This is a genomic window from Pantoea sp. UBA5035 (assembly GCF_002415245.1).
GTDB lineage: Bacteria > Pseudomonadota > Gammaproteobacteria > Enterobacterales > Enterobacteriaceae > Pantoea > Pantoea septica.
In genome coordinates, this window is record NZ_DICD01000008.1 from 165,758 (window position 1) to 281,100 (window position 115,343).

Here is a 115,343-nt window from a genome sequence, read left to right on the forward strand (position 1 = left end):
ACGGGATCGCCATTCTGGAATCCTTATCGCCGCGGCAGCGAAAAGGAACAGGGTTGGAAAATCAAGGATTAGAGCAGCAGCTGTCCAGCGCGCGCCAGCGCCTGACTGCCGGAACGGGCAGGATTATCATAATTGTAAATATCTGTGCGGAACTGCGGCTTGCCGTCATCGGCGACCCAGGCCGTCAGATAGTACAAATTCACCGGAATGCGGTGTCGAATCGGCACGTAGCGCGTATCGCCCTGTTTTAACTGATCGGAAATACGCGAATCATTCCAGCCGGCATCCTGCAACAGCAGTCCCGCCAGCTCTGACGCTTTGTTGACGCGCACGCAGCCTGAGCTAAGCGCGCGAATATCGCGCTGGAACAGAGCGTGATTGGGCGTGTCGTGCAGGTAGATAGCGTCCGAGCTCGGCATGTTGAACTTATAGCGGCCCAGCGAGTTGGTGTTACCCGGCGCCTGACGCAGCCGATAGGGGAACGACGAAGCGGAGACCATGCTCCAGTCAATCATGCTGGGATCGATCACCTCCGCGTCCGCGCTCCAGCCGGAGAGCAGCGTATAGCCGTGCTTGTAGAGATAATTCGGATCCTGCTTCACCTTGGGAATGATGTCCTGACGCACCAGCGTCGTCGGCACGTTCCACGGCGGGTTAAGCACCACGTTATTCAGCGCGCTGCGCATCAGCGGCGTTTTCCGATCGGGACGGCCGACAATCACGCGCGACGACAGGATCTTGTTGCCGTTGTTGTAGTAGGTCAGCGAAAAGTTAGGAATGTTGACCATGATGCCGTTGTGCATATCGTCAGGCAGCAGGCGCAAACGCTGAATATTCAGCGCCAGCAGCGCGGCGCGCATCTGCGGCGTTACGTTGAGCCATTCGCGGGTGCGCGGACCGATGGCGCCGTCACCGCCTAATCCCTGCCACTGCTGAAAGCGTTTAACGCCCTCCACCAGCGCGGCGTCATAGACGTTGTCGCTAACCGCGTCAGCGGCGCCGTTCTGCACGTTACCCGCCTGCTGCGGCGTCTGCGCGGCGAGATCGCCGACGCTGGCCGCTGAAGGGCTCACCGCCACGGGTTGACCGCTCTGGCTCGCCGGAACCGGCGCGGTAGGCACCGCATCGTCCGCAGGGCCCGGCGCGACAGGCTGCGCGGAGAGCATGCCGGTGCGCTGTAAGATTTCACGCAGCGCCGGAACATCATCGCTCACCTGACCCGGACGCAGCGTTTCGCGATTTTTCAGCTGCGGCCAGGGACGCGAGTCGGTGAGCATCTGCTTCAGCGCGGCGTGCATCGGCGCATATTGCGGGTGCTGCGGCACCAGCGAGGCGACGAACGCGGCGGAGCCGCCCGCCAGCACTGCGTTTTGCCACTGGTTCACTACCGATACCGGCGGCTGCGCCAGCTTGTAGGGCACGTTGCTGTAGAGCCAGCTTTCGCCCTGCGTCGGCACGCTGGAGACGAACTGCAGATAGCCCAGCATTGCGTCGCTGAGCACCACGTCGCGCGCGAAACCGTTGATGCCGGGATCGGTCAGACGATCGACCCAGCGCGTAAACTGCGGCTGCACGCCCGACATGGCGACTTCCGCCAGCTGCTGCTGAAACTGCTGCACCGCCGCGCGATCCTGCCACATCGGCTGCATATTGTGCGCCGCATAGAGGGTCGCCAGCGAGGCTAAATAAAACGGCGGCTCTTTACCGGCGAACGCCTGACGCAGGCGCTGTTGGCTATCGCTTACTGAAATAGTCGCGTGCGTAGTACCGGGTAACGCTGCAATAACGGCCGCATGCGTCAGATGCAGCGGCGTCAAGGCCAGCGCGAGCGCCAGCAGTGAAAACAGATAATTGTTAGTTTTATTGGTCAGCAACATCCCTGCCCCCTCATTTGTTTACCACGCAGCGTTTCCTGGATCCGCTGCAACTGGGCTGCTACTCATGACCTGAGTATACAAATAAAAAACGGCATTTGCCTCACAGGACAAATGCCGTTTACAGATTACCCAATGCGGTAATTATTAACCAGATTAAACCTGCGAGTTTTCCGCTTCCACCCCGGCTGACTCCTCGCTGTCGCGGCGCGTCGTCGGCGCATCGGCAGAGAAGCCGCGCAGACCAACTACGTGCACATGTTCAGTGTTATTGAACACTTTACGGACCAGCTTATACGTAGTGCCTTTTTCCGGGCTGATGTTTTCCGGCGCCGCGATCACCAGCTGCATCTCCAGACGCTCGCAAAGTTCAAACAGCGTGGCGATAGAGCGCGCATCCAGACGCGCCGCTTCGTCGAGGAACAGCAGGCGACAGGGAGAGATGTCCTTGCCGCGCAGGCGGCGCGACTCCTCTTCCCAGCTCTGCACCACCATCACCAGGATCGACATCCCGGTGCCGATCGCCTCGCCGGTCGACAGCGCCCCGCTCTCGGCGCGCAGCCAGCCGTCGGAGCCGCGGTTGACCTCAACTTCCATCTCCAGGTAGTTGCGGTAGTCCAGCAGCTCTTCGCCGATGGTCTGCGGCGTGCGCTGCCCCATATCGATGTGCGGATTGAGGCGCTGATAGAGCTTCGCCAGCGCTTCGGAGAAGGTCAGACGGCTGCTGTTAAAGAGATCCTGATGCTGCTCATGCTCTTCCGACAGCGTATCAAGCAGCGTGGCGTGGGCTTCGCGCACGTTTACGTTAAGCCGCACGCTACGCACCTGGCCGAAGCTCACCATCTGCAGTCCCTGGTTGAGCTGACGGATACGGTTCTGCTCGCGCTGAATGGTTTTGCGAATAATATTCGACACGCTGCGCGAACTGATCGCCAGCGTCTGCTCGCGCGCCGTCAGCTCTTCGGTCAGACGGTTCAGTTCGATCTCCATCTGCTCGATCGCCTCGACCGGATCGTCGGTGCGGATGATATCCTGACGGATACGCTCGCGCAGATGCTGATAGACGGCGATAAAGAACTGGATCTTGCGTTCTGGACGCTTTGGATCTTCCGACAGGCGCAGCACGTCGCGCAGATGCTCGTTATCCGCTACCGCCAGACGCAGCGCGCCCAGCGCCTTATCCGACATCGAACGCAGCTCGTCGCCGCTCAGGTAGGCCAGCTCGCGACGGTGCAGACGCCGTTCGACGCCGTTCTCTTTTACCAGCCGCAGCACGCTGCACCAGCCCGCTTTAGCGCTCACTACCTGCTCGCGAATGCGGTGGTAGTCGCGCTCCAGCACGCGCAGCCGTTTCTGCAGGTTCTCCATTTCCGCTTCACAGAAGGTAAGCTGCTTTTCCAGCTGATTGCGACGGGCGCGGTTGTGACTCAGCGCGGCGTAGAGCTCGTCGCGGCGAATGCGCGCGCGCTCTTCCGCGCTGGCGTCGGCGTGCACGCCGATATCCTGCATCTCCTGCAGCAGCTCTTTCAGCATGTCGCGCTTGGTGTCGTGCGAGCTTTTCAGGGAGGCCAGCACCTGGCTGTACTGCGCCATCTGCGCCCGCTGCTCACGCAGGCGTTCGCGCGCGCGGCTGCGCTCGCCTTCCGCCTGCTCCAGCTGGCGACGCAGCTTATCGCTGAGATCGTTGTTGCCGTTCAGCATGCCGGCGGAGTCGCCGTAGCTGAAGTGGGCGCGGCGCTGCACCACTTCCGTCAGAGCGAACGCCTGCTGACGCGCGACGCGCTGCTGCTGCTGCGCCTGCTGATAGTCCGCCTGCAGCTGTTCATGCTGCTCAGGATCGCTCTGCAACACGCCGATCAGCGACTCGAGCTTCGTCAGCTTCGCGCCGTGCTGATGCAGGAAACGCGCCGCCTCCTGCGCCTCTTCGACCTGCTCGCGAATTTCGTCGCAGCGATCGGCCAGCGTGTCGTCCAGCAGCAGATTGACGCGCGGCAGCAGGCGGTTTAGCTGCGCCACGCCCTCTTTCGCCAGCTCGTACTGCTGGCGCTGCTGCTGATTGTCGCTTTCGTGCTGCGCCAGCGCGCGCTCCAGCTCGGTGCGACGGGCGTTGAACTGGCGGATCTGCGCTTCGGGATCCTCCTCGAAGGCGACCGCCAGATGCGTGCCGATAAAGCGGCTGAACGACTGATGCAAACGCTGCGTTTTTTGCACGTCGAACGAGAGCGTAGCGTAGCGTTCCGCCAGGCGATCGCGCTCGATGTGCAGCTGTTCCAGCTGATTTTCACGCGCGGCGCGGCCGAACAGCGGCACTTTTGGAAAGCGGGAATAGCGCCACTGACGCTCCGCCACCTTCACCACCACCGCGTTCTGCAGCTCTTCCACGGCGAAGACGCTGTCGTCGAACGACTGCGGATCGCCCTCAATCAGATAGAGATCTTCCGGGCACTCTTCCAGACCATCGAGCTGCTCGCGCACCAGCGACAGATCCGGCACCACGATAGCGTGGCGCGACGGGCCGTAGAGCGCCGAGAAGTAAGGCGCGTCCTCCAGCGTGACGTCGTCGTAAATTTCAGAAAGCAGCACGCCGCCGAAGCGTTCCGCCAGCTGCGTCAGGCGCGCATCTTCCGCGCCGCCTGGCTGGCTGAGGCGTTCAATTTTACGTTCGACGCTGCGTTTGCGCGCGGCGATCTCGTCGCGCTCCACCGTGGTTTCGCGCTCGCGCTCCAGCAGCTGCTGCATATATTCGGTGATCTGCTGGCTGTTCTCCAGCGCCTCGCCGGTCTGCTCGCTGAGCTGCGTCAGGATCTCCTGCGCCGCCAGCCAGTGCGGCGCGCGTGCGGTGAGCGCGGCGATGCGCTCGCGCAGCGACTCCAGCTCCTGGCGCATCACCATGCGGCGTTCGCCGGCGTCGGAGACGCTGGCGTTGAGCTGTTCGATCTGCGCTTCCAGCTCGCTATGCAGCCCTTCCAGCGCGTCGGCGTCATAGTGCGCGCCCTGCCGTTTGCAGAACTCCGCCAGCAGGCGCTCCGCCTCATGCTGCTCGCGCAGACGCTGCTCCATCTCATTCAGGCGCAGGCGCAGCGAGGAGAGCTGCTCGGCGTAGTGACGCTGATTGGCGGCGTCGCGCAGCAGCTCGCGGCCGGTTTGCCAGGCTTCCTGGCGCGGCACGTCGCCGGCGATGCTGGTTACCAGCGCCAGCGCCTGCTCAAACTGGCTGTGCGCCGCTTCCGCTACGCTCAGCTTCTGTTCCAGACGCAGCAGGGTATCCGTCGCTTCTTCTTCAGTCGCCTGGAAACGCGCCTGCCACTCCTCGGCGTTGTCGATGGTGAGATCGGGCAGCTGGCACAGCGTCTTCGCGCGCTCCAGCGCCTGCAGCGCCTGCTGATACTGAATCGCTCGCGTCTGCTGAACGTCGAGTGCCTGCTGGAAATCGGCCAGCTGGTTTTTCAGCTCGTCGACCTCCAGCTCCGCCGCTTCGGCGCGCGCCTCGTTCTCTTCCTGCGCTTCGCGCGCTTCCGCCACCACTTCGTTCTGCTCTTCCAGACGGTGCGTCAGCTCGTCGAGGTCAGCCTCGTAGCGCTCGATTTTTTCCTGCTGGCGCATCGCGGTTTGCACCAGATTGAGGTGATCGCTGGCGGCCTGATAGTCCGCTTCCAGATCGTTCTCCGCGCCGCCGTGCTCGGCGAGCTCGCGCGCCATCTCGATATGGCGATACTGCTCCGTGGCCAGCTGTTTGCGGCTGGAGAGGAGATCGCGGCGCAGCTGCAGCGCGCCGTCGAGATGAATGCGTCGCTCGTTGGCGTGACGCATATAGTCCGCCGAGACGTAGCTGGTGGCTTCGGAGATCAGATGCTTAAACAGGTCGCGATCGGACTGCGTGACGCGGATCGCCTCCAGCGTCATGCGGTTTTCGCGCAGCGCCGCTTCCATATCCTGAAAGGCTTTGCGCACGCCGCCGTTTTCCGGCAGCAGATAGTCGCGCAGCGAGCGGGTAATGGCGCTGGAGATGCCGCCGTAGAGCGACGCTTCGATCAAACGGTAGAATTTGCTGCGATCGCCGGCGGAGCGCAGGCGGCGCGGCACGATGCCGTGCTCAAACATCATCGCGTGGTAGTCGGTGACCGAGCTGAACTGGCGGAATTGCACGCCTTCCTGCGCTTCAACGCGATCTTTGACCTCGCTCAGCGGCAGCACACGCGCCTGGCGGCTATTCATAATCTCGGTCAGCATGTCGGTCGGCTGGCTATCCATCGGCAGCCCGTGAATGCTGAACGGTTTGATATCGACCTTTTTATCGCGGCCGGCTACCTGCTGCAGGCGCACGCCGGCGATAACGCGCTGGTGACGCGAGTTGATAACGTCGAGCACCGCGTAGCAGACGCCGGCACGCAGCTTGCCGTGCAGGCCTTTATCGCGCGAGCCGCTGGTGGCGCCCGCCTCGGTGGTGTTACGGAAGTGCAGCAGCGTCAGATCCGGGATCAGCGCCGTCACGAAGGCGGCCATGGTGGTGGATTTGCCTGCGCCGTTGCCGCCCGACAAGGTGGTGACCAGTTCGTCGAGATCAAAGGTGCGGGCAAAAAAGCCGTTCCAGTTGATCAGGGTAAGCGAACGAAATTTTCCGCGTTCAATCATGCCTGTTCTTCCTCCGCGCTATCACTCGCGTCGCTGTCAATATCATCCTGCTCGCTGGTCGCGCTCACGCTGTCGAGCGCCATAGCTTCGCCGTCGCGGATCAGGCGCAGCTGCGCCTCGCGCGGATCGTCGCCGCTGCGCACGTCGGCGCCGAAGCGGAACACCGATTCGGTAATGCGGAATTTGCTGCTGTCGTTGCCCATAAACCACACCATGCCGAGTCGACGCAGTCGGCTCAGCGAGGCGCGCATTTTCTCCTGCAGCCTGGCGCGATCGAGATCGGAGCCGGTGGAGCGCTGGTTCACCAGCTTGAGCAGCTTGTTCTCGTCGGCCAGCGCCAGCAGCTCGTCATACAGCTCCTGCTGGGTGAAGATGCCTTCGTTCGCCAGACGCTCCGGGCTGAGATAGAGATAGCAGAGCAGCTTGCCGACCATCATATCCAGCTCAGAGAGCACCGAGCGCGGGATCAGCGTGGTGGAGCGCGGACGCAGATAGAAAAAGCCCTCTGGCGCGCGAATTAACTCGACGTTGTAGCGGGCGTAAAACTCTTCCAGAAAGGTCTGGTAGTCCATCAGAAAAGCGTGCTGGTCCAGCTCTTCGATGCCGATATGGCGACCGGCGCGCAGCTGGCTGTCGAGCGCGGGGAAAATCGGGTTCGCCAGTGCCTGCGCCAGCTTAAGCGGCATCACTTGTTCAATATTTGTCGATGACATGTGCCTGCACCTTGGCTCCGTAATCATTAATGGCCTGCCACTGCGCGGGCAGACCGGCTAAATCGGCTTCCGCCACGCCGAGGCGCACCGCCTGATCGACGACGATACGCGCCAGATCAAAGTGGCGCGCGCGCGGATACTGGGCAAGATAGTCGCGCATCACCGTAGCGAGGTTGAGCGGTTTCTGTTCGGATTTGTAGCTCAGCAGCGCTTCTTCGATCATCGCCGCCAGCTGTTCGCGGATCTCGTTGAACTCTTCATATTCCAGCTCGGCGGGCAGTTCGCCCATCACCTCGTCGTTGCGCAGCGTCAGATCCTCGTCGCGCATATCGAACAGGCGATCGGCGCTGGCGTAGGTCAGCACCCACGGCTGGTCGAAGTAGTTCTGCACCGACTGGCGCAAGCGCTGCGCAAAGACGCGGTTCTTGTCCATGTCGATGGCGGTTCGAATGAATTTGTGGACGTGGCGGTCATAGCCGATCCACAGGTCGATCGCCTGCTGGCCCCAGCTGATAATGCGGTCCAGCTTGTTTTGCAGATCGAACACCAGCTTATCGACAAAGCCGAGATCGGGGCTGCTGAGCGTGGCGTCCTGGATGCGCAGCAGGTTGGCCTGCAGCTTGTCGCCCGCCGCCTCCAGCGTATCCTGCAGCTCGCGCAGCGTGCCGGAAGTTTCCGACAGCAGCATTTCGCAGCTTGAGATCGCCGCGCGCCAGTCTTTGTTCAGCAGATCGGCGATATCGTTCTTGACCGCCTGCTGCTGTTCATCCATCAGGCGCTGCGTCATGTCGATGCTGTCGAAGATCTCCGCCACGGAATATTTCAGCGGCGCGAAGACGTTGCGATGCCAGTGGAACTCGTCGCCATCCTCTTCCGCCGCATCGGCGGCGCGCTTCAGCTCGCCCGCCACGATCGACAGCTGCATCGACAGGCGCAGCGTCGAGAATTCGCGCTGGCGGATGTAGTAGTCGGTGATGCCGATCGCCAGCGGCGTCAGACGATAAATGGCGTGTCCTTCCGTCATCTCGCTGGTAAAGCGGTTGATCAGGCGCTGGCGCACCATATCGTTGATGGCGTTGTTGGCGCGCACCACTACGGTTTCATGGGTTTGCTCAAAAGCTTTACTGACGTGCTGAAAAGCATCGATCAGTTCGCCCTCACTCATTTCACCATCCATTCGCTCGCCGTTCAGGGTGGCGATGGCCAGCAGAAAAGCCAGACGATCGACCGGCAGCGCAAGAGAAAAGTCATTCTTGCGCGCCCAGCTGACCAGCTCGGGTACCGTCTGGGAAAATTCACTCATAGTTCGTCCTTCTGCCCTGGTTTACGCGCGGTAACGTGGATGTAGCGTCCCAGGCTTAAAAAGGGTTCCTGGCGACAGTAGCGTCGCTCCATCTCAAGAATGCTCGCGTCGCCTCCGCCGTCCGCCGGCGGGGCTTTCATATAGTCGCTGAAGACGCGCACGCCCGTGCGCTGCTCGATCTCAAAGCCGCACGCGGCGAGCCAGCGGTAGACATCTTCCGGGTCGCGCGGGTAGTCCGGCGACAGGGAGCGCTTCTTCTGCTTCGCCATATTGACGCGCAGATAGCCGAAGTTCCCCAGCGTCAGGTTGCGAAACACCAGGCTGTGGCGGTTAAAAAACATCAGCGACATCACGCCGCCGGGCCGCAGCGCGTCAAACAGCGCCTGCAGCGCTTTTTCAGGCTCTGCGACCCACTCAAGCACAGCGTGAAACAATACCAGATCCACCGGCGTATCCAAATGCTCGCCCACCTGCTGCACGGCGATTTGTCTGAATTGCATGTTGTGGCTCACCTGCTGCGCCTCAGCATGCTGCTGCGCCCGGCGCAGCATCTCCGCCGAGAGATCGCACAGCAGGATCTGGTGGCCGCGCTGCGCCAGCCCGCTGGAGATTTGCCCCAGCCCGCCGCCGGCATCCAGCACGCGCAGCGGCGCCGCGCCGAGCGTCGGCAGAATCGCCTCAAGCTCGTCCCAGAGGATTGCCTGACGCACGATCCCCTTGGTGGTGCCGTAAATGTTTTGCGAAAATTTTTCCGCGAGATCGTCGAAGTTACGATCCTGCATGGCGTGGGCTCCGGTATGCTGCGCTCAGACTTGTGCTATTTTGTCACAGGCTCATGAAGAATGAACCTTTCATCCCCTTCTTCCTTTCCAGCTGCTGTTTTTTCGGACAACAAGGAGTTTTTTTGATGTTTTTTGGACTGAAAAAACTGGTGGGCGGTCTGTTGATGCCTTTACCGCTGCTGCTGCTGTTGATGGCAGCGGGTATTTTACTGCTTTGGTTTAGCCGCTGGCACAAAAGCGGCAAAATTTTAGTCTCGCTGAGCTGGGCGCTGCTGCTGCTGCTGAGCCTGCAGCCGGTCGCCGATCGCCTGCTGCTGCCCCTGGAGTCGCGCTACCCTACCTGGAACGGCAGCGAGAAAGTCGACTTTATTGTGGTGCTGGGGGGCGGCTACACCTTTAACCCCGACTGGGCGCCGAGTTCGAACCTGATCGGCAACAGTCTGCCGCGCGTCGCCGAAGGCGTGCGCCAGTGGCGACGCAACCCGCAGGCGACAATGATCTTCACCGGCGCCGCCGCCGGAAAGAACCCCGTCAGCAACGCGCAGGTCGCCGCCTCGGTCGCGATAAGTCTGGGCGTGCCGCCGGATCATATTCAGGTGCTGGATCGGCCGAAAGATACCGAACAGGAGGCGCGTGCGGTGCGCGGCGTCGTCGGCCAGCGCTCCTTCCTGCTGGTCACCTCCGCCAATCATATGGCGCGCGCCCTGAATTTCTTTCACGCCGCCGGCTTAACGCCGCTTGCCGCGCCCGCCAATCAGCTGGCGATCGCTTCGCCGCTCAACTGGTGGGAGCGCGCGATCCCTTCGCCGCTCTGGCTCAGCCACAGCGACCGGGTCGTCTATGAGACGCTGGGACAGGCGTGGCAGTGGCTAAAAGGCGGCGACGCGCCCTCAGCCGAGCCAGGGCAGTAGCTGCGCATGGGCGTAATCGAAGCGCGCCCGGTCAAATTCGCCATACTGCACCAGTCCGTCGATGCAATCCCACAGCTGATAGAGCCAGCGCCGCCAGAGAAAGCCTTCGGAGACCGGCGCGCACTGTAGATAGCGCGCCATCAGCGCCTGCTCTGCCGGACTTTCGCCCAGCTGCATCAGCTCATATTCACGCGGCCCCCATAAAATGGCGCCGGGCTGGGTCATCGCCAGCAGCTGATCGCTGCGCGCGTTTTTGACGATGCTGGTCAGGCGCAGGTTGCCATGCAGCATAACGCAGGGATCGTCAAAGTCGCGAAAGAGATGCGCCAGCTGCTCGCGGCTGCGAAACAGCACCTGGCGGTCGGCATGGGTGAACGCGGGCGGCTGCAGGTAGCTGAGCGTGGACCAGAGCACTTCCACGCGCTGCTGGAACCAGGCGGGCCAGCTGTTTTGCTGGGTGCTGTCGACGGTGCCGACCAGGCCATGCCCGCTGATGCGATGCCAGGCGAGCAGCCCTTCCACCACCTCTTCACACAGCTGCTGCCAGCGAGCGGCATCGCGGGTCGGCGCCTCGGCGGAGACGCCGTTCAGGCGCGCCATCAGCAGCATTTCATGCGCCGGCGGCTGCTGGCTCAGCACCAGACCATAGACCGCCGGCACGGCGATCAGCCCCTCATGGCCGAGCAGCGCCAGCTTTTTCGCCTCCAGCGCGGCGCGTCCCTGATGGCGAAAATATTTCGCCACCACCGGCATCGGTTTGTCCTGGCGATCGTAGAGCGCATAGAGCCGCGTCGGCGGCTGTTCGCTGATGGTTTCGAGCCGGCCGACCGTCTCGCCCAGCACCAGCGAGAGTTCAGATTTGAGACTTTCCATGCATCCTCCTCAAGGAAAACATCACACCATCCTGGAGGCCTCAGCGGGCGAATAAGCAGAAATAGATCAATAAAAGCGTCGGGGATGGCTCCCCGACGCCGTCAGCCCTGCAGCGCGGCGCGCACGCGCGCCAGATCTTCCGGCGTATCTACGCCTGTGCCCGGCACGGTTTCCGCGACGGCGACATGGATTTTTTCGCCGTACCAGAGCACGCGAAGCTGCTCCAGCAGTTCGATACGCTCCAGCGGGCAAGGCGCCCAGGAGACGTAGCGACGAATAAAGCCGGCGCGATAGGCGTAGATGCCGATATGGCGCAGCAGCGTATCGCCGATCTCCTCGCGGGACGCGGCGTAACGCTCGCGATCCCAGGGAATAGTGGCGCGAGAGAAATAGAGCGCGTAGCCCTGCGCGTCCATTACCACCTTCACCGCGTTAGGGTTAAACGCCTCTTCCGCGTCATGAATCGGCACCGCCAGCGTCGCCATGCCCGCCTGCGCGCCAGCCAGATTCGCCGCCACCTGCCGAACGATTTCCGGCGGGATCAGCGGTTCGTCGCCCTGCACGTTGACGATAATCTCATCGTCGGCGAACCTGCAGGTTTCGATCACCTCAGCCAGCCGCTCCGTGCCAGACTGATGGTCGGCGCGCGTCATGCAGACTTCGCCGCCCGCCGCTTCAACCGCCGTTTTCACATCCGGATGATCGGTGGCGACAATCACGCGGCTGGCGCCAGAGGCGCGCGCGCGCTCCATCACGTGAACGATCATCGGCTTTCCGGCGATATCGACCAGCGGTTTGCCGGGCAGGCGCGTCGAGGCGTAGCGCGCGGGAATAATCGCCGTGAAACTCATGGATGGAACTCTTCCACGGCGAGCGTGCGCGCTTCGTTTTCCAGCAGCACCGGAATGCCGTCGCGTACCGGGAAGGCGAGCGCGTCAGGTTTGCAGATCAGCTCCTGCTGGGCGTTGTTGTAGTAAAGCTTGCCGTTGCACACCGGGCAGGCAACAATCTCGAGTAAGCGGTGATCCATATGTCCTCCATTGCGGACCGATTGCATAAGGCGCTAAGGATACCATAGCGCAGTGTTTCAGCGTGCGCGGAAAGCGGCCGCGAAACTGCGGCGCAGACCGCAAAGCTCAGGAATCGAGCGTCCAGACGCCAGGCCAGTGCGGCCGCAGCGCGGCGGGCATCTGTTCGAACAGCACGCTCTCCGCATCCTGCCAGGCCGCAAAGCGTTCAATCGCCTGGCGAACATCCCTGACGAAGGCGGCGGTGACGCGCGCGTCCGGCTCCAGCCAAAAATTCCTGATCACCAGCTGCCGCGCCTGGCGCTGCATGCGGGCGTCCAGCCTGGCCTTGATGGCGCCGCGATGCAGCACCGGCAGGACGAAATAGCCATATTTGCGCTTCGCCTCCGGCGTATAGCATTCGATGCGGTAATCGAACTGAAACAGCTCCAGCGCGCGCCGCCGATCCCAGACGAGCGGATCGAAGGGCGACAGAATGGCGCTGTGCGTGGCGTTAAGCGGCGCGTCGAGCAGCGGCAGCAGATCGCGATGCAGCCACATCTCACCGAGTTCGGCCACCTCGACCGGCATAATCTCGCCCGCCTGCTGCGCTTTTTCCAGGTAAGGCTTCAGCGCCACGCGTTTAAGACGGTAGTAATCCGGCAGCCAGGCGGCGCGAAAAATCCCGAGGCTGCGCGCGCTGTTGCGCAGCATTTCCCACTGCGCGTCCGCTTCGCTGAGAGCGTGCAGCGCATCCTGCCACTCCGGCAGCACCCGCGAACGCAGATCGTAGACCCGCTGAAAATTGCGCCGCTCGCTGACCATCAGCTCGCCCGCGCTGAAAAGATTTTCCAGATGCCGCTTGTGCGGCTTCCAGGCCCACCAGCCGGGTTTATGATCGGCGCCGCTGGCGAAGTCGGCGGCGCGAACCGGCCCCTTATCGGCAATATGCCGCAGCAGGTCGGCGATCTCCTGCTGATGATCCTGCATCCACTGGGCGTTATATTTCCAGCCAAGGCGCTCGGGTTCGAGCATGCGGTGGCGCAGCAGCCGGTAATCTTCGCGAGGAATAAAGCAGGCTTCGTGCGCCCAGTATTCAAACAGCTCGCCCTGCGCCAGCGCCTCTTCCAGCCAGCGCGGCGGGTAGCTGCCGAGGCGGCTGAACAGCACCAGATAAGGGCTGCGGGCGACGACGTGAATGGTATCGATTTGCAGCAGCGACATGCGCCGTACCGCCGCGAGCAGATCCGCATAGCGCGCGCGTTTCGACGGCGCGCGCAGCAGACCCTGCGCCGCCAGATGAAGATTTCGAGCCAGTTGAAGCGAAAGCGAAAGCGTTGTGTTCATTCCCTTCCTGCATTCGGCGAGAGGTTAGTCTGCGGCCCTGCCTGCGCGCTGCCGCGCCAGACGTTCAATATCGTCCAGCAGCGGCGCGACGGCGCTGCCGCTCAGTTCGGCTTCGACCGGCAGATACCACCAGTTGGGCTGGGCGAAGCGACGGCACTTAACCGCGTCTTTTTCGGTCATCAGCAGGGTTTGGCCCTTGACCACTAAACCGGCCAATTCCTCCTGACTGTAGGCGTGATGATCGGCGAAGGCGATCTCGGCCACCGGCGTGACGCCATGCTGGTTAAGGGTAGCGAAAAAGCGCGGCGGATGCCCTATACCGGCCATCGCCACCACATTTTCCAGCGCGGAAAGCGGCGCGCGCTGCTGCGTATGCAGGTTGACCGCATCGCGAGGCCGCAGCGCCATCGCGATTTCACCCGCTTCCGCGCGGCCGCCGTTAACAATAACCGCATTCACCTGCCGCAGACGCGAAGCGCGCTCGCGCATCGGCCCGGCCGGCAGCCACCAGCCGTTGCCGAAGCGGCGGACGCCGTCGACCACCACAATTTCGCGATCGCGCTGCAGCGCGTAGTGCTGCAGGCCATCGTCGGTAATGATGAGATCGAGGGGGTGGCTGGCGAGCAGCGCTTCAACCGCGGCGCGGCGCTTCGGCGCCACCGCGATCGGCGCCCCGGTGCGCTGGGCGATCAGCACTGGTTCGTCGCCCGCCTGCTCCGTCGGCGTATCGGCGTCGACCAGCAGCGGATAGCGCTCCGCTTTGCCGCCGTAGCCGCGTGAAACCACGCCGACGCGAAGGCCGCGGCGCTGTAACGCCTGCACCAGCCAGATCGCGACCGGCGTTTTGCCGTTGCCGCCTGCAGTAAGATTGCCGACCACCACCACCGGAACCGGCGCGCGCCAGCTTTTACGCCAGCCGCGCTGATAGCTAAGACGAATCAGAGAGGAGACCGCGCCGTAAATCAGGCTAAGCGGCCACAGCAGCAGCCACAGCGGCGAGCGTCCACTCCAGATACGCTCGATCATTGCCCAAACTGCATCTTATGCAGCTGAGCATAGGCGCCCCGCTGAGCCAGCAGATCGGCGTGAGTGCCGCGCTCAACGATACGGCCATCCTCCACCACCACGATTTCATCGGCTTTCTCAATGGTCGACAGGCGGTGAGCGATAACCAGCGAGGTGCGGTTTTTCTGCAGCTCGTCCAGCGCAGACTGGATTGCGCGTTCCGACTCGGTATCGAGCGCAGAGGTCGCCTCGTCCAGGATCAAAATCGGACAGTCGCGCAGCAGCGCGCGCGCAATGGCGATACGCTGGCGCTGGCCGCCGGAGAGCAGCACGCCGTTTTCGCCGATCACCGTATCCAGCCCGTTATCCATCTTATTGATGAAGTCCATGGCGTGCGCCATGGTCGCGGCGCGCTCGATCTCGGCGCGGCTATACTGCTCGCTGCGCGCATAGGCGATGTTGTTGGCGATGGTGTCGTTGAACAGATGAACATTCTGCGACACCAGCGCGACCTGATTACGCAGCGAACGCAGCGTGTATTCGCGCAGATCGTGACCGTCCAGCAGGATTTCGCCCTGCTGAATGTCGTAAAAGCGCGTCAGCAGGCTGGCCAGCGTCGACTTGCCTGAGCCGGAGCGCCCTACCAGCGCCACGGTTTTGCCTTCCGGCAGCGCCAGGTTGATGTCGCGCAGCGCTGGCGTATCGCGGCCAGGATAGGTAAAGGTGACATTGCGGAACTCAACGTCGCCTTTGGCGCGCTGAATTTCGCGCGTGCCGGTATCGACTTCCTGCTCGCTGTCGAGGATAGAGAAAAGCGTCTGGCACGCCGCCATACCGCGCTGGAACTGCGCGTTGACGTTAGTCAGGGATTTCAGCGGACGCATCAGCGCGATCATCGATGAGAAGACCACGGTGATGGTGCCTGCGGTCAGCGTATCCATCACGCTGGGAAAGCTGGCGGCATAAAGCACGAACGCCAGCGCCAGCGAGGCGATCAGCTGGATTACCGGATCGGAGATGGATGAGGCCGATACCAGCTTCATGCCCTGCTGACGCATGCGGTTGCTGACGCGGGCGAAACGCTCTGACTCCACTTCCTGACCGCCGAAAATCAGCACTTCTTTGTGCCCTTTCAGCATCTGCTCGGCGCTGGTGGTGACCTGCCCCATGGTGTTCTGCATGGTTTTGCTGATGCTGCGAAAGCGCTTAGAGACCGAACGAATCGCCAGGGAGACGACGGGCGCCAGCACAATCAGGATGAGCGACAGCTGCCAGCTGTAGTAGAACATCATAATAAACAGGCCGATAATCGACGCGCCCTCGCGCACTACGGTAACCAGTGCGCTGGATGAGGAAGAGGCGACCTGCTCGGAGTCGTAGGTGATGCGCGACAGCAGCGTGCCTGTTGACTGCTGGTCAAAGAACGAGACCGGCATGCCCATCATATGGCTGAAGAGGCGACGGCGCATATTCATCACGACGTTGCCGGAAACCCAGGAGATGCAGTAGCTGGAAATATAGCTGGTGACGCCGCGGATCAGCATCAGCCCGATAACGGCCAGCGGCATCCAGATCAGCACCGACTTATCCGCTTTACCAAACCCATCATCCAGTAAAGGCTTCAACAGGGAGAGCATGAGCGTGTCGCCCGCGGCGTTAAGTATCAGGGCCACAGCGGCCACGCATAAACCCGCTTTATGGGGCGCGATCATCGGCCAGAGTCGACGAAATGTCTGCCACGTTGAGAGATCTTTATCTTGATGCATTATTTATTCACGCTGTTTGAAATAGCCGCTCATTCTACCTGGATTCCCGTTTGACGCCAAACCACTGATGGTACCAACGGGGCAAAATTTGCTCTCTCAGGCCAGAAACCGCGGTTTTACGCCCGGCGACGGTAAGGGTTATCTGGCCCGACTGAGCGGTATCGGACCAGGCGAAGCCCGCGCGGCGATAGTTTTCCAGCACGCTGTTGACCGGCATATGCCAGGCGTTGTAGCGCGCCATCGAGGCGATAGCGATACGTCCGCCTACGTTGCGCAGCAGCAGCGGCGTTGACGAAGTGCGGCTGCCGTGGTGCGGCACCTGGATGATATCGGCTCTAAGCCCGCTTTTTTCCAGCGCCACCAGCTGCCGCTCCGCCGGCGCCTCCAGGTCGCCCATCAGCAGCAGACGCGTAACGCCGTCATCCACGCTAAGCACGCAGGAGTCGTTATTGTTGCTGACCGCCGATCGCGCCGGCGGCCACAGCGCTTCGATATTCAAGGCGCCCCAGCGCCAGCGTACGCCGCGCACGCAGGGCAGATGAGCGGCATCGAGCGTGGCGCTGCGTATCGGCACCCCGGGCCAGCGCTGTTTTATCGCGTTGAGGCCGCCGCTGTGATCGAGATGGCGGTGGCTGAGCACCACCATCTGAAGGCGCAGCCGTTTGCGCGCCAGCCAGGGAATAACGTGGCGCGTGCCGGCGTCGCCGTTTTCCCAGGCCGGTCCGGTATCATAGAGCATCGCCTCTCTTCCCTGACGGATAACCACGCTCAGTCCCTGCCCCACATCCAGCATATCGATATGCCAGCCCGGCTCGTCGCGCGGCCAGCGCCAGACCAGCAGCGCCGCAATAACGGCTGCACAGCTGACCGGCGCCGCGTAGAACAGCGCGCAGCGCCAGATAATCAGCCCGCCCCACAGCAGCAGCGCCAGCGTACCGGCGTCATAAAACGCCCACCAGCCCTCGGGCAACGCCTTGAGCGCCGCCATCAGCCAGGCGACGGAGGTGTCCGCCAGCCGCCACAGCGCGGCGCAGATCGCGCTGACCGGCATCAACATCGCCAGCAGGATAAGCGGCACGCTGATAAAAGAGATGACCGGTATCGCCAGCATATTCGCCGCCAGCGCCGAGAGGCTGATGCCTTCAAACAGCATCACCTGTAGCGGCGCCATCAGCAGCATCATACCGAGCTGCAGGTGCAGCAGTTGGACCGGCAGCCAGCGCCAGCCGCGTCGACAGCGCGCCGGTAACGGAAACCAGCGATACCAGGTCAGCAAAAAGGCGACCGCCAGCGCCGAGAGCCAGAAACTTTCAGAAAGCACGTTGAGGGGATCGAACAGCAGCAGTCCGCCGACGCACAGGCTCCAGACCTGCCAGCCGCTAAGCTGCACGCCTTTGATACGAAAGATAAGCCACAGCGTCAGGGCGATCAGCGCGCGCTGGGCGGGCGCATGACTGCCGGAGAGCCAGGTATAGAGCGCCGCCAGCAGCCAGCTCGTCAGCAGCGGGAACAGATAGCCGATTAGACGCGCTGGCAGCGCCAGCTGAACCGCGCGCGCCATAAGCCAGCCGCTGCTGGCGGCCAGCGCGATATGCATGCCTGAAATCGCCATCAGATGCGCCGTGCCGGTTTCCCGCAGCAGCTGACGCAGCGCGTCGCCCATTTCCGCCCGTTCGCCGAACGCGAGCGCCTCGACAACGGCGCGCTGCTCCAGCGCGTGAATCGTCGGCAGATCGCGCAGGATGCGCTGCCAGCGCCAGCTGCAGGTCAGGGATTCAGGCCATTGCTGCTGAATACGCCCTCGCAGCCCCATATGATTTGCCAGCGCGAAACGCTGCGCGTCGAACTCCCCCTCATTGAGCCGGGCATGTACGGGCCGCAGGCTGAGCTGCATCGACCAGCGCTGCCCAGGGCACCAGACCTGCTCGCTCTCTCCGAACGACAGCCAGGCGAAACGCGGCGGAAAGAGATAGCGCCCTTCTCGCTTTAGCAGCTGCACCTTAATTTGCCGTCTCTCTTGCTGAACCTCATCGATGCGCACGCTGTAGGTGGCGGGCGCGACGCTGGCGGTTTCTATCGCGGTGACGGCTGAGCGCGCCGCCCCCAGCATCCAGCCGCACAGCAGCAGCGCGATTGCCGCCATGTGCAGCCAGGCCGACTGCGTCCAGAGCAGCAGCATGCCTGCGCAGGCGATTGCCGCAATGCCTGCTATTGATGGAAGCCGGTGAAGAAACAGCAGCGGCAGCGCGGCGAGAATAGCGATTCTGGCAAATAACGTTGCTGTCATCTTGATCTCGTCCCGGTTAAACACGTGGAGAGTATGCGGATTATGCGGCGCGCGGTCAGGCGCAGGCTGGCGCGCTTCAGCGCGGCCTCGCAAAAAAAGAGGAAGATTTCAGTGCTATTGCAGAGAGTGTCGGGCAGGCTCGCAGACAGAAATTGCGGGCAAAAAAAACGACATCCTGAGATGTCGTTTCTGCGTTCGGTTACGTCTTAACCGTAAATGTTTGCACGGTCTCGCAGCTCTTTGCCCGGCTTAAAGTGGGGAACGTATTTACCTTCCAGTTCCACTTTGTCGCCCGTTTTCGGGTTACGACCCGTACGCGGTGCGCGGTAATGCAAAGAAAAGCTGCCGAATCCCCGGATTTCAATGCGTTCGCCCTGGGCCAGCGTAGTGGCCATGTGCTCCAGCATCTCTTTTACAGCATCCTCAACGACTTTCGCCGGAATATGAGTCTGCTGGCCAGCAAGTCTTTCAATCAGTTCTGACTTGGTCATGTAACCTCCGGTTAATCCTTGTGGGAAAGGTATGACAGCTTGCTACCGTAACCGGGCAGATTTCCCTGCCCGGTTGCTTCAGGTCGATTACTCGCCTTTAGCTGCTTTGAACGCTTCAGCCATAGCATTGGAGAAATTGCTTTCTTCCTGCTTGTTGTTCACAGTCGCGATGGCATCTTTCTCGTCAGCTTCGTCTTTCGCACGGACAGACAGGCTAACAACGCGGTTTTTACGATCAACGCCGGTGAATTTAGCTTCAACATCGTCGCCAACATTCAGAACCAGAGTTGCGTCTTCAACGCGGTCACGTGAAGCTTCAGAAGCGCGCAGGTAACCTTCAACGCCGTCTGCCAGTTCAACTGTAGCACCTTTAGCGTCAACTGCCGTTACTTTACCAGTAACGATGGCGCCTTTCTTGTTCAGGGTGATGTAGTTGTTGAACGGATCTTCAGCCAGCTGTTTCACGCCCAGAGAGATGCGCTCACGCTCTGCGTCAACCTGCAGTACAACGGCAGCGATTTCGTCGCCTTTTTTGTACTCACGAACGGCTTCTTCGCCAGTCGCGTTCCAGGAGATGTCAGACAGGTGAACCAGGCCGTCGATGCCGCCGTCCAGGCCGATGAAGATACCGAAGTCAGTGATTGACTTGATTTTACCTTCAACGCGATCGCCCTTGTTGTGGGTCTCAGCAAACTGCTGCCATGGGTTGGCTTTGCACTGCTTCAGGCCCAGGGAGATACGACGACGCTCTTCGTCGATGTCCAGAACCATAACTTCAACCACGTCGCCCACGTTAACAACTTTAGACGGGTGGATGTTTTTGTTGGTCCAGTCCATTTCAGAAACGTGTACCAGACCTTCAACGCCTTCTTCGATTTCTACGAAGCAGCCGTAATCAGTCAGGTTGGTCACACGACCGGTCAGGCGAGTGCCTTCCGGGTAGCGCTTAGCGATAGCCACCCACGGATCTTCGCCCAGCTGTTTCAGGCCCAGAGATACACGGGTACGCTCGCGGTCGAACTTCAGCACTTTAACAGTGATTTCGTCGCCCACGTTGACGATTTCGCTCGGATGCTTAACGCGTTTCCACGCCATGTCGGTGATGTGCAGCAGGCCGTCGACGCCGCCCAGATCAACGAATGCGCCGTAGTCAGTGAGGTTCTTAACGATACCTTTGACTTCCATGCCTTCCTGCAGGTTTTCCAGCAGCTGATCGCGCTCAGCGCTGTTCTCAGATTCGATAACCGCGCGGCGAGAAACCACGACGTTGTTACGCTTCTGATCAAGCTTGATTACTTTGAATTCAAGCTCTTTGCCTTCCAGGTGCAGCGTGTCGCGTACCGGACGCACGTCAACCAGTGAACCTGGCAGGAACGCACGAATACCGTTCAGCTCAACTGTGAAGCCACCTTTAACTTTGCCGTTGATAACACCGGTAACAGTTTCAGCGTCTTCGTAAGCTTTTTCCAGCGTGATCCAGGCTTCATGACGTTTAGCTTTCTCACGGGACAGCAGGGTTTCACCGAAGCCGTCTTCCACTGCATCCAGGGCAACGTCAACTTCGTCACCAACCTGAATTTCCAGTTCGCCGGCTGCGTTCTTGAACTGCTCTGCCGGAATGGCAGACTCAGATTTCAGACCCGCATCAACCAGAACGACGTCTTTGTCGATAGAGACAACAACGCCACGAACGATGGAACCCGGGCGGGTTTCGATTTCTTTCAGGGACTCTTCAAAGAGTTGAGCAAAAGATTCAGTCATATTGATAATCTTAGGATTCTTCAATTTAACGTCCACCTGACGTCATTGTCGGATGGGGTTGTTTCACATGCCCTGCGCGCTTTCCCTGGCACAGGGTTACTGCAATTCTGTTTGGCCGAAAAGATTAAATGCCCAGCTTTGTGCGGGCATATTCCAGCGCCTGATCAATGACTTGTTCGATGGATAACTGCGTAGAATCCAGAACCAGCGCATCGGCGGCGGGGACTAAAGGCGCAATGGCGCGGTTGCGATCGCGGTCATCACGTTCTTTTATCTCGGCTAAAAGGCGATCAAAGTTAACACTAAAGCCGCTCTCCTGCAACTGTAGCATACGGCGCTGGGCGCGCTCTTCCGGGCTGGCGTCGAGGAAAATTTTTACCGGCGCGTCAGGGAAAACCACCGTTCCCATATCGCGACCGTCGGCGATTAAGCCGGGCTCGTCGCGAAAGGCGCGCTGGCGACGCAGCAGCGCTTCGCGCACGCGGGGAAAAGCGGCGACGCGCGACGCGGTATTGCTGACGTCCTGCGTGCGGATTTCGCCGGTGACCTCTTCGCCCTCCAGGATTACCCGCAGTTCGCCCTCTTGCGAGACGAAACGCACGTCCAGATGGGCCGCCAGCGGCACCAGCGCCTCTTCGGCTTCAATATCCACCTGATGGTGCAGCGCAGCCAGCGCCAGAACGCGATAAATGGCGCCGGAGTCGAGCAGATGCCACTGCAGCGCCTCCGCCATCGCTTTGCACAACGTGCCTTTGCCTGCGCCGCTAGGTCCGTCGACAGTTATAACCGGGGCAGTTGCCGTCATTATTCTCTCCTGTTGCTGCGCGAAATAGTTCAGCCTTCAGGCTGTTCAGAACAGGAAGCATTATACGCGGCCCAGGCTAATGTCGTTACCTTTTAGCGGAGACATCGCTATAAATTGCAGCAGATTCAGAACATATCTTGGTCAGTGAGGCCAGAGGCAGTGAGAATGCCGGAGAGACTCGCTCTCCGGCGCGGTGAAAATCAGGCGTTCTGGCTGATTTTGGCCAGCTGCTGGAAATAGTCGGGGAAGGTTTTCGCGGTACAGCCGGGGTCGAGAATAGTCACGGGCGTATCGGAGAGCGCCACCAGCGAGAAGCACATCGCCATGCGGTGATCGTTATAGGTGCCTATCTCCGCGTGACGCAGTTTTTCCGGCGGGGTGATGCGGATAAAATCATGCCCCTCTTCCACTTCCGCGCCCACTTTACGCAGCTCGGTAGCCATCGCGGCCAGGCGATCGGTCTCTTTAACGCGCCAGTTGTAGATGTTGCGCAGCAGCGTCGGGCCTTTAGCGAACAGCGCCGCCGTGGCGATGGTCATCGCGGCGTCGGGAATATGGTTCATATCCATATCGATGCCGTTAAGCTCGCCGGCGGTACAGGCGATATAGTCGCTGCCCCACTCAACGGTCGCGCCCATTTTTTCCAGCACGTCGGCAAAGCGGATATCGCCCTGCACGCTGTCGCGGCCGATGCCGGTGACGCGCACGGTTCCGCCTTTAATGGCGGCGGCGGCCAGAAAATAGGAGGCGGAAGAGGCGTCGCCCTCCACCAGATAGTCGCCTGGCGACTGATACTGCTGTCGGCCTTTAATGATAAAGCGCTGGTATTGCTGGTTTTCGACCTCGACGCCGAAGCAGCGCATCAGATGCAGCGTAATATCGATATAGGGTTTGGAGACCAGCTCGCCTTTAATGGCGATGCGGGTATCGCGCTCCGCCAGCGGCGCGGTCATCAGCAGCGCGGTCAGGAACTGGCTGGAGACGCTGCCGTCGACGCTGACGTCGCCGCCGGTGAAGCCGCCTTTCAGGCGCAGCGGCGGGTAGTCGCTGTTCTCCAGATACTCAATCTGCGCGCCGCCCTGACGCAGCGCGTCGACCAGATGCCCGATTGGACGCTCTTTCATGCGCGGTTCGCCGGTCAGAACGATATCCTGCTCGCCGAGACAGAGCGCCGCCGCCAGCGGTCGCATCGCCGTACCCGCGTTGCCGAGAAACAGCTCCAGCGGCTGAGAGGCGCGCAGCGCCCCTGCCTGTCCCACCACGTCGCACTGGGTGCGGTCGGCGGACAGGGTAAAATCGACGCCCAACGCCTTAAGGGCGTTCAGCATATGTTTAACGTCATCGCTGTCCAGCAGGTTCGTCAGACGCGTGGTGCCTTTCGCCAGCGCAGCAAGCAGCAGCGCGCGGTTAGAAACGCTTTTTGAACCCGGCAGGTTAACGGTGCCGTCAATGCGTGCAATCGGTTGTAAGGTCAGGGAGTCCTGCATGTGAAACCAAATCTCCAGAAAAGGACAAAACCCCGCCGCGAGACGGGGTCTGAAGTCGGCGCTAGCGCCGACGCTACAGCTCAGGCTTAACCGTGGCGACGCGCGAAGTCGGCCATAAAGTCGGTCAGCGCTTTGACGCCTTCCAGCGGCATCGCATTGTAGATCGATGCGCGCATGCCGCCTACCACGCGGTGGCCTTTCAGAGCGTGCAGGCCGGCGTTGAACGACTCTTCCAGGAAAAGTTTGTCCAGCGCGGCGTCCGCCAGCTGGAAAGGCACGTTCATGCGCGAACGGTTTTCCGTCGCGACGTCGTTGCGATAAAACGGGTTGCTATCGATCAGACCGTAGAGCAGATCGGCTTTCGCCTGATTGATTTTGTCGATTTCGCTGACGCCGCCTTTCTCTTTCAGCCATTTAAACACCAGGCCGGAGAGATACCAGGCGAAGGTCGGCGGCGTATTGAACATAGAGTCGTTCTCCGCCAGCACCTGATAGTCGAGAATAGAGGGAACGGACTGGCGGGCTTTGCCCAGCAGATCGTCGCGCACGATGACGATGGTCAACCCGGCCGGGCCGATATTCTTCTGCGCGCCGGCGTAGATCACGCCGTAACGGTTGATGTCCAGCGGCCGCGACAGAATGGTAGAGGAGAGATCGGCGACGACGATTTTGTCGCCGAAGTCGGGCTGTTCGTCGATGGCGATGCCGTCGATGGTTTCGTTCGGGCAGTAGTGCACGTAAGCGGCGTCGCTGCTCAGCGCCCACTGGCTCATCGGCAGGATAGCGCGCTTGCCGTCACGGGTAGTTTTGACATCCAGGGTGCGTGGCGTGCAATACTTTTCCGCTTCCTTTATGGCGCTGTGCGCCCAGTAACCGCCGTCGACATAATCCGCCGTGGTCGCCTCGCCCAGCAGGTTGCCCGGCACCGCGGCGAACTGCGCGCGCGCGCCGCCGTGGCAGAATAAAACTTTGTAGTTAGCCGGGATTTTCAGAAGATCGCGTAAGTCCTGCTCCGCCTCTTCCGCTACGTTGAGAAACTCTTTGCTGCGATGGCTGATCTCCATAACGGAGGTCCCCAGACCGTGCCAGTTTGTCAGTTCTTGTTCTGCACGACGGAGCACTTCAACCGGCAGCATCGCTGGACCGGAACTAAAATTATAAATCTGCGTCATTTCCCCTCACCACGGTTATCCAGAACGGTTATGAATTGCTTACCGGTTTTATCACTGCCTTATGGTGCCTGCAATGATAAATCAGGAAGGGATCACATTTTCTGAATCTGCCGCGCCGCAGCTTATGTTACAAATGCAACGCAGCGCGAAATTTTGTGAGGCGGCTCGTTCAGGGAGAAAAGCGAGCCCTTCTGCCACGCCGCTTTCAGGATAATGGCAGGTAGAAATTTATCTCGTCTTCATAGCGCCACGGCGGCAAAGTCCGTATCATTGCGCGCTTTACGCCCACTATATATGAGAGAGCGGTCCCATGACGCAAACGTTTATTCCCGGTAAAGACGCAGCACTGGAAGACTCCATCGCGCGCTTCCAGCAAAAGCTGACCGACCTTGGCTTTAATATTGAAGAAGCCTCCTGGCTTAATCCGGTTCCCCACGTCTGGTCCGTGCATATTCGCGACCGCGATTGTCCGCTCTGCTTTACCAACGGCAAAGGCGCCAGTAAGAAAGCCGCGCTGGCGTCGGCGCTGGGCGAATATTTCGAGCGTCTCTCGACCAACTACTTCTTTGCCGATTTCTGGCTGGGCAAATCGATCGCCAACGGCGATTTCGTCCACTACCCGGACGAGAAATGGTTCCCGATCCCGGCGGACGGCTCGCTGCCGGAAGGCATTCTGGATGCGCGCCTGCGCGCCTTTTACGATCCTGACGACGCGCTGACCGCGCCGGAGCTGGTGGATTTGCAGTCCGGCAACGCCGAGCGCGGCATCTGCGGCCTGCCGTTTACCCGTCAGTCCGACCAGCAGACCGTCTATATCCCGATGAACATCATCGGCAACCTCTACGTCTCCAACGGCATGTCGGCGGGCAACACTGCTAACGAAGCGCGCGTGCAGGGGCTTTCTGAGGTGTTTGAACGCTATATCAAAAACCGCATTATCGCCGAAGCGATCAGCCTGCCGACGATTCCTGAGAGCGTGATGCAGCGCTATCCTGGCGTGGTCGAGGCAATTGCGCGCCTCGAAGCGGAAGGCTTCCCGATTTTCGCCTACGACGCCTCGCTGGGCGGCAAATATCCGGTGATCTGCGTGGTGCTGTTCAACCCGCAAAACGGCACCTGTTTCGCCTCTTTCGGCGCGCATCCCGATTTCGGCGTCGCCCTTGAGCGTACCGTTACCGAACTGCTTCAGGGCCGCAGCCTGAAAGATCTCGACGTCTTTACGCCGCCGACCTTCGATGATGAAGAAGTCGCCGAGCACGCCAACCTCGAGACGCACTTTATCGACTCCAGCGGCCTTATCTCCTGGGATCTGTTTAAAGAAAAAGCGGACTACCCCTTTGTCGACTGGTCGTTCAGCGGCACGACCCAGGAAGAGTTCGCCACCCTGATGGCGATCTTCCGCGAGGAAGGGCAGGAAGTCTATATCGCGGATTACGATCATCTGGGCGTCTACGCCTGCCGTATTATCGTGCCCGGCATGTCCGATATCTATCCGGTGGAAGATCTGGTGCTGGCGAACAACAATATGGGCGCGGGCCTGCGCGACACGCTGCTGGCGCTGCCTGCCAGCAACTGGAATCCGGAAGAGTATCTCGACCTGATCGCCCAGTTGGATGAAGAAGGCCATGACGACTTTACCCGCGTGCGCGAACTGCTGGGCCTGGCGAGCGGCAAGGACAACGGCTGGTACACGCTGCGCATCGGCGAGCTGAAGGCGATGCTGGCGCTGGCTGGCGGCGACCTTGATCAGGCGCTGATCTGGACCGAATGGACCATGGAGTTCAACGGTTCAATCTTTTCGCCGGAGCGCGCCAACTACTACCGCTGCCTGCAGACGCTGTTGCTGCTGGCGATGGAAGATGAGCGCGACCCGCTGCAGTATCATCACGCCTTCACGCGCATGTACGGCGCGGACGCGCTGGAAGCGGCGTCGGCGGCTATCAGCGGCGAAGCGCCCTTCTACGGTCTGCAGGCCGTCGACGACGATCTCAAAGCCTTCCCGGCGCACCAGGCGCTGCTGCAGGCTTATGAAAAACTTCAGGCGGCAAAGCGTCGTTACTGGAAAAAGTAGTTACCTGCTCAGCTGCGCAAGGGTGAATTAAATAGCCATGGCGTCAATATTATTGACGCCATTTTTTTATCATGGAAGGGCCTTTTTCATTATTTCTAATCGATTATCAATTTGGTTTTTTAACATTATTGACTCGCTTGATGACATTGTTTAACAAGGCAGGCCGCCGCTCGCTGCCAGTCATTAAAATAAATGTGTAAAATTTAAAAAAATTTTATTTATTTAAATTCAAATAATTACGCAACTTTTTCCGTTCTTCGCCGCGGTCTTCCCCGCTCTCTTCTGGTCAAATATGATCCAGATCAAATCCTGTCCTATACTCCTTTGTTAGTATTTTTCCAGACATCTTTTGGAGAGCGTTAGTGTGAAAGCTGACAACCCTTTTAATCTGTTATTACCGGCCGCAATGGCCAAAGTGGCGGAAGATGCTGGAGTATATAAAGCCACTAAACATCCCTTAACCACTTTTTTCCTTGCCATCACCGCCGGCGTTTTTATTTCCATCGCGTTTGTTTTTTATATCACTGCGACGACCGGCACCGCAGGCATGCCTTATGGCGTGGCGAAGCTTATCGGCGGCATCTGCTTCTCGCTGGGGCTGATTCTGGTGGTGGTATGCGGCGCCGATCTCTTTACCTCCACCGTGCTGATTGTCGTCGCGAAAGCGAGCGGACGCATCACCTGGGGCCAGCTGGCGCGCAACTGGATCAACGTCTATTTCGGCAACCTCGTCGGCGCGCTGTTTTTCGTCGCCCTGATCTGGTTCGCCGGCGAGCATATGACGGCGAACGGCGCGTGGGGTTTGAATGTGCTGCAAACCGCCGATCATAAAATGCACCACAGTTTTATTGAGGCTGTCTGCCTGGGCACGCTGGCGAACCTGATGGTCTGCCTGGCGGTCTGGATGAGCTATTCCGGCCATAGCCTGACGGATAAAACCCTGGCGATGATTCTGCCGGTCGCCATGTTCGTTGCCAGCGGCTTCGAGCACAGCATCGCCAATATGTTCCTTATTCCGTTAGCGATCGTCATTCGCGATTTTTCTGGCCCGGCTTTCTGGCAAGCCGCCGGCGCCAGCGCCGATCAGTTCCAGGCGCTTACGCCCGTCAACTTTATTATCGACAACCTGATTCCGGTCACGCTCGGCAACATCATCGGCGGCGGTCTGCTGGTTGGGTTGACCTACTGGGTGATCTATTTACGCAACGGTTCTACCGCACATTAATGATTCTGACCGACGCCGCGTAGCTGGCGGCGCCAACGTAACGTCTTCTTAGATAAGGCAGGTATATCATGACCGATCTGAATACAAAACAGGCTGCGGCCTGGGAAGGGTTCGCCGAGGGCGAATGGCAGAACAGCGTCAACGTCCGCGATTTTATTCAAAGGAACTACACGCCGTATGAGGGCGATGAGTCCTTCCTCGCAGGCGCGACCGAAGCGACCACTAAACTGTGGAACGACGTGCTGGAAGGGATCAAAATCGAAAACCGCACGCATGCGCCCGTCGATTTCGACACCGATCTCGCCTCGACCATTACCGCGCACGACGCCGGCTATATCAATAAATCGCTGGAAAAAATCGTCGGCTTGCAGACTGAAGCTCCGCTGAAACGCGCCATTATCCCGTTCGGCGGCATCAAAATGGTGGAAGGCTCCTGTAAGGTTTACGGCCGTGAGCTGGACCCTACTCTGAAAAAAATCTTCACCGAATACCGTAAAACCCATAACCAGGGCGTGTTCGACGTCTATACCCAGGACATCCTGCGCTGCCGTAAATCGGGCGTGCTGACCGGTCTGCCGGACGCCTACGGCCGTGGCCGCATTATCGGCGACTATCGCCGCGTCGCGCTGTACGGCATCGACTTCCTGATGCAGGACAAACTGGCCCAGTTCCATTCGCTGCAGAACGACCTGGAAAATGGCGTGAACCTGGAAGCCACCATTCGTCTGCGCGAAGAGATTGCCGAACAGCATCGCGCGCTGGCCCAGATTAAAGAGATGGCTGCCAAATATGGCTGCGATATCTCCGGTCCGGCGACCAACGCGCAGGAAGCGGTACAGTGGACCTACTTCGGCTACCTTGCTGCGGTGAAATCGCAGAACGGCGCCGCGATGTCCTTCGGCCGCGTGTCTACCTTCCTGGATATCTATATCGAACGCGATATGCAGGCGGGCAAACTTACTGAAGAGCAAGCGCAGGAGCTGATTGACCATCTGGTGATGAAGCTGCGTATGGTGCGCTTCCTGCGTACGCCGGAATATGACGAACTCTTCTCCGGCGACCCGATTTGGGCAACAGAATCGCTGGCGGGCATGGGCGTTGACGGCCGTACGCTGGTTACAAAAAGCACCTTCCGTTTCCTGAATACCCTTTACACCATGGGTCCGTCGCCTGAGCCGAATATGACCATTCTGTGGTCAGAAAAACTGCCGGTGAACTTCAAGAAATATGCCGCTAAAGTCTCCATCGATACCTCATCTCTGCAGTATGAGAATGACGACCTGATGCGTCCAGACTTTAACAATGACGATTACGCCATCGCCTGCTGCGTCAGCCCGATGATTGTCGGTAAACAGATGCAGTTCTTCGGCGCGCGCGCCAACCTGGCGAAAACCCTGCTGTACGCAATCAACGGCGGCATGGATGAAAAAATGAAAATGCAGGTAGGCCCGAAAGAGGCGCCTGTAATGGACGACGTGCTCGATTTCGATACCGTTATGGCACGTATGGACCACTTCATGGACTGGCTGGCGAAACAGTATGTGACCGCGCTGAACATCATCCACTACATGCATGATAAGTACAGCTACGAAGCTTCGCTGATGGCGCTGCACGATCGCGATGTCTATCGCACCATGGCCTGCGGTATCGCCGGTTTGTCAGTGGCTGCCGATTCGCTTTCCGCCATCAAATACGCCAAAGTGAAACCGGTCCGCGACGAAGACGGCCTGGCGGTCGACTTTGAAATCGAAGGCGAATATCCGCAGTTTGGTAATAACGATCCGCGCGTCGATGACCTGGCCTGCGACCTGGTTGAACGTTTCATGAAGAAAATTCAGAAACTCACCACCTACCGCAACGCCGTACCGACGCAGTCTGTGCTGACCATTACCTCTAACGTGGTTTACGGTAAGAAAACCGGTAATACACCGGATGGTCGTCGCGCTGGCGCGCCTTTCGGTCCAGGCGCCAACCCGATGCACGGCCGCGATCAGAAAGGCGCCGTCGCCTCGCTGACCTCCGTGGCTAAACTGCCCTTCGCCTACGCGAAAGATGGTATCTCCTATACCTTCTCTATCGTGCCGAACGCGCTGGGTAAAGACGACAACGTGCGTAAAGCTAACCTTGCTGGCCTGATGGATGGTTACTTCCATCATGAAGCGAGCATTGAAGGCGGCCAGCACCTTAACGTGAACGTGATGAACCGCGAGATGCTGCTGGATGCGATGGAACATCCGGAAAACTATCCGCAGCTGACCATTCGCGTTTCCGGCTATGCCGTCCGCTTTAACTCGCTGACGAAAGAGCAGCAGCAGGATGTGATTACCCGTACCTTCACTAACTCGCTGTAAGCCTGATGCTCTAAGCTGTAAAAAGGCTCCTTCGGGAGCCTTTTCTCCAAGGCCCGTTTTGTCTGCGCTCTCACGGCAGAAATCAGTCAAAACCGACTTTATCATCGAGCACAACAGAGATTGTGCGCCTGCTACAGGCTAACCTGGAGAAACATCGCAATGTCTTGCAACGGTCGTATCCACTCATTCGAATCCTGCGGGACGGTTGACGGTCCCGGCATCCGTTTTATCACCTTCTTTCAGGGCTGCCTGATGCGCTGCCTCTACTGCCATAACCGCGATACCTGGGATACGCACGGCGGAAAAGAGGTCACCGTCGAAGAGCTGATGAAAGATGTGCTTTCCTATCGCCACTTTATGAACGCCTCTGGCGGCGGCGTTACCGCCTCCGGCGGCGAGGCGATTTTACAGGCTGAGTTCGTGCGCGACTGGTTCCGCGCCTGTAAGGCGGAAGGCATTCACACCTGTCTGGACACCAACGGCTTTGTGCGTCGCTACGATCCGGTCATCGACGAACTGCTGGAAGTCACCGATCTGGTGATGCTCGATCTCAAGCAGGTGAACGATGACATCCATCAGATTCTGGTCGGCGTCTCTAACCATCGCACGCTCGACTTCGCCCGCTATCTGCAGAAGAAAGGCAAGCGCACCTGGATCCGTTATGTGGTCGTGCCTGGCTATTCCGACGACGACGATTCGGCGCACCGACTCGGTGAATTCACGCAGCATATGGATAACGTCGAGAAGATTGAGCTGCTGCCCTATCACGAACTCGGCAAGCATAAATGGATTGCGATGGGCGAAGAGTACAAGCTAGACGGCGTGAAACCGCCGACGAAAGAGACCATGGAGCGAGTGAAAAACATTCTCGCCAGCTACGGTCATCATGTTATGTATTAACGAAAAGGGAGCCCAGGGCTCCCTTTTCTTTGTCGTGCGTACTTCAGGCGACTGTGCGGTGATATCAGGCGTGCGCCACCGGCGTCGCCTGCTGATCGGCTTTACGCAGCAGCATCATCAGATAGACCAGCGCCACGCCGGCGATCATCACAAACAGAATGCGATCGGAATAGCTCTGCATCAGCACCGCCGTCATGCTGGGACCCGCCAGGCTGCCGATGGTGTAGCTCAACAGCAGCGCCTGATTCATCGCCACCAGCTCATGATGCGCCACGGTCTCGCAGGCCCATGACATCGCTACCGGATAGAGCGTAAAACCTGCCAGGCCCAGCACAAAGAGCGCCGGCGCCATCGCGGCGTTGCTCAGCATGGCAATCGCGCCCAGAATTACGACAAAGACCTGAACGCGCAACACCAGCAGACGGCCGAAACGATCCGCCAGGCGACCCACCGGCCACTGCCCCACAATCCCGGCGCTGACAAGCAGCGCCATCCAGTAGCCGACGTTCGCGTCGCTCATGCCCTGATGCGAGAGATAGAGCGGCATCAGACCATAAAGCGATCCCAGCACGATGCCGGAAATAATACAGCCGTTAATCCCGAGCCGTGAGCTACGACGACGCAGCATCGGCCAGATTTTGCCCGGCGCGGCGTCGGTCGCTTCGCCGGCGGCGGTGACCTTCACGAACACCAGCGGCATAATGGCGCAGATCATCAGCGCGGTGAGCCAGGGAATCACGCTGAACAGCTCGGTCGAGACTTTGCTTACCAGCAGCTGGCCTGCCACGGTGCCCAGATAGTAGACAATCATATAGGCGGCCAGCAGCTGGCCGCGATTGCGTACCGTGCCGCTGCAGAGCAGCGCGCTCTCTACCACCACCCAAATCAACGCGCAGCCGACGCCAGCGCCGAAGCGCAGCAGCGACCAGGCCCAGAAACCGTCCATCATTAATAAACCGGCGGTCGCAGCGGCAAACACCGCAGTGGCCAGATAGTAGCTGCGGTTAAAACCGTAATGCTTGATCAGCCAGCCGGCCACCAGCGTGCCCGCCAGATTGCCGGTATAGAAAGAAGAACTCACCACGCCTACCTGCCAGGTAGCCAGCGCATCGTGAGTCAGCCACAGCGGAACCAGCGTATTGAGCACAGCAATTGCAACCGTCAGCAAAAGCAGGCCGCAAAGCAGCAGCACCACGGGACGTGACCAGGTGGACATAGGAATAAAAACCAAAGAAGAGAGAGGAAGTTGCGCGCAGTTTGCCACTGGCTAATTTAAAGGAAAAGCACAAAAAAAAGGCGCAGCACATTTTGCTGCAAGATAATTTAATTTATTAATCTTCAGTAGGTTATAGAAGTATCAAACGAGACGGGATTTAGCGCTATCTCAATGAAAAACAGGCTTTTTAAGCGCGACGCTGCAGGGCATGTCGATAACATTTATTTCTGATAAATTTTTATCGCGGATGGGCTTTGAAAATAAAAAAACCCGGACAGGTCCGGGTTTTTGTTAAACGCGCGTATTAGCCGATAAACTCGACGCCGTTCATATAGGGGCGTAATACTTCCGGCACCTGAATACGGCCGTCAGCCTGCTGATAGTTCTCCAGCACCGCCACCAGCGTGCGGCCCACCGCCAGGCCAGAGCCGTTCAGGGTGTGCACCAGACGCGGCTTCTTATCGGTTTTGCTGCGGCAGCGTGCCTGCATGCGACGCGCCTGGAAATCCCACATATTGGAGCAGGAGGAGATTTCACGGTAGGTATTCTGCGCCGGCAGCCAGACTTCCAGATCGTACGTCTTGGCAGAGCCAAAGCCCATGTCGCCAGTGCAGAGCAGCACTTTGCGGTACGGCAGGTTCAGCAGCTGCAGCACTTTCTCTGCATGGCCCACCAGCTCTTCCAGCGCATCCATCGAGGTTTCCGGCGCGACGATCTGCACCATCTCGACCTTGTCGAACTGATGCATGCGGATCAGGCCGCGCGTGTCGCGACCGTAAGAGCCAGCCTCAGAGCGGAAGCAAGGCGTATGCGCGGTCAGTTTGATCGGCAGGCTCTCCTCCTCCACGATCTCGTCGCGCACCAGATTGGTCAGCGGCACTTCCGCGGTCGGGATCAGCGCATAGTTGCTGCTCTCTGACTCCTCTTCCAGCGGTCGGGTATGGAACAGATCTTCGCCAAACTTCGGCAGCTGACCGGTACCGTACAGGGTCGCATGGTTGACCAGATAGGGCACGTAAGTTTCCAGATAGCCGTGCTGCTCAGTGTGAAGGTCGATCATAAACTGGCTCAGGGCGCGATGCAGACGGGCAATCTGTCCCTGCATCACCACAAAGCGCGAGCCGGTCAGCTTTACCGCAGAGGCAAAGTCGAGGCCTTTCGCCATCTCGCCCAGCTCAACGTGATCTTTCGCCGGGAAATCAAACTTGCGCGGCTCGCCCCAGCGGCTGACTTCCTGGTTCTCGCTGTCATCTTTGCCCAGCGGCACTTCGTCCGCCGGCAGGTTAGGCAGCGCCATCGTGAAATCACGAATTTCGTTTTGCAGGGCATCCAGTTCCGCTTTGGCCGCGTCCAGGCGTTCGCCCAGCGCGTTCACTTCCTGACGCAGCGGCTCGATATCTTCCCCACGTGCTTTGGCCTGACCGATGGATTTGGATCGGGAGTTACGCTCGGCCTGCAGATTTTCCGTTTCTACCTGCAGGACTTTACGGCGCTCTTCTAAGGAGCGCAGCGTTTCCACATCCAGTTTAAATCCTCGGCGTGCCAGTTTTTCTGCGACTGCGTCTGGCTCATTACGCAGCAGATTGGGATCGAGCATGCTTATCCTGTGTAATAAAAGGTTGAAAAGAGGGATGCATTCCCGCTGGAATGCATTGAAATCCTTGCTCACCTTACCGTAACGCCTGTTTTAGCGGTAGCGTTTTGTCGGGCTATTTTGATCCTGTTCAGCCAGCCAGGCGAGCTTTTCGCCAATTTTGCCTTCGAGGCCGCGCTGAGTCGGTGTGTAGTAGCGCGTCTGCGCCATTTCAGGCGGAAAATAGACCTCGCCTGCCGCATAGGCATGCGCTTCGTCATGGGCGTAACGGTACTCTTTGCCCAGGCCCATCTCTTTCATCAGCCGGGTCGGCGCGTTGCGCAGGTGCTCCGGCACGTCATAGTCGGGATGCTCGCGCGCATCGCGCATCGCCGCCTTAAAGGCGTTGTAGACGGCGTTGCTTTTCGGCGCGCAGGCGAGATAGACGATCGCCTGAGCGATAGCGCGCTCCCCTTCAGCAGGCCCAACGCGGGTAAAGCAGTCCCAGGCGGCGATCGCCACCTGCATACCGCGCGGATCGGCGTTGCCGACATCTTCCGAGGCGATAGCCAGCAGACGTCGCGCGACATAGAGCGGATCGCCGCCGGCGGTGATAATGCGCGCGTACCAGTAAAGCGCCGCATCCGGCGCGGAGCCGCGCACCGATTTGTGCAGCGCCGAAATCAGGTCGTAAAAGCGATCGCCCTTATTATCGAAGCGCGCGGCGCGCTCGCCGGACACTTCGGTCAGCAGCTGCGGCGTCAGCTCGCTTTTGCCCTGCGCGTTGATCTCCGCCATATCCGCCATCATTTCCAGCGTATTAAGCGCGCGGCGCGCATCGCCGCTGACCAGTTCGGCGATCATGCGTCGCGTATTGTCGGGCAGAAGAATATCGCTGTCGCCGTAGCCGCGCGTTTTGTCCTGCATCGCCTGATCGAGCACCTGCTCGATATCTTCCGTGGTCAGCGATTTCAGCAGATAGACGCGCGCGCGGGAGAGCAGCGCGGAGTTGAGTTCAAACGAGGGGTTTTCGGTCGTGGCGCCGATAAAAGTGATGGTGCCGTCTTCGATATGCGGCAAAAACGCATCCTGCTGACTTTTGTTGAAGCGATGCACCTCGTCGACGAACAGAATGGTGCGGCGGCCGACCTGACGGCTATGGCGCGCCCGCTCAATCGCCTCGCGGATCTCTTTGACGCCCGACGTGACGGCGGAGATACGCTCGACGTCGGCATTGCCGTAGCGCGCGATAATCTCCGCCAGCGTGGTTTTACCTGTACCCGGCGGCCCCCAAAGAATCATCGAGTGCAGATGGCCAGCCTCGATGGCGCGCGGCAAGGGCTTGCCTGGCGCCAGCAAATGCTGCTGCCCGATATACTGCTTAAGCGTTTCGGGGCGCATACGCGCCGCCAGCGGCTTAAAATCTTCAGAGGAAAAATCCAGAGACAGATTACCCACGCTCACCTCACTGACGCTGGTCGTCTACCGTCACCCCTTTAGGCGGTGTGAAGGTAAACTTGTCTGGGCTGATAGCGCCGTTTTTCTGGCTTTTGAGCTGATAGCTGCTGCGCTGGCCATCCTGCTCAATGGCGCTGAACTGATTGATGGTGCCGGTCGGGGTCACCGAGAGCGTAAACTGTTTAAGATTGCCGTCGCTGTTTTTCGGCGTCAGCTCAAAAGTATCGCCCTGCTGTTTGATGTTGTACTGCTGCCAGTCGCTCGGCTGATTGCGGGCAATCAGCATAAAAGGCGTGTTGCTGGTGGCGTTTTTCAGCAGGCTAACGCTCGCCTGTTCCACGAACGGATTGTAGAACCACAGGTTTTTACCGTCAGAGATAATCACGCTCTCGTCCGGCGCGGTCATATGCCAGTTAAACAGGCTGGGACGCTTCACCCACAGCTCGCCCTCGCCTTCCTGCACGTTGGCGCCGCTGCTGTCGGTCACTTTCTGGCTGAAGCTGGCGTGGAAGCTGTTAACTTTGTTTAGACGCTGCTGCAGATCGCTGGAGGCGTCCGCCATTACGCTGGCAGAGGCAAAAACGGCCAACAGGCCAGACACGATTACGCTTGATTTCATCCGCTTCAATTCCTTATTTATCTCTATCCAGTGAATACCGTTTTAATTCTGGTCGCCGATTTAGCATTGAGCCAGGAGAAAACCCGAAAGCTTTCTCTGATATGAGGGGTAAATGTCGCCTGAACAATGGGCCAGTAAAAACTGGCCCATGATTGTTTGTTGCAAAGCGTGTCGCGCTACATTTCGTGCGGCGGCGGCGAAAGCACCTCGCGGTTGCCGTTGTGGCCTGGCTCCGAGACGATGCCCTGCGCTTCCATCTGTTCGATAATGCGCGCGGCGCGGTTATAGCCGATACGGAACTGGCGCTGTACGCCGGAGATAGAGGCGCGTCGCTTGTCGACCACAAAGGCCACCGCCTGATCGAACAGCGGATCCAGCTCTTCGTCGCCTTCCAGGCCGCCAGCGCCGCCTTCGCTCTCTTCGCCTGCGGTAATGCTTTCGATGTACTGCGGACGTCCGCGCGCCTTCCAGTCCTGCACCACGGCGTGCACTTCCTGATCGCGCACGAAGGCGCCGTGCACGCGCACCGGCATAGAGGAGTTAGGCGGCATATAGAGCATATCGCCCATGCCCAGCAGCGATTCGGCGCCGCCCTGGTCGAGGATGGTGCGCGAGTCGATTTTGCTTGAGACGGTAAAGGCGATGCGCGTCGGGATATTGGCCTTGATCAGGCCGGTAATCACATCCACTGACGGGCGCTGGGTCGCCAGCACCAGGTGGATGCCCGCGGCACGCGCTTTCTGCGCCAGACGCGCAATCAGCTCTTCCACCTTTTTGCCGACCGCCATCATCAGGTCGGCGAACTCATCCACCAGCACCACGATATAAGGCAGCTTTTCCAGCACCGGCGGCGTCATATCCATACTGTCGCCCGGCTTCCAGAACGGATCGGGAATCGGACGGCCCATCGCTTCCGCCTGCTCGACTTTTTCGTTGTAACCGGCAAGGTTACGCACGCCGAGCGCCGACATCAGCTTATAGCGACGCTCCATCTCGCCGACGCTCCAGCGCAGCGCGTTAGCCGCGTCTTTCATATCGGTAACGACTTCAGTCAGCAGATGCGGAATGCCCTCATAGACCGACAGCTCAAGCATTTTCGGGTCGATCATAATAAAGCGCACCTCTTCCGGCGTCGCCTTATAGAGCATGCTGATGATCATGGTGTTAACGCCGACCGACTTACCGGAACCGGTGGTACCGGCGACCAGCAGGTGAGGCATTTTCGCCAGATCGGCGACCACCGGCTGACCGGCGATATCTTTACCCAGCACGACCGCCAGCGGCGACGGGTTGTCGCGGAATTTGGCGCAGTCGAGCACTTCGCGTAGATAGACCGTCTGGCGATGCTTGTTAGGCAGCTCCAGGCCGACATAAGGCTTGCCAGGGATCACCTCAACCACGCGCACCGCAACCGCGGAGAGCGAACGCGCCAGATCGCGCGACAGGTTGGAGATGCGTGCGGCTTTGACGCCCGGCGCCAGATCCAGTTCGAAGCGAGTAATAACCGGGCCGGGCGAGATGCCGACCACTTCCGCTTTGACGCGATAGTCGCCCAGGCGCGCTTCGACCAGGCGCGCCGTTTGCTCCAGCGCGAACATATCGACCGGCTCCTCTTCCGCAGGCGGCGAGGTGAGCAGATCGAGCGTCGGCAGCGGCGTGGAAGGTTTCTCCAGCGGCTGGTTATGACGCATCAGGAAAGGATGGATCAGGCTGTTATCCAGCGAAGCGGGCTGTGAGGCCGTCGGCTGCGCGGCGGCAGGCGCAGGCGTCTGAAACGCGGGGGTCGGCTCCGGCTCGGCGGCAGGCGCGAAAGCCGCTGCGGGTTCGAACGTGGTAGAGACCGTCGGCGCGGCCACGGAGACCGCTGGCTGGGCAGCCGCCGCTTCAGCAGGCTGCTGCCACGGCGTATGAGTCGCCGCGGGCGCTTCCGGCTCTGGGGCGCTGGCGATGGTAAAGATCGGTTCGTTCGGTCCCTCATCCACCAAATCTTTCATCGGCGAGAAGTCGAACGCGGCGGAGGTATCCAGGCTAAAGGCAGGCGTCTTCTCTTCCTGCTCTTCAGCGCCGTAACGCTGCTGCTGCTGAGCGGCAAACTGCTGCGCCAGCGCGGCCTGTTCGATCGCCTCTTCCGCTTCAGGCTCCTCTTCCTGCTGCCAGCTCTCACCGTAGCGCTGCTGCTGCTGGCTGGCGAACGCGTCGCGCAGCTGCGCCTGTTCTTCAGCCTGCTGCTGCTGTTCCGACCATTCGGCGTGCGCTTCTGCAGGCTGTTCGGCCTCGGCGCGCTGCTGCTCCTGCGCTTTGGCTTTTTCTTCCGCCATACGCTGAGAAGGCAGCTTGATGCCGTAGGAGGCGAGCTCGCGGCGCGTCGGCAGTTTTACCGGGTTAGGACGCGGCAGCGCCGGTCCAATACCCTGCTTCACCTGCGGATTGTGGTTGGTTTCCGGAACAATATCGAACAGCGGCGAGGAGCTTGCCTGCGCGGCAGCGGCGGCAGTCGCGCTCGCCGTTGCGGTCATATCGGCGTCGCGCCAGTTGCCCATCTGCGGACCTTCGTCCTCTTCCCATCCGGTAAAGGCGGGCGCGGCAGGCTCTTGCGGCACGTCGAAACGGTAGCGCGGCGGCTCGGCAGGCGCAGCGGGCTGCACGGTCGCTGGCGCAAAGGCGCCGGCGGGCTGCTGAGACGCGGAGAAGGCGTTAGCCGCCGTAGCCTGTACGGCGGCCGGAGTCTGTACCGCCGCGGCCGCTACAGGCGCGGCGGACGTTGAAGCAGGCGCAGAGGGCGCGGAGAATGTCGGCACCGATGCCGACGTATCAAAAGCTGGCGTAGCCGCCGGAGCAGGCGTAACGGGCGGTGCCGCTGAAACCGCCGCAGTCACCGCCGGCGAGGCGGCAGTCGGCGCTGGCGACGCAACAGCGGAAACGCCTGCGGCCGCTGCGGCAGACGTCAACGCGGCATCCGTCGCCGCAGCGGCTTTCGCCAGCAGCGGATCGGCGGCGTCAGGCGCAGCGTGATCGGCCGACGCGCGCGGCGCGGCAAGCAGCACATCTTCGTCATCCTGCACGGCCGCCTTAAAGCGCGACGCGACGTCAGCGTCAACCTCGTCCTCGTCTTCCTGCCACGGCTCGTCGCGGCGCGAACGGTTGCTGGCGAACGTCAGCACGCCCATCACCACGCCGCCGATGCGCTCGGCGATGGTCAGCCATGACCAGCCGGTATAGAGCGTAATGCCCGCCGCCCAGACGCAGAGCAGCGCCAGCGTGCCGGTAGCCGGCGAAAACCAGGGCGCAATGGCGTTGCTCACCAGGCTGCCGATAACGCCGCCGGAGGCGAAATACCAGATATCGTCGGCGTTGAGCGCGGCCAGACCACAGGTGGTCACCACCAGCGCCAGCACGCCGATCAGGCGCAGGCCGATAGCGAAATAGTCGATGTAGTCCTGCTGATCGCGCTGGCGAAAGGCGATCCAGCACAGTCCGACGATCACCGGCGGAATGGCGTAGGCCATCACGCCGAAGATAAACAGCAGCGTATCCGCCAGCCAGGCCCCCACGCCGCCGCCGAGATTATGAATCGGCTCATGCCAGGCGGTTTGCGACCAGCTCGGATCGGAAGGATTGAAGCTGACGAGCGAGACCATCAGATAGACGGCGAAAAGCGAGACGAGAATAAGCAACGCTTCCAGCAGACGACGTCCACTGCTCAGCGGTTTTAACGAAACTTCTTTGTCTTCTGTGTATTCCTGGCTCAAGAGAACTCTCCAGGTGCCTGTAAATTATGAAGGCAACAGCGTCGGGCAAGCCCGACGCTGGTCCTGTATGAATTCACAGGAGTGTATCGAAATATCGCAGGTTTTGCACCTGCGCTGCGTTATCGGGTTTTGATCACCAGCCGATTACTCTGTTTGACCTCTTCCATCACCACGTAAGTGCGGGTGTCGTTGACCCCCGGCAGGCGCAGCAGGGTTTCGCCAAGCAGCTTACGGTAGGCGGACATATCCGGCACGCGCGTCTTCAGCAGGTAGTCGAAGTCGCCGGAAACCAGGTGACACTCTTGAGTTTCCTCAAGTTTTTGCACAGCGGCGTTAAACTGTTCAAACACATCCGGCGCGCCACGATTCAGAGTAATCTCAACAAAAACCAGCAGCGATGCATCGAGATAGTGCGGGTTAAGTTGCGCGGTATAGCCAAGAATAAAGCCCTGACGTTCCAGACGACGCACACGCTCAAGACATGGCGTAGGCGATAATCCTACGCGTTTGGAAAGCTCTACGTTGGAAATACGACCATCTTTCTGAAGCTCATTCAGAATATTTCTGTCGATTCTGTCGAGATCTTTTCCGGGGCGTTTCTTATTGTCTACCATTATTATTGTCTCTCTTAATTCCTTCCCTTTACCTGCCACGCCCTGGAAACGTTCACTGTTCAAGGCATTAGTGAAGCGAAGAATCAGAGCCTGTGCGCTGTCGCGCATCCATCCGCATGACGCATGTTGTCTGTCCACATCATGCGTCATTACCCATGCCAGGCTGTAATTTATCGGGAAAAAAGGGCAAAACGAGGAACGAAACCCTGTTTTGACTCTCTCCTTCTTCTTCGCTTCTGCCATTGTTTTCGCAAAAGCGCAGGCGATTGTCAAAGTAAAAAGACCAAATTCAGGACAAGATGCCAGACAGACCGCTGGGTAACTGTTTTTAAATGAGAATTTTTGTACTCTTGCACCAGCAAAAACCGATTATTGCCCCCTTTTAGCGCAGCTGACGTGCAGAACCCGCCGTTATCGTCTACGCCGCTTGCAGCTATCGGTAACAAAATTCCCCAGCCCTTTTTTTGCCACGGTAAATTCCCTACAATCCCAGGTCATGTTGTCAGCCGAATGAAACTGAGGATCATATGAGTACGGCCAAACACAGTAAATTGCTCATTCTGGGCTCAGGCCCGGCGGGTTATACCGCAGCGGTCTATGCTGCTCGCGCTAACCTGAATCCGGTGCTGATCACCGGCCTCGAAAAAGGCGGTCAGCTGACCACCACCACCGAGGTAGAGAACTGGCCCGGCGACCCGCACGATCTCACTGGTCCCTCGCTGATGGAGCGCATGCATGAGCATGCCGAGAAATTCAACACGGAAATCATTTTCGACCATATTCACACCGTCGATCTGCAGAATCGTCCGTTCCGTCTTATCGGCGACAGCGCCGAATACACCGCTGACGCGCTGATTATCGCGACCGGCGCTTCGGCGCGCTATCTGGGCCTGCCTTCCGAAGAGGCGTTTAAAGGCAAAGGGGTTTCCGCCTGCGCCACCTGCGACGGTTTCTTTTACCGCAACCAGAAAGTCGCGGTTATCGGCGGCGGCAATACCGCAGTGGAAGAGGCGCTCTATCTGGCGAACATCGCGGCGGAAGTGCACCTGATTCACCGTCGCGACAGCTTCCGCGCGGAGAAGATCCTGATCGATCGCCTGATGGAAAAAGTGCGCAGCGGCAATATCGTGCTGCACACCGATCGTACGCTGGAAGAGGTCGTCGGCGACCAGATGGGCGTGACCGGCCTGACGCTGCGCTCGACGCTGAACGAAGCGGAAACCGAATCGCTGGAAGTGGCCGGTCTGTTCGTCGCCATCGGCCATAGTCCGAATACGGCGATCTTCGAAGGTCAGCTGGCGCTGGAGAACGGCTATATCAAGGTGCAGTCTGGCCTGCATGGCAACGCCACCCAGACAAGCATCCCTGGCGTGTTCGCCGCAGGCGATGTGATGGACCATATTTATCGCCAGGCGATCACCTCTGCCGGCACCGGCTGTATGGCCGCGCTGGACGCCGAGCGTTATCTCGACGGTCTGGTTAAAAACGATCGGTAAGTTGTTAATTAGCTGATCTAACTTATTCGGGGCGACTGTTTTTCAGTCGCCTTTTTTTATGCCGCCGTGCTAGATTCAGGCGCCTGAAGAGCTACCTTCTTATCCTTTCCCGGATATCGACAACGCTACGGTCTCGCATGAACAAAACCCGGCAACAGGAACTGACCCGCTGGCTGCGCCAGCAACGCGCTTACGGCGGCCGCTGGCTGCGATTGACCTCGCTGTTTGGACTGGCGAGCGCGCTGGCGATTATCGCCCAGGCCTGGCTACTCGCCTTTTTGCTGCAGGCGCTGATTGTCGAACAGCGGCCGCGCGCTGATCTGCTTCTCCCCTTCGCCCTTTTGCTGCTCTGCTTTGCGCTGCGCGCGCTGTTTAATTATGCGCGCGAGGCCGCAGGCTTTCGCGCCGGCCAGGCGATTCGCCAGGCGCTGCGTCAGCAGGTGCTGGATCGCCTCTCCGCGCTCGGCCCGGCGTGGATCCGCGGCAAACCGGCGGGCAGTTGGGCGACGCTGCTGCTGGAGCAGATCGAGGAGATGCAGGACTATTACGCGCGCTATCTGCCGCAGATGACGCTGGCGGCGCTGATCCCCTTATGCATTCTGCTGACCGTTTTCCCGCTCAACTGGGCAGCCGGTTTGATTCTGCTGGGCACCGCGCCGCTGATCCCGCTGTTTATGGCGCTGGTCGGCATGGGCGCGGCCGACGCCAACCGCCGCAACTTTATCGCGCTGGCGCGTCTCAGCGGCGATTTCCTCGACCGGCTGCGCGGACGCGAGACCCTGCGCCTGTTTCATCGCGCCGAAGCGGAAACCGCCGCTATCGCCGCCTCCACCGCCGATTTTCGCCAGCGCACCATGGAAGTGCTGCGCCTCGCCTTTCTCTCCTCCGCGGTACTGGAGTTTTTCGCGTCGCTGGCGATTGCGGTGGTCGCGGTTTACTTCGGCTTTTCCTATCTCGGCGAACTCCATTTCGGCGCCTGGGGAAGCGGCGTCACGCTGTTTGCCGGTTTCGTCGCTTTGATCCTCGCGCCGGAGTTCTTCCAGCCGCTGCGCGATCTCGGCGCGTTTTATCATGCCAAAGCGCAGGCGGTCGGCGGCGCGGACGCTCTGGAGCGCTTTATGCGCGAGAGTCCGCAGCCTGCCCCCGTCGAGGGCGCAGCGACGCTGCCCGATGGCGCGCCGCTCGCCATTGTCGCTCAGGATTTGATGGCCCTGAGTCCAGAGGGCAAAACGCTGTGCGGCCCCCTCAGCTTTACGCTTGCGGCCGGCGAGCGCGTGGCGCTGGTGGGCCAGAGCGGCGCAGGAAAAACCGTGCTGATGAACGTGCTGCTCGGCTTCCTGTCCTATCAGGGATCGCTGCGCGTCAACGGCGTTGAGCTGCGCGAGATGAGCCGCGCCTACTGGCAGCGGCAGATCGCCTGGCTTGGGCAAAACCCGCAGCTGCCCGCCGGGACGCTGCAGGAGAATATCGTAATGGGTAACGGGCGGGACGACGTCGATCTGGACGCTCTGCTCGCCGACTGCGGCGTTAGCGAATTTTTACCGCGACTCTCCGCCGGCGTGCTGACGCCAATCGGCGACGACGGCGCGGGGCTTTCCGTCGGCCAGGCGCAGCGCATCGCGCTGGCGCGCGCGCTCTATAAGCCCGCGCGTCTGCTGCTGCTGGATGAGCCCGCCGCCAGCCTCGACAGCCGCAGCGAACAGCACGTGATGCGGGCGCTCGATAAGGCGTCACGCCGCCAGACCACCCTGATGATCACCCACCAGCTCGACGCGCTGCAGCAGTGGGACGCGGTCTGGGTGATGCAGGAGGGGCAGCTAACGCAGCAGGGCCAGTGGCGCGATCTGATCGCCGAACCGGGTCCGTTTCGCCAGATGGCTTCGCATCGTCAGAAGGAGATTTGCTGATGTCCGCCCTGCGTCCTTTCCTGCGCCTGTTTCTACGTCACCCCTGGCGGCTGTCGCTGGGCGTGCTGCTTGCCATCGTTACGCTGCTCGCCAGCATCGGTCTGCTGGCGCTTTCGGGCTGGTTTCTTGCCGCCTCTTCGCTGGCCGGCCTCGCCGGGCTTTACAGTTTTAACTACATGCTGCCCGCCGCAGGGGTGCGCGGCGCGGCAATCTCGCGCACCGCCGCGCGCTATTTCGAGCGGTTGGTCAGCCATGACGCTACGTTCCGCGTGCTGCAACACCTGCGCGTCTTTACCTTCAGCCGTCTTATCGCGCTGGCGCCGGGCCAGCTGGCGACGTTCCGCCAGGGCGATCTGCTTAACCGCTTCGTTGGCGACGTCGATACCCTCGACCATCTCTATCTGCGGGTTATCGCGCCGCTGGCTGGCGCTGTCGTGGTGATTGTGGTGGTGACGCTGGGCATCAGCCTGCTGGACGTAGGGCTGGCGCTGACCCTCGGCGGCGTAATGCTGGCGACGCTGCTGCTGCTGCCGCTGTTTTATCGGCTGGGCGCGCCAGCCGGGCGCGCCATTGCGCAGCAGCGCGCGCAGTGGCGCCTGCGGCTGATGCACTGGCTAAGCGGGCAGGCTGAACTGGCAATCTACGGCCTCTCCGATCGCTGGCGCGCGCAGCTCGACCGCGACGAGGCACGCTGGCAAAAAGCGCAGCAGCAGCAGCAGCGCCTGCAGGCGCTGTCGCAAAGCCTGCTGCTGCTGATAAGCGGCGCGACCGTTACGCTGCTGCTATGGATGAGCGCCGATAGCCTGACGCGCGACGCCTCCTCCGGCGGGCTTATCGCGCTGGTGGTCTTCTGCGCGCTGGCCGCCTTCGAGGCGCTGGGCCCGGTCGCCGGCGCCTTTCTGCCGCTGGCGCAGGTGATCGCCGCCGCACAACGCGTCACCGGCATTATCGGTCAGACGCCTGCCATTCGCTTTCCTGCCAGCGCGACCAGCGCAGCGGGCAGCCTCTCGGTAGCGATCGACCAGGTCACCTTCCGCTATCCGCATCGCCCCGAAGCGGTGCTGGAAGGATTTTCGTTGCAGGTGCGGGCGGGCGAACGCGTGGCGCTGCTCGGCCCTACCGGCTGCGGTAAATCCACCCTGCTGGCGCTGCTGACGCGCGCCTGGGACGTGGAGGCGGGATCGATTACGCTGCAGGAAGTCGCGCTGCGCAGCTGGGATGAAAAATCGCTGCGTCAGCGCATCAGCGTGGTGACGCAGCGCGTGCATCTGTTTAACCAGACGCTGCGCGAGAACCTGCGCGTGGCGCGTCCCGACGCCAGCGACGCGCAGCTCAGCGAGGCGCTGCGGCAGAGCGGGCTGACGCGGCTGCTGGAGAGCGAAGAGGGTCTTAACGCCTGGCTCGGCGAAGGGGGCCGTCCGCTGTCGGGCGGCGAACTGCGTCGTCTGGCGATTGCGCGCGCGCTGCTGCACGACGGCGATCTCTGGCTGCTGGATGAACCCACCGAAGGGCTCGACGCCGCCACCGAACAGCAAATTCTAGCGCTGCTGCAGCAGGTCACCGCCGGCAAGACCCTGATTATGGTGACGCACCGCCTCAGCGGGCTGGAGACGCTGGATCGCATCTGCGTGATAGAAAATGGCCAGATTGTCGAACAGGGCGCGCATCACGAATTAATCTCAAAAGAGGGGCGCTACTGGCATTTCCAGCAGCGCTTTGCGCTATAGTCTTAGCGAAAAAGCGACGAGTAACGATGCGATGAGACTGGTGCAACTGTCACGGGAATCCCTTCATTTTCCTCCGCCTGAGATGGCGCTACGCGAGCCGAATGGCCTGCTGGCGATGGGCGGCGATCTCTCCCCTGCCCGTCTGCTCAGCGCCTATCAGCGCGGCATTTTCCCCTGGTTTTCGCCGGGCGATCCGATTTTGTGGTGGTCGCCCGATCCGCGCGCGGTACTCGTGCCGGAATCTTTTCATCTCAGCCGCAGCATGGCGCGGTTTCATCGCCGCTCGCCATACCGCGTCACCATGAATCACGCCTTTTTCGAGGTGGTGGAAGGCTGCGCCGCCGGTCGTCAGGAAGGCACCTGGATCACCTTCGAAGTAAAGCGCGCCTGGCAGCGTCTCTATGAGCTGGGTCATGCGCACTCCGTCGAAGTCTGGCAGGATCAGCAGCTGGTCGGCGGCATGTACGGCCTCGCGCTCGGGCAGATTTTCTGCGGCGAGTCGATGTTCAGCCGCAGCGAGAACGCCTCGAAAACCGCACTCTGGGTATTTTGCCAGCATTTCATGAAACATCAGGGCAGGCTGGTGGATTGTCAGGTTTTGAATCCGCACACCGCCTCGCTGGGCGCGCGTGAGATCCCGCGCGTCGACTATTTGCAGTATGTTCAGACCCTTGCCTGGCAGCCCGTCAGCGCTGGCTGCTGGCGTACTCAGACCCTTTTTTAAGCCTGCGCAGATGTTTTGCACACAATCAGGCGCAAAAGTGGTATAATAGTCGCGTTTGGTATGTCGTCCGCGCTTCGCAACGGCGAGCCGGAATTGCCAGGCTGGGAATCACAACGCACTCCCGGAACTGTTTCAGATGAGCGCGTGTTACCGCCTACTGACGCAGATTCTTAGCCCGTTAATCCCCCGCAGACGTCACATAAACACCCGAATTTAACCGAGATGCTCGCGCCCTCGCGCGAAGCACGGCGAAGCGTTGGCCTTACCGCCAACGTTTCTTTACATAAATCGTGGAATTCGGCATTATCTTGCCGGTTCACTGAAAGCTAGTCCACCCAGAGGATTCGATGGCCAAAGAAGACAATATTGAAATGCAAGGTACCGTACTTGATACGTTACCTAACACCATGTTCCGTGTAGAACTCGAGAACGGTCACGTGGTTACCGCTCATATCTCCGGTAAAATGCGCAAAAATTATATCCGCATCCTGACGGGCGACAAAGTGACTGTTGAGCTGACCCCGTACGACCTGAGCAAAGGCCGCATTGTCTTCCGTAGTCGCTAAGCGGCTTCATTTCGCTTTCGCCGCCTGAACGGCGGTGAAAAAAAAGGCCAGATTCGCATCTGGCCTTTTCTATTTCTGTCGTACGGCGCTTAGTGAACCGTGCCTTCCGTTTTGCGTTTTTCCGCGCTGAGGAAGTGGTAGGTCAGCTGGTTCTTCTCTTTGTCGAGCGCCACCGAGACCGATCCGCCATCCACCAGCGAGCCAAACAGCAATTCGTTGGCCAGCGGTTTTTTGAGGTTTTCCTGCACCGTACGCGCCATCGGACGCGCGCCCATCGCCTTGTCGTAGCCTTTCTCCGCCAACCAGTCGCGCGCTTCGTCGCTGACCTCCAGCGAGACGCCCTTCGCATCCAGCTGCGCCTGCAGTTCGACAATAAACTTGTCCACGACCTGATGAATCACCTCCGGTGACAGGTGACGGAACCAGATAATATTGTCGAGACGGTTGCGGAACTCCGGCGTAAAGATCTTTTTGATCTCTTCCATCGCGTCGGTGCTGTTGTCCTGATGGATCAGACCAATCGATTTACGCTCGGTTTCACGTACGCCCGCGTTGGTGGTCATTACCAGCACCACGTTGCGGAAGTCCGCTTTACGGCCGTTGTTGTCCGTCAGCATGCCGTTGTCCATTACCTGCAGCAGCAGGTTGAAGACGTCCGGATGCGCTTTCTCGATTTCGTCGAGCAGCACCACCGCATGCGGATGTTTAATCACCGCATCGGTCAGCAGACCGCCCTGATCGAAGCCGACATAGCCCGGAGGCGCGCCAATCAGGCGGCTTACCGTATGACGTTCCATATACTCGGACATATCGAAACGCAGCAGCTCGATGCCGAGCGCCTTCGCCAGCTGAACCGTAACCTCGGTTTTCCCGACCCCGGTCGGACCGGCGAACAGGAAGGAGCCGACAGGTTTGCGATCCTGCCCCAGTCCGGCGCGGCTCATTTTGATCGCTTCGGTCAGGGCTTCAATGGCGTTATCCTGGCCGAACACCAGCATTTTCAGGCGATCGCCGAGATTTTTCAGCGTGTCGCGGTCGGTTGCCGAAACGCTCTTCTCAGGGATACGCGCGATACGCGCCACCACGGTCTCGATATCGGAGACGTTAATAGTCTTCTTGCGCTTGCTGGCCGGCATCAGACGCGCCCGCGCGCCCGCTTCGTCGATCACGTCGATCGCTTTGTCCGGCAGATGACGGTCGTTGATATATTTCACCGCCAGCTCAACCGCGGCGCGCACCGCTTTCGCGGTATAACGCACGTCGTGGTGCGCTTCATATTTCGGCTTGAGCCCGTTCAGGATCTGCACGGTTTCGTCCAGCGTCGGCTCGGTGATATCGATCTTCTGGAAGCGACGCGCCAGCGCGCGATCTTTTTCGAAGATATTGCTGAACTCCTGATAGGTGGTTGAGCCCATCACGCGGATTTTCCCGCTGGAGAGCAGCGGCTTAATCAGATTAGCCGCATCCACCTGGCCGCCGGAAGCCGCGCCTGCGCCGATGATGGTATGGATCTCATCGATAAACAGAATGCTGCTGTTGTCCTGCTCCAGCTGTTTCAACAAAGCCTTAAAGCGCTTCTCGAAGTCGCCGCGATACTTTGTGCCCGCCAGCAGCGAACCGATATCGAGCGAGTAGATAGTGCAGTCCTTCATCACTTCCGGCACGTCGCCCTGCACGATGCGCCAGGCCAGGCCTTCCGCGATGGCGGTTTTACCGACGCCCGACTCGCCCACCAGCAGCGGGTTGTTTTTACGACGGCGGCACAGCACCTGAACGGTACGCTCCAGCTCTTTGTCGCGACCAATCAGCGGATCGATTCCGCCGACGCGAGCAAGCTGATTGAGATTGGTGGTGAAGTTTTCCATACGATCCTCCCCGCCTGCTTGCTCTTCGTTGACCGGATTCTCACTGTGCGGCGCCTGACCGGGTTCGTCTTTACGCGTACCGTGAGAAATGAAGTTCACCACGTCGAGGCGGCTGACTTCATGTTTGCGCAGCAGATAGGCCGCCTGCGACTCCTGCTCGCTGAAGATGGCGACCAGCACATTAGCGCCAGCGACTTCGCTGCGGCCCGATGACTGGACATGGAATACCGCGCGCTGCAGGACGCGCTGGAAGCTGAGCGTGGGTTGGGTATCGCGCTCCGCTTCACTGGCGGGCAGCACCGGTGTGGTTTGTTCAATGAAAGCTTCGAGTTCTTGCCGCAGCGCGACAATATCGACGGTACAGGCTTCCAGTGCCTCTCTGGCCGACGGGTTGCTGAGCAGAGCCAGCAACAAATGCTCGACGGTCATAAACTCATGACGGTGCTCACGCGCTCTGGCGAAAGCCATGTTTAAACTGAGTTCCAGTTCTTGATTGAGCATAGGCACCTCCCCCAATTATCGCTCTGACAACCTCACCTTCACTATATGAGGGCGAGTTCAGGCTTTTTCTAGCGTACACAGCAATGGATGCTGATTCTCCCGCGCGTACTTGTTCACCATAGCGACTTTGGTCTCCGCCACTTCGGCGGTAAAGACACCGCAGATCGCCTTTCCGTGGTAGTGAACTTTCAGCATCAGTTGCGTTGCACGTTCAACATCATAAGAAAAGAACTTTTGCAGAACGTCAATAACAAATTCCATAGGCGTATAATCGTCATTATTCAGGATGACTTTATACATAGAGGGCGGCTGCAGTCCCTCTTTCGCTTTGTCTTCGGCCAGGTGTTCAAAGTTAAGCCAGTCGTTAGTATTTGCCATAATGTTCCGTTGAAATTCTGCACATCGATACGGACGATTATCTGTCCATACGTAGAGTTTAACACGCCTGTCAAGCACACCTCCGCGGCAGCGATTTTTTGCGAAAAAACCCGCGCGCGACCTGTATCACAAAATTCGCAATAGCGTTAACTGTCTCAAATTTTGATGATTTTATCCCTGCGCTCTCCGGTGGTTTGCTTGACGCCAGGGGCCCTTTCTCTACATTCTACAGACACAAGCTGATTGAGTTTTAAACAAACTCGACCCCAGCTTTAATTTACTCACCTGATTATCAAAATGTCTTGCGAGGGAAGTAAAAGCATGGAGACGGGTACTGTTAAATGGTTCAATAACGCCAAGGGCTTCGGCTTTATCTGTCCGATCGGTGGCGGAGAAGATATCTTCGCGCACTACTCTACGATTCAGATGGATGGCTACAGAACATTAAAAGCCGGGCAACAAGTTCAGTTTGATGTTCATCAGGGCCCGAAAGGCAATCATGCCAGTCTGATCGTGCCGGTGGACGTTGTACAGCACGCCTGAACTGCTATCACCCCATTCTGAACGCTCCCCCAAAAAATGCCAGCCGTGTCGCTGGCATTTTATTTTATTGCGCACGTGCGGTTAATCCGCTTTGCCGCGCGCCAGCCACATCACGCGCGAAAACATCTGGCGCATCAGCGGCGGCATCGCCTGCTCTCCGCGCTCGGCGGCGGCGGTCGCGACGGCGATGGCCAGCTCCGGCTTAGAGGCGTGCTGAAGCGCTTTGGTAATAATACGCCTGGGACTCATCGCCGCACTTAACGGCAGATGCGCCATCTGCAGATAAACCGCTTTAAAACCTGCGCCGAACAGATAGTGCTCCATATCGAGCGCCGGCAGCTGCGTGAGATGATGATCGCGCTCATCCTGCGGCGCCAGCTGAGTGCGCGCCGTGGCGGCATATTTATTGCCGGCGTCGTCGCCGTCGGTCAGCACGTGCCACGCGATACCCATGCGCGCGGCGAACTTCAGCAGCGGCTTCAGGCCCGCCTGAGCGAACTCGATGACCTTTACCCCTTCCGCCGCGAAATGGTAGCCGCACTGGCGCGCCAGCTCGTTGATGATCCACACTTCGGTTTCGCCCTCCACCAGCAGCCAGCAGCGGGCGAACAGCGCTGACGGGCGATTAACGCGAATATGAAAGCCGATACGGCGGCTCTCTTCGGCGCTCAACCCCTGCGGGCCGATGCGCCAGGCGGCGACGCGCGTCGGTTCGCGTACCAGCCGACAGACATTTTCCACCGGCGTCAGCGACAGCAGCTCGCCAGAATTGGTGGTGGCGATTTTCTGCAGCGGGATAAGGTCGAGCAGATTCCAGGTCACCGACAGCATAATCGGATGCAGCCGGGTTTCCGGATCTTCTATCAGCAGCAGCGGGCGCGCTTCGGAGGAGAGCCCTGCCGCGCCGCGCGCCTGCGCCAGCAGAACGAACATGCGCAGCAGCACGATCTGCTGACTGCGCGAATCGGTTTCGCCGATCAGCTGATTAAGGCGATCGAGCGCGCGCCAGCCGTGCGCGCCGTCGCGGTTTTGCGGCTCGCTGCGCCGCGCGCCTTCCCCGGCAGGCTGCAGCACCAGAAAATAGTGCTCCATCAGCTGCTGCATGGTGGCAACGCCCTGCCGCAGCGTTTCATCGCTGAGCTGATGGGGCTGCGACGCCAGCTGGCGCGTCAGGCTGTCAATATCTGCCGCCAGCGCGCGCATCTCAGCGCTTCGCGCCTGCCCGTCGCTGCTGTCGTGCCGCGCGCGTCGGCTAAAGCGCGCATCGCGCAGGCGCAGCACCGGATGCCGCCGCGCCAGCTCGCCTGTCGCCTCTTCGCTGCCCGCAGGCGGCAGCGCCTCGCCGTCAGCGCGCAGAAAGCGGCGCGAGGCGGTGACCTCGGTTTCGCGTAGCCGGGCGCGGGTGCTGAAGTAGAGCCAGCGCGCGCCCTGCGCGTCGCGCTGCCAGAATGGCGAAAACAGCGCCGACTGTTCGCTGCCGTCGTCGCGAAAATGAAACACGATTTGCAGCCGCCGCATCGGCGTCTCGCGGTTGCCGGGCGTGAAGTGGAAATCGTGCCGGGTAAACTGATAAGGGGTCTCCTGCGGCGCAAGCAGCAGGCTCAGAGCGTCCAGCAAACTCGATTTACCCCAGGCGTTTTCGCCGATCAGCAGGGTTGTCTGGGTAAGCGGCAGCGACAAATGATTAATGCCGCGAAAGCCGGTAATCTCGATATGTTCCAGAATCATGACGCGCTCTCCTCAGGTTCAGCCATACCGCTGTAATACAAGGGTTTACTCTATCAGGCTTTTTCGCTAGCGTGTCCGCACTCTCTGCAAGGAAACGCATCCGTTATGTATTCTGGGCTTCTTATTATTCTGCTGCCGCTGGTGGCAGGCTGGCTGTTGCCGCTGCGTCAGCCCGCTTTTTTACGTCTGGTGAATCGTCTGCTGGGCTGGATGGTCTATATCATTCTCTTCTTTATGGGCATCAGCCTCGCCTTTCTCGATAATCTCAGCCGCAACCTGCTGAGCGTTTTTCATATTGCGCTGGTCAGCGCGCTGGCGATCCTGCTGTGCAACCTGCTGGCGCTGCGCCTGCTGGAAAAAAAGCGTCCCTGGCAGCACAAGCACAGGCAGGAAGCGCTGCCGTCGCGTCTGCGCATGGCGCTCGACTCGCTGACGCTGTGCGGCGTGGTGGTGGTGGGCTTTCTGACGGGACTGACGCAGATCGCTTTTCTGCGCCACGCCTCCACCGCCAGCGAATATGCGCTGATCTTTCTGCTGTTCCTCGTCGGGGTGCAGCTGCGCGGCAGCGGCATGACGCTGCGCCAGATTTTGCTGAATCGACGCGGCATGCTGGTGTCGGTGGTGGTGCTGCTGAGCGCCCTGCTCGGCGGCGCCATCGCCGCCGCGCTGCTGGGTCTGCCGCTAAAAACCGGCCTGGCGCTGGCCAGCGGTTTCGGCTGGTATTCTCTTTCCGGCATCCTGATGACCGAAGCGTTCGGACCGGTGATCGGCAGCGCCGCCTTTTTCAATGACCTGGTGCGCGAGCTGACCGCCATCATGCTGATCCCGGCGCTGATCGCCCGGCATCGCTCCAGCGCGCTCGGACTGTGCGGCGCGACGGCGATGGATTTTACCCTGCCGGTGCTGCAGCGCGCGGGCGGCAATGAAATCGTGCCGGCCGCGATCGTGCACGGCTTTGTGATGAGTTTGCTGGCGCCGCTGCTCATCGCCTTTTTCTCCGCGTAACGCGCAGCGCACTTTTTCACGGCTGCGCGCGCGAAACCTCGTCTAGTCTTCTCTTTTTGTCCGCCATTGGGAAGATGGCTTACAGCCAGAGGAGAGTATGATGAAACAGACCGTTGCGGCGCTGATCGCGAAAACGCTGGAAAACGCCGGCGTCAAACGTATCTGGGGGGTGACCGGAGATTCCCTGAACGGGCTGAGCGACAGCCTGAACCGCATGGGCACCATTGAGTGGATGCCGACGCGTCACGAAGAGGTCGCCGCCTTCGCCGCCGGCGCGGAAGCGCACGTCAGCGGCGAGCTGGCGGTCTGCGCCGGCTCCTGCGGGCCGGGCAACCTGCATCTGATCAACGGCCTGTTCGACTGCCACCGCAACCGCGTGCCGGTGCTGGCGATCGCCGCTCATATTCCCTCCAGCGAGATCGGCAGCGGCTATTTTCAGGAGACGCATCCGCAGGAGCTGTTCCGCGAATGCAGCCACTACTGCGAACTGGTCTCCAGCCCTGAACAGCTGCCACAGGTGCTGGGCATCGCGATGCGCGAGGCGATCCTTAATCGCGGCGTGTCGGTGGTGGTGCTGCCGGGCGACGTGGCGCTGAAGCCCGCGCCGGAGAGCGCGTCGGCCGCCTGGTATCCGCCGCTGTTGCCGCAGGTTCTGCCGCAGGAAAGCGAGCTGGCGCTGCTGGCGCAAACCCTGAATGAGGCCAGCAATATCACGCTGCTGTGCGGCAGCGGCTGTGCCGGCGCCCATGACGAAGTGGTGCGGCTGGCGGAGACGCTGAAGGCGCCGATCGTCCATGCGCTGCGCGGCAAGGAGCATCTTGAGTACGATAACCCTTATGATGTCGGCATGACCGGACTGATCGGCTTCTCATCGGGGTATCACGCCATGATGAACGCCGATACGCTCGTGCTGCTCGGCACCAAATTCCCCTACCGCGCTTTCTATCCCGAACAGGCGAAAATCATCCAGCTTGATATCAATCCCGGCAGCCTTGGCGCGCACTGCCATCTCGATCAGGCGTATGTCGGCGCGGTGAAGCCGACGCTGCAGGCGCTGCTGCCGCGGCTGGAGAAGAAAACCAACCGTCATCATCTCGACAGCGCGCTGGAACACTACGCCGACGCGCGCAAAGGGCTGGACGAGCTGGCTAACGCCAATGACAAACAGGCAATCCATCCGCAGTATCTGGCGCAGCAGATCAGCCACTACGCCAGCGACGACGCGATTTTTACCTGCGATGTCGGCACGCCCACCGTCTGGGCGGCACGCTATCTGAAGATGAACGGCCGTCGCCGCCTGCTCGGCTCTTTCAATCACGGTTCAATGGCGAACGCCATGCCGCAGGCGCTCGGCGCCCAGGCGCTGAACCGCGATCGTCAGGTGGTGGCGCTGTGCGGGGACGGCGGCTTCAGCATGCTGATGGGCGACTTTATTACCCTGGCGCAGCTCAAGCTGCCGGTGAAGCTGGTGATCTTCAATAACAGCGTGCTGGGCTTTGTCGCCATGGAGATGAAGGCGGGCGGCTACCTCACCGACGGCACCGAGCTGGATAATCCCGATTTCGCCGCCATCGCTGAGGCGTGCGGCATTAAAGGGCTGCGCGTGGAGAAGGCGTCCGAGCTTAACGGCGCGCTGGAGCAGGCGTTTGCACATCCTGGTCCGGTGCTGGTAGACGTCATCACCGCCAAAGAGGAGCTGGCGATGCCGCCGCAGATCAAGATGGAGCAGGCGAAAGGTTTTAGCCTCTATATGCTGCGCGCAATTCTGAACGGTCGCGGCGACGAAGTAGTGGAGCTGGCGAAAACCAACTGGCTGCGGTAAAAGAGAAATAGGCCAGCGGGCGTCTGGGTCCGCTGAAGATAGAGACAAGGTGCCTGCGCGGATAGCGTGGCCCGATCGCAAAGAGGCAAAAAACGGCATCCCTGCCAGCTCGGCCCGCGCCTTCCATGGCGCGGGACGCTTTGCTCCTCGGCCCACGCCATCCGCTCCTCACCCTGTGTGCCGTCTGTTCGGGCGTTCTGCCCGCTTTTCTCAGGAGAGCAACGTGATCGATTTACGCAGTGATACCGTAACCCGGCCGAGCGCCGCGATGTTGCAGGCGATGATGGCCGCCGAAACCGGCGACGACGTCTATCGCGACGATCCCACCGTTAATGCGCTGGAGGCGGAAGCCGCGCGACTTAGCGGCAAAGCGGCCGCGCTATTCTTCCCGACCGGCACTCAGGCCAATCTGGTGGCGCTGCTGAGCCACTGCGAGCGCGGCGACGAATATATCGTGGGCCAGCAGGCGCATAACTATAAATATGAAGCGGGCGGCGCGGCGGTGCTGGGCAGCATCCAGCCGCAGCCGATCCTCGCTGCCGAAGACGGCACGCTGCCGCTGGACTTAGTGGCCGCCGCCATCAAACCAGACGATATCCACTTTGCACGCACTCGCCTGCTTAGCCTGGAGAACACCCACCACGGCAAGGTGCTGCCGCTCGACTATCTCGCCCGCGCCTGGGCGTTTAGTCGCGAGCGCAAGCTGGCGCTGCATATCGACGGCGCTCGCATCTTTAACGCGGTGGTGGCGCAAAACGTCACGCTGGAGGCGATTGCGCGCTACTGCGACACGCTGACTATCTGCCTGTCGAAAGGACTGGGCACGCCGGTGGGATCGCTGCTGTGCGGCGATGAGGCCTACATCGAGCGCGCGCGCCGCTGGCGCAAAATGGCGGGCGGCGGCATGCGCCAGGCGGGCATCCTGGCGGCGGCCGGCCTCTACGCACTGCAGCACAACGTGGCGCGGCTGAAAGAGGATCACGACAACGCCGCCTGGCTCGGCCAGCAGCTGCAGCAGGCGGGCGTCGAGGTGGTGGATCAGCAGACCAACATGCTGTTCGTGCGCGTGCCCGCCGAACAGATCGAACCGCTGAAAAACTGGTTCGCCGCGCACGACGTGCTGTTAAGCGTCGGGCCCGTGACGCGCATCGTTACCCATCTGGACGTTGACCGTCATGCGCTGGAGCAGCTACTGGCGCACTGGAAAGCCTTCCTGCAGCGTTAATCGCCATATCTCTCCAGCAGCGCCTCGGCGATCGCCAGGGTCTCCGCGTCCGGCAAGCCGCGATAGTCTGCCGGACGAAAATGCATCTGGAACGCCGCGATCAGCCGCTGCTGCTGACGCAGCGTGGCGGCGCCGCTCACGTCGTAGCCGTATCGCGACAGCACCGCCAGCAGCGTCTCCATCGCGACCGGTGTCTGCGCCGCCCTGCCCGCTAAATAGTGCTGCACGCGCGTCGCCTCCGGCCAGGCGCCGATCCCCTGGCGCGCCAGCTGATCCCATGGAAACAGCGGTCCGGGATCCTGCTTGCGCTGCGGCGCGACATCGCTATGGCCGACGATATTCTGCGGCGCGATGGCGTAGCGCCGGGCGATGTCCTTCAACAACAGCGTCAGCGCGGCGATCTGCGCCTCGGTAAAGGGCTGCCAGTCGCGCCCGGTCAGAGTGCGCGTATAGCCACGGTTCACCAGCTCGATACCGATCGAGGTGTCGTTGAGGCGCGTCGCGCCCCGCCAGAAGCTCGGTCCGGCGTGCCAGGCGAGCTGGGCTTCCGGCACCAGCTGCCAGATAATGTGCTTTCCGGCGCGCTGCGGCGGCTGACGAGGAATAAGGTAGTGGGCGCTGACGTCGCGATCGGTCAGGGTCGCCAGCGAAGAGGGAAAATCTTCGGCGGTATAGTGAATAACGATCGCTTTAATGCGCGGCCTGGCGCCGTAAGCCGGATGCTGCGTGTCGACCCAGTAGCCCTGCCGCGATTCCAGTCCGCTCTGACAGCCCGCCAGCAGCAGCGCCAGCGCGGCCAGCAGCAGCCTCAACGGAGTTTCACCGCCGTGCCGCTTACGCTGACCATCAGCATGCTGCCGTCTTTGCCGACGGTTTCGTAATCGATATCGATGCCGACCACCGCACTGGCGCCCAGCGCCTTCGCCTGCGCTTCCAGCTCCTCGAAGGCGATTTCGCGCGCTTTACGCAGCTCTTTCTCATAGGCGCCGGAACGGCCGCCGACCACGTCGCGGATGCCGGCGAAAAAGTCGCGGAAAATGTTAGCGCCAAGGATCGCTTCGCCGGTGACGACGCCGCAGTAGTCGCTGATGCTGTGTCCTTCCAGCGTAGGCGTGGTGGAAAATTTCATCGCTCTCTCCTGATATGAAATAGGGGACAAGGCTCTTTCAACTAAAAAGCACGGCTATACTCTATGCTAAAAATAGCGCTTTGCCAGAGAACAATAAGGAAATCGAGATGAGAAACAAAGCCTTTGCGCTGCTGCTTCCGGCCGCACTGCTGCTCTCCGCCTGTACCACGGTGGAGCCGGTGATTAAGGACAACGGCCCTCGCACCGCGCCCTGCGTCGACGGCGGTCCAGACAGCGTCGCGCAGCAGTTTTACGATCTGCGCATTCAGCAGTCGACCCCAGGCCTGCCGGGTAGCGATCAGCTGGCGAAATACCGTCCCTACCTGAGCGATCGCCTCTATCAGGCGCTGCAGCAGGCGAACACCCAGAGCGGCAACGCCACGGCGCAGTGGCGCAGCGGCGATCTCTTCTCCAGCCTGGCGCAGGGTCCGACCGCCGCCAGCGTGGCGGACAGCTCCACCATTCCGAACCGCGACGCGCGCAATATTCCGCTGCGCGTCGAGCTGAGCCGCGACGGCAAAAGCTGGCAGGATGAGGTGCTGATGATCCGCGAAGGCACCTGCTGGGTGGTGGATGACGTGCGCTACGTCGCCGACTGGGCGCATCCGGGCGGCGGCACCCTGAGCCAGACGCTGGAGCAGGCGAAAAAATAATCTCTTCCCCGGCGCGCCGCTCTCTTGCGGCGCGTCTCTTATTGCCCGCGCGCTCCTGCCGCTAAGTGGCGCGATATTGTGCTACCCTTTACCTGTTTCGCTGCAGTTTAATAAATTTTAACCCACTTCATTTGCATAACTATTCTGGTGCGGTTAAGATTCGCGGCACTAATGGCTATTCAAAATTTGCGCATGAGTATTCAACTAAACGGGATTAACTGCTTTTACGGCGCCCATCAGGCGCTGTTTGACATCAATCTGGATTGCCCGCAAGGCGAAACGCTGGTGCTGCTCGGCCCAAGCGGCGCGGGGAAAAGCTCACTCCTGCGCGTGCTTAACCTGCTGGAGCAGCCACGCTCGGGCAGCCTGAAAATCGCCGGCAACCATTTCGACTTCAGCAAGACGCCGTCCGACGCCGCCATCCGCGAGCTGCGTCAGAATGTTGGCATGGTTTTCCAGCAATATAACCTCTGGCCGCACCTTACCGTGGCGCAGAACCTGATCGAAGCGCCGTGCCGCGTGCTGGGCCTCAGCAAAGCGCAGGCGCGCGCGCGCGCCGACAAGCTGCTGGAGCGCCTGCGCCTTACGCCCTATGCCGATCGTTTCCCGCTGCACCTCTCCGGCGGCCAGCAGCAGCGCGTCGCCATCGCGCGCGCCCTGATGATGGAGCCGCAGGTGCTGCTGTTCGACGAGCCGACCGCCGCGCTCGATCCGGAAATCACCGCGCAGATCGTCAGCATTATTCGCGAACTCGCCCAGACGCACATTACCCAGGTCATCGTGACGCACGAAGTGGAAGTGGCACGTAAAACCGCCAGCCGCGTGGTCTATATGGAGAACGGCCATGTCGTGGAACAGGGCGACGCCAGCCGATTTACACAGCCGCAAACCGAGGCGTTTGCACATTATCTTTCGCATTAAGTCAGGAAGCTCTCAATGAAAAAAATCGTACTTGCTGCACTGCTTGCTGGTCTGAGCCTGAGCGCGTCTGCGGCGCAGACTATTCGCTTCGCCACGGAAGCCTCCTATCCGCCGTTTGAGTTCGTCGATTCCAGCAACAAGATCCAGGGCTTCGACGTCGACCTGGCGAACGCGCTCTGCAAAGAGATGAACGCGACCTGCACCTTCACCAACCAGGCATTCGACAGCCTGATCCCGAGCCTGAAGTTCCGCCGTTTCGACGCGGTGATGGCCGGTATGGACATTACGCCCGAGCGCGAAAAACAGGTGCTGTTCAGCAAGCCTTACTACGATAACTCCGCGCTGTTTATCGCGCAGAAAGGCAAAGTGGCCGACGTAGCCGCGCTGAAAGGCAAGCGCGTCGGCGTGCAGAACGGCACGACGCACCAGAAATACCTCAACGATCAGCATGCCGATATCACCACCGTGCCCTACGACAGCTATCAGAACGCGGTGCTGGATCTGAAAAACGGCCGTATCGACGCGGTCTTCGGCGACACGGCGGTGGTCAACGAATGGCTGAAGCAGAACGCCAGCCTGGCGGCGGTCGGCGATAAAGTTACCGACAAAGCCTACTTTGGCACCGGCCTCGGCATCGCCGTGCGCCAGGGCAATACCGATCTGCAGGCGAAGTTCGACGCCGCGCTGGAGAAGGTAAAGGCTGACGGCACCTATAAAACCATCTACAGCAAATGGTTCCAGCAGTAATTAACCATGAGTGAGTTCTATCCTCTCGCCAGCGCCGCCGGCATGACCGTCGGCCTCGCTGTGTGCGCCCTGATCGCCGGCCTTGCGCTGGCGATGATTTTCGCCGGCTGGGAATCGCTGCGCATTAAGCCGCTGGCGTGGATCGGCACGGCGCTGGTGACGCTGATCCGCGGCCTGCCGGAAATCCTGGTGGTGCTGTTTATCTATTTCGGCGCCTCGCAGCTGCTGCTGATGCTCTCCGACGGCTTTACCCTCAACTTCGGCCTGTTTCAGCTGCCGGTGCAGGTTCAGATCGAGAACTTCGACGTCAGCCCGTTTCTGTGCGGCGTGATTGCGCTGGCGATCCTCTACTCCGCCTACGCCTCGCAAACCCTGCGCGGCGCGCTCAAGGCGGTGCCGCAGGGTCAGTGGGAGTCGGGTCAGGCGCTGGGCATGAAGAGGTCCGCCATCTTCCTCCGCCTGATCATGCCGCAGATGTGGCGCCACGCGCTGCCCGGACTCGGCAACCAGTGGCTGGTGCTGCTAAAGGATACCGCGCTGGTGTCGCTGATCAGCGTTAACGATCTGATGCTGCAGACCAAGAGCATTGCGACCCGCACGCAGGAGCCTTTTACCTGGTTTCTGATCGCCGCGGCTATCTATCTGGTGATTACGCTGCTGAGCCAGGCGGTGCTGCGCCGTATCGAGCTGCGCACCACCCGCTTCGAGCGAGGGAATAGCTGATGCTGAGCTACCTGCCTGAAATTCTGAAAGGACTGCACACCAGCCTGACGCTCACCCTGGCGTCGCTGCTGGTGGCGCTGGTGCTGGCGCTGCTCTTCACCGTGGTGCTGTCGCTGAAAACGCCGCTGCTTAATCCGCTGGTGAAAATCTACATCACCCTGTTTACCGGCACGCCGCTGCTGGTGCAGATCTTTCTGATTTACTACGGCCCCGGCCAGTTTCCCAGCCTGCAGAGCGTTCCCTGGCTGTGGCATCTGCTGTCGCAGCCCTGGCTGTGCGCCATGCTGGCGCTGTCGCTTAACAGCGCCGCCTATACCACGCAGCTGTTTTACGGCGCAATGCGCGCCATCCCGTCAGGTCAGTGGCAGTCCTGCGCCGCGCTCGGGATGAACCGCAAGGATACGCTGCGTATTCTGCTGCCCTATGCGTTTAAGCGCGCCCTCTCCTCCTATTCCAACGAGGTCGTGCTGGTGTTTAAAGGCACCTCGCTCGCCTACACTATTACGCTGATGGAAGTGATGGGCCACGGCCAGCTGCTTTACGGCCGCACCTACGACGTAATGGTGTTTGCTGCCGCCGGGCTGGTCTATCTGGTGGTAAACGGCCTACTGACGCTGATGATGCGGCTGATCGAGCGGCGCGCGCTCGCCTTTGAGCGCAGAAGTTAATATCCAGGCGAGCAATGCTCGCCTTTTTCATTTTTTACTCACAAATATTGCATAAAGATTCATTTACTGGCATCGTGTCAACCGTTCCGCCTCTGGCATGGTTTTCAGGAGTAATACGATGAAAAAATGGATCCTTGCCGCCGCGCTGGCGACGCTGACCCTGAGCGCCCACGCGGCGGATACCCTCCGCTTCGCCTCTTCCGCCACCTATCCTCCGTTTGAATCGCTGGATCGCGACAATCAGATTGTGGGATACGATATCGATCTGGCTAAAGCGCTCTGCCAGCAAATGCAGGCGGAGTGTACCTTTACCAATAACGCCTTCGACAGCCTGATCCCTTCGCTGAAGTTCCGCCGCTTTGACGCGGTGATCTCCGGTATGGATATCACCGACGATCGCAGCAAGCAGGTCGATTTCACCCAGCCCTATTACGCCAACTCCGCCATCGTCATCGCGCGCAAAGGTAAGTTCAGCGATTTCGCTTCGCTCAAAGGCAAACGTATCGGGGTCGAAAACGGCACCACGCACCAGAAATATCTGCAGGAGAAGCATCCTGAGATCGTTACCGTCGCCTATGACAGCTATCAAAACGCCATTCTCGATATGAAAAATGGCCGTCTTGACGGCGTATTCGGCGATACGGCAGTGGTGAATCAGTGGCTGAAGACCAACGGCGATTTAGCGCCGGTCGGCGAGCACGTGACGGACAAGGCTTACTTCGGTACCGGTCTGGGCATCGCGGTGCGTAAAGGCAACGACGCGCTGCGCGACAGGCTAAACGCCGCGCTGGCGACGTTGAAGAGCAACGGCGTCCTTCAGCAGCTCAATCAGAAATGGTTCCCTGAGTAATACGCTATTATGGGCCAGCGGACGGGCGTCCGATCGGTTCTGCATCGCTCCTGGCTCAGAGGCTCAGGACGCTGGCCCACCCTCTTCCGCGCCACGGCGCGTCAGCAGACAGAGCACTTCGAAGTGCGCGGTATGCGGAAACATGTCGAACAGCTGCACGCGCGTCACGCGATAATCCGCCAGCCGCGCGATATCCTGCGCCATGCTCTCTGGATTGCAGCTTGAGTAGAGAATGTTATCCGGCGCCATGCGGCTGAGATAGTCGCACAGCGCGGCGCCGATGCCGCGCCGCGGCGGGTTGACCAGCACCAGATCGGGCACCGCGTCGCGCCCGGTGGCGAAGGCGGTCGAATCCAGCGCGGCGAAACTCACCTTTTCCAGCCCCAGCATCTCGGCCGACCGCTGCGCGCAGGCGATCGCCTCGGCGCTGATCTCAATGCCGGTCAGCTGCATCTGCGGTGTGGCGCAGTGCAGGCCAAAGCCGCCGACGCCGCAGAAAAGATCCCACATGCTGCCGATGCGCAGCTCGCCGACCCAGTCGCGCGCGGCGGCGTAAAGCGCGGCGGCGACCTGCGGGTTGGTCTGGAAAAAGCTTTGCGGACGGATCCAGAGCGGCACCTGATTGAAATTTTCCGCCAGCGACTGCGACGGCGTCAGCGCAATCTCCTCATCCCCTTCCAGAATCGCCATGTGCACCGGCTGTATATTCGCGGAGATCACCTTGAGCTGCGGCAGCTGCTGCTGCAGCCAGGGCAGCGCGGCGCGCAGCTGGTCCAGCTTCTCTCTGGAGCGCAGCACAAAGCGCAGCATCATGCCGCCCTGGGTGCTTTCGGTAAGCAGCAGGAACTTCAGCTCGCCGCGCCTGCGCGCCACGTTATAGGGGGTTAAGCCCGCGCGGGCGATAAAGGGCTTCAGCGCGGCGAAAACGGGCGCGAAGCTGTCTGGATAGAGCGGACAGGCGCAGAGATCCACCGCGCTGCCGTCGCGCTGCACCATGCCCAGCACCGGGCGCTCGACGCTGCCGCTGACCACCATCTTCGCCTTATTGCGAAACGCCTGCTGCGCCGAGGTGACCGGCGGCAGCCACTGCGCTTCCGGCTGCTGCGCCAGCAGCGACTTCAGCCGCGACTGCTTGTCGCTGAGCTGCTGCGAATAGGGTTTTTCCAGCCACTGGCATGAGCGGCAGCGATCGGCGTCATAGAGCGCGCATTGCATGGGGTAAGGCCTGTGTCATTCAAGGAGGTCGGGCGGAGCGCGATTGTATCACCGCTTACGGAAAAATGCGCGGCTGGCGGCCGGCACGAACAGCAGGCCGAGCACCAGCAGATCGGGCAGCTTTTGCATCAGCGTATGGTGAACGATCTGCGCGTTATTCGCGCCGCTGATGCTGAAAATCTCCGGATAGATACCGCCGGTAGAAGCCAGCAGCATGTAGAGCAGCACCACCAGCTGAGTGGCGGCGAAGCCCCAGCGGCCGCGGTTGCTGCCGCGCAGCAGCAGAAAGGCGCAGCGCAGCTCATAGAAAAAGATCAGCTGACTGGCGATAAAGATAAGCGTGGAGTCCCAGGCCTGCGCGCTGCGGTGCACGAAGTTCGCGATCTCCTCCAGACCCAGCTCGTTCGCCAGCATCAGCACGCTCAGGCAGCGCGTCGCGATAATAGCGATGCCCGCCACCGTCACCGGCACGGGCGCAAGAGCGATAAAATCGCCTTTTTTCAGGGTTTCGGACATGGCCAGGCTCCATCACTACACGCAGGCGGGCGGAAAAATCCGCCCGCCTTTATAGTGGCAAAGATCAGGGATTTCAGCCACGTCTCGCCTTCTGAATATCACGAATACGCTGTTTTTCTTCGTGCGCCATCCAGCGCCAGGCGATAAAGCCCACCAGTCCGACCACAAACAGGATCAGCGACGCCAGCGCGTTAATCTCCGGGTTCACGCCGCGCCGCACCGTGGCGAAGATCGCCATCGGCAAGGTGGTGGCGCCCGGCCCGGTGACGAAGCTGGCGATCACCAGATCGTCCAGCGACAGCGTAAAGGCGAGCAGCCAGCCGGTGACGATCGCCGGGGCGATCATCGGCACGGTAATCACGAAGAACACCTTGAGCGGCGTCGCCCCCAGGTCCATCGCCGCCTCTTCAATTGAGCGATCCAGCTCGCGCAGTCGCGAGTTGATCACCACCGCGACATAGGCGGTACAGAAGGTGACGTGCGCCAGCCAGATGGTCAGCATGCCGCGGTCGCTCGGCCAGCCGAAGGCGTTGCCCATAGCGACGAACAGCAGCAGAAGCGACAGACCGGTGATCACGTCGGGCATCACCAGCGGCGCGGTCAGCATAAAGGCGAAGCCGGTATGGCCGCGGAAGCGGCCAAAGCGCACCACCACCACCGCCGCCATGGTGCCGAGCACCACCGCCATGGTAGCGCTCAGCGCGGCGATGGTCAGGCTGAGTCCTACCGCGTCCAGCATGGCGCTGTCCTGAAACAGCACGCGATACCAGTGAAATGAAAAGCTCTCCCACACCGTTACCAGCTGCGAGCTGTTGAAGGAGTAAACCACCAGCAGCAGCATCGGCGCATAGAGAAACAGGAAGCCGCAGATCAGAATGGCGGTGCGCCACGGCGAGCGAATCGCAGGCAGCTGATTCATTCCTTCTCTCCCATTTCACGGTTTTGATGCTTGTGGAACCAGACGATCGGCAGGATCAAAATCAGCAGGATAATCACCGCCAGCGCCGAGGCGACAGGCCAGTCGCGGTTGTTAAAGAACTCCTGCCACAGGATGCGGCCAATCATAATGCTGTCCGGGCCGCCCAGTAGTTCCGGGATCACGTACTCGCCCACCGCCGGAATAAACACCAGCATCGAGCCGGCGATAATGCCCCCTTTAGTTAGCGGCACGATGACGCTGAAAAAAGTTTTCAGCGGCTTCGCGCCGAGATCGAGCGAGGCTTCCACCAGCGAGTAGTCGATGCGCGTCAGCGCGGTATAGATTGGCAGCACCATAAAGGGCAGATAGCAGTACACGATGCCGATATAGACCGCCGTATTGGTATAGAGGATCACCAGCGGATGATCGATCACGCCCAGCCACATCAGGAAACGGTTCAGGATGCCGTTGTTGTTGAGCAGCCCCATCCAGGCGTAGACGCGCACCAGAAACGAGGTCCACGACGGCAGGATCACCAGCAGCAGCAGAATAGTGCGCATCGAGGGCTTGCTGTGCGCTACCGCCCAGGCGAGCGGGTAGCCGACCAGCAGGCAGATCAGCGTCGAGATCGCCGCCACCTTCAGCGACTGCAGATAGGCGTCCACGTAGAGCGGATCGTCGGTGAGCGTCAGATAGTTGCCGAAATTCAGCACCACATTGAGCTGATCGTCAGCCCAGCTAATCAGCTCGGTATAGGGCGGGATCGCGCGCGCGATATCGGCAAAGCTGATCTTCAGCACGATTAAAAACGGCAGCAGGAAAAAGAGCACCAGCCAGACGTAAGGCAGCGCAATCGCCAGCTTGCGGCCGTGACGTATTTTCATGCGCGTCGCCCAGCGCTGCAGCGGCGTGCCGGCCAGCCAGGCGCGCGCCGGTTTGCTGGAGTGAAAAAGTTGGCTCATCGCATCTCCTCAGGCGGTCAGCACGACGCAGCTGTCGACATCCCAGCAGAGGCGCACTTCGTCGCCCCAGGTCGGCAATCCTTTGCGGAAACGGTGGGCGTTCTGCAGCTGGGCGCTGATCATCTGCCCGCTTTTCAGGCGCACGTGAAAGATAGAGAGATCGCCGAGATAGGCGATATGCACCACTTCCCCGACGGCGAAGTTGTAGCCGTCCGCCGGCACCTCGTCGCACAGCATCACTTTCTCCGGGCGCAGCGCCACGTGCACCGGCACGTTATCCGGCACCGAGACGTCGGAGTCGACCTTCAGCGGATGCACCAGGCCGGGGCTGTCGATCACCAGGCCATCCTCCTGACGTTCGCGCAGCAGCCCGCTGAAGACGTTAACCGAGCCGATAAACTCGGCGCTGTAGACGGTGGTGGGATGCTCGTAAATCTCTTCCGGCTCGCCGATCTGCACAAACTTGCCGCGGTTCATAATGGCGATGCGGCCCGCCATGGTCATCGCCTCTTCCTGATCGTGGGTCACCATGACGCAGGTGGCGCCGACGCGCTCCAGAATATCCACCACTTCCAGCTGCATGCGGTCGCGCAGTTTTTTATCGAGCGCGCCCATCGGCTCGTCAAGCAGCAGCAGCTTGGGACGTTTCGCCAGGCTGCGCGCCAGCGCCACGCGCTGCCGCTGGCCGCCGGAGAGCTGATGCGGCTTGCGCTTCGCGAACTCCTGCATATGCACCAGCGCCAGCATCTCCTGCACCCGTGCCGTGATTTCGCCCTTCGGCAGTTTGTCCTGCTTCAGGCCGAAGGCGATATTCTGCTCTACCGTCATGTGCGGAAAGAGCGCGTAGGACTGAAACATCATATTGACCGGACGCTGATACGGCGGCACGTGAGAGAGATCCTGACCGTCCAGCACAATCTGGCCGCTGGTCGGCGGCTCGAAACCCGCCAGCATGCGCAGCAGCGTCGATTTTCCGCAGCCGGAGGCGCCGAGCAGCGCGAAAATTTCGCCTTTATAGATGGTCAGGCTGACATCGTCCACGGCGTGCTGTCCGTCGAACGATTTGGTCAGGTTGCGGATCTCCAGCAAGGGCGTTAAGGCCTTTGCGGTTTTAGGTTGGGGACGAGGGATCGCGTCGTTCACTAACAGTTCACTCCGGTCTACGCGGAACGGCTAAGCCAGCCGCTAAAAAAGAGAAAACAGAGGCCAGCGCAGCGCCTCTGTTCCAGGTTGTAAATGTGCGAATGCGCAAAAAGCTGCTTATTTCCCGCTTTTCACTCGCGTCCACGCACGGGTGCGCGCGCGATCCAGCTTCGGATCCTGCACCTTCAGCACGAACAGCTTCGACATCGCTTCCGGCGTCGGGAAGATGCCCGGATTGTTGCGGATATCGGCGTTGATCAGCGGCAGCGACGCCTTGTTACCGTTAGCGTAGGACATCTTGTTGGAAACGTCGGCAATCACTTTCGGATCCATGATGTAGTTCAGCCATTGATAGGCCGCGTCGAGGTTTTTCGCGTCTTTCGGAATCGCCATCATATCGAAGAAGGCGAGCGCGCCCTCTTTCGGCACGCTGTAGGCGAGATGCACGCCGTTTTTCGCCTGCTCGGCGCGGTTTTTCGCCTGCAGAATATCGCCCGACCAGCCGATAGCGACGCAGGTGTTGCCGTTCGCCAAATCGTTGATGTACTGCGACGAGTGGAAGTAGCGAATGCTGGGGCGCAGCTTCAGCAGCAGATCGGTCGCCGCGCCGGAATAATCTTTCGCGTCTGAACTGTTGGGATCTTTGCCGAGGTAGTTCAACACGGTGGCGAAAATCTCTTCCGGCGCGTCAAGGAAAGAGACGCCGCAGCTTTTCAGCTTCTCGAGGTTTTCCGGCTTCAGCACCAGATCCCAGCTGTTGACCGGCGCGTCGGCGCCCAGCGCCGCCTTCACCTTGTCGACGTTATAGCCGATGCCGGTGGTGCCCCAGAGATAAGGAATGGCGTATTTGTTATCGGGATCGTGCTGCGCCACTTTCTTCATCAGCTCAGGATCGAGATTCTTGTAGTTCGGCAGTTTGCTCTTATCCAGCGGCTGGAATACGCCGGACTGCAGCTGACGCGCCAGGAAGCTGGAGGATGGCACCACCACGTCGTAGCCGGTGCTGCCCGCCATCAGTTTGCCTTCCAGCACTTCGTTGGAGTCGAAGACGTCGTAGACCACCTTAATGCCGGAGGCTTTTTCAAAATTCGGCACCGTGTCTGCCGAGATATAATCTGACCAGTTATAAACATGCAGCGTTTTATCTTCCGCCATCGATCCTGCAGAGGCGACCATCAGTACGCCGGTAACCGCAGCTGACAACCATTTTTTTTGATTGAACATCTTTTTATTTCCTCCTGAGCGGATCGTCACGGCCTGGCTAAAGCGAATGCCAGGGCGGCGAGCTGTGCGTCAATTCACAGACACAATGAATCAATATTCATTGAGAGTTTAATAGTAAAAACTGATACCTGCGCTGCGAATCCACGTCTCGTGCAGCCCCGCAAGAATAGCCCCGCTACCCTGCCGCTACCATACCCCAGCGTAAAAAACGCCTTTTAGCGACAGGTTATGCATGTTTGTGCTATGTGGTCTGGCAGGAACGGCACAAACCACGAGAAATATCTGGCATTAAAGGGCAAAATGCAGAATAAAAAATGGTGGGCCAAAAATGAAAACTGCCGCATAAAGCGGCAGTTAAAGCGGGGCGGAAAAAAGGGTGGCTTAGTGCAGCAGCGAGTGGCTGAAACTGACCGGCGAACGCTCTTCTTCTTCGCCCATCATCAGCAGATTATTGGCAAAGGCTTCCATAATCACCATGGAGACCTGCTCTTCGCTCTGCTTCATAAAGCTGGCGAACTGGCCGAAGGTCAACCCGGCGCTGGTCGCCAGGGACTGGCAGACAATCAGCTTCGGCAGGTTGTCGTCCTGAATGTCGACAAAGGCTTTTACCGTCAGCGAGCTGGCGTTGATCTGCGACAGATCGCCGACCAGCGGGATCAGCGCCGTCGGCTTCACTTCCGCCAGCGCGGAAAAGAGAATAACGTTGTCGACCAGATCGATTTTGGCGTCGAACACCCCATCGAAATTTTGCATGTGCGGCAGATGAAGTGCCTGACAGGCATCACATTCGAACCAGGTGATATTTTGCTGATCCAGCCAGCGACGCAACAGGTCGATATCCGGAACGACAAGAGAATCCATCGTAGTGTCCCAAGGGGTGAATAAACAGGCGACTAAGCTTACGGAAAAAATGCGTCTGACGCTACGAAAACCGCTGAAAAGCGCGCGTCAGCCGCCGGTTTTAAGACTGAAACCGGGCAGAGCGTTGCGCTCTGTCCAGCCGATCATCAGGCCGGCGATATCGATGCCGGTGCTGGTTTCGATCCCTTCCAGGCCGGGTGAGGCATTTACCTCCATCACCAGGGGTCCGCGATGCGCGCGCAAAATATCGACGCCCGCCACGTCCAGCCCCAGCGTCGCGGCCGCTTTGACCGCGATGGCGCGCTCCTGCGGCGTAATCTCCACCGGATGCGCTTTGCCGCCGCGATGCAGATTAGAGCGAAAATCGCCCTCTTTCGCCTCGCGCTCGATCGCCGCCACCACTTCGCCGCCAATCACCAGACAGCGCACGTCGCGTCCCTGCGCCTCCTGGATAAATTCCTGCACCAGAATATGGGCGTTAAGGCCGCGAAAGGCGTCGATGACGCTCTCCGCGGCCTGCCGCGTCTCCGCCAGCACCACGCCGATGCCCTGCGTGCCCTCAACCAGCTTCACCACCAGCGGCGCGCCGCCGACCATGGCGATGAGATCCTGGGTATCGTCCGGCGACGAGGCGAAGCCGGTCACCGGCATATCGATGCCCTGACGCGCCAGCAGCTGCAGCGAGCGCAGCTTGTCGCGCGCGCGGGCGATCGCCAGCGACTCGTTAAGCGGATAGCTGCCACACATCTCGAACTGGCGCAGCACCGCCGTGCCGTAGAAGGTAATGGCGGGGCCGATGCGCGGAATAACCGCGTCGAAATGGCCGAGCGGCTCGCCGCGGTAGTGCACAGTCGGCGACGCAGGGTTGATATTCATGTAGCAGGAGAGCGGATCGATGATTTGAATCTCATGCCCGCGCTGCTCGGCAACCTCGCGCAAGCGTCGACAGGAATAAAGTTCTCCGTCGCGCGACAGGATAGCGATTTTCATCATCGACCCTCTCTGGAATTAACGCGTCGCCCAGCCCTGCTGGTGCAGGTAGTCGAGCATAAACGGGCGCGTCTCTTTGACGATCAGACGCTGAATCAGCTCGCTCCAGGTCTCGCTGCGCTGATTGCTGTCGCGCTGCTCGTAGTAGATCGCCGTGCGGCTATCGTAGTCGGCCAGCACCTGCGGATCGACCGGCTGATATTGATTTTCATGCACCAGCATCGCCTGCGGCAGGCGCGGCTTAATGTCAGGCACGGCAGAGGGATAGCCGATGCAGAAGCCGAACAGCGGCAGCACGAATTTCGGCAGGCCGAGCAGCTCGGTCACCTGCGCGATATTGTTGCGGATGCCGCCGATAAAGACGCCGCCGAGCCCAAGCGATTCGGCGGCGACCATGGCGTTTTGCGCCATCAGCGCGGTATCGACGCAGCCGAGCAGCAGCTGCTCGGCGCGGCCCAGCTGCGCATCGGGGCAAATCTGCAGGTGGCGGTTGAAATCGGCGCAGAATACCCAGAACTCCGCCGCGTCCGCCACCCACTGCTGACCGCCAGTCAGCGTTACCAGCTGCTGGCGCAGCGCGGGATCGGTAATACGAATAATGGAAGAGCACTGAAGAAAGCTGGAGGTGGACGCCGATTGCGCCGCGGCGATAATCGCCTCACGCTGTTCCGCGCTGATCGCCTGGTCGGTAAAGGCACGAATGGAACGGTGGCTGCACAATAGATCGATAGTCGGTGTCATTAAGGTCTCCGGCGAGTGTCATTTTTATTAACGGCGCGACCGAACAGCTGCGGCGCCATCGCTTGCGCGGTGCGCCATATCATCAGCCAGGCGGCGGGCAGCATCAGCAAAATGCCAATAATCAGCAGCGCGGTCGCCAGCGTCTTGCCGTCAGCATGCGCGGGCAGCGGCAGCCAGCGGTTAGCCAGCAGCAGCGCGCACAGCGTCAGCAGGCCACCGAGCGCCTCCATGATCAGCAGAGCTTTGGGTAAACGCGCCAGATTTGGCATAGCATTCTCCTGGGTCGCACCGGGTTCAGGCCGTCAATTATGGTCAAGGTTCACCAACTTGCATAGACGACGCGCATCAGACTAACAGGCATTTCCTGCTTTCTTTAAGCGGTTTGAGCGGGCATCATGTTGACCATCTACCTTGAGCTTATGTGACATGGGTCACATTAAATAGCCTGAATTAAGGAGCTTTTCATGGTTACTGTCATTTTTGGTCGTCCTGGCTGCCCCTATTGCGTGCGTGCGAAGGAGCTGGCCGACAAGCTCAGCGCCGAGCGCGACGACTTTAGTTACCAGTATGTGGATATCCAGACGGAAGGCATTACCAAAGCGGATCTGGAGAAAAGCGCGGGCAAACCCGTCACCACCGTACCGCAGATTTTCATCGACGAGCAGCATATCGGCGGCTACACCGATTTCGCCGCCTGGACCAAAGAAAACCTGAGCGCATAAGATTCTTTCGCCAGCGTAACGGGCCGACACGGCCCGTTTTTCGTTCTGGCGTCAGCGCCAGACGATGCGCGCCAGACGCACCAGCAGCGCGCCGCTGCCCGCCCAGAAGAGCGCGCTCAGGCTCCAGACCGACAGGGTCAGCCAGCTGGTGTGGGCCAGCAGCGAGTTGTTGAGCAACAGAACGCCGAGAAGCGTGCCCCAGAGCGCCATCAGCAGCGTGCTTTTCAGCGGACTCTCCGCGTGCAGCAGCGCCATTACCGCGCCCGGCAGCAAAAAAAGCAGCAGCTCAGGCTGTCCGCCCAGCGGCGCATTGCCCACCAGCCAGTAACGATGCGCATAAATAAACACCAGACTGTAGAGCGCAACGCCAAGCGTCGCGCTGGTCCAGCGTAAGGAACGCTGTGGCATATCACCCCACTTATTGAAAATCATCACAATGACAACAACCTGCCGCGATCTCTGGTGGAAATAAAATGAAACAGGCCGTTAGCGGTATGAAATTTAAAGCTAATGGCTGAGGGTGATTTTTATGATTAGAATACCTGCCGTTTAAGCGTGGCCTGTTTAAATCTGGCAGCAGGCTCACTGCGCGGCCTGCACAAGATAGCGAAAAACAGGCCTGTCATCAACAGGTTACAAGTAAACAAGAAGTTAAACAGTGAACATAAACGTCGCAGATTTGTTAAGCGGAAATGACGTTCTGTTATTATTTGTCGTTTTAGCACTCGGTCTTTGCCTGGGTAAATTGCGCCTGGGTTCAGTGCAGTTGGGAAATTCCATCGGCGTATTAGTCGTTTCTTTATTACTCGGCCAACAACACTTCGCGATAAATACCGCCGCATTGAGCCTCGGCTTTATGCTGTTTATTTTTTGCGTCGGCGTAGAAGCGGGCCCCAACTTTTTTTCTATTTTCTTCCGCGACGGTAAAAACTATTTTCTGCTGGCGATCGTCATGGTGCTCAGCGCGCTGCTGCTGGCGCTGGGCTTCGGCAAACTGTTCGGCTGGGATATCGGCATGACGGCGGGGATGCTCGCGGGCTCGATGACCTCGACGCCAGTGCTGGTCGGCGCGGGCGATACCCTGCGACAGAGCATCAACGATGGCGGCCAGCTGGCGCTGATGCAGGATCACCTCTCGCTCGGCTACGCCCTGACCTATCTGATAGGCCTGGTAAGCCTGATTTTCGGCGCGCGTTATCTGCCGCGCCTGCAGCATCAGGATCTGCCCACCTGCGCCCAGCAAATCGCGCGCGAGCGCGGCCTGGACGCCGACAGCCAGCGCAAAGTCTTTCTGCCGGTGATCCGCGCCTACCGCGTCGGCCCGGAGCTGGTGGCGTGGAGCGGCGGCAAGAATCTGCGCGAGCTGGGTATCTATCGCCAGACCGGCTGCTATATCGAACGTATTCGCCGCAACGGCATTCTCGCCAGCCCGGACGGTGACGCGGTGCTGCAGCTCGGCGACGAAATTTCGCTGGTGGGTTATCCAGACGCCCACGCGCGGCTCGACGCCAGCTTTCGCAACGGCAAAGAGGTATTCGACCGCGATCTGCTCGATATGCGCATCGTGACGGAAGAGATCGTGGTGAAAAACCACAACGCCGTGAATAAGCGCCTCAGCAAACTCAATCTCACCGATCACGGCTGCTTTTTGAACCGGGTCATCCGCAGTCAGATCGAGATGCCAATCGACGACAGCATTATGCTGCACAAAGGCGATATCCTGCAGGTCAGCGGCGAGGCTAAGCGCGTGAAAAACGTGGCGGACCGCATCGGCTTTATCGCGATTCACAGCCAGGTGACCGATCTGCTGGCGTTCTGCGCCTTCTTTATCGTCGGGCTGATGATCGGGCTGATCACCTTCCAGTTCAGCAACTTTAGCTTCGGCATCGGCAACGCTGCCGGGCTGCTGTTCGCCGGCATTATGCTCGGCTTTTTGCGCGCCAACCATCCAACCTTCGGCTATATCCCGCAGGGCGCGCTGACCATGGTAAAAGAGTTCGGGCTGATGGTGTTTATGGCGGGCGTCGGGCTGAGCGCCGGCAGCGGCATCAACCAGGGCCTCGGCAGCGAAGGCGCGCTGATGCTGCTGTGCGGTCTGCTGGTGAGCCTGCTGCCGGTAGTGATCTGCTATCTGTTCGGCGCCTACGTGCTGCGCATGAACCGCGCGCTGCTGTTCGGCGCGATTATGGGCGCGCGCACCTGCGCGCCGGCAATGGAAATTATCTGCGATACGGCGCGCAGCAATATTCCGGCGCTGGGCTACGCGGGCACCTACGCCATCGCCAACGTGCTGCTGACGCTGGCGGGCACGCTGATTGTGATTATCTGGCCGATTTTGCCCTTATAAAATTTTTTCGACTCAGTCCAGAACTTTTTTGTTAAGGGTGAGTCTGAATAAGTGCCACTGCTTTTCTTTGAAATCCCCAAATTGTGGAGCCCGCCAGCTTTTTTGCTGACGGGTTTTTTTATGCCTGCGGTTTACCCCGCCGCGACAGGCAGAGCGGATAAGGGATGCGCACGTTGTCACTGAACTTAAACCGTTCTGAAACCTGCGCGTCATTTAGGAGCCAGCGCTATATATCCCGACGCGCGGCGTCGCCAGAATAGGTCTTTTCATTGACATTTTGTGCGCAGCGGCGAACGGGCACAGACACACGACGAGGATTTCTTACCTTATGGAAGCGTTTAACCACTCTCTGTTTTTATCCATTAACGCAACGCCCGATTCGCCCGGCTGGCTGCTGGCGCTGGCGACCTTTATCGCCAAAGATCTGATCGCCATCGTGCCGGTGCTGATTGTCGCGCTCTGGCTGTGGGGGCCGCGCGACCAGGTGAAATCGCAGCGCGTGCTGGTGCTGAAAACCGGTATGGCGCTGATCTATGCGCTGGCTATCTCCTGGTGCGTCGGCCAGCTTTTCCCTCATCCGCGGCCGTTCGCTATCGGGCTTGGGTATCAGTTTCTGCATCATGCGCCTGACGACTCCTATCCGAGCGATCACGGCACCACGATTTTCACCTTCGCGCTGGCGTTTATCTTCTGGCATCGCCTCTGGTCGGGCGTGATCCTGATGGCGCTTGGCACGGCCATCGCCTGGTCGCGCGTCTATCTCGGCGTGCACTGGCCGATGGATATGCTGGGCGGATTTCTGGTGGGGCTGCTCGGCTGTCTGGCGTCGCATCTCGCCTGGCAGGGATATGGCGCACGCATGCTGGCGACCTTTAACGCCGCCTACCGCGCGCTGTTCGCCCTGCCGATACGCAAGGGCTGGATCCAGGATTAAGCAAGCGGGCAGCGCGCTGGCCCGTTTACGGGCGCACCTCAGGGATGAGGTGCGTAACCACGCGGGCCGAGCGCGCAGGGAGGCCTTGAGCGACTTTGCGATCGGCCCATGCCATCCGCGTCTGCCTAACGCTACCAGAGTGTGCTTTAACTAAACCACTTGCCGAATAGTGAGTGGAACTGCATCAGCACGAAATCGACGATGCGGCTGAAGAAATTGCCCTCCGGCACCTCCTCCATCACCACCAGCGGCCGCTGCTCAATGGTTTTGCCATCAAGCTGGAAATCGATGGTGCCCACCACCTGATTTTTCTTTAACGGCGCCTCAAGCTGCGGCGTTGTGAGGGTATAGCTCGCCTTCAGGTTCTTCATCTGCCCTTTCGGCAGCGTCAGCGCGGCATCCTTCTCAACGCCAAGGTTGACCTCTTTGCGATCGCCGAACCAGACGCGCTGCTGGGCGAAGGGCTTATCCGCCTTAATTGGCGTTACGGTCTCAAAAAAGCGGAAGCCCCAGGTCAGCAGCTTCTCGCTCTCGCGGAAACGCGCGGCGTCGGTGGCGGTGCCGAGCACCACGGAGATCAGCCGCATATCGTTCTCGGTGGCGGAGGCCACCAGGTTATTACCGGCGCCCGAGGTATGGCCGGTCTTGATGCCGTCGACCTGCAGGTTGGTGCTCCAGAGCAGCCGGTTGCGGTTCATCTGGCGAATATGGTTGAAGGTAAACTCCTTCTCTTTATTCAGCGCATACTCTTCCGGCACGTCGCGGATCAGCGCCTGGCCAATCAGCGCCATATCGCGCGCGGTGCTGTACTGCCCTTCTGCATCCAGCCCGTGCACCGTCATAAAGTGGGTATTTTTCAACCCGAACGCCTTAACGTAGTTGTTCATCAGGCCGATAAAGGCGTCCTGGCTGCCGGCGACATAGTCCGCCAGCGCGATGCAGGCGTCGTTGCCTGACTGAATAACAATGCCTTTATTCAGCTCCGACACCGGAATGCGGTCGCCGGGCTTGAGGAACATCAGCGAAGAGCCTTTCAGTTTGGGATTGCCGGTCGCCCAGGCGTCCTGGCCGATGGTCACCATATCGTCGCGCTTGATTTTGCCCGACTTCAGCGCCTGGCCGACCACATAGCTGGTCATCATCTTGGTCAGGCTGGCGGGGTCGAGCCGATCGTCCGCATTGCCTTCCGCCAGCACCTTGCCGCTGGCGTAATCCATTAATATCCAGGCTTTGGCCTCGACCTGAGGGGGCGCAGGCGCATCCACGGCAAAAGCAACGGGGGCGATAAACAGCAGTAACGAGGCGGCGGCGACGTGCCGCAGGCGGCGTGGAGAGCGAATAGTTGTCATGTGCGAGGAAATTCCATGTTAAATCGCGGTTTTAAGGCAAAAACCTACAGAGTGAAACGCTACCCTCTGCAGGGCATGAAAAAAACCGCCCAACCGTAAAGTTTTATAGAGTTTAGTAGAGTAACCCTGGCATTTGCCGGGCGCGCTTACCAGTGTCGCGCCAGGCAAGCGCCCGGAAAAGCCGGTGAAATTCCGATTTTTCGTAGAAAGGTTAAGAGCGTCACAAAATTCTGCCAGGCTGTTGTGAGTCTACAGAGGAGACCCATCATGGACTTAGCCGTATTCGATCTCGACGAAACCGTTATCTGCGCAGACAGCACCGGCCTCTGGCTGCGCTGGCTGGTATCGCAGGGCTTTGCCCGTGAAGAACTGCTGGCGCAAGAGCAGGCGCTAATGGCGCACTACTACGCCGGCACGCTGGCGATGGAAGATTATATGGCGCTGACGCTCTCCCCGCTGGCTGGTCTGGCGGCGCCGACCGTTGCAGGCTGGGTGCGCCGCTGGATCCAGCGCGACATTTTGCCGCGCGTCTATCCGGAAGCGCGTGACCGCATCAGCTGGCACCAGCAGCGCGGCGACAAAGTAGTGATCTGCTCCGCCAGCGGCGAACATCTGGTGACGCCGATAGCCGAACGGCTGGGCGCGCACGGCGCGCTGGCGATTGGCGTCGAGGTGGTGGATGACCGCTACAGCGGACAAACCTACGGCACCATGACCTATAAAGAGGGCAAGGTCACGCGGCTTACCGACTGGCGCGCCCTGCAGCAGGAGCAGGATTTCGCCCGCACCTGGGCCTACAGCGACTCGATGAACGACCTGCCGCTGCTGGCGCAGGCCGATCACGCGCTCGTAATTAACCCGGATGCGCTGCTGCATCAGGAGGCGCTGAACCGCGGGTGGCAAGTCTGCCGCTGGGCGCGCTGATTAACCTCGGGACGCGCCGGCCGCCTCGGCGAGTCCCACCTTCAGCAGCTTGCCGTTGTCGCTGTCGGTGAGCACATAGAGATAGCCGTCCGGCCCCTGACGCACGTCGCGGATACGCTCGTCGCGATCCCTAAGCAGACGCTGCGTCTCGACGACCTTTTCGCCATTAACGCTGAGCCGTATCAGGCTCTTCTCCTTAAGCGCGCCGATAAACAGCGAGTTTTTCCACTGCGGAAAGCGCGCGCTGTTATAGAAGGCCATGCCGCTCACCGCAGGCGACTGTTTCCAGTAAAACACCGGCTGCTCAGTGCCCTCAACGTGCGATCCTTTCGCCTCCGGCACCCTGCTGCCGTTGTAGTCGATGCCCCAGGTCGCCAGCGGCCAGCCGTAGTTTTTGCCTTTCTGCGGGATATTCACCTCGTCCCCGCCGCGCGGGCCGTGCTCGCTTTCCCATATCTGCTGCGTCCAGGGATTCAGCGCCAGCCCCTGCGGATTGCGCAGGCCATAGGCCCAGATCTCCGGACGCGCGCCGCTGCGGCCGACGAAAGGATTATCTTTCGGCACGCTGCCGTCCTGATTCAGCCGCAGGATTTTGCCGGTCAGCTTGTCGAGATCCTGCGCGCTGCCGCTGTGAAAGTTATCGCCGAAAACGATATAGAGATAGCCGTCGCGATCGAAAGCCATGCGCGTGCCGAGGTTATTGCCCGCCGAAAGCGCCGGCGTCTGACGGATCACCGGCCTGAAGCCGGTCAGCTGCCGGTTATCGGCGCTGAGCTGGCCGTAACCGACCACCGCGCCCAGTTCGCCGCTGTCGCTGGCTTCGGTATAGCTAAGCCAGACGCGGCGGCTCTGCGCGAAGTCCGGCGCCAGCACCACGTCGAGCAGTCCCGCCTGGCGGCGCACCGTCGCTTTCGGCACCCCTTCGATCGGCTGCGACAGGCCGCTGTCGGGCCGCCAGCTGCGCAGCTCTCCGCTCCGTTCAGTTATCAGCAGCGTCTGATTGTCGGGCAGAAACGCTACCGACCAGGGATGATTAAGCTTGTCCTGCAAAACCTGAACCTGCAGCTCCTCCGCCAGCGCGGGGAGAGTAAACAGCGCGCCGCCGAGCAGCAGCGCAGCAGTCAGTCGGGCCATAGTGTGCTCCAGTCATCAGGGGATGAGCTTAAGCGTAGCCAGCGCGACCCGATAATGTTCAGGCTTTACAAAAGATTAAACAAGGCGTCCCTGCCCTCGGCGTGCGACTCAGGGCGCGCTGAAGTGCACGGCGTCGCTGACCGTATCGTCAATGGCGCTTTTCACGTCGCCGTAGGTGATAGGCGCGCTGCTGTTGTTCAGCGGCTTGCCGAACGCCTTGCGCACCACTTTGATCAGCGGCTTGCCGGTCTGGGCGTCGCGCGCCTCGATCTCCAGAAACAGCGCGCTATTCTGGGTGCGGTGGCCGGTGGCCGCCATGGTGCTGGCGATCACCGCCGCTGCCGGCACCACCTCATAGAACTGAACGCCCTCGTTTTCCGCCGTCACGCCGGTAATGGCGCTGCGCACAATCAGCGTATGCGGGCCAGGCTGGGTCACCAGCTTTTTACGTTCGCCAATTGCCGCCTTAAGTCGCGTATCGGTGTAGCTGCGGATCTGATCCAGCGTCTGCTGGCTGACGCGCGCCGTCGGCTTCGCCGCCGGATAGTAAACCACCGGCGTATAAACGACCGAGGTATAGTCGCCGTCGCGGTAGTCGGGCGAGATCCAGCGCAGCGTGGGGCGATTGCTGGCGGAGGTGGCGGGCTTAAGCTGGCTGTAATCAGTGATAAAACCGGAATATTGCTGTTTATCGGCAACGTGCGAGGTGCATCCCGCCAGCAGCATGGCGCTCGCCAGCAGGGTCAACAAGGAAATTTTGCGCATAGTGAGTTCTCAAGTGGAAACAGGACGTTAATAGCTTAGATAATCCGTTGAGAACGCGCCGGGAGAAATAGAAAGAAAATGCCCGCTGCGCGTGCAGCGGGCGGGAGGCTTACTCGAAGCAGGTTTCCGGGTTATCGGAGAGAGAGATAAAGCTCTTGCCGCCTTCGGTCAGCGCCATAATTTTGCCTGATTCGATATCGTAGACCCAGCCGTGCAGGCGCACTTTGCCTTTACGCAGCGCCAGCGCCACGGATGGATGTGTCTTGATGTTGTTCAGCTGGGCGATGACGTTCTCTTTGACCATCTCGTTCAGCTTCGCTTCCGGCGTCTCATATTCTCGCTCTTCCACCACGGTTTTCGCCGCATCGGCGTAGTGCAGCCAGTGATCGACCGCCGGCATATTGTCCATGCACTGACACGAGGCGATAGCGTTCATCGCGCCGCAGTTGGAGTGACCGCAGATGATAATTTCGCTTACGCCCAGCACCATGACCGCATATTCGATGGTGGCCGATACGCCGCCTGGCTCTGGCCCGAACGGCGGCACGATGTTCCCCGCATTGCGGATCACGAAGAGCTGCCCCGGCTCCTGCTGGGTCACCAGCTCCGGTACTAAACGGCTGTCGGAACAGGAGATAAACAGCGCTTTCGGATTTTGGTTCGACGCCAGGCTTTTGAAAAGATCCTTCCTTTCAGGAAACACATTCTGTTGAAAACTCAGAAATCCGTTAACGATCTCTTTCATCATTGCGCTCTCACATTATCCACTTAGTCGACTGCGGCGACAGGTGTCCGCAGCTGCCTTGTTATCTGCTTATTATTGAATTCACAGTAAATTTGAATTCAGGATTTAAGCACCAGGCCGCGTTAAACTCAACCCTGTTCTGATTATTGACAAATGATGCGCCTGTGACGAATAAGAATTTTCGCTGAAATTCCCGGAGGTTAGCCTCTAACCATCCGGCCGCGACGTTTGCACTTATTTACGTAACATGCGGGCGAATCGCCGCCTTTTTACCAGGCGAAATCACCGCTTATCTCACTGAAAAGACGCCATAATTCCCCCACAAAAAGCACGGCAATTTCAGGCGGAACACGACGAAAACGCGTGCGCGCAATCGCCAGCGTGCCAAATGAGGTCAGCGTCGGAAGGGATGGAGGGCGAAGTTCAGCCGATCGCTGGCATGACTGGTTTAGCCATACAGCTTCTGATGCGCCTGCTTGCGCGTCAGGTAGTCTTCATCTTCGCGCAGGCGATCCCAGTAGGCTTTGAAAACGGCCGCCGCAGCGGCCTTTTCTTCGTCGACGCCGCGCGGCAGTTCGTTGCCGTCGGCGTCGTACTTGCGTCCGCCCTTGTGATTGCTGTAGCGGCGCGCGCGGGTATAGCCCATCTGGATGAACTTGCGCGCCATATCCATACCGACAAAATCATCCTGCGCGCGGTAGGCTTCAAACAGCTCCATGATCTTCGCCGCCGACGCTTCGGCTATCGGCACGGTGCGGAAGCGCCAGTGCGGCAAGATCTCGCTTTTATAGGGCTCCACCATCAGCACGCCCTGCTCGCCGCGCCCGACCTGATAGCGCTCCGGCTGTTTGCGGAAATCGATGGTTTTAAAGTCCTGCTCGTAATCGAATTTTTTCATGTCTTGAGTTTAGGATCGAGTGCGTCGCGTAGCCCGTCGCCAAGCAAATTAAATGCTAAAACCGTGAGAAAAATCGCGAGGCTGGGAAAAATCGCCACGTGCGGCGCCAGTACCATATCGGCGCGCGCCTCGTTGAGCATCGCGCCCCACTCCGGCGTTGGCGGCTGCGCGCCCAGGCCGAGAAACGACAGGCTGGCGGCGGTAATAATCGAGGTGCCGATGCGCATGGTGAAGTAGACCACGATAGAGGAGACCGTGCCGGGCAGAATATGCCTGAGTAGAATGGTGGCGTCGGACGCGCCGATGCTGCGCGCCGATTCGATATAGATCTGATGTTTCAGCACCAGCGTATTGCCGCGTACCAGGCGGGCGAACGCCGGAATGCTGAAAATCGCCACCGCGATAATCACGTTGCTCATGCCGCTGCCCATAATCGCCACTACCGCAATCGCCAGCAGAATGCCGGGAAAGGCGAACAGCACGTCGCAGATGCGCATGGTGACGCGATCCCAGGCGCCCTCGTAGTAGCCCGCCAGCAGGCCGAAGAAGGTGCCGATGGCCGCGCCGATCGCCACCGAAAAGAAGCCGGCGATCAGCGAGATGCGGGTGCCGACCAGCACGCGGCTGAAGATATCGCGGCCCAGCGCATCGACGCCGAACCAGTGCATCAGCGAAGGCCCCTGATTGAGCCTGTCGTAGTCGAAATAGTTCTCGGCGTCGAACGGCGCAATCAGCGGCGCGATAAACGCCAGCACGATCAGCAGCAGCACAAACAGCCCGGCGGTCATCGCCACCGGCTGGCGGCGAAAGCGTCGCCAGAACTCGCTCCAGGGCGTTCGAACCCGATTTTCCGTCGTCAGCGGCAGGCTTTTCAGCACCGCTTCGCGTCGCCAGTTTTTCATTGCGACTCCTTACCTGTAGCGAATAGCGGGATTGATTGCCGCATAGAGCAGATCGACAATCAGGTTAATCAGGATGAACTCCAGCGAGAAGAGCAGCACTTCGGCCTGGATCACCGGGTAGTCGCGCATCTCCACCGAATCCACCAGCAGGCGGCCGAGGCCAGGCCAGTTGAAGACTACCTCCACCACGATCGAGCCGCCGAGCAGAAAGCCGAACTGCAGGCCCATCATGGTGACCACCGGGATCATGGCGTTGCGCAGGCCGTGTTTGACCACCACCAGCGATTCGCGCACCCCTTTGGCGCGCGCGGTGCGCATATAGTCTTCCTGCATCACTTCAACGAACGAGGCGCGGGTAAAGCGCGCCATTACTGCCGCCACGGCGGCGCCCAGCGTAATCGACGGCAGAATATAGTGCCGCCAGCTGTCGGCGCCGACGGTCGGCAGCCAGCCCAGCTCCACCGAAAAAACCTGCATCAGCAGCATGCCGAGCGCAAAGGCGGGAAAGGAGATGCCCGAAACCGCCAGCGTCATGCCGAGGCGATCGGGCCAGCGGTTGCGCCACACGGCGGAGACGATGCCGATCGTCATGCCGAAAATCACCGCCCAGATCATGCTGGCCAGCGTCAGCCACAGCGTCGGCATAAAGCGGGTGGCGATCTCCTCGGCGACCGGCCGCTTCGACACCAGCGAATGGCCGAAATCGCCCTGCAGCGCATTCAGAATAAAGTGCCAGAACTGCTGCGGCAGCGGCTGATCCAGACCCAGCTCCTGGCGCACCAGCGCCACCACCGTGGCGTCGGCGTCCTGACCGGCGATCAGGCGCGCCGGATCGCCCGGCAGCAGGTGCACAAACAGGAACACCAGCACCGCGACAATCAGCAGCGTCGGGATCAGCCCGAGCAGACGTTTAATAAAATAGTTAAGCATGCGAAATCCTGCGCAGCGGCGGCCAGCCCGCGCGGGCTGGCCGGTCGGGTTACTTCAGGTCGGCCTCGTCAAAGCTGAATGAGGTGTCGGGCATCACGTAGAACCCGGTCAGCGACGCGGTGTTGGCGGAAACCAGCTGCTCCACCACCAGCGGGATCCACGGATGGTCGTTCCAAATTTTATCCTGCGCATCTTTATACAGGCTGGCTTTGCGTTCGCGATCGGTGGTCTTCAGCGCATCGGCCAGATCTTTATCCACCTGCGGGTTGCTGTAGAAGGCGGTATTGAAGATCGCCGGCGGCCAGGAGGTGGTGGCAAACAGCGGCGTCAGCGCCCAGTCGGCTTCGCCGGTAGAGGCGGACCAGCCAGTGTAGAACATGCGGACGCCGCTCTCTTTCTCTCCTTTACTCTCCACCTCGGCGGCGCGCTGGCCAGCGTCCATCGCCGTCACTTTGACCTTCACGCCCACCTGCGCCAGCTGCTGCTGGGTAAACTGCAGCACTTTTTGCGCGGTGCTGTGGTTATGCGACGACCAGAGCGTGGTCTCGAAGCCGTTGGGGTAGCCCGCTTCCTTCAGCAGCTCGCGCGCTTTAGCCGGGTTATATTGAATCGCCGGGTAGCGCTGCGCAAAGTCGATCGACGGCGGCACGATGCCGGTCGCCGGCGTCGCGTAGCCGGCGAAGGCGACTTTAGTCAGCGCCTCGCGGTTGATGGCGTACTCTAGCGCCTCACGCACTTTCGGGTTATCGAACGGCTTCTGGGTAACATTGAGGCTGATATAGCGCTGCATGATCGACGGCGAGGTCACCACCTTCAGCTTCGCGTTCTTCTCCAGCAGTTTGGCCTGCTCGAAGGGGATCGGAAACGCGAAGTTCGCTTCGCCGGTCTGCAGCATCGCCGCGCGCGTGTTGTTGTCTACCACCGGACGCCAGGTAATGCTGTCGAGCTTCGGATAGCCTTTCTTCCAGTAACCGTCCCACTTTTTCACCTTCACATAGTCGGTCTGGTTCCAGGTTACCAGCTCATACGGACCGGTGCCGACCGGGTGAAAGCCGATCTCTTTGCCATATTTTTTCAGCGCGGTGGGCGAAATCATCGCGGCGGCCGGGTGCGCCAGATTGTTGATAAAAGCTGAAAAAGGCTGCTTCAGGGTGATCTTCACCGTAGTGGGATCGACGGCCTCGGTGGTGGCGATATATTTAAACAGGTTATAGCGCTTGAGGTGGTTATCCGGATTGCTGGCGCGCTCCAGGTTGACCTTAACCGCTTCGGCGTTAAAGTCAGTGCCGTCCTGGAATTTAATCCCCGGACGCAGCTTAATGGTGTAGGTCAGGCCGTCCGGGCTCGCCTGATAGCTTTCCGCCAGCACGTTGGTCAGCTTCATCTCTTTATCGAAGCCGAACAGCCCCTGATAGAACGATTTCGCCACCGCCTGCGACAGCGTGTCATTGGCGTCGTAAGGATCGAGCGTGGTGAAGTTAGACCCGACGGCGATAACCGCGTCTTTTGCCGCCCAGGCGGGCAGCGCCGCCATGGCGCTCATCACGCCCGCAGCCAGTAACCCTTTACGCATTGCGTTGTGCATCGTGTTCTCCTGTATCCCTGCTTAGTGTGATTGTGATGTCAGGTACTGCTGATAGCGTGGCGCGCGACGAAATGGCCCGGCGCCACCTCCATCAGCGGCGCGACTTCAGGCTCGTCGCCCAGCGCGCGCACGGCGCTGGGTATTTCATCCACCATCAATGCGCGTTCGCGCCGACGATGCGCCGGATCCGCCACCGGCACGGCGGCCATCAGCTTGCGGGTGTAGGGGTGCCTCGGCTGCTCGAACACCGCCTGGCGCGGCCCCATTTCAACGATCTGTCCCAGATACATAACCGCCACGCGATGGCTGATGCGTTCGACAACGGCCATATCGTGCGAAATAAACAGGAAGGCGATGCCGAATTCGCGCTGCAGATCGAGCATCAGATTGACGATCTGCGCCTGAATCGACACGTCGAGCGCCGACACAGACTCATCGGCGATAACCACTTTGGGATTGAGCGCCAGCGCGCGCGCGATGCAGATGCGCTGGCGCTGGCCGCCGGAAAATTCGTGGGGATAGCGCTGCGCGTGCTCCGGCAGCAGCCCCACCTTTTCCAGCAGCCAGGCGACGCGCTGTTCCGCCTCGCGACGCGGCATCACCTTATGCACCAGCAGCGGCTCCATAATAGAGAAGCCCACCGTCAGGCGCGGATCGAGCGAGGCGTAGGGATCCTGAAAGATAAACTGGATATCGCGCCGCAGATGCGCCAGCGCCGAGCCGGCGAGCCTGTCGATGCGCTGGCCGTTAAAGGTAATGGTGCCGCCCTGGCTCGCCACCAGCCGCAGCAGCGAACGCCCGGTGGTGGATTTGCCGCAGCCCGATTCGCCTACCAGCGCCAGCGTCTCGCCGGCGTAGAGATCGAAACTCACCTTCTCTACCGCGTGCACGCGACGCTTCACGCGGTTAAGCAGGCCGCCGCGAATATCGAAGCGCGTTACCAGATCGCGCACCTGCAAAATCGGGTCGAGATCGCGACGCGCGGTGTCCTGCGGCGTCTCCGGCTCCGTCTGACCGCCGGCGTGCAGCAGGGGAAAACGCGCGGGCAGCGGCTGACCGCTCATCGCGCCGAGCTTCGGCACCGCCGCCAGCAGCGCCTGGGTATAGGGCTGCTGCGGCGCGTCGAACAGCTGCTGCACCGGCGCGCTCTCCACCACGTCGCCGCGGTACATCACCTGGACGCGGTCCGCCATTTCGGCCACCACGCCCATATCGTGGGTGATAAAAATCACCCCCATCTGCATCTCTTTTTGCAGCACGCGGATCAGCTGCAGGATTTGCGCCTGAATAGTGACGTCGAGCGCCGTGGTCGGCTCATCGGCGATCAGCAGCGCGGGACGGCACGACAGCGCCATGGCGATCACCACGCGCTGGCGCATGCCGCCGGAGAGCTGATGCGGATAGCGCGACAGCACGCCCTGCGCTTCGGGAATGCGCACCAGATCGAGCATACGGCGCGCTTCCGCCAGCGCCTGCTGATGGCCTTTCCCCTGATGCAGGCGGATCGACTCGGCGATCTGCTCGCCGACGGTGAAAACCGGGTTGAGCGAGGTCATCGGCTCCTGAAAAATCATCGCCATGTCGGCGCCGCGTACGCGACGCATCACGCCCGGCGCTGCGCGCATCACGTCCAGCAGCTCGCCGCTGCGGCGGCGCAGCACTATATCGCCGCTGACCTCGCCGCCCGCCTGCTCGATTAGCCGCATCAGCGCCAGCGAGGTGACCGATTTGCCGGAGCCGGACTCGCCGACGATCGCCAGGGTTTCGCCGCGCTGCACCTCAAGCGAGAGATTGCGCACCGCATGCGTCACGCGCCCTTCATGGCTGAAGCGCACGTTGAGATTGCGTACCGCCAGAACCTGATCCGGCGCCATTTGCTGCGTCATGCCTGCTCCTTAGCCTTCGCGGTAGATGCCGACCTCAATCTCTTCGCCCACGCGCGCTACGCCGCGGTACATGCCTTCGCTATTGAACGGCAGCGCCACGTTGCCGAAGCGGTCGATGGCGATCAGGCCGCCGCTGCCGCCCAGCTCGGGAATGGCGTCGTGGATGACGTTAACGCACGCCTGCTGCAGCGAATGGCCGCCGTAACGCATCTGCGCGGCAATATCGTAGGCCGCCAGGGTGCGAATAAAGACTTCACCCGTGCCGGTGCAGGAGACCGCCACCGTATCGTTGCTGGCGTAGCAGCCTGCGCCCGGCAGCGGCGAGTCGCCGACGCGGCCCGCCTGTTTGTTGGTCATGCCGCCGGTCGAGGTGGCGGCGGCAAGGTTGCCCTCCGCATCGATCGCCACCGCGCCGACGGTGCCGAATTTACGGTCGGGATCGAGCGGGTCGTCCGATTTCGCCGCGCCGTCGTGATCCAGCACCATCTCGTCGCTGGCCAGCGCGCGCTGCAGCTGCTCCCAGCGTTCCGGCGTCGAAAAGAAAGTGGGTTCGACCTCTTCCAGCCCGTTATCTCGCGCGAACTGCTCCGCGCCCGCGCCGATAAAGAGCACGTGCGGACTCGCTTCCAGCACCTTGCGCGCCGCCAGCACCGGATTGCGCAGGCGCGATACGCCCGCCACCGCGCCTACCGCCAGCGTGCGGCCGTCCATCACGCAGGCGTCGAGCTCGTGCGTGCCCTGATGGGTGAAGACCGCGCCCTTGCCGGCGTTGAACAGCGGGCACTCCTCCAGCAGCCGCACCGCTTCGGTCACGGCGTCCAGCGCGCTGGCGCCCTGCGCCAGCATCTGCTGTCCCGCGCTAAGGATATCGCTCAGCGCCTGACGATACGCCTGCTCTTTTTCTGCGCTCATTGCCGAGCGCGTAATGGCGCCTGCCCCACCGTGAATGGCGATGACTGCTTTAACCATAACGCTTGCCCTGTCCTTTTACCGGAGTGAAAACACTGATTTAAAATGGTTTTCAGCCAATTTAAATGATTTTTGACTATAGAAAGCCTGTCAAAGCTTGTAAAGGGGAAACTGGCGCGTCAGCCATAACCTTTTATTGTGGCTTATGCCGCGGCGGAAATGTGACTCTGCTGGCAATTAGCACCATAATAGTCAGCAACTGTCTTTACTCAGGTTGCTAATACGATGGAAAGCTTTACCGCAGGATTAATTTCTCTGGAAGAGGCGCAGGCGAAAATGCTGGCGCAGCTTCAGCCTCTCCGCGATCGCGTCAGCGTGCCGCTGGCGGATGCGGTTGGTCGCATTACCGCCTTGCCGGTCACCTCACCAATCGACGTGCCGCCGTTTGATAACTCGGCGATGGACGGCTACGCCGTGCGGCTGGCCGATATTCAATCCGATCGACCGCTAAAGATCGCCGGCAAAGCCTTTGCCGGCGCCCCTTTTGACGGCGACTGGCCGGCGGGCAGCGCGGTGCGCATTATGACCGGCGCGCCGGTGCCGCCAGGCTGCGAAGCGGTGGTAATGCAGGAAGAGACGCGCGAGGTTGAGGACGGCATTGTGATTAACGCACCGGTTCGGGCGGGACAAAATATCCGCCTGATCGGCGAAGATATCCGACGCGACCAGCCGGTGCTGGCGGCGGGCGTGCGCCTCGGCGCAGCGGAGCTGCCGCTGCTCGCCTCGCTCGGCCTTGCCGAGGTGAGCGTGCTGCGCAAGCTGCGCGTCGCGGTTTTCTCCACCGGCGACGAGCTGCAGCCGGTCGGCCAGCCGCTGGCGCCGGGCCAGATCTACGACACTAACCGTTTTGCCGTCTCGCTGATGCTGCGCAAGCTCGGCTGCGAGGTGATCGACCTGGGCATTATCAAAGACGATCCGCAGGCGCTGCGTCATGCTTTCGCAGAGGCGGATCGTCAGGCCGACGTGGTGATCAGTACCGGCGGCGTGTCGGTGGGCGAAGCGGATTTCACTAAAACCATGCTGGACGAGCTGGGCGTCATCACCTTCTGGAAGCTGGCCATCAAGCCGGGCAAGCCTTTCGCCTTCGGCCGTCTCGCCAGCAGCTGGTTCTGCGGGCTGCCGGGCAATCCGGTGTCGGCCGCCGTCACCTTCTATCAGCTGGTGCAGCCGCTGCTCGCCGCCCTGACCGGCCAGAGCGAATCGCCGCTACCGCCGCGCCTGCGCGCGCGCGCCGCCTCACGCCTGAAAAAATCACCCGGCCGCCTCGATTTCCAGCGCGGCATCATGCGTCGCGGCGAGGACGGCGAGCTGGAGGTACAGAGTACCGGCCATCAGGGCTCGCACGTCTTTAGCTCTTTCGCCGCCGCCAACTGCTTTATCGTGCTGGAGCGCGATCGCGGCGCGGTCGAGCCGGGCGAATGGGTCGAGGTTGAGCCCTTCAACGCGCTGCTGGAGGGGTGATGCTGCCTGAACTCAGCGATCAAGAGATGCTGCGCTATAACCGTCAGATCGTGTTGCGCGGCTTCGACTTCGACGGTCAGGAGAAGCTCAAGGCGAGCCGCGCGCTGATTGTCGGTCTTGGCGGGTTGGGCTGCGCGGCGTCGCCTTATCTGGCCGCCGCGGGCGTCGGCGCGCTGACCCTGCTCGACTTCGATACCGTCGCGCTGTCGAATCTGCAGCGTCAGATCCTGCATCACGACGCGGATATCGGCCGCGCCAAGGTCGACTCGGCGGCGGAGAGTCTGTCCGCCATCAACCCGCATGTGCATATCGATACCGTTAACGGCATGCTGGAAGATGAGGCGCTTGAGGCGCTGATCGCCAGGCATCAGGTGGTGCTCGACTGTACCGACAACGTGCAGATCCGCGAACAGCTGAACCGCCTTTGTCGGTCGCGTGGCGTGCCGCTGGTTTCCGGCGCGGCGATTCGTATGGAAGGCCAGATTAGCGTCTTTACCTGGCAGCCGGGCACGCCCTGCTATCGCTGTATTAGCCGCCTGTTCGGCGAGCAGACGCTAAGCTGCGTCGAAGCGGGCGTGATGGCGCCGCTGGTCGGCGTGATCGGCGCCATGCAGGCGATGGAGGCGATTAAAGTGTTGACGGACTTTGGCGCGCCCGCCGCGTCGCGGCTGCTGATGTATGATGCGATGAACGCGGAGTTTCGCAGCGTGAAGGTGGCGCAGGATGCGCACTGCGAAGTGTGTGGTAAATAATAAAGGGGATAGCTTACGCTATCCCCTTTATGCCCTCAATTAAGCTGTCTGCCTGTTTTGCGCTAACGCAAGTGGCGTGGACCGATCGCAAAGTCGCTTTACGCATCCCTGCTCGCTCGGCCCGCGCCCTCCATGGCGCGGGACGCTTTGCTCTTCGGTCCACGCCACCCGCTTATTAGCGTTCTTCGTCGTCTGTCAGAAGGATCCGGCGGCCTTAGTAAATACCCTGACTGCGCAGATAGTCTTCGTAGGTACCGGTAAAGTCCACCACGCGGTCCTCTTTGATCTCCAGCACGCGCGTCGCCAGCGAGCTAACGAACTCACGGTCGTGCGAAACGAAAATCAGCGTGCCTTCGTACATCTCCAGCGCCATATTCAGCGACTCGATCGACTCCATATCCAGGTGGTTGGTCGGTTCGTCCATAATCAGGATATTGGGTTTCTGCATCATCAGCTTGCCGAACAGCATGCGCCCTTTTTCCCCGCCTGACAGCACCTTCGCCGGCTTTTTGATGTCGTCGTGGCTGAACAGCAGACGACCCAGAATGCTGCGCACCGCCTGCTCGTCATCCCCTTCCTGCTTCCACTGGCTCATCCAGTCGAAGACGCTAAGGTCGTCGGCGAAATCGGCGGCGTGATCCTGCGCGTAATAACCGATGCGCGCATTTTCCGACCATTTAACGCTGCCGCTGTCTGGCTCAAGTTCGCCCACCAGCGTTTTCAGCAGCGTGGATTTACCAATACCGTTGGCGCCGATAACCGCCAGCTTCTCGCCCACTTCAAGCAGCAGATTGAGATTTTTAAACAGCGGACCGTTATCAAACCCTTTGGTAAGCGCTTCGACTTCCAGCGCATTACGGAACAGCTTCTTGTCTTGTTCAAAACGAATAAACGGGTTTTGGCGGCTGGACGCTTTAACTTCATCCAGCTTGATTTTATCAATTTGTTTCGCGCGCGACGTCGCCTGACGCGATTTAGAGGCGTTGGCGCTAAAGCGGCTGACGAAAGACTGCAGCTCGGCGATCTGCGCTTTTTTCTTGGCGTTATCTGCTAATAAACGTTCACGCGACTGGGTAGCCGCTGTCATATACTCGTCATAGTTGCCTGGATATACGCGTAATTCGCCGTAATCGAGATCCGCCATATGCGTACAAACCATATTCAGGAAGTGACGGTCGTGCGAAATGATGATCATGGTGCTTTCACGCTCGTTCAGCACCTGCTCCAGCCAGCGGATAGTATCAATATCCAGGTTGTTGGTTGGTTCGTCCAGTAACAAAATATCAGGATTTGAAAATAACGCCTGCGCCAGCAGCACGCGTAATTTCCAGCCCGGCGCAATTTCGCTCATCGGGCCATAATGCTGTTCAACCGGGATGCCAACGCCGAGTAATAACTCGCCAGCGCGCGATTCGGCGCTATAGCCATCCATTTCGCCGTAAAGCGCTTCAAGGTCCGCGACTTTATAGCCTTCCTCTTCGCTCATTTCCGGCAAAGCATATATGCGGTCGCGCTCCTGCTTTACTTCCCACAATTCATGGTGACCCATGATGACGGTGTCCAGCACGCTATATTGTTCAAACGCAAACTGGTCCTGTCTTAACTTGCCGATACGCTCGTTGGGATCGTAAGAGACATTACCGCCGGTGGGCGCCAGATCGCCGCCGAGGATTTTCATAAAGGTGGATTTACCGCTGCCGTTTGCACCGATTAAACCGTAACGATTACCGCCGCCAAATTTTACGGAGATATTTTCGAACAGTGGCTTGCTGCCAAACTGCATGGTGATATTGCTGCTTACTAACACGGCATTGACCTTTATGGCTGAGTGAGGGGAAAAACGGCGGCCATTATGCCAGACATCGCCTTACGCATGCCAGCGCCAGGCGTGCGGCCTGAGGCAAGCCGCTGGCAGTGGGGGAAAAATAAAAAGCCGGTGGCTGTTCAGGCCACCGGCTCCCACTTGCAAGGATTGGGTAAATTTAGCCGATCAGGAAATCGTCAAGGCTTTTGCCGGAATCGAGCGCCTTTTTAATTGCCGCTGGGGTGCGGCCCTGGCCGGTCCAGGATTTTACTTCGCCGTTCTCGTCGGTATAAGAATACTTGGCGGGACGCGGCGCGCGCTTGGCGCGTTTTTTACCGGTTTCCAGCGCGCCCAGTAATTCGTTCGGGTCGATACCGTCAGCCAGCAGCATTTCGCGATATTTAGAGAGCTTTTCTTCTTTTTCGCGGTTTTGCGCTTCTTCAGCTTCCACTTCTTCACGACGTTCTGTGACGACGACGGTTAATTTCTCCAGAATTTCTTCCAGATCGCTCAATGGCAGTTCGCGTGCCTGAGCACGTAATGTGCGAATGTTGTTCAGAACTTTAAATGCGTCACTCATTATACTGTCCTTGACTAAGGGGTTTAATAAAACTGTAGCGACAAGATTACCCAATTCAAATAAAAAAATAAATTAATTTTCTACTCCAGAAAATTCCGAAGCGCGCAGGTAAAATTTCCTGGCGGAAACTTAAGGGAATTCTCACGGTGTTATTAACGGTGAATTAACAGTGCACGTCTGGATAAAAGCGCGCGGCTGAAATCGTTTTCATTGAAGGTTGAAGGGTTTAATAGCCTGTAGCCTGAGGATAAAAGGCGATATAAAGTGCTTTTCAGATGATATTTTACAAATAGTGTCTGCTCGGATCATGCAGGACGCCAGCGTGGACTTTAAGCGTAAGCGAGCATGAAAAGGTTAATCTTCGGCACGAATGGATAAAAAAAAGCCGACGCGGGCGTCGGCTCAGACGTAAATTGATAACCTTTTATTATGATGTTTTATTTGCCGGCTGTCTCAGGGGTTCACGCACAAACTCATCATCGCGCGAGAGGGTTTCATGCAGATAGTGTTCAATCTGCTCCAGACTACGATTACGCGTTTCCGGTACGCACTTAATGACAAATATCGCGCCCGCAATCCCCACCAGCGCAAAGATAAAGAAAGCGCCTGCCAGACCGACGCTTGCCAGCAGCACCGGAAACATTAGCGAAATAAGGAAATTGGCGATCCACATAGCGAATACCGCGCCGCCCATAAAAATACCGCGCAGACGCGTTGGGAATATTTCCGACAGCAGCAGCCAGGTCACCGGCGATAACGCGCCCTGCTGAAAACTTAAAAACAGCAGCATGCCGAACAGCACCATATAGCTGCGCCACATGTCAGGCTGCCCATTAACGGTTTCCGGCATAAACAGCGTCACCGCGCCGATAAAAACCAGGCAGGCGGTGCAGCCGAACTGACCAATCATGGTCAGCGTTCGCCGCCCCATTTTTCCCAGCAGCCAGATGCCGACAAAGGTCATTAACACTGAGATAGCACCGTTGGCGATCGTAGCGAACAGCGCCGCGCTGTCATCCATGCCGACCGCTTTCAGCATGGTCGGCGCGTAATACATAATGGTGTTGACGCCCGTCAGCTGCTGAATGACCGCAATACCCATACCGATCAAAAAGAGCTTAAACAGCCAGGGTTTGCGCAGCTCGCTCAGCCGCGGGCGCTGCTGCTGCTCTTCCGTCAGCGTCTCTTCTATTTCCGTCAGCTCCCATTCAACGTCCTGCCGGGCGCGGGTCCGCTCCAGCACCCGGCGCGCGTCGGCCAGGCGCCCTTTCATCGCATACCAGCGCGGCGTGTCTGGCATAAACATCATGCCGAAGAAAAGCAGTACCGCCGGCAGCGTCGCTACCGCCAGCATCCAGCGCCAGGTCGTTTCACCGCCCCAGGCGGCGTTGAAACCAGCGTTGGAGATATAGGCCAGCATCTGGCCGGAGACGATCATCAGCTCCTGTAGCGTCACCAGCTGGCCGCGTCGGTTCGCCGGCGCGATTTCCGCGATATAGACCGGTACGGTGGCCGCCGCGCCGCCGACGGCGACGCCCAGCACCAGACGGAAGAAAATCATCCAGGCCACATCCGGCGCCATCGAGGTGCCCAGGGCGCCCATGGCGAAGATCACGGCCAAAACCAGAATAATTTTTTTCCGTCCGGCCGCTGCCGCGAAATGGCCGGAGAGCAGCGCGCCAAAGGCTGCGCCAAACAGCAGGCTGCTGGTTACCAGACCGGTGGTGAACGGCGTCAGATGGAGTTCCGGGCCCATAAACAGCAGCGCACCCGAGATGACGCCGGTGTCATAGCCAAACAGCAGCCCGCCAAGCGTAGCGACCACGGCAATGACTTTAACAAAAGGTTCGGTGCGGGCGTTGCTGTTCGGCCCGGAGGCTTTATTCAGCGTAAGGTAGGATTCTCTGGACATGTCTTCTCCCGATGGTGTGCAGATGTCCAGTGAAAATAGATTATTTTTATCGCAAACATAAAATATGAAATATTAGTTTTGCGTGGTGAATCATAGGCTCCGCTTATTTTTGCTTGATAGATCACATTTATGCGCCGTAATCCTTTACCTGGCCCCCTTAATCGCGCCGTAGGTAAAACTCATCAAGGCGATAAAAAAGAAATTTTTATTTCATTAATAGCGGCGTGGCTACGGAGAGCGGCTGCGACAGATGCCGCAGCCGTAAGCAGAGAGAAAGCGTTAGCTGGCGCTGGCGGCCGGGCCGAAAACGTCGAACTGCGGCAGCGTAAAGTTCTGGTAAGTTTCCCAGCCGCCGCCCAGCGCTTTATAGAGCGCCACCAAATCGAGCGCGCTCTGCATGCGCGCCTGGGTCGCCTGCTCCTGCGCCTGCGCCAGCTGACGCTGCGCGTCCAGCACGTCGATAAAGGTCGAGATGCCCTGACGATAGCTGTCGCTGGCCAGATCGAAGGCGCGCTGCAGCGACCCGGTGGTTTCATCCAGCGCCGTGACCCGCGCCTGATCGGCGCGATAGCTTACCAGCGCGTTTTCCACATCCTGCAGCGCGGTGAGCACCGTCTGACGATAGTCGAGCGCCGCACTCGCCTGCTGGGCACGCGCCAGCTTCACGCTGGAGACCAGACGGCCGCCCTGAAAAATGGGAATCGACAGCGAGGGGCCGACGGAATAGAAGTGGCTGCTCCAGTTGTCGAGATAGCTGACGTCGGTATTGCGCACCCCGAGCTGGCCGGTAAGCGACAGGCTGGGAAAGAGCTGCGCCACCGACACGCCGATGTTCGCCGTCTGCGCGTGCAGCGTCGCCTCCGCCTGACGAATATCGGGACGGCGGCGCGCCAGCGTGGCGGGAATGCCGACCGGCACGATCTGCGGCAAGGCGGGCATCGCTTTGGGCGCAAAGAGCTCGTTATCCAGCGCGCCGGGCGTTTTGCCCAGCAGCACCGCCAGCCCGTTCATCGCCTGGCGCGCCTGCGACTGATACTGGGGCAGCTGCGCCTGCAGTGAACTGAGCTGCGCGCGCGCATTCTCCACATCGGTAAGCGGCGCCAGCCCGTTGCGCTGCTGGCTCTGCGTCAGTTCCCAGCTCTGCTGCGCCACCGCAATCTGCTGCTCCAGCGTGGCGACCGTCGCCTGCGCGCCGCGCAGCTGCAGGTAAGCGCGCGCCACCTCCGCCTCCAGCGAAACCAGCGCGTCGTTGCGCTGTTCAATAGCCGCCTGGGTTTGCGCATCGGCCAGTTCGACCTGACGGCGCACTTTACCCCAGAGATCCAGCTCCCAGCTGGCGTCGAAGCTGCCCTGATAGAGCGTCACCGGCTGCTCCAGGCTGCTGAGCTGGCTGGCAGTCTCGCTGTCCAGCTGGTCGGTGGCGCCGTTCGCTTTCAGCAGGCCCTCCAGCCCCAGCTGCTGACGCGTAACTTTCGCGCTGCCGTTCAGGCTGGGAAAGAGGCCGCCGCGCGCCTGCGCCAGCTCCTGGCGCGCGCCCGCGATGCGCAGCACCGCCTGCTGCAGCGTCAGATTGCCCTCGACGGCGCGGTCGATAAGGCTGCTGAGCTGCGGATCGTTAAAGGTTTGCCACCAGCGCGTATTAACGGCGCCGGGCGCGGTTTTCGACGCCTGCTGCGCGTCCATCAGGTGATAACCGCCGGGCAGCTGCGGCTTCGGCGCCTGGTAATCGGGGCCGACGGCGCAGCCCGCCAGCCAGAGCGCCAGCGTCAACAGGCTGAGCGGTCTCGCCAGCGAGCGTGTAGAGATAACCTTCATGTCAGTGTGCTCCTGCGCTGCCTTCGCTCTTAATCGGCGACAGCAGCCAACAAAATGGAATCAAGATCAGGGCGACAATGCTCAGGCCCGTAAAGACGTCGATGTATGCCAGAATGCGCGACTGCGCCACCATCTCCTGATAGAGCTGACCGGCCGCCAGCGTGGCGGGATCGCCCACCGCCGAGGTAAAGTCACGGATCGCCTGCGCCCAGTGCTGCACGGTGATGTTGAACTGCTCGTTCAGCGGCGTCATGTTGTGCACCATATGCGCCGAGCGCACCTGCTCGCGCTCGGTAATCGCCGCGGTCGAGAGCGAGATACCGATAGAGCCCGCCACGTTGCGGAACATGGTAAACAGCGCCGAAGCGTCGGCGTTGAGGCGCTGCGGAATAGTAATGAACGCGATGGTGGTCAGCGGCACAAACAGAAAGCCCAGCCCGATAGACTGCGCGCTGCGCATCAGCACCAGCGTTTTAAAATCGACATCCGGCGTCAGGGTCGAGGAGTACATAAACGCTAGCGCCAGGCAGGTAAAGCCGAAGGCGATAATGTAGCGCGTCTGCACGCGCGGCATCAGGGCGAGCACCAGCGGGATGGTGAGCACAATCAAAACCGCGCCCGGCGACAGCACCAGCCCCGACCAGGTCGCGGTGTAGCCGAGATCCTGCTGCGCCAGCTGCGGCAGCACCACGGAGCTGCCGTAGAGGATCATCGCCATGCCCGCCATCAGCAGCCCGGAGACCCAGAAATTGCGGTCTTTCATTACCAGAATATCCACCACCGGCTTACGCGCATACATCAGCCAGTAGACTGCGCCGACGATGCCGACCAGCGCCAGAGTGGCGAACAGCACAATAAAGTGCGAGGCGAACCAGTCTTCATCTTCGCCGCGATCGAGAAAGACCTGCAGGCAGCCCAGCCCCAGCGTAATCAACCCGATGCCGATATAGTCGATCTTCAGCCGCCCTTTCGCCCACTTGCGCTCCCAGGGCGGATCTTCCAGCAGCTGGTAGATCGCCAGCACCGTCAGGATGCCGACCGGGATATTGATAAAGAAGACCCAGCGCCAGCTGTAGTTATCGGTGATCCAGCCGCCCAGCGTCGGCCCGATAACGGGCGCGACGATAATGGCGATAGAAGAGAGGCCGAACGCCTTGCCGCGATCTTCCGGCTTAAAGTAGTCGAGCAGCACCGACTGCTGCACCGGCTGCAGGCCGCCGCCAAAAAAGCCCTGCAGCACGCGGAACAGGATGATTTGCCATAGCTCGGTGGCGATACCGCACAGGAACGAGCAGACGGTGAACATCACGATGCAGATCAGGAAGAACTGCTTACGGCCGAAGAGTCGGCTGAAAAAGGCGGAGATCGGCAGCACGATGCCGTTCGCCACCAGATAAGAGGTCAGCACCCAGGTGGATTCGTCATAGCTGGAGGAGAGCGAACCGGCAATATGAGGCAGCGCCACGTTAACGATAGTGGTGTCCAGGATCTCCATAAACACCGCCAGCGTGACGGTCACCGCCACCAGCCAGGGATTGCTGGAAGGTTGCCAGCTCTGCGCCTGACTCATTCCACGGTGACCTTAGGTTCTACCGACAGGCCGAGCGGCAGCGGATGGTTCGGATCCAGCCCTTTGTCGATAACGATTTTCACCGGGACGCGCTGGACGATCTTCACGTAGTTGCCGGTAGCGTTCTCCGCCGGGAAGGTAGAGAAACGCGAACCCGAGCCCATCTGAATGCTGTCGACGTGCCCTTCCAGCGCCATATCGGGCCAGGCGTCGACGCTAATCGCGACTTTATCGCCTGGATTCATACGCGCCAGCTGCGACTCTTTAAAGTTGGCGGTGATCCAGATATCGGGCGACACCAGCGAAAACAGCGAACTGCCCGCCTGCACCAGGGTGCCGAGCTGCACGTTGCGTTTGGTGACGAAGCCGTCGTACGGCGCGCGCACCTGGGTATAGGAGAGATTCAGCTCAGCGGTATTCAACTGCGCCTGCGCCTGCGCCACCTGCTGTTGTCGCGCTTCTACGTTGGTTTCCTGCTGGCGAATTTGCAGCGCGACCTGCGAGGCGACTTCCACCTGCGCTTTGGCGCTCTGCAGCTGTGCCTGTGCCGAACGCAGCTGCGCGGCGGCGGTATCGATATTGCGCTGGCTGGTGGCGCGCGGATCGACGCCGCGCTGACGACGATAGTCCGCCTCGGCGCTCAGCAGGTTAGCCTGGGCTTTCGCCTGATCGGCCAGCGCCTGGTCGCGCTGTGCCGGATACTGTACCTTCGACAGCGCCAGCTGCGCCTGCGCCTGATGCAGCTGCGCCTGCGCCAGACCCAGCTGCGCTTTGGCCTGATCGCGCTGAGCCAGGGTATCGCGCGGGTCGATCTCCACCAGCAGATCGCCTTTCCTTACGCGCTGGTTGTCTTTAACCAGCAGCTTCACCACGTAGCCGGAGGCTTTGGGCGCGATGGTGACCGCGTCGCCTTCGGTAAAGGCATCGTCGGTGGTCTCTTCATTGCGCGTGCTGAACCAGAACCAGAAGCCGACGATCAGCATGATTACCACCACCACGGCAAGAATGATCAGCGGTTTTTTGCCGGGTCTTTTACGTTCAGGCTCATCGTTATTCTGGTCAGACTGCTCACTGGATGGATCCTGCTTTTTCTTCGCATCATCCTGATGAGATTCGCCTTTTTCATTCTCGCTCATAGTCAGTTCCGCATAGCTAACGCCCTAATTCCCGGGCATAAAAGGTCAGATAAACAGTAGATGGTAAACTGACATTTTCCAGCGTTTCTTGACCTTTCCCGACAAAAGAGGCACAACCTGCAACATTTTTTTAAGCGCAGCGGAAGTCAGTGCAGCAGGCGCAGCAGCAGCCAGCCGCTCAGCATCGACCAGGCGAGCATGGGTATAGAGAAGAGATGGAACTGCCACCAGACGGCGCGGTCTTTCGCCATGCGTAGCGCGATCAGGTTGGCGAGAGAGCCGGGCAGCAGGCCGAAGCCGCCGATATTCACCGCCCAGGCGAGTACGTCGGAAGGCGGGATCTTCTGTAGCAGCAGAATGGTGGCGGGCACGTTGCTGATAACCTGCGACAGGCCGATAGCCAGCAGATAAATTGCGCCGTCGCTGAAGTGCGACACGGCGTCGAAGTGACGCTGCACCATGGGCAGATGGGTGAGCAGATAGACGTCGATAAACATGGCGATAAAGACCGCCAGCAGACTCCAGTCGATGGCAAGCAGCACCTTCCGCGCCATGACCAGATAGCAGCCCATAATCAGCAGCAGCGCCCAGCCGGTCATCTGCCACTCCAGCGCGGCGACGAACAGCAGATAGAGCAGCACGCTGACGGCGAACAGCGGTTTCTGCCAGGCGCGCGTCTCGTCGCTGCCCTGTTTTTGAATATCGCGCGGCTTAAAACTGAACCACGTCAGCGCCAGCAGCGTCACCAGCAGCCAGACCGCCAGCGGCGTCATTTGCCCGATGAACCCAGCCACGCTGAGCTTGCCGTGACTCCACAGCAGGATATTTTGCGGATTGCCCACCGGCGTCAGCAGCGATCCGGCATTGACCGCCAGCGCTTCAAAGATAATCAGTCGCGACAAAGGCAGGCGCGAATATTTACGCAGCGTCAGGGTCAGCGGCACCAAAATAAACAGCGCCACGTCGTTGGTCAGAAAGGTAGAGAGCAGCGCGGCGGCCAGCACCATAAATAGCGCCAGCGCGCGTTCATGGCGGAAGCGGCCAATCAGGCGCGCCCCCAGCACATCGAAGTAGCCGCTGGTCTCCAGCCCTTTGGTTAACAGCAACAGCCCCGTCAACGTGACGATGGTATGCCAGTCGACGGCGCCAGGCAGATCCGCCCAGCGGAAATTCGCCAGCAGCAGCAACACCGCGCCGAGCGCTAACAGTAAATGCAGAATACGATCATGCAAAAAAGGGCGCAGCACGGTGAGCATGGTAGCGAGTCCGGTGATTAGTGGCGGCTTTCGTAAAACTTCTGGAAGACGGCGAGCGTTTCATCGCTGACGTGATGCTCAATGCCTTCGGAATCGCGACGCGCGGTTTCCGGGCTGATGCCCAACGCAAGCAGAAAGGTTTCGACGATATGATGGCGGGCGCGACTCTCCGCCGCCAGCTTCTCGCCCTCGCCGGTCAGAAAGACGCCGCGATAGGGAACCTGTTCCACCAGCCCGGCGCTACTGAGGCGCTTCAACATTTTGGCGACGGTAGGCTGCGAAACGCCCAGGCGCGCCGCCATATCGACCTGACGCGCTTCGCCGAATTCACCGATTAAATCTGAGATTAACTCAACGTAGTCATCGATCAGTTCGCGACGATGCGCTTCGCGAACCTGTCGAAATCCTTCGACATGCTCTTCAACATCTTTCAGGGGTCCAGGCGACGCGGACGCCCCACTTTTGGCACGACGACTCATTCAGCTTCCTCTTTATTATTCTCCGCACCCGCGCAGCGAGACGGATTTGCTGCGCTCATTGTAAACCAGGCACAAAGAAGCTCAAATTTTTCGTAAATAGCATTGGCTACAGGGTATAGCCAGTGCTATATTTGTCGATATTGTAGGCAAACGCGCAGACAATCAGGAGACGATCGTGCAGGATCCTTATCTGTTATTACTGCTTTTTCTCCTGTTTATCGCCGGCCTTTGCCTGCTATTACGACGTTACTGATTGGGAGGTCGATATGAGCACCCTGAAATGCTGTCTTGACTGCGGCAAATGCTTCCAGACTGAAAAACCGGCTTCATCCGCAACGCTGAAATCCTGGCTTTGCCTGCTGAGCCGCTCCCCGTTTTCGCTCCGTCTGATGCTGGTGGAAAAACTGCTGGGCGAAAAACGCAGCAGTCGCAACTGCCCAAATCTTATCTGGCGCGGCTAACGCGCAACGTCCTTATGCAGCCTCTGCCTTTTGCCTGGGCTGCTTCGCTGTTCGCCCTTCTCACTCCTTTTAGCGCCATTTCCCTTCTTTAGCGAAGCGATCGCGCCGATCCGGCAATAAGACGCGCTAAAAAAAGAGATAAAAAAAACGGCCGCAAAGGGCCGTTTTTTTCTGCAACTGGTCTAAGCAAAACTTAGAAGCTGTAACCTACGCCAGCAATCCAGGTGCCTACGTCGACGTTACGGATACGGCTCTGCTCGTAACCCACGTCAATAGCGAACTGCTGGTACGGGTTGAACTGCAGACCGGCACCGTAGGAGAAGCCTACGTCGCTGGAATCAGAGTTAGAACGGAAAGTGGTTTCGTTCTGCTGGAATTTACCGTAGCCGATACCTACAACGCCGTAGATGCTCGCCCAGTCGTTCAGACGGTAAGCAGGACCTGCGGTGAAACCGTAGTACTGGCCTTTGTTGTACACGCCAGAATCAGTGCGATCTTTTTCGGTGTAGGTGAAAGAACCGATCCAACCCAGCGGGTTAGAGCCGTCTTCATAACGGTATTTCAGGTTGAAACCGTTCGCTTTGTTAGCCACGCCCTGATAGTCGGACTGAGCGTAACCGCCGGTGACTGTGCTCTGCGCCATTGCGGAACCCGCAGAAACTGCCAGAACACAAGCCAGTGCTGAAAGACATGCAATTTTTTTCATAACCACCTCAAATGTGATAATACTTCTCTCCTGACAACGCTGAAAATATAACAAAACTTAGCAAGAAACTCTGCCCGCAAATTATTGTCTAACAGAATGTTTGGTGTAACAGAAAGTTAATGAAGCATCCTATGCTATTCATTTTACTTATAATTTCCGTCATTAAACTGCAATGAATTTCTCGCAATAAAAATTGTCCTTTAAGTTAAATCCTAAAAAAACCTGACATTTCTTTACGCTACTGGCCCTGAAACTGCCTGATTTTTGCTCAGTCGCCTGCGGATTTTCCTGATTGTCTCCTCTGCTTTTGCTGTGGGTTCGATTAAACTGAGCCTCTTCTTGCCCTTCTGCTGACCATCAGGACGCATTTACAGGATGTCACTTTCTCTTTCAGGTAAAACCCCTGCTCCGGCCGTCTCGGTCGCCGTGCTGCTGATAGCGATGCTCTCGCTCCAGGGCGGCGCCTCTCTGGCGAAATCGCTCTTCCCTACGGTAGGCGCAACCGGCATTACCGCGCTGCGTCTGGGACTCGGCACGCTGATGCTGTGCGTGATATTCAAACCCTGGCGGCTGCGCTTTACCCGCGAACAGCGTTTGCCGCTGCTGCTGTACGGGCTGGCGCTGGGCTGTATGAACTTTCTGTTTTACCTGTCGCTGCGCACCGTGCCGCTCGGCGTCGCGGTGGCGCTGGAGTTTACCGGGCCGCTGACGCTGGCGCTGCTGGGCACGCGTCGCCTGCTGGATTTCATCTGGGTGGTGCTGGCGGTGAGCGGACTCTGGTTTTTGCTGCCGTTCGGCGACAGCATGAAAACCATCGATCCGCTGGGCGCGGCGCTGGCGGTAGGCGCGGGCGCCTGCTGGGCGCTCTATATTCTGGCGGGCCCGCGCGCCGGGGCGCAGCACGGTCCGGCGACCGTGGCAATGGGCTCGTTAATTGCTTCCGCGATCTTCGTGCCGCTGGGGCTGACATTCGCCGAGCCCGGCATCTGGCACTGGAGCGTTATTCCTGTCGCGCTGCTGGTCGCTCTGCTCTCCAGCGCCATCCCCTACGCGCTGGAAATGGTGGCGCTAACGCGCCTGCCGGCGCGTATTTTTGGCACGCTGATGAGCCTGGAACCAGCGGTAGCGGCGCTGTCGGGCATTTTGTTCCTGGGTGAAACGCTGTCGCTGACGCAGAGCCTGGGCCTGCTGGCGATCATTCTGGCGTCGGCCGGCGCGACGCTGACGCTCAAGCCCAGAAATAAGGCGCTTAAAGAAGTCGAAATATCCGCGCCGCCGCCGCAATAACTTATTCCGCCTGCGTATAACGCAGGCGAATAATATTCAGCTGCAGCAGGCGGCTTTATTTTAACCAATGGTAAACATTATTATTATCATCCTGAAACATACTGTATGATCTTAAGCCAGGTAAATTGATAACCTTTTGATATTTTAATATTTTTCTTTAGAATAGCTGTAACAGGCCTACCTGCTGGCCATTATTGCCGCTTACTCTTTATCCGTAAATGCTATCTATTTCAGCCATTGATAAGCTCTATCCTGCAAACGCGTAAAGCGCTGCTATACTTATTCCCGTGCTTGATTAGGACAACCCATCAAAGAGAGGATTCATACGATGAGTACCGCAAAACTGGTTAAAACGAACGCTTCCGATCTGCTTTACACCCGTAACGATGTGGCTGATGACGAGAAAAAAGCCACCATTGAGGTGCTCAACCGTCTGGTAGTGGAATTTATCGATCTGTCGCTGATCACCAAGCAGGCGCACTGGAACATGCGCGGCTCCAACTTTATCGGCGTGCATGAAATGCTGGACGGTTTCCGTACCACCATTACCGATCACCAGGACACCATTGCTGAACGCGTTGTACAGTTAGGCGGCGTGGCGCTGGGCACCACTCAGGTCGTTAACGACAGAACGCCTCTGCAGAGCTATCCGCTGAACATTCACAGCGTGCAGGATCATCTGAAAGCGCTGGCCGATCGCTACGCCATTGTGGCGAACGATACCCGTAAAGCGATTTCTGAAGTAAAAGACGAAGACACCGCAGATATCTTCACTGCGGCATCGCGCGATCTGGATAAATTCCTGTGGTTTATCGAGTCCAATATCGAATAAGTGTAAATGCACTCATCAGGCGGGGAAACCCGCCTTTTTTATGTCCGCTTAACAGTAAAATTACTATTTTTTGACCTTCATTACATTTCTGAACGCCTCTCCTTCCCACGCCGAATGCCGCATGCAAAGGTGCATTGCACCAGAATAACCCTATGCACCACTTTGGTGACCCTTTTTGGTGCAAAAGTTTTTACCCGTGCAAAATCGTGTCAGCTTTCAGGTTTAACCCATTGATTGTGGTTAAAATGAAAAGTTGGCATAATTTTTTCATATGGTAAGCCGTAAACACCGCCTTAAGGTCGGGATGTAATAAGGAAAAATGATGAAGTCACTGTTTAAAGTCTCTGTGGCCGCGCTGGCGCTGGCCTTCTCACTCTCTTCCACCGCAGCAGAAAAAAAACTGATCGTCGCCACCGATACCGCATTCGTTCCGTTTGAATTCAAACAGGGCGATAAATATGTGGGCTTCGATGTCGACCTGTGGGATGCCGTCGCTAAAGAGCTGAAGCTGGACTATACCCTGAAGCCGATGGACTTCAGCGGCATTATCCCTGCCCTGCAGACGCGCAATATCGACCTGGCGCTGGCGGGCATCACCATTACCGACGAGCGTAAAAAAGCGATCGAATTTTCTGACGGCTACTACAAAAGCGGTCTGCTGGTGATGGTTCGCAATAATGAAAACGACATCAAAGGCATCGACGACCTGAACGGCAAAGTGGTTGCGGTGAAGAGCGGCACCGGTTCGGTGGATTATGCGAAGGCGCATATCAAAACCAAAGATCTGCGCCAGTTCCCGAATATCGACAATGCCTATATGGAGCTGGGCACTAACCGCGCCGACGCGGTACTGCACGACACGCCGAACATCCTTTACTTTATCAACACCGCGGGCAAAGGCCGCTTTAAAGCGGTCGGCGACTCTATCGAAGCGCAGCAGTATGGCGTGGCATTCCCGAAAGGCAGCGACGAACTGCGTGAGAAAGTAAACGGCGCGCTGAAGACCCTGAAAGAGAACGGCACCTATAACCAGATCTACAAAAAATGGTTCGGCAGCGAACCTAAATAATAATTTTTTGTTTCTATTTTGAGCAGGGACGCGTGCCCTGCTTTTTTCCATCGCAACACAACTGGAGTCACACCATGGAGTTTGACTGGAGCGTCATCTGGCCCGCGATGCCGGCCCTGATCGAAGGCGCGAAAATGACCCTGCTGATCTCAGTGCTCGGTCTGGTCGGCGGGCTGATCATCGGCCTGGTTGCCGGCTTTGCCCGCGCCTATGGCGGCTGGATCGCGAACAACCTCGCGCTGGTTTTTATTGAGATTATCCGCGGCACCCCTATCGTGGTGCAGGTGATGTTTATCTACTTCGCGCTGCCGATGGCTTTCCCCGATCTGCGCATCGATCCCTTCACCGCTGCGGTGGTGACCATCATGATCAACTCTGGCGCCTATATCGCCGAGATCACGCGCGGCGCGGTGCTGTCGATCAATAAAGGCTTCCGCGAAGCGGGCCTGGCGCTGGGGCTATCGCGTCGCGAAACCCTGCGCTACGTTATTATGCCGCTGGCGCTGCGCCGTATGCTGCCGCCGCTTGGCAACCAGTGGATCGTCAGCATCAAAGATACCTCGCTGTTTATCGTTATCGGCGTGGCGGAACTGACGCGTCAGGGCCAGGAGATCATCGCCGGCAACTTCCGCGCGCTGGAGATCTGGAGCGCCGTGGCGATTATCTACCTTGTGATTACCCTGGTGTTGAGCTTTGTGCTGCGCCGCATCGAGAAAAGGATGAAAATCCTGTGATTGAATTTAAAAACGTTTCAAAGAGCTTCGGCACCACTCAGGTGCTGCACGATATCAACCTGAAGATTAATCAGGGCGAGGTGGTAGTGATTATCGGGCCGTCCGGCTCCGGCAAATCGACGCTGCTGCGCTGCATCAATAAGCTGGAAGAGATCACCAGCGGCGATCTGATCGTCGACGGCCTGAAAGTTAACGATCCTAAGGTAGACGAACGTCTGATCCGCCAGGAAGCGGGCATGGTGTTCCAGCAGTTTCATCTGTTCCCGCAGATGAGCGCGCTGGATAACGTAGCGTTTGGCCCGATTCGCGTGCGCGGCGCAAAGAAAGAGGATGCGCATACGCTGGCGCGCCAGCTGCTGGCGAAGGTTGGCCTGGCCGAGCGCGCGCACCACTTTCCTTCCGAGCTTTCCGGCGGCCAACAGCAGCGCGTCGCTATCGCCCGCGCGCTGGCGGTAAAGCCGAAGCTGATGCTGTTCGACGAGCCGACCTCCGCGCTGGATCCCGAACTGCGCCACGAGGTGCTGAAGGTGATGCAGGATCTGGCGGAAGAAGGCATGACCATGGTGATCGTCACCCATGAAGTCGGCTTTGCGCAGAAAGTCGCGTCGCGCCTGATCTTTATCGATAAGGGCACCATCGCGGAAGATGGCGATCCCGATGCGCTGATTACCCAGCCGCCGAGCGATCGTCTGCGCGAGTTCCTGCAGCACGTTTCCTGAGTTTCCGGGCCGACATCTGTCGGCCCGTCGCTTTTTACCTCTACAACAGGGCGGGCGGCATGGTCCGAAGAGCAAAGCGTCCCGCGACAGGGATGTCGCGGGCCGAGCGAGCATGGATGCCCTGAGCGACTTTGCGATCGGACCATGCCGCCCGCCTCTCCTAAACCGTACGATTAATGCCTTTCAAATCTTTCACTCCCGGCGCCTGACTATACTTCTCCACCTGTGAGCCAGAGGTTGCTAAGGAGAAAGCCATGTCATCAGCCCACAATTATTGTCGCCGGGTGCGGCAAGGGATCGCGCTGTTGCTGCTTTGCTGTTTTATGCTGCCCGCCGCGCAGGCGGTCACGCTGCCGCAGGCGGCGGTGGCGGCGCAGCAGTCGTCCGGCAGCGCCAGCGGCGCGCAACATGAGCCGACCCTTGACGAGAAAAAAGCCGCTTACGCCGCGCTGGCGAATATTCTGGAAGACGATCGGTCGCGCGCAGAGCTGATTAATCAGCTGCGCGGCGCCTCCAGCGCAGCGGCGAAAGACAACGCGCCTGCGCTGACGCCGCCGACCGAAGAAGAGGATAAAACCGTGCTGCAGGGCGTAACGGACGTCACCCGCGAGTTCGGCGGCGACGTAGCGCATAAGTTCGCCCGCCTGCATGACAATATCGCCGACGCGCCGCACAAGGCGTTCAATCCGGATACTTTCTTTAACGCGCTGCGCCACTTCGTGGTGCTGGCGGCGGCGCTGTTCGCCTTTTACTGGCTGCTGCGCCGCGGGATGTCGCCGCTCTATCGCCGTATGGGCCGCTGGGGACGCGCAAAGAACCATGAGCAGCATAACTGGCTGCAGCTGCCGGCGGCGATTATCGGCGCCTTCGTGATTGACCTGCTGATGCTGGCGCTGACGCTGTTTGTCGGTCAAATCCTCAGCGATAACTATCACGGCGACAGCCGCACTATCGCCTATCAGCAAGGGTTGTTCCTCAACGCTTTTGCGCTGATTGAGTTTTTTAAAGCGGTGCTGCGCCTGATTTTTTGCCCCGGCTTCGCCGACCTGCGCTTCTTTCATCTCAGCGACGGGCGCGCCCGCTACTGGAGTACGCGCTTAAGCTGGCTCTCCGGACTAATCGGCTACGGGCTGCTGGTGATCGTGCCAATTGTCTCCAATCAGGTTAACGTGCAGGTCGCGGCCGTGGTCAACGTGTTGATTATGGGGATAATGACCGGCTGGGCGCTGTTTCTTATCTTTACCAACCGCCGCGCGATTCATTTCGCGCTGCAGGCGCTGTCGGATCGCAGTATGGCCTTTTTTGCCTTTTTTATCCGCGCCTTCGCGCTGGTGTGGCACTGGCTGGCAAGCGCCTACTTTATCGCGCTGTTCCTGCTCTCTATTTTCAATCCCGGCGACAGCCTGAAATTTATGATGGCGGCCACGGTGCGTACGCTGGCGATTATCGGCATCGCCGCCTTCGTCTCCGGCATCCTGACGCGCTGGATAGGCAAAACCATTACGCTGTCGGCCGACCTGCGCCGCAACTATCCGGCGCTGCAGAAGCGCGTCAACGACTGGGTAAAGGCGCTGCTGAAGCTGGCGCGCGTCGTCACGGTGTTCGCTACGCTGTTGCTGCTGCTTAACGCCTGGAACCTGTTCGATCTCTGGCACTGGCTCACGGTGGGCGCCGGCGAGAAGATGGTGGACGTGCTGATCCGCATCGTGATGATCCTGCTGCTCTCGGCGATAGGCTGGACGGTGCTGGCGAGCCTGATTGAGAGCCGGCTCGCCTCCGACTCGCACGGGCGCCCGATGCCGAGCGCCCGCACCCGCACGCTGCTGACGCTGTTCCGCAACGCGCTGGCGGTGGTGATCAGCACCATTACCATCATGATTCTGCTGTCGGAAATCGGCGTCAATATCGCGCCGCTGCTGGCGGGCGCGGGCGCCCTCGGCCTGGCCGTCTCATTCGGTTCGCAAACCCTGGTGAAGGATATTATCACCGGCATCTTTATCCAGTTCGAGAACGGCATGAATACCGGCGATCTGGTGACCATCGGCGCCATCACCGGCACGGTAGAGCGAATGTCGATTCGCTCGGTCGGCGTGCGTCAGGATACCGGCGCCTATCACATCATTCCCTGGTCTTCGATCACCACCTTCGCCAACTTCGTGCGCGGTATCGGCTCTTTTGTGGCGAACTATGACGTCGAGCGCGGCGAGGATAGCGAGCGGGTGAATCGCGTGCTGCAGGAGGCGGTGGATGAGCTGCTGGAGAATGCGGATATTCGCGGCATGGTGATTGGCGAGCCGAACTTCGCTGGGCTCGTGGGCCTGACCAACCAGGCCTTTACCGTGCGCGTCTCCTTTACCACCCAGCCGCTGAAACAGTGGACGGTGCGCTTTGCGCTGGACAGTATGGTGAAGAAACATTTCGATGCGGCCGGGATTAAAGCGCCGCGCCAGACGGTAGAGGTGATGCAGACCGGCAGCAGCGTGGCGAGCGCCGCCGCCCTGCCCGCGCTGCCGGCGCCGGAGTAAGGCTATTTCGCCAGCCGCTGCGCGCGCGTCGCGGCTGGCATAAAGCTCCAGGCGAGGAAACGGCTCTGCTTCTGCCCCTGCGCCATATTCACCACCCGCACCTCCGCCGCGTCGAGCGCCTGCAGCTGTTTTTCCAGCGCGGGCAGGTTCTCGCGGCGCGACACCAGCGAGGTGAACCAGACGCACTGGCGCGCCAGCGCCGCGCTCTCGGCGATCATCTTGCCGACGAACGCTTTTTCGCCGCCTTCGCACCACAGCTCGTTATGCTGACCGCCGAAGTTGAGCGGCGTCGCGCTCTCCAGCTTCAGATTACGCGTTTTACGCTGCGAGGCGCCTGCCGCTTCCGCCGCCGAGGCGTGGAACGGCGGGTTGCAGATCACCGCGTGAAAAAATTCATTTTTATTCACTACGCCCGCCAGCACCGCCTGCGGATCTTTCTGCCGACGCAGGCGAATCACGCGCTGTAATCCGGGATTGGCCGACACGATACGACTGGCCGCCTTCAGCGCCGCCTCGTCGATATCGGTGCCGGTAAAGCGCCAGCCATACTCCGCCTGGCCGATCAGCGGGTAGATGCAGTTCGCGCCGCAGCCGATATCCAGAATATCCGCCTGCGGGATCGCGCCGCGGTTGTCCAGCGCCAGCAGATCGGCCAGATAGTGCAGGTAATCGGCGCGGCCCGGCACCGGCGGACAGAGCGCGCCGGGCGCCAGCTGCCACTCGATGCCGTAAAAAAGCTTCAGCAGCGCCTGGTTGAGCAGCATCACCGCCTCCGCGTCGGCAAAATCGATCGACTGCGCGCCGTAGCCGTTGGGCCGTACTTTGGCCGCCAGCGGCGGATGCGCGGCGGTCAAAGCGGCAAAGTCATATTCGCCCTGATGGCGGTTGCGGGCGTGGAATAAATTACTGGCTGGCTTGTTCATGGCGTCTCCCGTTTTGCAGGCGCGTACAATACGCCGCAGCGCCGGGAAAATAAAGCCGCACAATCCGCTTACACATTTCTTCCCGATGCAGCCGATGCTGTAGCGCTAAGATATTGTTAACACTTCGCTACGGGATAAAAGATGACGCATAAACGCTACTCCTATCAGCCGCGCGCCGGCCACGGCCTGCCGCACGACCCGCTGAACGCCATTATCGGGCCGCGCCCCATCGGCTGGATCAGTTCGATTTCCGCGGCGGGCCAGCGCAACCTGGCGCCCTACAGCTTCTTCAACTGCTTTAACTACCATCCGCCGATCATCGGCTTCGCCAGCAGCGGCTGGAAAGACAGCGTGCGTAATATCAGCGAAAGCAAAGAGTTCGTCTGGAACCTGGCGACGCGCTCGCTGGCGGAAGCGATGAACGAGAGTTCGGCGTCGGTGCCGCCGGAGCAGGATGAGTTCGCGCTGGCGGGCGTCACACCGCTGGCCGCCTCGCAGGTGAAGGCGAGCCTGGTGGCGGAAAGCCCGGTGAACTTCGAATGTCGCCTGACGCAGCTGATCCAGCTGCAGGATGCGCAGGGTAACCCGCTCGACAGCTGGCTGGTGCTGGGCGAAGCGATCGCCATTCATATCGACGAGTCGCTGCTGGACGAGGGGATTTATCAGACGGCGCGCGCGCAGCCTATTCTGCGCGCCGGCGGGCCGAGCGCCTATTACGGCATCAGCGAAAATGAGCGCTTCGACCTGATGCGGCCGGACGCGCGCCGCCGCTAAGCGCGGCGCGCCGCCCGCTATCGGCTTGTGCCGCGCGCGATAAAACTTTGCATAAGCGGCTTCAGCACCTTTTGCAGCGCTGAAGCCCGCTCCTGCCGCCAGGCGAACGGCGGCGTCTCCTCCATATAGTTCCGCTGCGCCAGCTCCAGCTGCACCGCCTCGACCTGCTCTTCCGGCTGACCATAGGCGCGCGTAATGTAGCCGCCCTTAAAACGTCCGTTCAACACCCAACTGTAGTCGCTCTGCGCCGCGCAGACCGCTTCCAGTCCCTGCGTCACCTCAGGACGACAGCTTTTGCCGTCGTTGGTGCCAATATTGAGATCCGGCAGACGTCCCTCAAAAAGTCGCGGGATGACGCTGGCGATAGAGTGAGCGTCAAACAGCAGCGCGTAGCCATGTTCCGCCTTCAGGCGCGCCAGCTCCTGCTGAATCTGCTGATGATAGGGCTGCCAGATATCGCGGAGATAGCCTTCGCGCTGCGCCGCAGAGGGCGTCTGGCCCGGCGCGAAGGTCGGCGAGCCGTCGAACAGGGTTTCCGGAAAGAGGCCGGTAGTGGCCGTGGCGTAGAGCGGCTGATTGTCCGGCGGACGATTCAGGTCGATAACAAAACGCGAATAGCGGCCGATCAGCACGCTGGCGCCCAGATCGCGCACAAAATCGAACAGCAGCGGAATATGCCAGTCGGTATCGGGCAGGCCGCGCGCCGCCTCGCTCAGCCCCGCTTCCACCTCCGGCGTAAGCTGCGTGCCGGCGTGAGGAATGCTCACCAGCAGCGGCAGGCTGCCTGGCGTAAAGTCGAAAGGTGTCATTGCGCTTCTCCGCGATAGATAACGGTACAGGGCAGCTCGCCGCCCAGCCAGTAAACCAGTTCCGCCGGACGCGCCAGCGGCCAGTGGACGAAGTTCGCCACTTTGCCCGCCTCCAGCGAGCCGTGCGTCTGCTGCAGTCCCAGCGCTTTCGCGCCCCAGAGCGTGACGCCCGCCAGCGCCTCTTCCGGCGTCATGCCGAACAGCGTGCAGCCCATATTGAGCATCAGGCGCAGCGAGAGCGCGGGCGAAGTGCCGGGATTGGCGTCGCTGGCAAGCGCCATGGGCACGCCGTGCTGGCGAAACAGCGCCACCGGCGGCCGCTGGGTTTCGCGCAGCAGATAGAAGGCGCCGGGCAGCAGCACCGCCACCGTGCCCCGTTCGCCCATCGCCCGCGCGTCCTCTTCGGTGGCGTATTCGAGATGGTCGGCGGAGAGCGCGCCGTAGCCCGCCGCCAGCCGCGCGCCGCCCAGCGAAGAGAGCTGCTCGGCGTGCAGCTTCACCGGCAGGCCAAGCTCGACGGCCTTATCGAATACGCGCGCCACCTGCGCCGGAGAAAAGGCCAGATGCTCGCAGAAGGCGTCCACCGCGTCCGCCAGCCCGTTGGCTTTCACCTGCGGCAGAATGCGCTGGCAAATCAGATCGACCCAGCCGTCGGGATCCTGTTTAAATTCCGGTGGAAAGGCGTGCGCCGCCAGGCAGGTCGCCAGCACGTCGACGGGCGCGCTTTCGCCCAGCTGGCGGATGGCGCTCAGCATGCGCAGCTCGCTCGCCTCATCCAGCCCATAGCCCGATTTAATCTCTACCGTGGTGACTCCTTCCGCCAGCAGTCGGTCAAGCCGCCAGCGCGCCGACGCCACCAGCGACGCTTCGCTGGCTTCGCGCGTGGCGCGCACCGTCGAGAGAATGCCGCCGCCCTGCGCGGCGATCTCGGCGTAGCTGACGCCGTTGAGGCGCTGCTCGAACTCTGCGCTGCGGTCGCCGCCGAACACCAGATGGGTATGGCAGTCGATCAGGCCCGGCGTCAGTATGCCGCCGTCGAAGCGGTGCTGCTGACGCGGCGTAAAATCGGGCATCTCTGCGCGCGGCCCTACCCACACTATCCTGTCGCCTGTGACCGCCAGCGCGCCATCCTCGATGATGTGATATTTGCCTTCGCGCATGGTGACCAGATCGGCCCCCAGCCACAGGCTGTCGATCGCTTTGCTTTCCGCCATTGCGCTTTCTCCCGTTGCGGACGATTTACTCCGCCTTTTAAAGTATGTATATGTATATACAACTACAGCCGGTGAGGATCAACTATGGCAACCTTTTTTGCTCCACGCGCGCTGCTGGCCGACGGCTGGCGACATCAGGTGCGCATTACCGTTAACGACGCCGGCGTCATTGAGCGCGTCACGCCCGACAGCAACGCGCACGACGCTATCCACCTGCCCGGCGCAACCATTCCCTCTGTCGCCAACCTGCACTCGCACGCCTTTCAACGCGCGATGGCCGGGCTGGCCGAGGTCGCGGGCGATCCCCAGGATAGCTTCTGGACCTGGCGCGACCTGATGTATCGCATGGTGCAGCGCCTGACGCCGGAGCAGGTCGGCGCTATCGCCGCGTATCTCTATATCGATATGCTAAAAGGCGGCTATACCCAGGTGGCAGAGTTTCACTATCTCCATCACGATCCCAGCGGCGCGCCCTACGCGCAGGACGCGATGCTGCAGCAGCTGATGCAGGCCGCCGACATTGCCGGCATCGGCCAGACGCTGCTGCCGGTGCTCTACAGCCACAGCGGCTTCGGCGCGCAGCCGCCGCTGCCGGGACAAAAACGCTTTATTCAACAGACCGACGCCTGGCTGCGGCAGCAGGAACGGCTGGCGGCGAGCGTACGCGATAAGCCGCTGCTTAATCGCGGCCTCTGTTTTCACTCGCTGCGCGCGGTGAGCGAAGCGCAGATGCGCGAGGCGCTGGCCGCGAGCGATACCGCGCTGCCGGTGCATATCCACATCGCGGAGCAGGAGAAAGAGGTCAACGACTGCCTGGCCTGGAGCGGCGAGCGGCCGGTGGAGTGGCTGCTTAACCGCTTTGAGGTCGATGCGCGCTGGTGCCTGATCCACGCCACCCATCTCGACGCGCGCGAAATCGCGCAGCTCGCCGCCAGTCGCGCGGTGGCCGGTCTCTGTCCGACCACCGAAGCCAATCTTGGCGACGGCATCTTCCCGGCGGCTGAGTTTATCGCCCAGGGCGGACGCTGGGGCATCGGCTCCGACAGCCATGTTTCCCTCAGCGCGCTGGAGGAGCTGCGCTGGCTCGAATATGGCCAGCGGCTGCGCGATCGCCGTCGCAACCGCATCACCACGGCGGAGCAGCCCTCGGTGGGCGATCTGCTGTGGCGCGGCGCGGCACTCGGCGGCGCGCAGGCGTGCGGCGTCGCGCTCGGCGAACTGTCGCCGGGTAAACGCGCCGACTGGCTGGTGCTGGCGGAGGATGAATGGCTCGACAGCGTGGGCGACGAGGCGCTGCTCAACCGCTGGTTGTTTGCCGGACGGCGCGAACAGATCCGCGAGGTGTGGGTCGCGGGCCGCGCGGTGATCGAGGCGGGACGCCACGCCGCGGAAGAGCGCTGTGCGGCCGCGTTTCGCCAGGCGATGGCGGCGCTGCGATGAGAACGTACTTCTGCTACGCCGATCTTCCGGTCAGCCGCTGGCGCAACGGCGGCGGCGAGACGCGCGAAATCGTCAGCTATCCGCCGGGCGAAGCGGATTTCGCCTGGCGCGCCAGCATCGCCACCCTCGCCCACGACGGCGATTTCTCGCGCTTTCCCGGCATCGACCGGGTGATTACGCTGCTGCGCGGCGATGAAGTGCAGCTCAGCGCGCCCGACGCGACCCACCGGCTGAAGCCGCTTCAGCCGTGGCGTTTTCCGGGCGAATGGGCGATCCACGCCGCGCTGCAGGGGGAAAGCGAAGATTTTAACATCATGACGCGGCGCGACAGCTGGGCGGCGGAGGTGGCGGTGACCGCGCAGGCGGCAGCCAGCCTGCACGGCGTCGCCTGGGCGATCGCCGGCGAGTGGCAGCTGGCGAGCGGCGAACGGTTAGGCGCTGCGCAAGGGGTCTGGTGGCTGGATGAGGAGACGCGGCTGACGCCGGTCACGCCGGACGCGCAGCTGCTGCTGACGCGTCTTAGCCGTGTCCCTTAAATCGGCCGAGCAGCTTATACCGCGATCCCGGATAGAGCAGGCGCGCGTAGGTGACGATTTTGGTGTCGCTCCAGGTCTGGCGGCGAATCAGCAGGCAGGGCTCGTGCTCATCCAGCGACAGATATTTACGCTGGCGCGCGTCCGGCAGCACCGCTTCGACGATGTGCTCGCCTGCGGTGAGCGGCGCTACCTGCATCAGATAGGTATAGGGCGTAAGCCGATGGTAATCCTGGCTCAGGTAATCGGGCGCCACCAGCGGATTGACCAGGCGATCCTCCAGCTGCACCGGCAGGTCGTCTTCATAGTGCACGATCAGCGAATGAAAGAGGGTCTGACCGGTGCTTAAGCCAAGCACCGCCGCCTGCTCGGGATCGGCTTTATTCTGGCCGATTGCGAGGATCTGGCAGCGGTGCTGGTGGCCGCGCTGGGCAATCTCGTCCGCGATGTTATGCACTTCGAGCATCGCCGTGTAGCCTTTCATCTCGGCGACGAAGGTGCCGACGCCCTGCATACGCACCAGAAAACCTTCGCTGGTCAGTTCGCGCAGCGCGCGGTTGATGGTCATGCGGCTCACGCCCAGCTCGTTGACCAGTTCGCTTTCGGACGGCACGCGCTGGTTCGCCTTCCAGCTGCCCGCGCGGATCTGGCTGACGATCGCCTGTTTGACGCGCTGATAGATTGGGGCTGGCTCATCGCTCATCGCGGCCGCCAGCTGTGCTATTGCCGAATGCTCGACCATATTTATTTCCTTATCACGATAATGCCTGAAGTTTACTGTCTGGCGACGTAAATGTATATACATCCTCAGCCCCGCCCGTCTCGCTATCGCCCCCCAGTTGAGCACGCTAATTTGTGATCGCGCTGGCATAGCAAATGCTTATAGCTTGCCAGTTGTATAGACAAGAATAGACACTTGTGGTTCACTCGATTTCATTCGCTGCGCAGAGTGAAAACGGTTCGGGTTTTTGCTTAACGCGCTTACTTGTATAGACAGGAGTAGACTATGTCAGGTTCGGCTCAGGCGATGCGCCTGGTTCCCGGTAAAGTGGATCTTGCCGCGCTGCGCAGGATATATCAGGGCGGCGTGACGCTCACGCTCGATGAGCAGGCGCAGGAGGCTATCCTGCGCGCGCAGCAGACCGTGGATGAGATTGTCGCCTCCGGCAAGGTGGTGTACGGCATCAATACCGGCTTCGGCAAGCTGGCGCAGACGCAGATTCCCGCCGCCCGCCTTGCGGATCTGCAGCGTAATCTGGTGCTGTCGCACAGCGTGGGTCTGGGCGATCTGCTGCCCGACAACGTCACGCGTCTGGTGATGGCGACCAAAATCATCAGCCTGGCGCGCGGCCATTCCGGCGTGCGTATGGCGCTGATCGACGCGCTGCTGACGCTGTTTAACGCGGGCGTGATGCCCTGCATTCCGGAAAAAGGCTCCGTCGGCGCCTCCGGCGATCTGGCGCCGCTCGCCCATCTCTCGTTGATGCTGCTGGGCGAAGGCCAGGTACGCGTCGAGGGCGCGCTGATCCCCGCGCGCGACGGCCTGGCCTCCGTTGGGCTGGAACCCTTCGTGCTCGGCCCGAAAGAGGGTCTGGCACTGCTTAACGGCACCCAGGTGTCGACCGCGCTGGCGCTGCGCGGCCTGTTCGAGGCGGAAAACCTGATGGCCGCCGGGCTGGTAGCGGGCGCGCTGTCGCTGGAGGCGATTAAAGGCTCGCTGAAACCTTACGACGCGCGCATTCATCAGGCGCGCGGCCAGCACGGGCAGATCGCGGTGGCCGCCGCCGTCGAGACGCTGGTCAACGGCAGCGAAATTCTCGGCTCGCACGCTAACTGCGGCCGGGTGCAGGACCCCTACTCGGTGCGTTGCGTGCCGCAGGTCATGGGCGCCTGCCTCGATAATCTCACTCACGCCGCGCGCGTGCTGCAGATTGAATCTAACGCCGCTTCGGATAACCCGCTGGTGTTCAGCGACAGCGGCGATGTCATCTCCGGCGGCAATTTCCATGCCGAACCGGTGGCCTTCGCCGCCGACATTATCGCGCTGGCGGTGGCGGAGATCGGCGCCATTTCCGAACGCCGCATGGCGCTGCTGCTCGACACCGGCCTTTCTGGCCTGCCCCCCTTTCTGGTGCGCGACGGCGGCGTCAACTCCGGCTTTATGATTGCGCAGGTCACCGCCGCCGCGCTGGCCTCAGAGAATAAATCGCTGGCGCATCCGGGCAGCGTCGACAGCCTGCCAACCTCCGCCAATCAGGAAGATCACGTCTCAATGGCGACCTATGCGGCGCGCCGCCTCGGCAGCATGTGCTTTAACACCGCCGCGGTGGTCGGCATTGAAGCGATGGCGGCGGCGCAGGGCATTGAGTTCCATCGTCCGCTGCAAAGCTCCGCGCTGCTTGAGCATGAGATTAGCCGTATTCGTCAGCAGGTCGCCTTCCTTGAGGAAGACCGCCTGCTGGCGCCCGATATCGACGCCATGCGTCTGTGGGCCAGCCGTAGCGACTGGCCCGATTTTCTCACGGCGCTGCTGCCCAGCCAGCAGACCGTCTCTTCTGGTGAATAAGGAATCTGCTATGAGCGAAACTCTCTCCCAGGCCGTGGCGCGCGAAGTGCGTGCGCCGCACGGCACTACGCTGCACTGCGCCAACTGGCTGATCGAAGCCGCCTGGCGCATGATCCAGAATAACCTCGATCCCGACGTGGCCGAGCGGCCTGAAG

General features: G+C 60.0%; 100 protein-coding genes (1 of these 100 cut by a window edge). 38 read left to right on the forward strand and 62 right to left on the reverse strand.

What is annotated here, in order from left to right; all coding sequences use genetic code 11:
- Positions 1-68: 68 nt before the first annotated feature.
- The 5 genes from ldtD to cmoM form a co-directional block, all read right to left on the reverse strand.
- A complete protein-coding gene (ldtD, locus tag B3229_RS05665; RefSeq protein WP_286870035.1) occupies positions 69-1,877 on the reverse strand; it encodes a L,D-transpeptidase in 1,809 nt (602 codons plus the stop codon).
- A gap of 153 nt (positions 1,878-2,030) precedes the next feature.
- On the reverse strand, positions 2,031-6,506 hold the full coding sequence (gene mukB / locus B3229_RS05670; RefSeq protein ID WP_286870036.1) for a chromosome partition protein MukB: 4,476 nt from the start codon (positions 6,504-6,506) through the stop codon (positions 2,031-2,033).
- Positions 6,503-7,219, reverse strand: a complete 717-nt coding sequence (mukE, locus tag B3229_RS05675) for a chromosome partition protein MukE (RefSeq protein ID WP_048784654.1) — start codon at positions 7,217-7,219, stop codon at positions 6,503-6,505. Before mukE ends, mukB begins: the two co-directional genes overlap by 4 nt.
- Entirely contained in the window at positions 7,200-8,522 is a 1,323-nt protein-coding gene (gene mukF, locus B3229_RS05680) for a chromosome partition protein MukF (protein WP_033751254.1), read from the reverse strand. Before mukF ends, mukE begins: the two co-directional genes overlap by 20 nt.
- Positions 8,519-9,304: a tRNA uridine 5-oxyacetic acid(34) methyltransferase CmoM gene (gene cmoM, locus B3229_RS05685; protein WP_033751258.1), complete on the reverse strand. Its 786-nt coding sequence runs from the start codon at positions 9,302-9,304 to the stop codon at positions 8,519-8,521. Before cmoM ends, mukF begins: the two co-directional genes overlap by 4 nt.
- A 125-nt stretch (positions 9,305-9,429) precedes the next feature.
- On the opposite strand from cmoM, the gene elyC reads away from it, so the two are divergent.
- Entirely contained in the window at positions 9,430-10,215 is a 786-nt protein-coding gene (gene elyC, locus B3229_RS05690; protein WP_286870039.1) for an envelope biogenesis factor ElyC, read from the forward strand.
- Here elyC and B3229_RS05695 read toward each other — a convergent pair.
- From B3229_RS05695 to serC, 12 genes are all read right to left on the reverse strand, one after another.
- Positions 10,195-11,088, reverse strand: a complete 894-nt coding sequence (locus B3229_RS05695) for a fructosamine kinase family protein (protein WP_286870041.1) — start codon at positions 11,086-11,088, stop codon at positions 10,195-10,197. The two genes, elyC and B3229_RS05695, sit on opposite strands and share 21 nt — an antisense overlap.
- Positions 11,089-11,189: 101 nt before the next feature.
- Entirely contained in the window at positions 11,190-11,939 is a 750-nt protein-coding gene (gene kdsB, locus B3229_RS05700; protein ID WP_048784659.1) for a 3-deoxy-manno-octulosonate cytidylyltransferase, read from the reverse strand.
- Positions 11,936-12,118, reverse strand: coding sequence for a Trm112 family protein (locus B3229_RS05705; RefSeq protein WP_286870042.1), 183 nt, complete (start codon positions 12,116-12,118; stop codon positions 11,936-11,938). The genes kdsB and B3229_RS05705 overlap by 4 nt, the downstream gene beginning before the upstream one ends.
- A 106-nt stretch (positions 12,119-12,224) precedes the next feature.
- Complete coding sequence (locus B3229_RS05710; protein WP_286870045.1) at positions 12,225-13,442, reverse strand: winged helix-turn-helix domain-containing protein; 1,218 nt, start codon at positions 13,440-13,442, stop codon at positions 12,225-12,227.
- A 24-nt stretch (positions 13,443-13,466) separates the two neighbouring features.
- A complete protein-coding gene (lpxK, locus tag B3229_RS05715; RefSeq protein WP_286870047.1) occupies positions 13,467-14,468 on the reverse strand; it encodes a tetraacyldisaccharide 4'-kinase in 1,002 nt (333 codons plus the stop codon).
- Positions 14,465-16,213, reverse strand: coding sequence for a lipid A ABC transporter ATP-binding protein/permease MsbA (gene msbA / locus B3229_RS05720; protein ID WP_048784662.1), 1,749 nt, complete (start codon positions 16,211-16,213; stop codon positions 14,465-14,467). The genes lpxK and msbA overlap by 4 nt, the downstream gene beginning before the upstream one ends.
- 34 nt (positions 16,214-16,247) lie before the next feature.
- Positions 16,248-18,500: a DNA internalization-related competence protein ComEC/Rec2 gene (locus tag B3229_RS05725; protein WP_286870049.1), complete on the reverse strand. Its 2,253-nt coding sequence runs from the start codon at positions 18,498-18,500 to the stop codon at positions 16,248-16,250.
- A gap of 206 nt (positions 18,501-18,706) precedes the next feature.
- A complete protein-coding gene (gene ihfB / locus B3229_RS05730; protein WP_033751281.1) occupies positions 18,707-18,991 on the reverse strand; it encodes an integration host factor subunit beta in 285 nt (94 codons plus the stop codon).
- Between the two features lie 87 nt (positions 18,992-19,078).
- Positions 19,079-20,752, reverse strand: a complete 1,674-nt coding sequence (gene rpsA, locus B3229_RS05735; RefSeq protein WP_048784670.1) for a 30S ribosomal protein S1 — start codon at positions 20,750-20,752, stop codon at positions 19,079-19,081.
- 124 nt (positions 20,753-20,876) lie between these two features.
- Entirely contained in the window at positions 20,877-21,557 is a 681-nt protein-coding gene (gene cmk / locus B3229_RS05740) for a (d)CMP kinase (RefSeq protein WP_048784664.1), read from the reverse strand.
- 200 nt (positions 21,558-21,757) lie between these two features.
- Positions 21,758-23,044, reverse strand: a complete 1,287-nt coding sequence (aroA, locus tag B3229_RS05745; protein WP_286870051.1) for a 3-phosphoshikimate 1-carboxyvinyltransferase — start codon at positions 23,042-23,044, stop codon at positions 21,758-21,760.
- Between the two features lie 86 nt (positions 23,045-23,130).
- Positions 23,131-24,216 carry a 3-phosphoserine/phosphohydroxythreonine transaminase gene (gene serC / locus B3229_RS05750; protein WP_286870052.1) on the reverse strand — a complete coding sequence of 362 codons (1,086 nt, stop codon included), beginning with the start codon at positions 24,214-24,216 and terminating at the stop codon, positions 23,131-23,133.
- 310 nt (positions 24,217-24,526) lie between these two features.
- Between serC and ycaO the strand changes: the two genes are divergently transcribed.
- The 4 genes from ycaO to pflA all read left to right on the forward strand — a co-directional run bounded on the left by ycaO (position 24,527) and on the right by pflA (position 30,763).
- On the forward strand, positions 24,527-26,287 hold the full coding sequence (gene ycaO / locus B3229_RS05755; protein ID WP_048784667.1) for a 30S ribosomal protein S12 methylthiotransferase accessory factor YcaO: 1,761 nt from the start codon (positions 24,527-24,529) through the stop codon (positions 26,285-26,287).
- A 364-nt stretch (positions 26,288-26,651) separates the two neighbouring features.
- Positions 26,652-27,512 (forward strand): formate transporter FocA, encoded by an 861-nt coding sequence (focA, locus tag B3229_RS05760; protein WP_033751296.1) that lies wholly within the window; start codon positions 26,652-26,654, stop codon positions 27,510-27,512.
- Between the two features lie 68 nt (positions 27,513-27,580).
- Positions 27,581-29,863, forward strand: a complete 2,283-nt coding sequence (gene pflB / locus B3229_RS05765; protein ID WP_033751297.1) for a formate C-acetyltransferase — start codon at positions 27,581-27,583, stop codon at positions 29,861-29,863.
- 159 nt (positions 29,864-30,022) lie between these two features.
- The gene (gene pflA, locus B3229_RS05770; protein ID WP_048784668.1) at positions 30,023-30,763 is read left to right on the forward strand and encodes a pyruvate formate lyase 1-activating protein; all 741 of its coding nucleotides are present in this window, start codon (positions 30,023-30,025) and stop codon (positions 30,761-30,763) included.
- 64 nt (positions 30,764-30,827) lie between these two features.
- Here the strand turns inward: pflA and B3229_RS05775 are convergent, their stop codons facing one another.
- The 6 genes from B3229_RS05775 to lrp all read right to left on the reverse strand — a co-directional run bounded on the left by B3229_RS05775 (position 30,828) and on the right by lrp (position 39,992).
- Positions 30,828-31,979: an MFS transporter gene (locus tag B3229_RS05775; protein ID WP_048784671.1), complete on the reverse strand. Its 1,152-nt coding sequence runs from the start codon at positions 31,977-31,979 to the stop codon at positions 30,828-30,830.
- Positions 31,980-32,283: 304 nt separating this feature from the next.
- Positions 32,284-33,576, reverse strand: coding sequence for a serine--tRNA ligase (gene serS / locus B3229_RS05780; protein ID WP_286870057.1), 1,293 nt, complete (start codon positions 33,574-33,576; stop codon positions 32,284-32,286).
- A gap of 90 nt (positions 33,577-33,666) precedes the next feature.
- Positions 33,667-35,010, reverse strand: a complete 1,344-nt coding sequence (locus tag B3229_RS05785) for a replication-associated recombination protein A (RefSeq protein WP_286870058.1) — start codon at positions 35,008-35,010, stop codon at positions 33,667-33,669.
- Between the two features lie 7 nt (positions 35,011-35,017).
- Positions 35,018-35,629, reverse strand: a complete 612-nt coding sequence (gene lolA, locus B3229_RS05790) for an outer membrane lipoprotein chaperone LolA (RefSeq protein WP_033751302.1) — start codon at positions 35,627-35,629, stop codon at positions 35,018-35,020.
- A 176-nt stretch (positions 35,630-35,805) separates the two neighbouring features.
- Positions 35,806-39,378: a DNA translocase FtsK 4TM domain-containing protein gene (locus B3229_RS05795; RefSeq protein ID WP_286870059.1), complete on the reverse strand. Its 3,573-nt coding sequence runs from the start codon at positions 39,376-39,378 to the stop codon at positions 35,806-35,808.
- Positions 39,379-39,497: 119 nt separating this feature from the next.
- On the reverse strand, positions 39,498-39,992 hold the full coding sequence (gene lrp / locus B3229_RS05800) for a leucine-responsive transcriptional regulator Lrp (RefSeq protein ID WP_006118610.1): 495 nt from the start codon (positions 39,990-39,992) through the stop codon (positions 39,498-39,500).
- Between the two features lie 527 nt (positions 39,993-40,519).
- On the opposite strand from lrp, the gene trxB reads away from it, so the two are divergent.
- From trxB to infA, 5 genes are all read left to right on the forward strand, one after another.
- The gene (gene trxB / locus B3229_RS05805; RefSeq protein WP_048785808.1) at positions 40,520-41,488 is read left to right on the forward strand and encodes a thioredoxin-disulfide reductase; all 969 of its coding nucleotides are present in this window, start codon (positions 40,520-40,522) and stop codon (positions 41,486-41,488) included.
- Between the two features lie 137 nt (positions 41,489-41,625).
- Positions 41,626-43,395, forward strand: a complete 1,770-nt coding sequence (gene cydD / locus B3229_RS05810; protein ID WP_286870060.1) for a heme ABC transporter permease/ATP-binding protein CydD — start codon at positions 41,626-41,628, stop codon at positions 43,393-43,395.
- The gene (gene cydC / locus B3229_RS05815) at positions 43,395-45,122 is read left to right on the forward strand and encodes a heme ABC transporter ATP-binding protein/permease CydC (protein WP_286870062.1); all 1,728 of its coding nucleotides are present in this window, start codon (positions 43,395-43,397) and stop codon (positions 45,120-45,122) included. The genes cydD and cydC overlap by 1 nt, the downstream gene beginning before the upstream one ends.
- 31 nt (positions 45,123-45,153) lie before the next feature.
- Complete coding sequence (aat, locus tag B3229_RS05820; protein ID WP_033751930.1) at positions 45,154-45,846, forward strand: leucyl/phenylalanyl-tRNA--protein transferase; 693 nt, start codon at positions 45,154-45,156, stop codon at positions 45,844-45,846.
- Positions 45,847-46,193: 347 nt separating this feature from the next.
- On the forward strand, positions 46,194-46,412 hold the full coding sequence (gene infA / locus B3229_RS05825; RefSeq protein WP_002211347.1) for a translation initiation factor IF-1: 219 nt from the start codon (positions 46,194-46,196) through the stop codon (positions 46,410-46,412).
- 89 nt (positions 46,413-46,501) lie between these two features.
- On the opposite strand, the gene clpA is transcribed toward infA, so the two are convergent.
- Positions 46,502-48,778, reverse strand: a complete 2,277-nt coding sequence (gene clpA, locus B3229_RS05830) for an ATP-dependent Clp protease ATP-binding subunit ClpA (RefSeq protein WP_048785815.1) — start codon at positions 48,776-48,778, stop codon at positions 46,502-46,504.
- 57 nt (positions 48,779-48,835) lie between these two features.
- The gene (gene clpS, locus B3229_RS05835) at positions 48,836-49,156 is read right to left on the reverse strand and encodes an ATP-dependent Clp protease adapter ClpS (RefSeq protein ID WP_033751321.1); all 321 of its coding nucleotides are present in this window, start codon (positions 49,154-49,156) and stop codon (positions 48,836-48,838) included.
- Positions 49,157-49,477: 321 nt separating this feature from the next.
- Here clpS and cspD point away from each other — a divergent pair, with 321 nt between their 5' ends.
- On the forward strand, positions 49,478-49,699 hold the full coding sequence (gene cspD, locus B3229_RS05840) for a cold shock-like protein CspD (protein ID WP_033751327.1): 222 nt from the start codon (positions 49,478-49,480) through the stop codon (positions 49,697-49,699).
- A gap of 81 nt (positions 49,700-49,780) precedes the next feature.
- Here cspD and B3229_RS05845 read toward each other — a convergent pair whose 3' ends face one another.
- Positions 49,781-51,427: an ATP-dependent nuclease gene (locus tag B3229_RS05845; protein WP_286870065.1), complete on the reverse strand. Its 1,647-nt coding sequence runs from the start codon at positions 51,425-51,427 to the stop codon at positions 49,781-49,783.
- 105 nt (positions 51,428-51,532) lie between these two features.
- Between B3229_RS05845 and B3229_RS05850 the strand changes: the two genes are divergently transcribed.
- The 3 genes from B3229_RS05850 (at position 51,533) to ltaE (ending at position 55,479) form a co-directional block, all read left to right on the forward strand.
- Positions 51,533-52,432 carry a lysine exporter LysO family protein gene (locus tag B3229_RS05850; protein WP_048785819.1) on the forward strand — a complete coding sequence of 300 codons (900 nt, stop codon included), beginning with the start codon at positions 51,533-51,535 and terminating at the stop codon, positions 52,430-52,432.
- 100 nt (positions 52,433-52,532) lie between these two features.
- Complete coding sequence (gene poxB / locus B3229_RS05855; protein WP_286870140.1) at positions 52,533-54,254, forward strand: ubiquinone-dependent pyruvate dehydrogenase; 1,722 nt, start codon at positions 52,533-52,535, stop codon at positions 54,252-54,254.
- A gap of 223 nt (positions 54,255-54,477) precedes the next feature.
- Positions 54,478-55,479 (forward strand): low-specificity L-threonine aldolase, encoded by a 1,002-nt coding sequence (ltaE, locus tag B3229_RS05860; protein WP_286870067.1) that lies wholly within the window; start codon positions 54,478-54,480, stop codon positions 55,477-55,479.
- On the opposite strand, the gene B3229_RS05865 is transcribed toward ltaE, so the two are convergent.
- Both B3229_RS05865 and B3229_RS05870 read right to left on the reverse strand, forming a co-directional pair.
- Positions 55,476-56,291: an N-acetylmuramoyl-L-alanine amidase gene (locus B3229_RS05865; RefSeq protein ID WP_286870069.1), complete on the reverse strand. Its 816-nt coding sequence runs from the start codon at positions 56,289-56,291 to the stop codon at positions 55,476-55,478. The two genes, ltaE and B3229_RS05865, sit on opposite strands and share 4 nt — an antisense overlap.
- Positions 56,288-56,608, reverse strand: coding sequence for a heavy metal-binding domain-containing protein (locus B3229_RS05870; protein ID WP_033751347.1), 321 nt, complete (start codon positions 56,606-56,608; stop codon positions 56,288-56,290). Before B3229_RS05870 ends, B3229_RS05865 begins: the two co-directional genes overlap by 4 nt.
- A 107-nt stretch (positions 56,609-56,715) precedes the next feature.
- On the opposite strand from B3229_RS05870, the gene B3229_RS05875 reads away from it, so the two are divergent.
- The 6 genes from B3229_RS05875 (at position 56,716) to B3229_RS05900 (ending at position 61,170) form a co-directional block, all read left to right on the forward strand.
- Entirely contained in the window at positions 56,716-57,261 is a 546-nt protein-coding gene (locus B3229_RS05875) for a lipoprotein (RefSeq protein WP_286870072.1), read from the forward strand.
- A gap of 192 nt (positions 57,262-57,453) precedes the next feature.
- On the forward strand, positions 57,454-58,182 hold the full coding sequence (gene artP, locus B3229_RS05880) for an arginine ABC transporter ATP-binding protein ArtP (protein WP_286870074.1): 729 nt from the start codon (positions 57,454-57,456) through the stop codon (positions 58,180-58,182).
- A 15-nt stretch (positions 58,183-58,197) separates the two neighbouring features.
- Positions 58,198-58,929, forward strand: coding sequence for an arginine ABC transporter substrate-binding protein (artJ, locus tag B3229_RS05885; protein WP_286870076.1), 732 nt, complete (start codon positions 58,198-58,200; stop codon positions 58,927-58,929).
- A gap of 6 nt (positions 58,930-58,935) precedes the next feature.
- Positions 58,936-59,652, forward strand: coding sequence for an arginine ABC transporter permease ArtQ (artQ, locus tag B3229_RS05890; protein ID WP_286870078.1), 717 nt, complete (start codon positions 58,936-58,938; stop codon positions 59,650-59,652).
- Positions 59,652-60,320: an arginine ABC transporter permease ArtM gene (gene artM / locus B3229_RS05895; protein WP_048785388.1), complete on the forward strand. Its 669-nt coding sequence runs from the start codon at positions 59,652-59,654 to the stop codon at positions 60,318-60,320. Before artQ ends, artM begins: the two co-directional genes overlap by 1 nt.
- A 118-nt stretch (positions 60,321-60,438) precedes the next feature.
- A complete protein-coding gene (locus B3229_RS05900; RefSeq protein WP_096072870.1) occupies positions 60,439-61,170 on the forward strand; it encodes an arginine ABC transporter substrate-binding protein in 732 nt (243 codons plus the stop codon).
- A gap of 63 nt (positions 61,171-61,233) precedes the next feature.
- On the opposite strand, the gene rlmC is transcribed toward B3229_RS05900, so the two are convergent.
- From rlmC to B3229_RS05950, 10 genes are all read right to left on the reverse strand, one after another.
- Positions 61,234-62,385: a 23S rRNA (uracil(747)-C(5))-methyltransferase RlmC gene (rlmC, locus tag B3229_RS05905; RefSeq protein WP_286870081.1), complete on the reverse strand. Its 1,152-nt coding sequence runs from the start codon at positions 62,383-62,385 to the stop codon at positions 61,234-61,236.
- Between the two features lie 48 nt (positions 62,386-62,433).
- Entirely contained in the window at positions 62,434-62,901 is a 468-nt protein-coding gene (locus B3229_RS05910) for a YbjO family protein (RefSeq protein ID WP_048785393.1), read from the reverse strand.
- 73 nt (positions 62,902-62,974) lie between these two features.
- Positions 62,975-63,820, reverse strand: coding sequence for a putrescine ABC transporter permease PotI (gene potI, locus B3229_RS05915; protein WP_033751365.1), 846 nt, complete (start codon positions 63,818-63,820; stop codon positions 62,975-62,977).
- The gene (gene potH / locus B3229_RS05920) at positions 63,817-64,782 is read right to left on the reverse strand and encodes a putrescine ABC transporter permease PotH (protein WP_286870084.1); all 966 of its coding nucleotides are present in this window, start codon (positions 64,780-64,782) and stop codon (positions 63,817-63,819) included. Before potH ends, potI begins: the two co-directional genes overlap by 4 nt.
- A gap of 9 nt (positions 64,783-64,791) precedes the next feature.
- Positions 64,792-65,925: a putrescine ABC transporter ATP-binding subunit PotG gene (gene potG, locus B3229_RS05925; RefSeq protein ID WP_096072867.1), complete on the reverse strand. Its 1,134-nt coding sequence runs from the start codon at positions 65,923-65,925 to the stop codon at positions 64,792-64,794.
- A gap of 117 nt (positions 65,926-66,042) precedes the next feature.
- Positions 66,043-67,149: a spermidine/putrescine ABC transporter substrate-binding protein PotF gene (gene potF, locus B3229_RS05930; RefSeq protein WP_033789231.1), complete on the reverse strand. Its 1,107-nt coding sequence runs from the start codon at positions 67,147-67,149 to the stop codon at positions 66,043-66,045.
- A gap of 381 nt (positions 67,150-67,530) precedes the next feature.
- Positions 67,531-68,010: a YbjN domain-containing protein gene (locus B3229_RS05935; protein WP_048784912.1), complete on the reverse strand. Its 480-nt coding sequence runs from the start codon at positions 68,008-68,010 to the stop codon at positions 67,531-67,533.
- Positions 68,011-68,097: 87 nt separating this feature from the next.
- Complete coding sequence (gene rimK, locus B3229_RS05940; protein ID WP_048784922.1) at positions 68,098-69,000, reverse strand: 30S ribosomal protein S6--L-glutamate ligase; 903 nt, start codon at positions 68,998-69,000, stop codon at positions 68,098-68,100.
- A gap of 18 nt (positions 69,001-69,018) precedes the next feature.
- Positions 69,019-69,741, reverse strand: a complete 723-nt coding sequence (nfsA, locus tag B3229_RS05945) for an oxygen-insensitive NADPH nitroreductase (protein WP_048784910.1) — start codon at positions 69,739-69,741, stop codon at positions 69,019-69,021.
- Positions 69,741-70,010, reverse strand: a complete 270-nt coding sequence (locus tag B3229_RS05950; protein ID WP_033789226.1) for a DUF1418 family protein — start codon at positions 70,008-70,010, stop codon at positions 69,741-69,743. Before B3229_RS05950 ends, nfsA begins: the two co-directional genes overlap by 1 nt.
- A 195-nt stretch (positions 70,011-70,205) precedes the next feature.
- Here B3229_RS05950 and B3229_RS05955 point away from each other — a divergent pair, with 195 nt between their 5' ends.
- A complete protein-coding gene (locus tag B3229_RS05955; protein WP_286870085.1) occupies positions 70,206-70,463 on the forward strand; it encodes a GrxA family glutaredoxin in 258 nt (85 codons plus the stop codon).
- Between the two features lie 51 nt (positions 70,464-70,514).
- On the opposite strand, the gene ybjM is transcribed toward B3229_RS05955, so the two are convergent.
- A complete protein-coding gene (gene ybjM, locus B3229_RS05960) occupies positions 70,515-70,871 on the reverse strand; it encodes an inner membrane protein YbjM (RefSeq protein ID WP_048784920.1) in 357 nt (118 codons plus the stop codon).
- Between the two features lie 250 nt (positions 70,872-71,121).
- On the opposite strand from ybjM, the gene B3229_RS05965 reads away from it, so the two are divergent.
- Positions 71,122-72,810 (forward strand): aspartate:alanine antiporter, encoded by a 1,689-nt coding sequence (locus B3229_RS05965; RefSeq protein WP_033751385.1) that lies wholly within the window; start codon positions 71,122-71,124, stop codon positions 72,808-72,810.
- A 328-nt stretch (positions 72,811-73,138) separates the two neighbouring features.
- A complete protein-coding gene (ybjG, locus tag B3229_RS05970) occupies positions 73,139-73,744 on the forward strand; it encodes an undecaprenyl-diphosphate phosphatase (protein WP_286870086.1) in 606 nt (201 codons plus the stop codon).
- A 146-nt stretch (positions 73,745-73,890) separates the two neighbouring features.
- On the opposite strand, the gene B3229_RS05975 is transcribed toward ybjG, so the two are convergent.
- Complete coding sequence (locus B3229_RS05975; RefSeq protein WP_048784904.1) at positions 73,891-75,093, reverse strand: serine hydrolase; 1,203 nt, start codon at positions 75,091-75,093, stop codon at positions 73,891-73,893.
- A gap of 267 nt (positions 75,094-75,360) precedes the next feature.
- Between B3229_RS05975 and B3229_RS05980 the strand changes: the two genes are divergently transcribed.
- On the forward strand, positions 75,361-76,017 hold the full coding sequence (locus tag B3229_RS05980) for an HAD family hydrolase (protein ID WP_286870088.1): 657 nt from the start codon (positions 75,361-75,363) through the stop codon (positions 76,015-76,017).
- Here the strand turns inward: B3229_RS05980 and B3229_RS05985 are convergent, their stop codons facing one another.
- The 9 genes from B3229_RS05985 to B3229_RS06025 form a co-directional block, all read right to left on the reverse strand.
- Entirely contained in the window at positions 76,018-77,151 is a 1,134-nt protein-coding gene (locus B3229_RS05985) for a PQQ-dependent sugar dehydrogenase (RefSeq protein WP_286870090.1), read from the reverse strand.
- A 108-nt stretch (positions 77,152-77,259) separates the two neighbouring features.
- Positions 77,260-77,916 carry a DUF3313 domain-containing protein gene (locus B3229_RS05990; RefSeq protein ID WP_286870093.1) on the reverse strand — a complete coding sequence of 219 codons (657 nt, stop codon included), beginning with the start codon at positions 77,914-77,916 and terminating at the stop codon, positions 77,260-77,262.
- A 109-nt stretch (positions 77,917-78,025) separates the two neighbouring features.
- Positions 78,026-78,661, reverse strand: coding sequence for a carbonic anhydrase (locus tag B3229_RS05995; RefSeq protein WP_048782805.1), 636 nt, complete (start codon positions 78,659-78,661; stop codon positions 78,026-78,028).
- Between the two features lie 448 nt (positions 78,662-79,109).
- Positions 79,110-79,559 carry a DUF4385 domain-containing protein gene (locus tag B3229_RS06000; RefSeq protein WP_033751401.1) on the reverse strand — a complete coding sequence of 150 codons (450 nt, stop codon included), beginning with the start codon at positions 79,557-79,559 and terminating at the stop codon, positions 79,110-79,112.
- Complete coding sequence (gene gsiD / locus B3229_RS06005) at positions 79,556-80,461, reverse strand: glutathione ABC transporter permease GsiD (protein ID WP_286870095.1); 906 nt, start codon at positions 80,459-80,461, stop codon at positions 79,556-79,558. The genes B3229_RS06000 and gsiD overlap by 4 nt, the downstream gene beginning before the upstream one ends.
- Positions 80,462-80,470: 9 nt before the next feature.
- Positions 80,471-81,391: a glutathione ABC transporter permease GsiC gene (gene gsiC, locus B3229_RS06010; protein WP_033751407.1), complete on the reverse strand. Its 921-nt coding sequence runs from the start codon at positions 81,389-81,391 to the stop codon at positions 80,471-80,473.
- 49 nt (positions 81,392-81,440) lie between these two features.
- A complete protein-coding gene (gene gsiB / locus B3229_RS06015) occupies positions 81,441-82,976 on the reverse strand; it encodes a glutathione ABC transporter substrate-binding protein GsiB (protein ID WP_048782797.1) in 1,536 nt (511 codons plus the stop codon).
- A 38-nt stretch (positions 82,977-83,014) separates the two neighbouring features.
- A complete protein-coding gene (gene gsiA / locus B3229_RS06020; RefSeq protein WP_286870097.1) occupies positions 83,015-84,862 on the reverse strand; it encodes a glutathione ABC transporter ATP-binding protein GsiA in 1,848 nt (615 codons plus the stop codon).
- 9 nt (positions 84,863-84,871) lie between these two features.
- Positions 84,872-85,831, reverse strand: a complete 960-nt coding sequence (locus B3229_RS06025; RefSeq protein WP_286870099.1) for an isoaspartyl peptidase/L-asparaginase family protein — start codon at positions 85,829-85,831, stop codon at positions 84,872-84,874.
- Positions 85,832-86,056: 225 nt separating this feature from the next.
- On the opposite strand from B3229_RS06025, the gene moeA reads away from it, so the two are divergent.
- Entirely contained in the window at positions 86,057-87,292 is a 1,236-nt protein-coding gene (gene moeA, locus B3229_RS06030) for a molybdopterin molybdotransferase MoeA (protein ID WP_048780889.1), read from the forward strand.
- Entirely contained in the window at positions 87,292-88,044 is a 753-nt protein-coding gene (gene moeB / locus B3229_RS06035; RefSeq protein WP_048780890.1) for a molybdopterin-synthase adenylyltransferase MoeB, read from the forward strand. The genes moeA and moeB overlap by 1 nt, the downstream gene beginning before the upstream one ends.
- A gap of 214 nt (positions 88,045-88,258) precedes the next feature.
- Here the strand turns inward: moeB and B3229_RS06040 are convergent, their stop codons facing one another.
- The 8 genes from B3229_RS06040 to mntR form a co-directional block, all read right to left on the reverse strand.
- On the reverse strand, positions 88,259-89,851 hold the full coding sequence (locus B3229_RS06040) for an ABC-F family ATPase (protein ID WP_033751423.1): 1,593 nt from the start codon (positions 89,849-89,851) through the stop codon (positions 88,259-88,261).
- A 175-nt stretch (positions 89,852-90,026) separates the two neighbouring features.
- Positions 90,027-90,428 carry an H-NS family nucleoid-associated regulatory protein gene (locus B3229_RS06045; RefSeq protein ID WP_033751426.1) on the reverse strand — a complete coding sequence of 134 codons (402 nt, stop codon included), beginning with the start codon at positions 90,426-90,428 and terminating at the stop codon, positions 90,027-90,029.
- Positions 90,429-90,855: 427 nt separating this feature from the next.
- Positions 90,856-92,340, reverse strand: a complete 1,485-nt coding sequence (locus B3229_RS06050; protein WP_286870101.1) for a sugar porter family MFS transporter — start codon at positions 92,338-92,340, stop codon at positions 90,856-90,858.
- Positions 92,341-92,619: 279 nt separating this feature from the next.
- On the reverse strand, positions 92,620-94,155 hold the full coding sequence (locus tag B3229_RS06055; RefSeq protein ID WP_286870104.1) for an efflux transporter outer membrane subunit: 1,536 nt from the start codon (positions 94,153-94,155) through the stop codon (positions 92,620-92,622).
- Between the two features lies 1 nt (position 94,156).
- Positions 94,157-95,725: a DHA2 family efflux MFS transporter permease subunit gene (locus B3229_RS06060; RefSeq protein ID WP_033751435.1), complete on the reverse strand. Its 1,569-nt coding sequence runs from the start codon at positions 95,723-95,725 to the stop codon at positions 94,157-94,159.
- A complete protein-coding gene (locus B3229_RS06065; protein WP_286870107.1) occupies positions 95,722-96,861 on the reverse strand; it encodes an HlyD family secretion protein in 1,140 nt (379 codons plus the stop codon). Before B3229_RS06065 ends, B3229_RS06060 begins: the two co-directional genes overlap by 4 nt.
- Before the next feature lie 146 nt (positions 96,862-97,007).
- The gene (locus B3229_RS06070; RefSeq protein WP_286870109.1) at positions 97,008-98,117 is read right to left on the reverse strand and encodes an SLC13 family permease; all 1,110 of its coding nucleotides are present in this window, start codon (positions 98,115-98,117) and stop codon (positions 97,008-97,010) included.
- A gap of 17 nt (positions 98,118-98,134) precedes the next feature.
- Positions 98,135-98,596, reverse strand: coding sequence for a manganese-binding transcriptional regulator MntR (gene mntR / locus B3229_RS06075; protein ID WP_033789194.1), 462 nt, complete (start codon positions 98,594-98,596; stop codon positions 98,135-98,137).
- Between the two features lie 266 nt (positions 98,597-98,862).
- Between mntR and B3229_RS06080 the strand changes: the two genes are divergently transcribed.
- Positions 98,863-99,057 carry a hypothetical protein gene (locus tag B3229_RS06080; protein WP_033751444.1) on the forward strand — a complete coding sequence of 65 codons (195 nt, stop codon included), beginning with the start codon at positions 98,863-98,865 and terminating at the stop codon, positions 99,055-99,057.
- Positions 99,058-99,250: 193 nt separating this feature from the next.
- On the opposite strand, the gene ompX is transcribed toward B3229_RS06080, so the two are convergent.
- The gene (gene ompX, locus B3229_RS06085; RefSeq protein WP_033751446.1) at positions 99,251-99,763 is read right to left on the reverse strand and encodes an outer membrane protein OmpX; all 513 of its coding nucleotides are present in this window, start codon (positions 99,761-99,763) and stop codon (positions 99,251-99,253) included.
- A 375-nt stretch (positions 99,764-100,138) separates the two neighbouring features.
- On the opposite strand from ompX, the gene rhtA reads away from it, so the two are divergent.
- From rhtA to ybiO, 6 genes are all read left to right on the forward strand, one after another.
- Positions 100,139-101,050: a threonine/homoserine exporter RhtA gene (rhtA, locus tag B3229_RS06090; protein WP_286870110.1), complete on the forward strand. Its 912-nt coding sequence runs from the start codon at positions 100,139-100,141 to the stop codon at positions 101,048-101,050.
- A 328-nt stretch (positions 101,051-101,378) separates the two neighbouring features.
- Positions 101,379-101,882, forward strand: coding sequence for a DNA starvation/stationary phase protection protein Dps (gene dps / locus B3229_RS06095; protein ID WP_033751449.1), 504 nt, complete (start codon positions 101,379-101,381; stop codon positions 101,880-101,882).
- Positions 101,883-102,204: 322 nt separating this feature from the next.
- Positions 102,205-102,951 carry a glutamine ABC transporter substrate-binding protein GlnH gene (gene glnH, locus B3229_RS06100; RefSeq protein WP_048786446.1) on the forward strand — a complete coding sequence of 249 codons (747 nt, stop codon included), beginning with the start codon at positions 102,205-102,207 and terminating at the stop codon, positions 102,949-102,951.
- Between the two features lie 74 nt (positions 102,952-103,025).
- Entirely contained in the window at positions 103,026-103,685 is a 660-nt protein-coding gene (gene glnP / locus B3229_RS06105; RefSeq protein WP_033789185.1) for a glutamine ABC transporter permease GlnP, read from the forward strand.
- Positions 103,682-104,404, forward strand: coding sequence for a glutamine ABC transporter ATP-binding protein GlnQ (glnQ, locus tag B3229_RS06110; protein WP_033751456.1), 723 nt, complete (start codon positions 103,682-103,684; stop codon positions 104,402-104,404). The genes glnP and glnQ overlap by 4 nt, the downstream gene beginning before the upstream one ends.
- A gap of 254 nt (positions 104,405-104,658) precedes the next feature.
- Entirely contained in the window at positions 104,659-106,929 is a 2,271-nt protein-coding gene (ybiO, locus tag B3229_RS06115) for a mechanosensitive channel protein (protein WP_286870113.1), read from the forward strand.
- Between the two features lie 2 nt (positions 106,930-106,931).
- Here the strand turns inward: ybiO and rlmF are convergent, their stop codons facing one another.
- The gene (gene rlmF, locus B3229_RS06120) at positions 106,932-107,852 is read right to left on the reverse strand and encodes a 23S rRNA (adenine(1618)-N(6))-methyltransferase RlmF (RefSeq protein ID WP_286870114.1); all 921 of its coding nucleotides are present in this window, start codon (positions 107,850-107,852) and stop codon (positions 106,932-106,934) included.
- A 141-nt stretch (positions 107,853-107,993) separates the two neighbouring features.
- On the opposite strand from rlmF, the gene B3229_RS06125 reads away from it, so the two are divergent.
- Entirely contained in the window at positions 107,994-108,626 is a 633-nt protein-coding gene (locus tag B3229_RS06125; protein ID WP_286870115.1) for a flavin reductase family protein, read from the forward strand.
- Between the two features lie 17 nt (positions 108,627-108,643).
- Here B3229_RS06125 and hutG read toward each other — a convergent pair whose 3' ends face one another.
- Positions 108,644-109,435, reverse strand: coding sequence for an N-formylglutamate deformylase (hutG, locus tag B3229_RS06130; protein WP_286870117.1), 792 nt, complete (start codon positions 109,433-109,435; stop codon positions 108,644-108,646).
- Complete coding sequence (gene hutI / locus B3229_RS06135) at positions 109,432-110,649, reverse strand: imidazolonepropionase (RefSeq protein WP_286870120.1); 1,218 nt, start codon at positions 110,647-110,649, stop codon at positions 109,432-109,434. Before hutI ends, hutG begins: the two co-directional genes overlap by 4 nt.
- 84 nt (positions 110,650-110,733) lie before the next feature.
- Between hutI and B3229_RS06140 the strand changes: the two genes are divergently transcribed.
- Together B3229_RS06140 and B3229_RS06145 are read left to right on the forward strand one after the other, a co-directional pair.
- Positions 110,734-112,089 (forward strand): formimidoylglutamate deiminase, encoded by a 1,356-nt coding sequence (locus B3229_RS06140; protein ID WP_286870121.1) that lies wholly within the window; start codon positions 110,734-110,736, stop codon positions 112,087-112,089.
- Entirely contained in the window at positions 112,086-112,625 is a 540-nt protein-coding gene (locus B3229_RS06145) for a HutD family protein (protein WP_286870124.1), read from the forward strand. The genes B3229_RS06140 and B3229_RS06145 overlap by 4 nt, the downstream gene beginning before the upstream one ends.
- Here B3229_RS06145 and hutC read toward each other — a convergent pair.
- Positions 112,609-113,364, reverse strand: a complete 756-nt coding sequence (gene hutC, locus B3229_RS06150) for a histidine utilization repressor (RefSeq protein ID WP_033751474.1) — start codon at positions 113,362-113,364, stop codon at positions 112,609-112,611. The two genes, B3229_RS06145 and hutC, sit on opposite strands and share 17 nt — an antisense overlap.
- A 264-nt stretch (positions 113,365-113,628) precedes the next feature.
- On the opposite strand from hutC, the gene hutH reads away from it, so the two are divergent.
- Entirely contained in the window at positions 113,629-115,188 is a 1,560-nt protein-coding gene (hutH, locus tag B3229_RS06155; protein ID WP_286870128.1) for a histidine ammonia-lyase, read from the forward strand.
- 10 nt (positions 115,189-115,198) lie between these two features.
- Positions 115,199-115,343: the 5' portion of a urocanate hydratase gene (gene hutU, locus B3229_RS06160; protein ID WP_033751478.1), read on the forward strand. The gene runs 1,541 nt beyond the window's last position; only the first 145 of its 1,686 coding nucleotides appear in the window; it begins with the start codon at positions 115,199-115,201; the stop codon falls past the right edge of the window.

Bases quoted from the DNA above. Each gene is read 5' to 3' on its own strand.
- ldtD (WP_286870035.1), bottom strand. From the start codon at position 1,877: ATGTTGCTGACCAATAAAACTAACAATTATCTGTTTTCACTGCTGGCG.
- mukB (WP_286870036.1), bottom strand. From the start codon at position 6,506: ATGATTGAACGCGGAAAATTTCGTTCGCTTACCCTGATCAACTGGAAC.
- mukE (WP_048784654.1), bottom strand. From the start codon at position 7,219: ATGTCATCGACAAATATTGAACAAGTGATGCCGCTTAAGCTGGCGCAG.
- mukF (WP_033751254.1), bottom strand. From the start codon at position 8,522: ATGAGTGAATTTTCCCAGACGGTACCCGAGCTGGTCAGCTGGGCGCGC.
- cmoM (WP_033751258.1), bottom strand. From the start codon at position 9,304: ATGCAGGATCGTAACTTCGACGATCTCGCGGAAAAATTTTCGCAAAAC.
- elyC (WP_286870039.1), top strand. From the start codon at position 9,430: ATGTTTTTTGGACTGAAAAAACTGGTGGGCGGTCTGTTGATGCCTTTA.
- B3229_RS05695 (WP_286870041.1), bottom strand. From the start codon at position 11,088: ATGGAAAGTCTCAAATCTGAACTCTCGCTGGTGCTGGGCGAGACGGTC.
- kdsB (WP_048784659.1), bottom strand. From the start codon at position 11,939: ATGAGTTTCACGGCGATTATTCCCGCGCGCTACGCCTCGACGCGCCTG.
- B3229_RS05705 (WP_286870042.1), bottom strand. From the start codon at position 12,118: ATGGATCACCGCTTACTCGAGATTGTTGCCTGCCCGGTGTGCAACGGC.
- B3229_RS05710 (WP_286870045.1), bottom strand. From the start codon at position 13,442: ATGAACACAACGCTTTCGCTTTCGCTTCAACTGGCTCGAAATCTTCAT.
- lpxK (WP_286870047.1), bottom strand. From the start codon at position 14,468: ATGATCGAGCGTATCTGGAGTGGACGCTCGCCGCTGTGGCTGCTGCTG.
- msbA (WP_048784662.1), bottom strand. From the start codon at position 16,213: ATGCATCAAGATAAAGATCTCTCAACGTGGCAGACATTTCGTCGACTC.
- B3229_RS05725 (WP_286870049.1), bottom strand. From the start codon at position 18,500: ATGACAGCAACGTTATTTGCCAGAATCGCTATTCTCGCCGCGCTGCCG.
- ihfB (WP_033751281.1), bottom strand. From the start codon at position 18,991: ATGACCAAGTCAGAACTGATTGAAAGACTTGCTGGCCAGCAGACTCAT.
- rpsA (WP_048784670.1), bottom strand. From the start codon at position 20,752: ATGACTGAATCTTTTGCTCAACTCTTTGAAGAGTCCCTGAAAGAAATC.
- cmk (WP_048784664.1), bottom strand. From the start codon at position 21,557: ATGACGGCAACTGCCCCGGTTATAACTGTCGACGGACCTAGCGGCGCA.
- aroA (WP_286870051.1), bottom strand. From the start codon at position 23,044: ATGCAGGACTCCCTGACCTTACAACCGATTGCACGCATTGACGGCACC.
- serC (WP_286870052.1), bottom strand. From the start codon at position 24,216: ATGACGCAGATTTATAATTTTAGTTCCGGTCCAGCGATGCTGCCGGTT.
- ycaO (WP_048784667.1), top strand. From the start codon at position 24,527: ATGACGCAAACGTTTATTCCCGGTAAAGACGCAGCACTGGAAGACTCC.
- pflB (WP_033751297.1), top strand. From the start codon at position 27,581: ATGACCGATCTGAATACAAAACAGGCTGCGGCCTGGGAAGGGTTCGCC.
- pflA (WP_048784668.1), top strand. From the start codon at position 30,023: ATGTCTTGCAACGGTCGTATCCACTCATTCGAATCCTGCGGGACGGTT.
- B3229_RS05775 (WP_048784671.1), bottom strand. From the start codon at position 31,979: ATGTCCACCTGGTCACGTCCCGTGGTGCTGCTGCTTTGCGGCCTGCTT.
- serS (WP_286870057.1), bottom strand. From the start codon at position 33,576: ATGCTCGATCCCAATCTGCTGCGTAATGAGCCAGACGCAGTCGCAGAA.
- lolA (WP_033751302.1), bottom strand. From the start codon at position 35,629: ATGAAATCAAGCGTAATCGTGTCTGGCCTGTTGGCCGTTTTTGCCTCT.
- lrp (WP_006118610.1), bottom strand. From the start codon at position 39,992: ATGGTAGACAATAAGAAACGCCCCGGAAAAGATCTCGACAGAATCGAC.
- trxB (WP_048785808.1), top strand. From the start codon at position 40,520: ATGAGTACGGCCAAACACAGTAAATTGCTCATTCTGGGCTCAGGCCCG.
- cydD (WP_286870060.1), top strand. From the start codon at position 41,626: ATGAACAAAACCCGGCAACAGGAACTGACCCGCTGGCTGCGCCAGCAA.
- cydC (WP_286870062.1), top strand. From the start codon at position 43,395: ATGTCCGCCCTGCGTCCTTTCCTGCGCCTGTTTCTACGTCACCCCTGG.
- aat (WP_033751930.1), top strand. From the start codon at position 45,154: ATGAGACTGGTGCAACTGTCACGGGAATCCCTTCATTTTCCTCCGCCT.
- infA (WP_002211347.1), top strand. From the start codon at position 46,194: ATGGCCAAAGAAGACAATATTGAAATGCAAGGTACCGTACTTGATACG.
- clpA (WP_048785815.1), bottom strand. From the start codon at position 48,778: ATGCTCAATCAAGAACTGGAACTCAGTTTAAACATGGCTTTCGCCAGA.
- clpS (WP_033751321.1), bottom strand. From the start codon at position 49,156: ATGGCAAATACTAACGACTGGCTTAACTTTGAACACCTGGCCGAAGAC.
- cspD (WP_033751327.1), top strand. From the start codon at position 49,478: ATGGAGACGGGTACTGTTAAATGGTTCAATAACGCCAAGGGCTTCGGC.
- B3229_RS05845 (WP_286870065.1), bottom strand. From the start codon at position 51,427: ATGATTCTGGAACATATCGAGATTACCGGCTTTCGCGGCATTAATCAT.
- B3229_RS05850 (WP_048785819.1), top strand. From the start codon at position 51,533: ATGTATTCTGGGCTTCTTATTATTCTGCTGCCGCTGGTGGCAGGCTGG.
- poxB (WP_286870140.1), top strand. From the start codon at position 52,533: ATGAAACAGACCGTTGCGGCGCTGATCGCGAAAACGCTGGAAAACGCC.
- B3229_RS05870 (WP_033751347.1), bottom strand. From the start codon at position 56,608: ATGAAATTTTCCACCACGCCTACGCTGGAAGGACACAGCATCAGCGAC.
- B3229_RS05875 (WP_286870072.1), top strand. From the start codon at position 56,716: ATGAGAAACAAAGCCTTTGCGCTGCTGCTTCCGGCCGCACTGCTGCTC.
- artP (WP_286870074.1), top strand. From the start codon at position 57,454: ATGAGTATTCAACTAAACGGGATTAACTGCTTTTACGGCGCCCATCAG.
- artJ (WP_286870076.1), top strand. From the start codon at position 58,198: ATGAAAAAAATCGTACTTGCTGCACTGCTTGCTGGTCTGAGCCTGAGC.
- artQ (WP_286870078.1), top strand. From the start codon at position 58,936: ATGAGTGAGTTCTATCCTCTCGCCAGCGCCGCCGGCATGACCGTCGGC.
- artM (WP_048785388.1), top strand. From the start codon at position 59,652: ATGCTGAGCTACCTGCCTGAAATTCTGAAAGGACTGCACACCAGCCTG.
- B3229_RS05900 (WP_096072870.1), top strand. From the start codon at position 60,439: ATGAAAAAATGGATCCTTGCCGCCGCGCTGGCGACGCTGACCCTGAGC.
- rlmC (WP_286870081.1), bottom strand. From the start codon at position 62,385: ATGCAATGCGCGCTCTATGACGCCGATCGCTGCCGCTCATGCCAGTGG.
- B3229_RS05910 (WP_048785393.1), bottom strand. From the start codon at position 62,901: ATGTCCGAAACCCTGAAAAAAGGCGATTTTATCGCTCTTGCGCCCGTG.
- potI (WP_033751365.1), bottom strand. From the start codon at position 63,820: ATGAATCAGCTGCCTGCGATTCGCTCGCCGTGGCGCACCGCCATTCTG.
- potH (WP_286870084.1), bottom strand. From the start codon at position 64,782: ATGAGCCAACTTTTTCACTCCAGCAAACCGGCGCGCGCCTGGCTGGCC.
- potF (WP_033789231.1), bottom strand. From the start codon at position 67,149: ATGTTCAATCAAAAAAAATGGTTGTCAGCTGCGGTTACCGGCGTACTG.
- B3229_RS05935 (WP_048784912.1), bottom strand. From the start codon at position 68,010: ATGGATTCTCTTGTCGTTCCGGATATCGACCTGTTGCGTCGCTGGCTG.
- rimK (WP_048784922.1), bottom strand. From the start codon at position 69,000: ATGAAAATCGCTATCCTGTCGCGCGACGGAGAACTTTATTCCTGTCGA.
- nfsA (WP_048784910.1), bottom strand. From the start codon at position 69,741: ATGACACCGACTATCGATCTATTGTGCAGCCACCGTTCCATTCGTGCC.
- B3229_RS05950 (WP_033789226.1), bottom strand. From the start codon at position 70,010: ATGCCAAATCTGGCGCGTTTACCCAAAGCTCTGCTGATCATGGAGGCG.
- B3229_RS05955 (WP_286870085.1), top strand. From the start codon at position 70,206: ATGGTTACTGTCATTTTTGGTCGTCCTGGCTGCCCCTATTGCGTGCGT.
- ybjM (WP_048784920.1), bottom strand. From the start codon at position 70,871: ATGCCACAGCGTTCCTTACGCTGGACCAGCGCGACGCTTGGCGTTGCG.
- ybjG (WP_286870086.1), top strand. From the start codon at position 73,139: ATGGAAGCGTTTAACCACTCTCTGTTTTTATCCATTAACGCAACGCCC.
- B3229_RS05975 (WP_048784904.1), bottom strand. From the start codon at position 75,093: ATGACAACTATTCGCTCTCCACGCCGCCTGCGGCACGTCGCCGCCGCC.
- B3229_RS05980 (WP_286870088.1), top strand. From the start codon at position 75,361: ATGGACTTAGCCGTATTCGATCTCGACGAAACCGTTATCTGCGCAGAC.
- B3229_RS05985 (WP_286870090.1), bottom strand. From the start codon at position 77,151: ATGGCCCGACTGACTGCTGCGCTGCTGCTCGGCGGCGCGCTGTTTACT.
- B3229_RS05990 (WP_286870093.1), bottom strand. From the start codon at position 77,916: ATGCGCAAAATTTCCTTGTTGACCCTGCTGGCGAGCGCCATGCTGCTG.
- B3229_RS05995 (WP_048782805.1), bottom strand. From the start codon at position 78,661: ATGAAAGAGATCGTTAACGGATTTCTGAGTTTTCAACAGAATGTGTTT.
- B3229_RS06000 (WP_033751401.1), bottom strand. From the start codon at position 79,559: ATGAAAAAATTCGATTACGAGCAGGACTTTAAAACCATCGATTTCCGC.
- gsiD (WP_286870095.1), bottom strand. From the start codon at position 80,461: ATGAAAAACTGGCGACGCGAAGCGGTGCTGAAAAGCCTGCCGCTGACG.
- gsiC (WP_033751407.1), bottom strand. From the start codon at position 81,391: ATGCTTAACTATTTTATTAAACGTCTGCTCGGGCTGATCCCGACGCTG.
- gsiB (WP_048782797.1), bottom strand. From the start codon at position 82,976: ATGCACAACGCAATGCGTAAAGGGTTACTGGCTGCGGGCGTGATGAGC.
- gsiA (WP_286870097.1), bottom strand. From the start codon at position 84,862: ATGACGCAGCAAATGGCGCCGGATCAGGTTCTGGCGGTACGCAATCTC.
- B3229_RS06025 (WP_286870099.1), bottom strand. From the start codon at position 85,831: ATGGTTAAAGCAGTCATCGCCATTCACGGTGGGGCAGGCGCCATTACG.
- moeA (WP_048780889.1), top strand. From the start codon at position 86,057: ATGGAAAGCTTTACCGCAGGATTAATTTCTCTGGAAGAGGCGCAGGCG.
- moeB (WP_048780890.1), top strand. From the start codon at position 87,292: ATGCTGCCTGAACTCAGCGATCAAGAGATGCTGCGCTATAACCGTCAG.
- B3229_RS06045 (WP_033751426.1), bottom strand. From the start codon at position 90,428: ATGAGTGACGCATTTAAAGTTCTGAACAACATTCGCACATTACGTGCT.
- B3229_RS06050 (WP_286870101.1), bottom strand. From the start codon at position 92,340: ATGTCCAGAGAATCCTACCTTACGCTGAATAAAGCCTCCGGGCCGAAC.
- B3229_RS06055 (WP_286870104.1), bottom strand. From the start codon at position 94,155: ATGAAGGTTATCTCTACACGCTCGCTGGCGAGACCGCTCAGCCTGTTG.
- B3229_RS06060 (WP_033751435.1), bottom strand. From the start codon at position 95,725: ATGAGTCAGGCGCAGAGCTGGCAACCTTCCAGCAATCCCTGGCTGGTG.
- B3229_RS06065 (WP_286870107.1), bottom strand. From the start codon at position 96,861: ATGAGCGAGAATGAAAAAGGCGAATCTCATCAGGATGATGCGAAGAAA.
- B3229_RS06070 (WP_286870109.1), bottom strand. From the start codon at position 98,117: ATGCTCACCGTGCTGCGCCCTTTTTTGCATGATCGTATTCTGCATTTA.
- mntR (WP_033789194.1), bottom strand. From the start codon at position 98,596: ATGAGTCGTCGTGCCAAAAGTGGGGCGTCCGCGTCGCCTGGACCCCTG.
- B3229_RS06080 (WP_033751444.1), top strand. From the start codon at position 98,863: ATGAGCACCCTGAAATGCTGTCTTGACTGCGGCAAATGCTTCCAGACT.
- ompX (WP_033751446.1), bottom strand. From the start codon at position 99,763: ATGAAAAAAATTGCATGTCTTTCAGCACTGGCTTGTGTTCTGGCAGTT.
- rhtA (WP_286870110.1), top strand. From the start codon at position 100,139: ATGTCACTTTCTCTTTCAGGTAAAACCCCTGCTCCGGCCGTCTCGGTC.
- dps (WP_033751449.1), top strand. From the start codon at position 101,379: ATGAGTACCGCAAAACTGGTTAAAACGAACGCTTCCGATCTGCTTTAC.
- glnH (WP_048786446.1), top strand. From the start codon at position 102,205: ATGAAGTCACTGTTTAAAGTCTCTGTGGCCGCGCTGGCGCTGGCCTTC.
- glnP (WP_033789185.1), top strand. From the start codon at position 103,026: ATGGAGTTTGACTGGAGCGTCATCTGGCCCGCGATGCCGGCCCTGATC.
- ybiO (WP_286870113.1), top strand. From the start codon at position 104,659: ATGTCATCAGCCCACAATTATTGTCGCCGGGTGCGGCAAGGGATCGCG.
- rlmF (WP_286870114.1), bottom strand. From the start codon at position 107,852: ATGAACAAGCCAGCCAGTAATTTATTCCACGCCCGCAACCGCCATCAG.
- B3229_RS06125 (WP_286870115.1), top strand. From the start codon at position 107,994: ATGACGCATAAACGCTACTCCTATCAGCCGCGCGCCGGCCACGGCCTG.
- hutG (WP_286870117.1), bottom strand. From the start codon at position 109,435: ATGACACCTTTCGACTTTACGCCAGGCAGCCTGCCGCTGCTGGTGAGC.
- hutI (WP_286870120.1), bottom strand. From the start codon at position 110,649: ATGGCGGAAAGCAAAGCGATCGACAGCCTGTGGCTGGGGGCCGATCTG.
- B3229_RS06140 (WP_286870121.1), top strand. From the start codon at position 110,734: ATGGCAACCTTTTTTGCTCCACGCGCGCTGCTGGCCGACGGCTGGCGA.
- B3229_RS06145 (WP_286870124.1), top strand. From the start codon at position 112,086: ATGAGAACGTACTTCTGCTACGCCGATCTTCCGGTCAGCCGCTGGCGC.
- hutC (WP_033751474.1), bottom strand. From the start codon at position 113,364: ATGGTCGAGCATTCGGCAATAGCACAGCTGGCGGCCGCGATGAGCGAT.
- hutH (WP_286870128.1), top strand. From the start codon at position 113,629: ATGTCAGGTTCGGCTCAGGCGATGCGCCTGGTTCCCGGTAAAGTGGAT.